Origin of the sequence: Bacillus sp. RC242, from assembly GCF_044908245.1 — a bacterium.
GTDB classification, from domain to species: domain Bacteria; phylum Bacillota; class Bacilli; order Bacillales; family Bacillaceae_G; genus Bacillus_A; species Bacillus_A mycoides.
Window position 1 is genome coordinate 459,601 of the sequence record NZ_JBIYCZ010000001.1, and the last position, 115,343, is coordinate 574,943.

The window sequence follows — 115,343 nt, forward strand, 5'->3', positions numbered from 1 at the left end:
ATCGTTAAACACTTGTCTAAATCCTTCTTGAACGCGTTTAATTTGCGATTCTGGCATATCAATACGATTTAATACTTTCGGTTCCATTGATTGAACAACTTTCCCTACTTCCTCTGGCTTCATAGCTGGCTGACGAATTTCCTTTACAACTTGTGGTTGCATACGATATCCACCATTTGCAATCGTCGAAATATATTGCGCTAATTGAAGCGGTGTATACGTGTCATACTGTCCAATCGATAAGTCTAGTAAGAAACCTGGTTGACTCCCTCTACCTATTTGACCAGCAGTTTCATTTGGCAAATCAATTCCTGTTTTTACACCAAGCCCAAACTGCCCAAAATAGTAACGCATAGTATCAAATGCTTTTTGTGGTATATCTAACGTACCACCTTTCACATATGAAACTCCGGCCAGGCTCATCGCTGTTTTAAACATATAAACGTTAGAAGACTTTTTTAAGGCTGTAAGGTCATCGATGTAACCCATATTTTGCCAAGATGACTTTTTAGGCGTTCCTTTTAATACAATCGGTTCATCATATTGAACTGATCCAGGTTGAATCGCCCCAGTTTGATATCCAGTAAGTACTGTTGCACCTTTTACAGTTGAACCCATCGGATAAGAACTTGTCATCGTACCTAACGCAAAGTCATTCACTTTCGTTTGCCCATCTTCGTTAACTAATTGTTTCCCTGCCATGGATAAAACTTCACCATTCTTTGGATTCATCATTACAACGAAAGCGCGATCTAAAAGCGGTTCTGATCCTTTAAATTTATTTAAGTTTTTCTCAAGAATCTCTTCTACACGCTTTTGTAATTCCATATCGATTGTTAAATTCAGATCATTACCTCGTTGTCCCTGTGACACATTAATAGTTTCTAAAATATTACCATCTTTATCTGTAACATTTCTTACTTCAGATTTTGTGCCGTGTAAACTATCTTCGTACTGTTGCTCAAGGTAACTTTTTCCTACACGATCGTTACGATTATAATCACGAACAAGATAGTGATCTAATCTTTCTCTCGGTAACCCTTCATCAGAAGAAGTTACACCACCAAGTACACTTCGGAACATATCGTCATACTTATATTTTCGCTCCCAGTCAACATTTGTATCTACACCTGGTAATTTCGCTAAATTTTCACTAATAATCGCGTATTCTTCCGGTGTTGCATTTTTTTTAACGATTTGCGGCGTCATTGCATATCCGCTTTCCATCTTACTTTTGATCGCCAATATTTCTAAATCTTTTGCTGACAGTTGATTAATCTCTTCTTCTGTTACACGATTTCGTTGACGTTCATCTAGTTCTTTATCGTCAATTTTATTCGCTTTAAACTCTTCACGATCTTTTTTTGTGATTTTTGCTTCTGCTTCTTCTTTATGTAAAGCAAGCCAATAATCTTTCTTATCGCGATCTGTTAACTTATCTGTTGGGACTTCAATTAAATCTGCTAACTTTTTCGCCGTCTCTAAGCGATCTGCTGCAGTTGATCCCTTCATTTTTGTAAATGTAATTGTACGAATAGGCTCATTATCTACGACCGCTTCTCCATTACGATCAAATATTTTCCCGCGTGGTACAGGATTACTTATCGTTGAGTTTTCTTTTTTCTCAACTTCATTTTTATATTCCTCACCACGAACAATTTGTACGTATCCAAGCCTTACAATAACCGCGGAGAACATTAAAAACACGCAAAAAAACAACACGTTTAACCGAAAAGGAACGTGGGTCTTTTTCTTTTGTTGTTTCTGCTTCTTGCTCATACAAACCCCCTCTACCAACAGCTATGTAATGTGAAAGGGACACCTTCATACAGGTGCCCTCACTGCTGTCTTACATCTTTTTCTATTCTAGCATAAAACACGCGATAAGTTAACCTTCTGGTTCAGTTTGATTCTGTGTGCTTCCTTGCGCTACAACACTGGTTTTGTTCACATTCCCCTCATCATATTTGACATTTTTAACTGCAAAATAAATAAGAAAATGTCCAGCTCCTAAAATACATAGTAAGAAAGGTAAACTTTTTTCAGGCGGAAAAAATATGACAGCACATAAAAAACTTAAAATGGAACAAATTCTTCCGGCATTTAACCATAATTCCCTGACCACTATATATTCTACACGCCATTCTCTCGCCTGTTTTGCTCTACCAATTACATCGTATGTCATTGAGCCGTACGGAACGAGTAAAATCGGATATGCAACCGCAATACATGCTGCATAAATAAGTAATTTCGTATATGTAACATTAAAAATAACTAAAAATACGACCGCATATAAAATAATGCCACCAAGTAAAATTGCTTTTTTTCGCCATTCTTTCTTTAACATACGAGCAACTAAATAATAGCATACAAATGATACTGCAGAATTCACTAAACTATATTTCCCTAGTGCTAACTCGCTACCAGATGCTAAATAGACATATACCGAAATAACGAAAATAAACGTTCCCTCTCTCAAGCCTTGGAAGAAATGAGCGCGCGTAATTCTTCCCCAGTTTTCATCAACTTGCCGCTCTTTCAATACTTGCACAATTTCATAGCGTCCTTCACATTCCCTCTTCGATAAAAAAAAGCTTAGAACGACTGCAACCGCAAATAGCATTAACGAGAGGAAGAAAACGACAGTATAACCACTCCATTTTTCCATACGTGAAATTGTATATCCTGCTGCTATCGGCCCAATCATTCCAGAGAACGATGTAAGAAGTCCTAGAAAACCGTTAAAAAAATCTCTTGTTTCTGGTTCTGTAATCTCAAATGTCAACAAGTTAAAAGCGAGCCAATAAAAACCATAACCAACTCCTAAAAGAGCTCCCATTAATAAAATATAGTGAGATGCACTTTTTCCCGCTACTAAAACGACGATAAAAAAAACAGCTAATGTGCCTACACCGATTCTCAATAAAATCGAGCGATCAATACGTTTCGCTAATTTCCCGCCCACAAGAAATGTTAGAGGCTGCAATACAACGCTGGCCAAATTATACAAGCCCAGATTCACATAATTTTGTGTTTGCTTCCATAAATAAATGTTTACAAACGTATTCGATAAAGAAATTGCGAGCGTGTATAAACCTCCTATAACGAGCAATAATACTAAATCCCGATTCACTTCAACATCACCGATTACATGTTTCCACTTCATACACAACTCTCCTTTACTTCATGTTCTAGTCTTCCAAAGACAAGCTCAATTATGTAAAAGGAGAACATAGAAAAAAGCTAGGAGAAAACCCCCTAGCTTTTTTCTAGCTGTATTAACTTTAATTATTTTGCTTCTTGGTAAAGTTTTTCAGCAACGTTCCAATCTACAACGTTCCAGAATGCACCGATGTAGTCAGGACGACGGTTTTGGTAATTTAAGTAGTAAGCATGCTCCCAAACATCTAAACCGATAACTGGAGTTTTACCTTCAGTTAGAGGAGAATCTTGGTTTGGAGTGCTTGTTACTTCTAACTCACCATTGTTTACTACTAACCAAGCCCAACCAGAACCGAAGCGAGTTGCGCCAGCTTTTGCGAATTCTGCTTTGAATGCATCGAAGCTACCGAATTTCGCTTCAATCGCAGTTGCAAGTTCGCCTACTGGTTGTCCCCCGCCGTTTGGAGATAGGATTGTCCAGAAGAATGTATGGTTAGCATGTCCGCCACCATTGTTACGTACTGCTGTACGGATTGCTTCAGGTACTTCGTTTAAGTTTGCAACTAATTCTTCAACGCTTTTGTCAGCTAATTCTGCATGACCTTCTAAAGCAGCGTTTAAGTTTGTAATATACGTGTTGTGATGTTTTGTATGATGGATGTTCATTGTTTCTTTATCAAAGTGAGGTTCTAAAGCATCATACGCATAAGGTAAATTTGGTAATTCGTGTTTTGCCATTGTTATATTCCTCCCGGTTTATGTATTGTCACTACATATGTGACCTACAACTTCATTCTACCCTAATTGCCATAGGGTGCAAACAAATAAATCGCTTTGTCTTGCTATCATTAAAGTAGCAAAATTCCCACTTCTTTTCAATTAAAATGCTCATATATTCCGAAAAAAAGCTTCCTTCTACAAGGAAGCTTCCTGCTGACATAATAAACATATGAAATGGATATGGACCCTGTAGGACTCGAACCTACGACCGGACGGTTATGAGCCGTCTGCTCTAACCAACTGAGCTAAGGGTCCACGATTATGTATGTACCATTAAAAACAACTAAATTCCAATCGGATATATCGTTTGAAAAATGTAAGATAAATTTACCATATACGAAAGAAAAGTGTCAATTGTATTTTTCTCTACTAAAAGAAGTAAATTAATAAGAAGGAATTTAGTCTTCTCTACTATATGTAAATATAATATATCTTGAGCTTCTCTAGATTCGTACGTTACAATGATTTTATACATACATAAAGGAAGTGAATCTATGTCCATTTTTACACAGCTAGCAAAAAGCGTATATTCGCCTAAAGATATGGCGCTTTTCCGTTTTCAAAAAATCGGTAAAACCATTTTGTATATTATGCTTCTTTGCCTAATCACTACTATTCCAAGAACTTTCTTGTACGGTAGCGTTATTCAAGATGGTGTTAACATGGTAAATAAAGTAATCGAAAAAGATTTACCTGATTTTAAAATTGAAAATGGCGAGCTAACAGCTGATATTGATCAACCTATCGAAAAAGAAGATGGAAATGCCCTTTTCGTATTTGATCCAAATTCAACAGACTTAGAAAAATATCAAAATAAAACAGGTTTATTTGTTTTAAAAGATAAAGTAGTCTCCATGGGGAATGGTCAAACACAAACATACTCCTATAATGACTTATTAGGCGCATCTCTTGAGAAAAAAGATTTACAAGATTTCATTTCGTTATTTGACAGTATTTATCCAATCTTATTATTCGTTATTGGGTTCTTACTGTACTTGTTCCAATTATTTATTACCTTTGTAGGAGTTACATTGCTTGCCTTCATCGGTTCTGCGATGAGCGGTCAACGCAAATTATCTTATAAACAAGTTTGGACATTAACTGCTTACAGCTACACAATTCCAACAATCTTCTTTATGATTATGGATTTATTCAAAATAAACGTACCTGGCGCAACATTCATTTACATTGCAGTTGTTTTAATCATTCTATACTTAACAATTAAAGAAGTTCCAAAGCCGAAAGAAAAACAAGAACTATAAAAAAAATGCCTAAATAGGCATTTTTTTTTTGGACAAGCATATATTCCTAGCAAAGGAGTGAAGGATATGAAGAGATTAGGTGTACTCTTATTCGTGCTTGTCCTCGGTTATATATTTTATTACGACATAAAAATCGGTACTTTACCGATGTTAAGTTCATACAAAAAAACATCTGCTGCCCAAACGATAAAAAAAGAAAATACAGATACAAAACAAAATAAAGAGAAAGAAACAGAAAAAGAAAAAGAAACGGATACAGCTTATAAAGCAATCGAAGTAAAAACTGGCGATACAGTTCTTTCTATTACAGAAGCTATTAATAAGAAAAAAATTCCTTCTATTGAAAAAGTAATTGATGATTTTAAGCAATTAAATAAAAATACATCTGCTACAAAAATCCAAGTTGGAAAGTCTTATAAATTCCCCTTATATCAATAAGCAATCACTTAATCCTTGTCAATTACATAAAAGCGCTGATACAATAGTAAAAGTGAAACCGAGTACTTTGGTTTCTATAGCCCTTTCTCACACATACTATCATTGATGTAAGGGACTAAAATAAGAAACTTCTTTTATAAGGAGAGCGATCAATTCGTGAATGAAATAACTCAACGCACAAAAACACGTCCAGTTAAAGTCGGTAATTTAACAATTGGCGGTAACAATGAATTAATTATACAAAGTATGACGACAACAAAAACGCATGATGTTGAGGCTACAGTTGCTGAAATTAAACGTTTAGAAGAAGCTGGCTGTCAAGTTGTTCGTGTTGCTGTTCCAGACGAACGCGCAGCAAATGCTATTGCTGATATTAAAAAACAAATCAACATTCCACTTGTTGCTGATATTCATTTTGATTACCGCCTTGCTTTAAAAGCAATCGAAGGCGGCATTGATAAAGTACGTATCAATCCAGGTAACATTGGACGTCGCCATAAAGTAGAAGCTGTTGTAAACGCAGCGAAAGAGCGTGGCATTCCAATCCGTATCGGTGTAAATGCCGGCTCATTAGAACGTCATATTTTAGAAAAGTATGGATATCCAACTGCTGATGGTATGGTCGAGAGCGCACTGCACCATATTAAAATTTTAGAGGACTTAGATTTCCACGATATTATCGTATCAATGAAAGCCTCTGATGTTAACTTAGCAATTGAAGCATACGAAAAAGCTGCTCGCGCTTTTGATTATCCATTACATTTAGGTATTACAGAATCAGGAACATTGTTTGCTGGGACTGTAAAAAGCGCCGCCGGTCTTGGAGCAATTTTAAGTAAAGGCATCGGAAATACACTTCGTATCTCTTTAAGCGCTGATCCAGTTGAAGAAGTAAAAGTTGCACGTGAACTATTAAAATCATTCGGTCTTGCATCTAATGCCGCAACACTTATTTCTTGTCCAACTTGTGGTCGTATTGAAATCGACCTAATTAGCATTGCTAATGAAGTCGAAGAATACATCTCCACACTTAAAGTTCCAATTAAGGTTGCAGTACTCGGCTGTGCCGTAAACGGTCCTGGTGAAGCTCGTGAAGCTGACATCGGTATTGCCGGTGCACGCGGAGAAGGTTTATTATTCCGTAAAGGGCAAGTCGTTCGTAAAGTACCAGAAGAAACAATGGTAGAAGAACTGAAAAAAGAAATTGATGTAATCGCTGCTGAAATGGCTGCCGAACGAGAAAAAGAAAAAGAAAAACAAGAACAATAAAAAGAAGGTTGCCACAATTTTTGTGAGCAACCTTTTTTTACATTCAAATTAAAAACTCGTCAGTTATATAACTGACGAGCCCTCTCATTTTGCACATTTTGGGCAACGACCATATATTTCAAACTTATGCCCCGTTACCTCATAACCTTTAAAATCTTTATTCATAAAATCCATCGGGCAGGAATTAATCTCTTTTGTACCACCACAATCTAAACAAATGAAATGATGATGATGTTCCATAATGGAGCATGTAAAACGGAAATGCTTTTCACCATTTAATTCCGTTTGCTCTAAAACACCGACTTCAGCAAAAACCGTTAAGTTACGATAAATCGTATCAAAACTAAGTCCTGGATAATCACCCTTCATATGCTCTAAAACATCTTTCGCAGTTAAATAACGATTATGAGCTGCGAATAACCTTAGCATTTCTTCCCTTTTCCCTGTATGTTTGTATCCCTTTTCCTTCATTAGGCGTAAAGCTTCTGTTAGATTCATACCTATCCCTACTTTATGCAGTTTTTTTCTTTTTCCATAAAATTGCACCAATTAAAATAAGAACCGCTATCATAACAATTGTACCACCTGGAGCTAAATCAAGTTGATACGAAGCAAACATTCCACCAATTACTGCAATTTCACCAAATAAAATGGAAAAGAAAATTGTTTGTTTAAATCCTTTTGCAATACGAATACTTGCTGCAACTGGTAACGTCATTAAAGATGATACGAGAAGAACACCTACAACACGCATTGATACCGCAATTACAAGAGCAACTAATATAATGAAGATAAAGTGAATCCACTTTGCACTTAAACCGGTTGATACAGCGTATTCCTCATCAAATGATAGTAAAAACAACTCTTTGTATAATAAAACGATCGTCGCAATAACAACAATTGCTACTATACCAATAATAATTAAATCCGCACTTGTTACAGCACTTACACTACCAAATAAATAACTAAATAAATCCGTATTGAATCCATTAGCAAGTGAGATGAAGATAACTCCAATCCCCATCCCTGCTGAAAGTATAATCGGGATTGCTAACTCTTGATAATGTTTATATACAGTACGTAATTTTTCAATTAGCAATGCTCCACCGATTGAAAAAAACATCCCCATATATAAAGGGTTTAAAAAACCACCGGTAAAGATTGTCTTTTCAAGTAATAAACTTGCTGCAATTCCTGATAACGTCACATGACTTAATGCATCCGCAATAAGCGACATGCGGCGAATTACAACGAACACGCCGATAAGTGGTGCGACAAGCCCTATTAAAATACCAGCGTATAAGGAATTACGTAAAAAATCATATTGTAAAAAATCCTGTATCATTATATCCTCCCGTGATGCCCATGTTCATGTTCTAAGCGATGAACATGATGTCCATATAAAATCGACATTTCTGCATCTTCTAACTCTCGGAATTTCTCTACATTCCCATGGAAATGTAAATGCTGATTCAAACATGCAACATGCGTCACCTTCTCTGTTACAGCACCCATATCGTGCGTAACAAGAATTAACGTAATTCCCAATCTTTTGTTTAAATCCTCTAGTATCTCATAAAAACTTGCCACATTTTTCACATCAATCCCAACAGTAGGCTCGTCCAAAATAAGCAATTCCGGATCACTTACAAGTGCACGAGCAATAAATACACGCTGCTGTTGTCCACCAGAAAGTTCTCCAATGTTGCGACCTCGAAACTCGCTCATACCTACATCAGCAATCGCTTTTTCTACTTTCGCATTATCGTCTTTCGTAAAAAAGCGAAAAAGCCCTTTTTTCGAAACGAGCCCCATTGAAACAACCTCGAAAACAGTTGCCGGGAAACCTGAGTTAAAGCTACTTGCCTTTTGGGATACATAACCAACTTTATTCCACTCTTTAAATTTCTTACTATCAATGCCAAACAATCTAATACTTCCTTGCTTTGGTTTTAAAACACCCAATAAGCATTTAAGTAAAGTCGATTTCCCTGAACCATTCGGTCCAACTAAACCTAAAAAAGCTCCCTTCGGAACTTGCAAATTAATATCTTCTAACACGTTGCGATCTTCATACCGAAACGTTAATCCTTCTATTTCCAATATATTATTCATAGCATCTCACCTATTTTAATTCAGAATGATTCCGATTTATCTCTATTTGAATTATAGTACAGCTTATTATAGTTGTAAACCAATCTGCCTAAAATATATTCTTTATTTCAAGAAACCTTATTATTATAACAAAAAGCAGAGAATAATTCTCTGCTTTCAAAAGATATTACAATTAACTTTTTAGTGAATTGCTGATTTAAACTTACCACCATTTGTCTCTTGTGTATTCATAATCGTAACAAATGCGTTTTCATCAATTTCATGCACAATTGATTTTAACTTCGTCACTTCCAGACGTGTTACAACTGCATAAATAACTTCTTTTTCTTTATCTGTATAGCCACCTTTAGCAACAAGTTTTGTTGTTCCACGACCAAGGCGGTGTAAAATTGCATTTGATACTTCCTCATATTGATCCGATACTATTAAAACTGCTTTCGTTTCGTCTAATCCTTGAATTACCGTATCAATTGTTTTGAATGCGATATAGTACGTCATAACAGAATACATCGCTTGTTCAACACCAAAAACAAATGCTGCCCATGCAAAAATGAATAAGTTCACAAACATTACGAATTCACCAACAGAAAACGGTAATTTCTTCGTTAATAGAATTCCCATAATCTCGGTCCCGTCTAACGATCCACCATGACGAATAACAAGTCCTACACCAATCCCTAAAATAAGACCGCCGAAAACTGTTGCTAAAATCGGCTCTGTTGTAAATGGCGGGATAGCATGCAACGTTGATTCAATAAATGCTAAAGCTACAATTCCAAATGCTGAAGATAACATGAATGTTTTTCCAATTTGCTTATACCCGGAGTACATAAAAGGAATGTTGAGGATAACAACTAAAGTAGAAAAGCTTAACCACCAAATATTAGGAGTAAGATAATCTAATATAAGAGAAATACCAATAATTCCACCATCAATAATTTTATTTGGCATTAAAAACAGTTCAATCGCTACCGCCGCACACGCTGCCCCAAAGACAATCATAACTAAACGATATACAAGATGAATAACACTTTCTTTTCGATGTTGCTTTTTTTCCATAAGTCCTCCTTATACTCTTTATCTATAGTTTTGTTCTTATATTATAACATAAGCTTCTTTTCCCCATTGAAAAAATGCACCTTGATACGAATATGTACAAGCTATGCGTACATATATTTCGATAGAAGAACGTGTGAAGGAGGACAACACGATGAACCTCATTAAACAAATTGTGAACAAAAAATTAAATCATATTTCTACAAAAGAACTATTGAAATATAGTAAAGAATACGAAGTTCCAATCACAACTGCACAAGCTGATAAAATCGTTTTACTTATGAAAGGGAAAAACATTAACATTTACGATAATACCGAGCGACTAGATTTGTTAAAACAAATCGCTAAAGTAACTACTCCTGCCACTGCCCAACAAGTAAATATTTTATTTCAGCAGCTATTAAAATAAGGAGGGGAAAATCCCCTCCTTATTGTGCTTTAATTTTTTCAAGAATTCCTTCATCAAAAGTACCATTTTTCAGCATTTCGATTTCTAATTTATATGGTGGCTTCTTATCTTTTTTATCTTCACCTACATACGGCGTTTCAAGAATTTTTGGTACGTGCGTAAGTTGTGGGTGATGCACAATGTGATGCAATGCCTTATAGCCAATATGACCAAAACCAATATTTTCATGACGGTCTTTTCCAGCTCCGCGTACATTTTTGCTATCGTTAATATGAAGTACTTGTAAACGATTTATCCCAACAATTTTATCAAATTCGTTTAACACACCGTCAAAATCATTTACAAGGTCATAACCTGCATCATGCGTATGACACGTATCAAAACATACGGATAGTTTTTCATTATATTTCACACCATCAATAATTTTCGCAATTTCTTCAAAGCTACGACCGCATTCCGTTCCCTTTCCTGCCATCGTTTCTAACGCAATGTTAACCGTCTGCTCTGGCGTTAATACTTCATTAAGCCCTTTAATAATTTGTTGAATACCAGCATCCGCTCCTGCACCAACGTGCGCACCTGGGTGAAGAACGATTTGTTTCGCTACACCTAATGCCGATGTTCTTTCAATTTCCATGCGAAGGAAGTCTACACCTAATTGGAATGTTTCTGGCTTCGTCGTATTCCCAAGATTAATAATGTATGGCGCATGTACGATAATTTCTTCAATACAGTTTAGTTCCATATGTTTTCTTCCTGCTTCTATGTTCAATTCTTCAATTGGTTTTCTTCGTGTATTTTGCGGTGCACCTGTATAAATCATAAACGTCGTTGCACCGTATGAAACAGCCTCTTCACTTGCTGCTAATAACATTTTCTTACCACTCATAGAAACATGAGATCCAATCTTTAACATACAATCACCTCTTCAATATACAATAGATATAATGATAGCATAATTTGTAGAAATATGTAGCGAATTGTTTGTTCACACAAAAGGCACTACATAGATTAAACAGACTATTCAAACAATCTGCGCTCTATACTTAAATTAACCCAATAAAGCGAAACTTTAGTCAACGTTTTTTCTACCCCTCACTAATTATTAGTCTGCATTAATCGAATTTCTCTCAAGCAGTGAGATAAAAAAAAATAAGGGAAATCCCTTATCTTTTTTTATTGCTATATTTTTTCTTCACTTTGTCACGTTCTGTTGCAAGTTTTCGTTTATAGTTTGGTTTTACTTTTTTCGGCTTCTTAACAACTTTTGTTGCCATAACATCTAGTCCATCACTTGGTTTTTTACGGCTCTTACGACGACGACGGTCACCTAAATCCGCCCATTCATCTCCGCGTAAATCTACATGTTTAAACTCGATATGACGTTGTTTTTCCAAACTATCTAACGCTTCTTCATTTGCTGGATCATAAATCGTCACTGCAATACCTGAATGACCCGCACGTGCAGTTCTTCCAACACGGTGAACGAAGAAATCTAAATCTGGTGGAAGTTCATAGTTAATAACATGGCTAATTCCTTCAATATCAATACCGCGTGCCGCCAAATCTGTTGCGACAATGTATTGGAACTCTAAATCACGAACTTGTTTCATCATTTTTCTACGATCACGTGGTGATAAATCACCGTGTATACGCCCTACTTTTAATCCACGTTCTGCTAATCCATCGGCTACTTCGTCAGCCTTCTTCTTTGTGTTTGTAAAGACAATTGCTAAATATGGTTTAAATTGAAGTAGCATATTTTTCACTAATTCAGTTTTATTACGGTGTCTTGAAGGCACAAGGTAATGATCAATATTTCCTGCTGCAACTTGCTTCGGATTAATATGAATATGTTCTGGATTCTCCATATATTTCTTCAAAAATGGTTTTAATTTTTGAGGAATTGTTGCAGAGAAAACTAACATTTGCAGATTTTTAGGCATACGTGCCGCAATTTTATCTACATCTTGAATGAATCCCATATCAAGCATTAAGTCCGCTTCATCGACAATAATAGTATCCGCTTTATAGACAAATAGCGCCTTTTCTTCTACTAAATCTTTAATACGTCCTGGCGTTCCAACTACAATATGAGGTTGTTTTTTCAACTTTTCAATTGATCGTTGTTTATCAGTTCCACCAATTAAACAGCGTGCTGTAATCATTTGATCTTCTGCACAGAACTTTGTTAGTTTCACAATTTCTTCGTAAATTTGTTGTGCTAACTCACGAGTAGGCGCTGTAATAACAAGTTGTACCTCTTCACGACTTGCATCAATTCTGTTTAATGTAGGAAGTAAGTATGCATGTGTTTTCCCAGAACCAGTTTGGGATTGTCCAATTATACTCACACCTTTTTTCACGACCGGGAAAATCTTCTTTTGAATTCCTGTTGGCTCTGTAAAGCGTAGTTCACGAACTGCATCTATTAAAAATGGTTTAAAATCATACTGTGTAAAAGTTTGTAGTGTCATAAGTTACACCTTCTTTCTAAAATTTCTACTGCGCACAAATCAGTCAAGTCTACATTATATCGAAATCTACAAGTAAAATCCATCTTTAGTTTAGGTTTTTATCTCAAAAACTAACCTTCTTTCCTTCCATTGCATATTGTATGTGTATATACCTAACTGAAGAAAGGAGGATTTCCCACATGTTTCCGAAATCCCCTATAAGACAAATGTATCCGAATCGAGGACAACAATCTTACACACCATATCCGATTCCACAACTACCACCGATGGCTCAAAAAAAGAAAGGTTTCCTTGCTAAACTCTTTAAAAAACACGATCCAACCGAACCTTTCATGCAAATGGTCCCTCCTTATCGACAAATGGAAGGGCCACCGATGATGCACCAACAACCGCCGCCCCAATATCAACAGCAACAGCCATACCAACAACAATATACACAACAATATACACAACAATATCAGCCATACATGCAGCAATATCCAGAGCAGATGATACCACCTCAAATGTATGAATCAAATGATACACGTGGTGCTGCGTCAGCTACAACTGCAGCGGCATCTAGCAGCGGCATCGGTAGTTTTTTTTCAAATTTAATTTCGAACCCAACTAATATGATAAATAATATCGAAAAAGTATCTCAAGTCGTGCAATCTGTCGGTCCTGTTGTCGAACAGTACGGTCCCATTATGCGTAGTCTACCAAGCATTGTTAAAATCCTCACCTCTGGAAAAAGTACGGAAGAAAATCAAACTGAAGATGCAACAGAACAGGTTGAGGTAGCAACTCCACCTCCTCCACCTCCAAAAAGGAAACGAAAAAAAATAGTGCTTGAACCGGTAATAGAAAAAGAGGTTCCGAAAGAACCCGTTCAACAATCAGCAACAAAACCAAAACTATATGTGTAACAATCCTTTGTTTTCTATCCACTCCTCCTTTATAATGTAATGGACTATGCACAAAAGTATCCCTTGTTTAGAAGGAGAGGATTACTCACATGAAGATTGTTAAAATTTCCCCTCGTGGTTATTGCTATGGTGTTGTTGACGCAATGGTTATTGCACGTAACGCCGCATTAGATAAATCATTACCGAGACCCATTTATATTTTAGGTATGATTGTTCACAATAAGCATGTCACAGATGCTTTCGAAGAGGATGGCATCATTACATTAGACGGTCCAAGTCGATTAGAAATTTTAGATAAAATCGATTCTGGTACTGTTATTTTCACTGCACACGGTGTTTCTCCAGAAGTTAAACAACGTGCAAAAGAAAAAGGTTTAACGACAATTGATGCAACTTGTCCAGATGTTACAAAAACACATGACCTTATCGAAGCAAAGAAAGCTGAAGGATACCATGTCATTTATATCGGCAAAAAAAATCATCCAGAACCAGAAGGCGCAGTTGGTATCGCACCTGATATCGTTCATCTTATCGAAAAAGCTGATGATTTAAAAACACTAGAAATTCCAACGGATAAAATTTTAGTTACGAATCAAACAACAATGAGTCAATGGGATGTTCAACATTTAATGGAGGACATTCAGAAAAAATTCCCAACAGCAGAATTCCACAAGGAAATTTGTTTAGCAACTCAAGTTCGCCAAGAAGCTGTCGCTAAACAAGCTGATGTTGCAGATTTAACAATTGTTGTCGGTGATCCGAAAAGTAACAACTCAAACCGTTTAGCACAAGTATCACAAGAAATCGCTGGTACGACAGCATACCGCGTTGCAGACGTAAGTGAAATCCAATTAGAATGGCTACAAGGTGTAGAAAACGTAGCTGTTACAGCAGGTGCTTCTACTCCAACGCCAATTACAAAAGAAGTTATTGCTTTCTTAGATCAATATGACCCAATGAATCCAGCTACATGGGACAGAATTCGAAAAGTACCACTTCAAAAGATACTACCTCGTGTAAAAGTGAAAAAAGAACAATAATAAAAACCGTTGCCTACATGAGCAACGGTTTTTATTTTTCTTATACAAATGTGAATGGATCTGTATGTAACTGCGAAGCGTGAATGTGTACATTGAATTTCTTCACATCTACTTTTTCTTGCAATTGTTTTTGTACACCTTGCTTCATTACTTTTTCAACGTTATGTCCTGGATCGACTATATTTAAACCAATCATCATCGCATCGTGAGCAACATGATAATACATATCACCTGTTACATATACATCTGCTCCTTTAAATTTCGCTTGGTTTATATATTTATTACCGTCACCACCAAGTACAGCTACTTTACGCACCTTATCATCTAACTTTCCAACAACTCTTGCACCCTTTACATGTAATGATTGTTTCACATGTAAAGCAAACTGCTCAAGCGTCATTTCTTCTTGTAAATACCCTATTTTACCAAGACCTAATGTTTCACCTTTATTATCAAGCGGATATACATCATATGCCACTTCTTCATATGGATGGGCTGCCAACATCGCTTTAATAACTTTTCTTTGTAATGAAGCTGGAATAATCGTTTCGACACGTATCTCTTCCACACGTTCTAACTGCCCAGTTTCTCCGATATAAGGATTTGTACCTTCTTGAGGGATAAACGTACCTACCCCTTCGCTACCGAACGTACAGTGGCTATAATTACCGATATGACCTGCATCCGCATCTCCAAGAGCTTTGCGCACTTCTTCTGCATGGGTTACTGGAACAAATACAACAATTTTTTTCATTTCTTCTGCATATGTAGGAGCTAATACTTCTGTATTTTGTAACCCTAACGCATCAGCAAGTAAATCATTTACCCCGCCCTTAGCAATATCTACATTTGTATGTGCGGCATAAACCGCAATATCATTTTTAATACACATTTCAATAATTCTTCCGTACGCCTTATCTGTATGAATCGCTTTTAATGGATTAAAGATTAAAGGATGGTGCGCTATAATGATATTCGCTCCTAATTGGATCGCCTCGTCCACAACTTCCTCAGTTACATCTAACGCGATTAATACGTGCTGGACAGGTTTATTAAGCGCTCCAATCTGTAAGCCAATCTTATCCCCTTCCATCGCTAAATGCTTCGGATACATACCTTCAAACAAAGAAATAATTTCATGACCATTCGGAATTTTACTCATGATAAAACCTCTCCTATCATTTTCATTTTCGCTTCTACTTCTGCACGCTTCGCTTTCTTCTCTTCAGACTCTGCTGCACGTTCTAACTGTTTTAAAATATTTTGGAAGTTTTTCAATTCCCCTTCCCACTTTTCAACAAAAGCTTCACTTTTTTCTTTTATTAAAAATGGACCCATAAACAATTCAGCTTGTTTATTTTCAGAGTAAGGTACTGCTGTATCTCCTCGCTCTCCGACTAAAATCTCGTAAATCTTTCCGTCTTCTATTACAATTTTCTCACAGATAAGCTCCCATCCATTTTCAATAAACCATTCACGGATATGGTGTGCTGCAATATTCGGCTGTAAGATTAAACGTGTTACACCTTCTAATTTTTCTTTACCACTTTCTAAAATGTCACGAATTAACGCTCCACCCATACCAGCAATCGTAATAACATCTACTTCTCCTGGCACTATAACAGCTAATCCATTCCCTTTACGAACGTCTACTTTATCTTGTAAGCCACTTTCAGCTACAGTTGCTTGTGCAGAGCGAAACGGTCCATCTACAACCTCTCCTGCAACTGCTTTCGTAGCAATATTATTTATAATTGTATAACACGGTAAATACGCATGATCCGATCCAATATCAGCTACTGTAGAGCCTACCGGAATCTCCCTCACAACTTCTTCTAATCGTTTCGAAAGCTTTACTTCATTCATGTATTTCCATTACTCCTTCTCTTCTCAGTCTGTCTCCATGATAATGAATTTATAGTAGTTGTTGCAAGTCCATAACAATACTTCAATTCTCTATTACTAATCGTATTTTAGATAGTATAGAAAAACAAGCCTTTTGCAAAAAGCAAAAGACTTGTTTTTCTATACTTTATTTTTTCTTCGATAACCAATCAGCTACTTTCGTTGCTTGATCAGCTGGAATTAAATTAGCTGGCATATTTCCTTTTCCTTTTGACAGAACTTCTTTAATTTCATCTTTTGAAAGTTTCCCACCAATTTTTTGTAAATTAGGGCCTACCGCTCCTTGTAACTGATCACCATGACAGCTCGTACAGCTTTGCTTTACAATATCCTCTGGCTTTGATGCTGTTTGTGCTGGTTTCCCACCATTTTTTGCATCAGCTAACTCTTTAGATTTATTTAGCCCCTGAAATGAAAATACAAACATAACGATAATACCTAATGCTGCAATAAGAGCGAACGGAATCAACGGATTACGTTTCATATCTCTTCTCCCCCCTCTACACCGCTAAATAGTTAGATGATTCAGTCATTTATATTGTACTTGAAAACGCCCTATCAGAAAAGAGCAAACTACTACTTGTTAAAAATATTCCGTAAATTCATTTTATTGATTTTCACTATTATATCGCATATTATTTCGATAATTACTAACGTTTCTCATCATATTTTTTACTTTTCTACATATTATTTTGTATATAATAAACAAAATAAATCGAAAAATCGAAAAATGAGCATTTGCAAATCAAAAGACAATTCTGTAAAATAAATTACAAGAAATTGTAATCGTTGCCGATAGCTAAATTTTAACAAAAATTAACAAAATAAAAAAGTTTACTTCACAAAAGTGAAGTAAACTTAAAGGTAGCCTATTCTAAGAAATCCTTAAGACGCTTACTACGGCTTGGATGTCTTAATTTGCGAAGTGCTTTCGCTTCAATTTGACGAATACGTTCTCTCGTTACGCCGAATACTTTCCCAACTTCTTCAAGCGTACGAGTTCGTCCATCATCTAAACCAAAACGAAGACGCAGAACATTTTCTTCACGATCTGTTAGTGTATCTAACACATCTTCTAATTGTTCTTTTAGCAATTCATACGCTGCATGGTCCGCAGGCGATGTTGCTTCTTGGTCTTCGATAAAGTCACCTAAATGGGAGTCGTCTTCTTCACCAATTGGTGTTTCAAGAGAAACTGGCTCCTGTGCAATCTTTAAGATTTCGCGTACTTTTTCTGGAGCAAGATCCATTTCTTCACCAATCTCTTCAGGAGATGGTTCGCGTCCTAAATCTTGTAATAATTGACGTTGTACACGGATTAACTTATTAATTGTTTCAACCATATGAACTGGAATACGAATTGTTCGCGCTTGGTCTGCAATCGCACGTGTAATAGCTTGGCGAATCCACCAAGTTGCATACGTACTAAATTTAAAACCTTTACGGTAGTCGAACTTTTCAACTGCCTTAATTAGACCCATATTTCCTTCTTGGATTAAGTCTAAGAAAAGCATACCACGGCCCACGTAGCGCTTTGCAATACTTACTACAAGACGTAAGTTTGCTTCTGCAAGACGGCGTTTTGCTTCTTCATCGCCTTCTTCAATACGTGTCGCAAGTCGAATTTCTTCTTCAGCAGATAGTAAGTCTACACGACCAATTTCTTTTAAGTACATACGAACAGGGTCATTGATTTTCACACCTGGCGGCACACTTAAATCATTAAGGTCAAATTCTTCTTCCGTTTTTGTAATTTGACGATTATTAGGACCTTCGTCGTTGTCATTGTCACCAACTAAGTCAATCCCTTGTTCACCTAAATATTCATAGTATTCATCCATTTGATCGGATTCAATTTCAAATCCATTCATGCGTTCTGCAATCTCTTCATATGTAAGAACGCCACGTTTTTTTCCGAGCTCAGTGAGTTGTTCTTTCACTTGCTCAAGGGTCATTTCAGTTTCAATTTGTTTAGAACGAGCTGGTTTATCAGCCATCTGTTCCCCTCCTTACGCGAGATACAAACATTCATTATACTAAAACTTTATCGAAAAAGCTATTTTCTTGCTTTTTGACTTTGTAAATATGCCACATAATATTTAGCAGCCTCTACAGGATCTGTTTTTTCCATTTGTTTTACTTTAAAGATAATTTCCATCTTTTCAAGTTTTTCTTTATGGCGTCTTAGCGCCTCCAAATGACCTTGTAACGCTTCTTCTGTGTACTCTGGATTAATAAATTCATCCGTCGAAATATCAGTAATAATATTTTTCAACTTTTCATCAGAGAGCCAACTTAAAAATGTTCCGACTGAAGGTTCATTTCCCTTTTCATAATATGCGTATAGTTCATATAAAATCCCTTTATGTTCTTCTGTATAAAAATCTTCTATATGAGGTTCCATACGCACTGTCACTTCTGCACTTTGCAACATATGGTAAATAATTTCTCTTTCTGCCCTTTCAAAACCCGTTAATTTCGGTTTCGTTTGAACAATTTGAGATGGCTTAGAAACCTGCTTTATTTGTTTTTGCTGTACCTTTTGTTCTTTGCGATATTGGTGCAATTGATTCAAAAGTGTTTCCATTGAATACGAAAATTCTTGCGATAATGATTTTAAATATGATTCCGCCTGCATCGCATCCTGTAGCAATGATAACTCTTTTAAAACACTTTTTACATATTCTTCTTTGCCAGACTCATCTTGCAAATTTTTCCCTAAACGCAAATAATTTATTTTGAAACCAACAAAACTTATACTTGATTTCACAAGATTTTCAAAAGCGGTTGTCCCATATTGTTGCACATATTCATCAGGGTCAAGCTTATCTGGCAAGGATGTAACTTTTACTTGGCAACCAACTTGCAATAGTAATTGCCCTGCTTTCATCGTCGCTTCTCGCCCTGCTTTATCACCATCATAGCAAAGAACAACAGTTTCAACGTTACGTCGCAGAAGTTTCGCTTGTTCTTCAGTTAAAGCTGTTCCCATTGTCGCAACAGCTTCTTCCACACCACTTTTCACCGCGGCTAGTACATCGGCATAACCTTCAAAAAGGACAACCTGCCCACGTTTTCTAATAAACGGCCTTGCTTGGTGGAAATTATACAACAGCTTACTTTTGTAAAAAATCGGTGTTTCAGGACTATTCAAATATTTCGGAGTGTCATCTCCTAATGCCCTTCCACTAAACGCTATCACCTTACCTTGTAAAGTATAAATCGGAAACATAACTCTTCCGCGGAAGCGGTCATAATGACTGCCATCCTTCTCACTTCTTACAAGAAGGCCAGCCTGTTCCATACTAGATAGCGACAAACCTCTTTTTTGTAAAATTTTCGTCGCTGCATCCCAAGCTTGTGATGCATAACCAATTTCAAATTTCTCAATCATCTCTTTTGTAATACCACGTTTTAATAAATATGAAAGTGCTTCATTTCCTTCTTCTGTATTTACTAATAAATGATGATAATACTTTTTCAAAAGTTCATGAGCCTGTTGCATGATGACAGTGTCATCAGATATGTCTTCTTGTTGTTGTTGTCCTTGCCCTGATGTATATTCTGCAACTGCAATTCCATTTCTTTCGCCAAGCTTTTGAACAGCCTCTGTGAAAGCAAGTCCTTCCATTTTCATAAGAAAAGAAAATACATTTCCACCTTCTCCACATCCGAAACAATGAAAAATTTGCTTATCAGATGAAACAGAGAATGAAGGAGAATTCTCACCATGAAATGGACAAAGACCGAAATAGTTACGCCCCTGCTTTCTAAGTTGAACATACTCACCAATCACTTCTACAATATCGGATGATGTCCGAATCTGTTCAACAACTTCTTCAGGAATTCTGTTCCCCATAACTCCATCTCCGTGTCGTATTTTGTATTCGATATAAATTAAAAGATTCCTTTATAATTCGACAATATTTTTCTAAATTTGTTAGAAAGTACTGTCGATCACATTGTGTAAACGATTTTGGACCTTTCGTATAAGTCCCCAGTCTGCGTAAATTCGCAGATACATACTACTATATAAAATTGTATACATTTGCTCATCTGTTACAAATGTATCTCCTGGAGACAATACATATACTCCTTTTTCACAAGAAGACTAGCAAGAAGCACTATAGCCTGTATGATCATGAGATCTGTAGCTTTTGCATGTTAATAAATATAACAGTCAACTTCATCTTGCTCAGAATCTACATAGACCCAATTACCTTGCTGTTTTCTTGAACGATGAGCATAGGATACGACAAACAAAATTTCGACATAAAATTTTGTTCCAACTTGCACAATTGCATTCTTCACGGGATACGCATCTGCATCAAATAATATCTTATCTGATGTTTTGCATATTGCTGTATTCTACATCCCTTCTGTGAATCCTTCCATAATGTGCGTTTTCTTGTCTAGATTTTGTCGATTTAACGTAAATACATGTCTTTTTCGAAAATCCTATCCCTAGTTTATTCTGAAAAATTAAAGTCTAAACGTAAAATATAGGTTTTTATCACAATTTTTTATTATAATATATTTTCTTCAACTACGCTACATATCCCTTTAATTTTCATCTTACACTTAAAGATAACGAAATCGTTCCTTTAGCATAATTAAAAAACAGAAGAATATAAGTATAACCATTCCGCTATATTCTATTACTAAGCCGAAAGTTCATGCTCTACTTCGCATCTTCCTCTAACGCCTTCTCACGAGCGAAAAAAGCACATTCACCTTTGGTAAATGTGCTAAAACATTTTTTGGTTTTGCACTGCATTCACAATAATATTTGCTGTTTCTTCAATTGCCTTATTTGATACATCAATCACTTGACAATTTATTTTACTAATTACTTCCTCAAAATGATCAATTTCTTCTTGAATACGATTAATATTTGCATATGTTGCTCCATCACTTAATCCAAGTGATTTCAATCGTTCTTTTCGAATATGATTTAACTTATCTGGTATAATTTTCAAACCGAAACATTTCTCTTTTGCCACTTGATATAATTCCTCAGGCGGATCCACTTCCGGTACAAGTGGTACATTAGCAACTTTCAAACGTTTGTTATGCGCTAAATATTGTGAAAGTGGTGTTTTTGATGTACGTGAAATTCCAATCAACACGATATCAGCTTTTAAAATACCACGTGCATCTCTACCATCATCATACTTAACTGCAAATTCAATCGCTTCAATTTTTTTAAAGTACTCTTCATCTAATCTTCGAACGACACCTGGCTCATACCTTGGTACTTGCCCTGTAATTTCTTCAATTTGATCGATAAGAGGTCCGATAATATCGTATGCCTCTACTCCTTCTTTTGCCGCTTCTGTCAATAAATATTGACGCATATCAGGCTTTACTAACGTAAAACAAATAAGCGCTTGATTGCTCTTGGCAATCGAGATTACTTCTTTTAATGTCCCTGTATCTTCTACATACGGTACACGCCTAATATCAGGAGCGAATGGGAACTGTCCCATTGCCGCTCTAACAACCAAATCAGCCGTTTCTCCTACAGAGTCAGATACGACATATACGATTTTATTATCCATTACATTACCTCACTTTAAACAAATTACACTTATTCGTTATTTACTAAATTTACAAACGCACGTGTAATATTTGTTTTTGTAATTCGTCCAATCACTTCTAAACCTTGTTTCGTATCCTTCACAACCGGCATCGCATCAATCTGTCTTTCTATTAATTCCATCGCAATATCATATAAAGAATCCTCCCTGCGACACATCGCAATGTTTGGCATCCTTGTCATGATAATATTAACCGGAAGAGAGGTTAAATCCTGCTTTCCTAAGCTAGCTCGTAATAAATCTTTACGAGATACAACGCCAACTAATAAAGTAGCTTGATCTACAACAAATAATGTACCAACGTCCTCTAGAAACATAGTACAGATTGCATCGTATACTGATACATTTTTATCAATTACAGCCGGTCTAGATTGATAATCTTGCACTTTAATTTTCTTAACAGCTTCAGATAATAGCTGTCCCCCGGTTTTACCCGTATAAAAATAACCTACACGTGGACGCGCTTCTAAATAACCAGCCATCGTTAAAATTGCTAAGTCTGGTCTTAGCGTTGCACGTGTTAAACCCAATTGCCCAGCAATTGACTCCCCTGTAATAGGACCGTGATCTTTTACAATCTGAATGATATGCTCTTGCCGTTTATTCAGCTCTATGATAATCACCACCTTTAATGCACAACGAAAAAAGTTATACTATCTCTTAAATATTATATACTAAATATGCTATTCGAAAAAGAAAGTATGTAAAAAGGACCGTATACGGCCCTTTTTATATTTGAAACTTATCAAGTTGTTCCAAGAAACGCCTTGTTTTCAAATAAATCCCACAATATTCGTCATAATATGTATTCAATACTGTGCGCATTTGTTTTTTTGTACTATCCTTCACCGATACATTACCGAGCCGGTGTAAATCAAAGTGAAAAAAGAGACGTAATAATTTATGAACAGCCTCTCCCACCGGAATACGATACGGATCTTGCTCCGCATGACGCGAGCACAGAAAACCGCCTTCCCGGACAGAGAAGGCGACAAAATCTGTTTCTTGATGACAAATAGCACATGTATCAAAGTACGGGCGCATCCCTAATACCGGAAGCATTTTCGTTTGATAAATTAATGATAATACTTCTGGATCAACACCCTCACACATATAATGCAACGTTTGATATAACATTTCAAATAAATACGGATTATGCTTCTTATCTTCTGTTGCTTTATCGGTTAATTCAATAATAAATGATGCATAAGCAGTTAAAAATATATCCTCACGAATTTCTTTCATAGATGAAATAATCTCGCCTTGTTGCAAAGTTCCAAGTCCAGATCCCATTTGAATAAGAAAATGACCATGTGTCATAAGTTGCGAAATAGCTGCTAACCGACTCTTCGGCTTTTTCGCCCCTCTTGCCATTGCACTTACCTTACCAAATTCCCGTGAGTATATTGTAACAATCTTATTTGTTTCTCCGTAATCAGTCGTACGGATAACAATGCCCTCAACTTTTTGAAACATGTTCGTCACCATCCAAGGTTTGAACAAAACGGGTCAAGAAATTGGAGAGTCTAGATGCGCTAACTCCTCTTCATGTTGATCCATCTCATCGTTTACGTCTTTTTCCATTTCTTTCAAAAGCAAATACGTTTCAATGCTTCCTGTTTTGGAGAAAAACTTCCAGGTAAAATCTAGCATAAGAATCCACCTTTCTCAATAAGCGTAGCCTATAAACCAATTTCTTTTGTTGTTATTAAGTTGACCCATTTTGTTCATTTTCATGTGAGAAAAATTTTTCCTAATTTATCAAGGTTCATAAAAACCAATAATCAGCGGATGAACAAAACATCCACTGATCACAACTTTACTTCATATTAATACTCGTCTTCACGGAAACCAAGGTCACGAAGCTGTGACATCTTATTACGCCAATCTTTTTGCACTTTCACCCATACTTCTAAAAATACTTTAGAACCAAGAAGTGCTTCAATGTCAAAACGAGCTCTCTTACCGACTTCTTTTAACATCTTCCCTTGCTTACCTATAATAATTCCTTTTTGTGATGCACGTTCAACAACAATCGTTGCGTTTATATAAACCGCTCCGCCCTCACGCTTTTGAATTGCATCAATAACAACCGCTACAGAATGCGGTACTTCTTCACGTGTTAAATGTAATACTTTTTCACGAATAAGCTCTGAAATAATAAATCGCTCTGGATGATCCGTTACTTGATTATCCGGGTAATATTGCGGTCCTTCTGGTAAATACTTTTTAATTGCTCCGATTAACGCTTCAACGTTATTACCGTCCAATGCAGAAATTGGCACAATCTCCGCGAACTCATATAATTTACGATATTGATCAATCAACTCCAGCAATTGCTCTGGATGAAGTTGGTCAATTTTATTAATTACCAAAAATACCGGTTGTTTCGTTTCTTGTAATTTCTCAATAATAAATTCCTCACCACGACCATATCCTTCAGTTGCATTGACCATAAACAAAACAATATCAACTTCTTTTAATGTCGTTTGAGCCATCTTCACCATGAAATCGCCTAGTTTATGTTTAGGTTTATGTATTCCTGGTGTATCAATGAAAACTACTTGTGAATCATTTTCTGTATATACACCTTGAATTTTATTACGAGTTGTTTGTGGCTTATCGCTCATAATGGCAATTTTTTGGCCAATAATACGATTTAAAAATGTAGATTTCCCAACATTCGGTCTGCCAATAATAGAGACAAAACCTGATTTATAACCTTTTCTATTCATGTAAATCCTCCGCTAAAAATGCTCCTGGTAACAATTCTCCGACTGTTGTCTCTTGAACATCACCATGTAAGTTTGATAGGTATACTTTCGTATCCTGTTTACATAATTCTATCATAACTTGTCGACATGCTCCACAAGGAGGTACTGGACGCTTTGTATCCGCTACGACTGCAATAGCTACAAACTCGTTATCCCCTTCAGAAATTGCCTTAAATAACGCTGTTCTTTCTGCACAGTTACATAAACCATATGATGCATTTTCAACATTACATCCACGATATATTTTTCCATCCTGAGTTAGTAAAGCTGCACCTACTTGAAATTTAGAATATGGTACGTACGCTCGTTTACGCGCTTCGGTTGCTTCTTGAATTAATTGTTCGCTATTCATATTCCCGCATCCTTTCCGTTCATAGATGTGAATAGATACACTCTTTCATTAAAGGCCTTCACGGCGCTCCCAAAGCTTAATAAAAGCTTCGGAATGCAACTATACCATATACGGTAAAAAGATAATAGCACCAATTACAGCAGCTATAATTGCAAATAATAAAACTGCCCCTGCTGCAACATCCTTTGCAATTTTCGCAACCGGATGAATATCGACGGTTGCTAAGTCTACTGTTTTTTCAATAGCCGTATTCACCATCTCTAAACTCATTACAATCCCTATCACAATAAGTACGACAATCCATTCCATTGTTGTAATATGGAAATAAAAGCCGCAGCATATAACGATGACTGCGGCTAAATAATGAATTTTCATATTTCGTTCATGACGAAGACAAAAGTATATACCAGCTATAGCATATCCAAAACTATCTAAAAGTTTTCCTGTTTTCATCGTCCTAATCCAAAGGCCTCTAAAATTTCTTTTTGTCTTCCAAACATTTCTTTCTCATCTTCTTCTGTCATATGATCATAACCAAGCAAATGCAAAAAGCCATGTAGTGCTAAAAACCCAAGTTCCCGATCAAAAGAATGTCCATATTCTTCAGCTTGTTCTTTTGCTCTCGGAATAGAAATAATAAGATCTCCTAACATACGCGGCATCTCTGCACCGACAATTTCCATTTCGCCTTCTCCCATTTCTTCCATAGCAAAAGAAATAACGTCCGTAGGCTGATCCTTATCTCGGTAATCACGGTTTATTTCACGAATACGTTCATTATCTACAAATGTAACCGATAATTCTGCGCCTTCTTCTATGTTCTCCATTTGGGCTGCTTTCTCTACTAAACCTCGAATCAAACTTATATATTCGTCTTTCACTTCTTCTGTTTCATCAATAAAATCAATTAATAAACTCATTCTTTCTCCTTTTCTTCCGGCGGTTCCGGATATGTAATACGGGAATGGAAAATACCATTTAACGTTTCACATAACGTTTTTCCAACGATTTGTAGTTCCTTAAATGTCAAATCACATTCACTAAATTGACCATCTTGCAGGCGATCTTTAATAATACTTTGCACTAAATTATTAATCTGATCTGGTGTTGGATGGTTCATCGAACGTACCGCCGCTTCCACACTATCAGCAATACCAACGATCGCCGACTCTTTAGAAGTTGCTTTTGATCCTGGATAGCGGAACATTTCCTCCGTATATTTCTCTTTATCTTCTTTAATCGCATTATAATAAAAATATTTAAGTAACGTTGTACCATGATGCTGTCCAGCAATATCGATAATTTCTTGAGGTATATGGTGTTCTTCTAACATTCTCACCCCATCGGTTACATGAGCAATTATAATATCTTTGCTCGTTACAGGGTCTAATCTATCATGCGGGTTTTCAATACCCATTTGGTTTTCAATAAAAAACTGTGGTTGTACCGTTTTCCCTACATCATGATAATACGCCCCTACACGCGCTAATACTCCATTTGCTCCAACTGCTTCACAAGCAGCTTCTGAGAGATTAGCTACCATTACACTATGGTGATATGTACCTGGTGCTTCTAATAAAATTTTACGCAAAAGCGGGTGATTCGGACTTGAAAGTTCCATCAATTTCATACTCGATACAATCCCAAGACCACTTTCTAAATACGGTAAAATCCCCATAGCTAGAACAGAAGAGATAATACCCGAAACAGCAGCCATTAATAATTGCACCCCAATTTCAAGAGGCGAAAAATTCCCGTTACGTAATAATAGCAAAGCCGCTAATACGACTACATTTAATACAGAAACGAGTATACCAGCTTGTAAAATCATCGTACGACGATTTTTTTCTCTCAAGAAAATACTAACTGATAATGAACTTAATAAAACATAAATCCCCACACTATAATTCAGTGTACTCGTTACACCTTCATTAAACATAATACTTCCGCATACAGAAAAGATCATACTCGTTAAAAATACAAATCGATCACCAATCATTAATTTTACAAGTATTGTTCCCATTGCAACTGGAACAACATACGCGATTCCTGCATACTCAAGCTTTTGAAACAAACTAATGATTTTCATTAAAACAATCGTGATAGACAAAATTGTAATATACGCTAAGACATACGGCCTATCTTCTCTTTTCCGCTGTAAAAACACTTCAAACTGCTTATGCATAAAGTACAATAGCACACCAATGAGTACCGCTAACCCAACATAGGGTTGAAAACTGTTCCCTTTTTCTAACAGGCCAACTAATTTCAACTGATTGTACATATCACTTGAAATCGTTTCACCTTCTCTAACAAGGACTTGCCCTTGAAGAATATAAACAGGTGGAACTAAATCTTCTTCCGCTTTTCTCTTCTCTTTTGTTAAGGTCGGATCATAAAAATAGTTTGCAGAAATCGCATATTTCCCTAACGCCTTAATAGATTCCTTTAAACCATTATCAACATTAACACTATTCATCTCACTTACATATCGTTCCTTCGCATCCTTCAATTCATCCATTTTAACATGCTCAGTCATGATACTATTAATAGCTGTAACTGTTGCATCTTTCGCTAATACTAATTGGTTCGAATCCGCATTAATTAAGTTTAGTAAGTTTGAATCAGATAATTCTTTCGTTAAATCAGTAGGCAATTTTTTTTTCAACTTGTCCACTTTTTCAGCATCAGTAATCTTTTTTTGCTCATCCGGTCCAACCGCTTTAATCTCTTGTATCACTTCATCTACTTTAGCAAAGACGTCATTCACAATATCCACTTTATTTTGTTTATACTCACTTTTATATGTATATTGATCTTCAACTTTTGTAGCGGCTTCTTTTTTCTTTTTGTCCGTTGTAACTTTATCTTCAATTTTAATAGGAGAATGGATTGTTTTTTTCGCAATAGAATATGTTGTAACATCTAATTGCTCTGGTTTTACATTATTCATAAGTGCAAAAAACAGCACTGCCCCTAATAAAACGTAAGAAATCCAACTTAGTTTTTTCGAATGTTGTAAATTACGAAACCACTTAGAAATTTCTTGAGATCTTGACATGATTTCAATACCTTCTCCTCTCCAGAAATAAAGTGAAACTATTTATAGCTTTCATTTCTTCTAGGTAACGATACTTTTTGGACAACATTTTTATCCACTCTCACCTATAGTTTATTTCCCTCGTCTTTAATGATAGTAAAAAATATGTCATTCGCCAACCTTATCATACAAAAAGAAATGATCCTGACAAATAGGATCATTCCATTTTATCATATGCCTCAATAATACGTTGCACTAACGGGTGTCTCACAACGTCCGTTTGTTCCAATGTAATGAACGAAAGACCTGATACACCAGATAAAATATTAGCAGCAATAGAAAGACCTGACTTTACCCCTTTTGGCAAGTCTACCTGTGAGGGATCCCCCGTAATAACCATTTTAGAACTAAAACCTAATCGTGTTAAAAACATTTTTATTTGAACACCAGTTGTATTTTGCGCCTCATCTAATATAACAAATGAATCATCAAGAGTACGCCCTCTCATATAAGCAAGAGGTGCAATTTCAATTACACCACGTTCCATCATACGTTGTGTATATTCTTGTCCAAGAATATCATGTAACGCATCATATAGTGGACGTAAATACGGATCTACTTTTTCTTTCAAATCACCTGGTAAAAACCCTAAGCTCTCTCCAGCTTCTACAGCAGGTCTTGTTAAAATAATTTTCTTTACATACCCTTGCTTTAAAGCTCTCACAGCCATTACTACGGCTAAGTATGTTTTTCCTGTCCCAGCAGGTCCTATCCCAAACACAATATCATTCTTTTTCATTGCATGAATATATCGTCTTTGCCCCATCGTTTTCACACGAATGGATTTACCTTTTGCCGTTTTAAAAATTTCCTCTTCATATAATTCTTCGAATTGAGCAATTTTCCCTTGTTGCCCAAGCTGAATCGCATACGCAACATCTCTTTCCGAAATTGATACACCTTTACGGATAACAACAAGTAACTGTTGTAAGATTTTTTCTACGAGCACCACAGTTTCATCTGCCCCAGATACACGAACAGATTCTCCTCTAGTCACAATCGATACACTAAGTTCTCGTTCAATTACTTTTAAATGAGCATCATTTACCCCAAAAAGAGCGATTGCTTCGTTGGGGTTTTCCAATTGTTGGTTCATTTCTACTAATTGTTCTGCCATTACTCAGTCTCCTTGAATATCGGATTCAGATATTGGTTGTGGCTCTGCAATATTTTCAATCACTGTATAATGTAATGTGACCTTTAGGTGATCCGCCTCAACCTCTTTACTCAAAATGTTATCACTTACAATCATAGCATGTTCATCCAATTTTTTCTTCAGTTCTTTTTCTGCCATCTCTTTCGCTACTTTCATTGCTTGTTTTTCGGTATATTCTCGGTTCGCTTCTTCCTCTTCTCGTACAATATCTTTCTCGTATGCAATTGGTAATGTAAATCCAAATAATTTCACATCATGTTTTACACTTTCAGTACGAGAGCGCTTATACTTATCCTGTAGAAATCCCCATATTTTTATTTTAGTACTCCCAAATTTAAGGAAATATTCATTGTATGAATTACCAGTATACACTTGAAATTGTGTCTTTAACGGAACATCCACCTCAGATTTATACCACGTTTCTCCATATACAATCCCTTTAGCCGAAACAACTGTCGGATTCTCCTCATTACCATACATCCCGGATACGAGAAGTTGCCCCTTTTCTACATGGTCATTTTTCATGACAACCGGCTTCCCAACTTCCACAAATGTTTTTGTAATAATCCCTTCTTTTTTTGCTACTAAGTTTTGTGGCTGTTGTTCACTTTCTTTTTTCGGCTCATTTTTTTCAACAATCTTAAAATGATATGTTGTCCCTCTTATTTCTAATCCCGCCCAAGTAATCGCATTAATATTGTCTGTCAAATGACGTTGAACATCTTCTACACTCGGCATTTGGAATTGTAATTTACCTTTTTTTATACCCATTTTGTCCAATTCTTTCATCAATATATATTCTGTTTCAGGTTTTGCACCTGTAATTTCAATTTTCCACACCATATTTGACAATGCGATCATTCCGAAAAAAAATATTAAAAACCCAATTAAAAATCCACTATTTTTAATTACACGCTTATTCCAAAAAGGAAAACCGTAACGTCCAATAAAATATAATTTACATTCATTTTTTCTATAAATTGGTTTTATCTTTTTCACATCTCGTAATAACATACAAAAAACTAACGTTTCATCAGCTATCTTCTTTACATCCCAAACGAGTAATTTCTTCCGCACACACTCGTTAACAAAGCGTTCCGCTCCTCTACCTTCAATTCGCACCTTTACATACCCAAGCCATTTTATAAACCATTTATTTTTCATCGACTATCTCCACTACCTTTCTAAAAGTAGATACACTACTTTTCAATTCGATTATCAAACTAGCTCGTACTAAAATTTTAATTAGCAGATCCCTTGATCCTCACTAATTATTAACCTTCACGAGCCAGTTTTTTACGTGGAACTCAATTCCCACCTATCCTCTTTGTACGAACCGAATATTGAGGCCAGAACGTTACCGCCTGTTAATACAAGGTAACGAAGAAAAACTTCACAAACGGAAGTTTCTCCTCACTCCTCTTTCTTTTCATTTTCTAAAAACGTCACTTGTTCAATAATCCCTTCAAGCAACAGTTCTTCTGGAAGGATTGTTTTAATAACAAAGGATTGACCTTTAATTAATAATTGACCATGTTTCAATAGCAATCTTACCTCTTTATCTGAAAACACTAATAATCCTCGATGATTTTCTATATAGATATGTACTTGCCCAACAAGCGTGATCCGAGGTAGATCCATTAACACATCCACTGGCAGGTCTATTTGCTTCGTTAACCAATTCTTCATTTGTTCTATTTTTTTCATCTCAAAAGACCCCCTCTCATCCCATATGTATGAAAAAAGAGCTTGTAATATCACGTCCAAACTGAAAAAAGCATAAAAAAACGTCTCATACGAAATGAGACGCTTTTTTATGCTAATAGCTGGATAACCAGCTTATTCACAAGTGATCCGTCTGTTTTACCTTTTACTTTCGGCATAACAGCAGTCATCACTTTACCCATATCTGCTTTAGATGTAGCACCAACTTCAGAAATAACTTGCTTAATTATATCCGCTAGTTCTTCTTCTGTTAATTGCTCCGGCAAATATGCGCTTAAAATCTGAATTTCACTTTGCAGTTTATCAACAAGGTCTTCACGACCAGCTTTTTTAAATTCAAGGAGGGAGTCCTTATACTGTTTTACTTCACGAGCTAAAACTGTTAATTCCTCTTCTTCAGTAAGAGTATGTTGCAGTTTAATACCTTCATTTTGTAAAGCAGCCTTAACCATACGAATAACGGTTAATTTTTCTTTTTGTTTATTCTTCATCGCTTGTTTCATATCATCGTTTAAACGACCGAGAAGACTCATAACTTACACCCTCTCTTAGAACTTACGCTTTCTTGCCGCTTCAGATTTCTTCTTACGTTTTACACTTGGCTTTTCATAAAACTCGCGCTTTCTTGCTTCAGCAAGTGTACCAGTTTTAGAAACCGATCTTTTAAAACGGCGAAGTGCATCCTCCAAAGACTCGTTTTTACGAACGACTGTTTTTGACATTCTCTTTCCCTCCCTCCGAAACATCACACTTACATACTAATTTCAGCATGCAAAAAGAAACCCTTCTTCAGCATGTCTTTTACGATTATAATACATTTTATCACTTCAGGTCAACTATTTGGCAGAATAAAAGAAGAATAGATGCCCTTACCTGTTCAAAAGCTATGTAGATAGCTATTATCCTTTTCCCCTGAAGACAACTATATTTTTTATCATTACACCTTTTTTAATACAAGAAAGCATTAAATAACTACTCATTCAACGTACCTGCCTTTTCAGTACTTAACTTCTCCCAAAAAAAAAAGAAAGCATGCAAATCGTTTCCGTTTGCATGCTTTTTTATCCCGCTATTTGCCAGGACAGTAAGACCCCCACCTCAAAATTCAGCGAAAGCAAAGAACTTAGGCGGGGGTCAGGCTGATAATCAGCGGGGATGAACAACCCCCCCCACTGATTAAAGTTTCACTTTATGCGCTTGCTGATTCTTTTTTTACATCATCTTCAAGAACACGAACAAACTGCGCTTCGTTATATGGATAACCAGCTTTTGTAATTTTCACTTTTACTAGCTTACCAATCAATTCTTCAGATCCTTCAAACACAATTTTTAAGTAGTTATCTGTATAACCTACATATAAACCTTCACGGTCACCATCTTTAAATGTCTCTTCCGGAATGATTTCAAGTACTTCACCTTCAAATCTAGAAGCATACTCTTTCGCTAATTGATTTGATAGCTCAATTAGACGGTGAACACGATCGTTCTTCACGTCTTCAGGAACTTGATCTTCCATACGTGCTGCTGGAGTACCTGTACGTTTCGAATAAGGGAAAACGTGTAATTCAGAGAAACGATTCTCTTTAATGAAATTGTACGTTTCCATGAATTCCTCTTCTGTTTCGCCTGGGAATCCAACAATTACGTCTGATGTAATCGCAAGACCTGGTAACGCTTCTTTCAAACGATCTAAACGCTCTTGGAAAAATTCCATCGTATACTTACGGCGCATACGTTTCAATACAGTATTAGATCCTGACTGTAATGGAATATGCAAGTGACGTACAACTACTTCTGATTTATCTAACACTTCAATTACTTCATCAGAAATTTGACTCGCCTCAATAGAAGAAATACGAAGGCGTTTCAATCCGCCTACTTCCGCTTCCATATCGCGCAGTAATCCAGCTAAGTTATACTCTTTTATATCTTCACCGTACCCACCTGTATGAATACCTGTTAATACGATTTCTTTATAGCCCGCATCTACTAATTGCTGCGCTTGTTTAATAACTTCTTTTCCATCACGAGAACGCATTAAACCACGCGCCCAAGGAATGATGCAAAATGTACAGAAGTTATTACAACCTTCTTGTATTTTTAAAGATGCACGTGTACGGTCCGTGAAATATGGTACATCGAGCTCTTCATATACACGTGTTTTCATAATATTGCGGACAGCATTAATTGGTTGACGCTCTTTACGGAATTCTTCGATGTATCCTAACATCTTCTCACGATCTTGCGTACCAACAACAATATCTACACCTGGAATCGCCATAATTTCCGCTGGAGATGTTTGTGCATAACATCCAGTTACACAAATTACCGCATCTGGATTTTGACGTACAGCACGTCTAATTACTTGACGGCTTTTTTTATCTCCAGTATTCGTTACTGTACATGTGTTAATAACGTATACATCAGATTTTTTTTCATATTCAGTTCTTTCATAACCACCTTGTTTAAACAATTGCCAAATCGCTTCTGTTTCATAGTGGTTTACTTTACAACCTAACGTGTGGAACGCAACAGTTGCCATTGATTATCACCCCATCAATTCAAAATGATAAGAAGCGGCACTTAACGCATAAAGCGGAGCCGTTTCTGTTCTTAAAATTCTTGGTCCTAAACTACATGGTACAAATTTATGTTCACGAAGTGCGGTTATCTCTTCCCCCGCTAAGCCGCCTTCTGGTCCAAATACAATCAGCAGCTTTTGGCCTGGTTTAACCGTCGCTAAAGCTTTCGCAAAATTAGATTTCTCACCTTGTTTCGCTTCTTCTTCATACGCAACAAGACAAACATCATACTCGCTACTCATCGACAGCAGTTGTTTAAATGATGAGGGAACGTGTACTTCTGGAATTTCACTTCTATGCGATTGTTCCGCAGCTTCTTTTACAATTTTTTTCAAACGCTCAACTTTTTTATCTGCTTTTTTCGCATCCCACTTTACAATAGATCGAGATGCTTGAAATGGTAAAAATGCAGCTGCCCCAAGCTCAGTTCCTTTTTGAAAAATTAACTCTAGCTTGTCTCCTTTCGGCAGTCCACTTGCAATCGTCACGAACACAGGAAGTTCGCTTGACGCCTCTACCCATTCTACAATAGTAGTATCCACAAATTCACTGGTAATTTCAGCAATTGAACACTCTGCTGTTTTACCATTTACACAGCAATAAATGTGGTCACCAGCTGACATACGCATCACTCTTGCGATGTGATGGACATCATCACCCATTATGCGAATACTTGTCTCATTTACATATTTCTCTTCTACAAAATAACGTTGCATATAATCACCTTAGTAGAGTTTCGTTCCTTTCGTAAGTCAATACTTACGAAAAGAACGAAACGTTATCATTTTCATATAACAAACGGCAAGTCCCTCACCTTATACGGTGAGAGACTCCCCTGTTCTTTATAGACTAAAATCTATATTACGCATTTCGTGCAATAATTGCTACCCAATCTTCCATTCGAAGTACTTCTTCAATTGAAAATCCAGCTGTTTCTAACGCTTCAGAAATTACTTTTTCTTTCGCCCCAATAATACCAGATGTAATAAATAATCCACCTGGCTTCACAACTCTCGCTGCATCTTCAGGGAATAGAAGAATAATTTCCGCTAGTAAATTTGCTACGATTAAATCAACTGGGCCTTCAATACCCTCTAATAGACTATTCTGTCCAACATTGACAATGTCATCTGTTTTATTTAAGCGCACATTCATTTCTGCACTTTCAACTGCAACTGGGTCTAAATCATACGCTTGAACAGAAGCCGCACCTAATTTTGCCGCAGCAATACTAAGTACCCCCGAACCTGTCCCCACATCAATCACAGTATCACCTGGCTGAACCGTTTTTTCTAACGCACGAATACACATCGTCGTTGTGGGATGTGTCCCTGTACCAAACGCCATACCTGGATCTAATTCAATAATTTTTTCATTTGGAGAAGACGGTGTATACTCTTCCCACGTCGGCACAATTGTGAATGTATCAGAAATTTGAACTGGATGATAATACTTCTTCCAAGCAGTAGCCCAATCTTCCTCATCGACTTCATTAATTGTAATAGTTCCTTTACCAATTTCGATGTCGAAAGATGGTAGTGCATCAATAGATGATTTTACACCTGCAACTGTTTCGTGTAAAGAATCCGTTTGTGGGAAATATGCTTTTACCAAAACACCCTCACTTGGATATTCATCTGGGTTAAGTGCATAAATCTCACCGTATTGTTGCTTGCGCTCTTTCGTCAACTCCGCTGGGTCCTCAATCGCAACCCCGCTAGCGCCTGCTTCATGCAAAATATGAGAGACAGCTTCTACTGCTTCTTCTGTTGTATGAATACTAATTTCTGACCATTTCACAATTTACCAACTCCATTTTTTATTTCCATTATTCCCCTTTGAAAGCACGTTTAAGCTTTCTGAATAAGCTATCATCCTGCTCTTCTTGCCCTGCAAATTCACGCAATAAATCTTTTTGATGTGAAGTTAATTTCGTCGGCACAACAACACGAACGACTACATATTGATCTCCTTGACCATATCCACGTACGTTCGGAGCACCTTTTCCTTTTAAGCGGAATTCTGTTCCTGTTTGTGTTCCTGCTGGAATTTTCAGCTTCACTTTGCCATGAACGGTAGGAACTTCAACTTCCGCACCAAGTGCCATTTGCGCAAATGTTATTGGCATTTCGCAAATAATGTGATCCCCTTCGCGTTCAAAGAATTCATGATTTCTCACATGAACAACAACATATAAGTCACCTGCCGGTCCGCCATTTACGCCTGCTTCACCTTTTCCAGATACACGAATTTGTTGACCATTATCGATACCCGCTGGAATTTTAACATTGATTTTTTTACGTTTACGAACTTTACCAGAACCATGGCATGTCGTACATTTCTCTTTAATCATTTGACCTGTTCCTGAACAATGTCCACAAGCTTGACGGTTTACAATACGCCCAAATGGTGTATTTTGTTCTACACTTACTTGCCCTGATCCTGAACAATGTTTACATGTTTCTTTTGAAGTCCCTGGTTTTGCTCCACTACCCTTACAAGTATCACATGGATCCTCCACTGGAATCTCAACGTTTAATTCTTTACCAAAAATAGCTTCTTCAAACTCTAAAGTAACTTGATATTGTAAATCAGCACCTTGACGTGGAGCATTCGGGTCACGACGTCTTCCGCCGCCACCGCCAAAGAATGAACTAAAGATATCTTCGAAACCGAAGCCACCGCCGAAGTCTCCTCCGCCACCGAAACCTTGATTCGGACCCGCGTGACCAAATTGATCATACTGCGCACGCTTTTGATCATCGCTCAATACTTCGTATGCTTCTTGTACTTCTTTAAACTTTTCAATTGCATTTTCTTCTTTACTTACGTCTGGATGGTACTTTTTAGCCAAACGACGATACGCTTTTTTAATTTCATCTTTTGAAGCGCCCTGGCTAAGTCCAAGGACCTCATAATAGTCTCGTTTATTCATAAATTTGCAACCCCCGAATCTTTCACATAAACGTAATTTTAACACCGAAAGAAAGTGCTTTGCAACAAAGTTTCCTCACTTACAGTATGCAAAATAAAAAAACTAAGATCCTCACACATTTCTTCTTATTCGTGAAAAAAGTCAAAGCCAAGGCACGCTTGACTTTGACTTTTTGTCATCTTACTTATTTTATTTCACTGTATTACTTGTCTTCTTTTACTTCTTCAAACTCAGCGTCTACTACATTATCTTTTTTTGCGCCAGCGTCTTGTGCTCCTTGTGCACCTTCTGCTTGCCCTGCAGCCGCTTGAGCTTGCTCGTATAATTTAACAGTTAATTGTTGTACGATTTCTTGAAGAGCATCTTTTTTCACGCGGATTTCTTCAAGTTCGTTTTTCTCGATTGCCGCTTGTAATGCTTCTTTCGCTTCCGTTGCTTTCGCTACTTCAGCTGCATCTACTTTACCTTCTAAATCTTTTACAACTTTGTCTGTTTGGAATACAAGTTGGTCAGCTTCGTTACGAAGTTCAACTTCTTCCTTACGTTTTTGGTCAGCATCAGCATTTGATTCAGCTTCTTGTACCATACGATCTACTTCTTCATCAGAAAGACCTGAAGAAGATTGGATTGTAATAGTTTGCTCTTTGCTTGTTCCTAAGTCTTTTGCACGTACGTTAACGATACCGTTCGCATCAATATCGAATGTTACTTCGATTTGTGGAATTCCACGTGGTGCTGGCGGAAGGTCTGTTAATTGGAAACGACCTAACGTTTTGTTGTCAGCTGACATTGGACGCTCACCTTGTAGTACGTGAATGTCTACCGCTGGTTGGTTATCAGCAGCTGTTGAGAATACTTGTGACTTACTTGTCGGAATTGTAGTGTTACGCTCGATTAGTTTCGTGAACACACCGCCCATAGTTTCGATACCTAAAGAAAGTGGAGTTACGTCTAATAATAGAACGCCCTCTACATCACCAGTAAGTACGCCACCTTGAACTGCAGCACCTAATGCTACAACTTCATCTGGGTTTACACCTTTGTATGGCTCTTTACCAGTTTCACGTTTAATTGCTTCTTGTACAGCTGGGATACGAGTAGATCCACCAACAAGGATAACTTTATCTAATTCGCTTGGAGCAAAACCAGCGTCTTTTAATGCACGACGAGTTGGCTCTAATGTTCTTTCAACAAGACTAGCTGAAATTTCTTCGAATTTAGCTCTTGTTAACGTTAATTCTAAGTGTAATGGGCCAGCAGCTCCAGCACTAATGAATGGTAATGAAATTTGTGTTTGTGTTACACCAGAAAGATCTTTCTTCGCTTTTTCAGCTGCATCTTTCAGACGTTGAAGTGCCATTTTATCTTGGCTTAAATCAATGCTATTTTCTTTTTTGAATTCAGCTACTAAATGATCGATGATAACTTGGTCAAAGTCATCTCCACCAAGACGGTTGTCACCAGCAGTTGAAATAACTTCGAATGTGCCGTCTGCTAACTCAAGGATAGATACATCAAATGTACCGCCACCTAAGTCATATACTAAGATTTTTTGCTCTTCATCTTGTTTTTCTAAACCGTAAGCAAGTGCTGCGGCTGTTGGTTCGTTAATGATACGCTCAACTTCTAAACCAGCGATACGACCAGCATCTTTCGTTGCTTGACGCTCTGCATCGTTGAAGTAGGCAGGTACTGTAATAACAGCTTTCGTTACTGTTTCACCTAAGTATGCTTCAGCAGAAGCTTTTAAGTTTTGTAAAATGATTGCAGAAATTTCTTGAGGTGTAAAATCTTTACCTTCAACTTCTACTTTGTAGTCTGTACCCATATGACGTTTAACAGACATGATTGTATTTGGGTTTGTAATTGCTTGACGCTTCGCAACTTCCCCAACTTGACGCTCTTCATTTTTGAAAGCTACAACAGAAGGTGTTGTACGGTTTCCTTCTGGATTTGGGATAACCTTTGGTTCTCCACCTTCCATAACAGCTACACAAGAGTTTGTTGTACCTAAGTCAATACCGATAATTTTACTCATGGCGATTCCTCCTACTTTTATGTAAATTATTGATTTACTTTTACCATTGATGGGCGAATCACACGGTCTTTTAGTTTATAACCTTTTTGGAATTCCTCCACAACCGCGTTTGATTCAAATTCACTGTCTTCGACTTGCATAATAGCTTGGTGCTCATTAGGATCAAACTGTTTACCAACAGATTCAATCGCTTCAACACCTTCTTTAGTCAGCGCTTCTAGCAATTGACGATGCACCATTTCCATACCTTGTAACAAGGATTTCGTTTGCTCATCAGTTGTTTCCACTTGCATCGCTCTTTCAAAATTATCAAGAGCTGGCAAAATATCTGAAACTAAACTTTGTGCTCTATATTTTTCAGCAGCCTGTTTATCCATTTGGACACGGCGCTTATGATTTTCAAAATCAGCTTGTAGACGTAATGTGCGACCTTCCGTTTCCGTTAGTTTCGCTTGTAACTCATCTACTTTTTCTTGTAAAAGAGCAGCCTCACTTTTTTCTTCTACAGCTTCTTCACTGTTTTCTGGCGTGACAGCTTCTTCAACTTGCGCTTCTTTCACTTCTTCTACCACTTGTTCGTTACGCTCTTCCACAATTTTCACCTCCTTAAAAGGTATTAGGTATCACGCTTAGCACGATTACCTAAGCATTATATATTACACACAGCAATGAGAATCTCATCACTTGAGCGAATGTATTACTCTCATTTACTTTTTAAGTCCGTCTGTAAATTGTCTTGTAAATAACTGCAACAAACTAATTACACGAGAGTATTGCATTCTCGTCGGACCTAAAATCGCAATTGTTCCTAGTTGCTCTTCTCCAATCGAATATGTTGCAGAAATTAAACTACAATCTTCCATAGCAATTGAAGAATTTTCCCTACCAATTTTCACTTGAATACCAACTTGTTTATGACGCAAAATATCATAAAACTCAGCTTCGTTATCAATCATTGTCAGCAAGGATCTTACTTTTTGAATGTCATGGAACTCTGGTTGCGAAAGCATATTTGCTTTCCCTCCAAAGTATATCTTTTCCGATAAAGGAACTTGAAATGTACCATCTAACATTTTTATTGCACTATCGTAATTATGAACATACCCACGCAAGACTGTAACAATCTCTTTAAAGATTTTATTATGAAGTTCTGCCATAGGTATACCAGATAGCTTTTCATTTAAAATATTAACCATTTTTTCTAAATCTGATAAATCAACAGATTCCGGAACGGTAATCGTTTTACTTTGCACATGCCCTGTATCTGTTACAATAATAGCGACTGCTGTTTGACGATCAAGCGGTACAATTTGTACATTTTTAAGTTTATTTGTGCTCAATTTCGGACCAAGAACAATGGCCGTATAATTCGTAAGCTCTGATAAAATTTGAGCTGATTGTTGTGCAATTTTTTCTGCTTCAAAAATTCTTTCAGCAAATAAATCTTTAATTTGTACAATTTCATCGGTCGGTAAGTTTTGCGGCGCTAAAAGATGGTCTACATAAAAACGATACCCTTTTTCAGAAGGAACACGCCCAGAAGAACTATGCGTTTTTTCAATAAATCCTAGTTCTTCTAAATCAGCCATTTCATTTCGAATAGTAGCTGAACTAAACGTAATTTCATCTTTCTTAGCCAACGTCCTCGAACCAACTGGTTGCGCTGATCCAATAAAGTCATCAACAATTGTTTGTAAAATTAAGAGCTGACGTTCCGTAAGCATCTCATCATCACCTCTGTTAGCACTCTTTGTCTTCGAGTGCTAAATCTATTAATAACTTACCAAAATTGACATTCAATTGTCAACGGAAACGTCACGAAATAACGAAACTTTTTCACGCTTATGGCACATTTAATTAATCAATCAAAAATGACTGGAATACTTCATTCCCTAATAGTTTCCCTTTCCTCGTTAAACAAACATGTCCATCTCTGTTTTCAAGTAATCTTTGTTCTTGATTACTTTGTAACTGCTTTGCAAAAACATGATCCATCTCCACATTAAATTTCTTTTGGAATTCTAGCTTAGAAACACCTTTTGTTTTTCGAAGTCCTAAGAACAACTCTTCTTCCATTTTTTCTTTCTCTGTCACTGGGTGAACATCTAAATACGGAAATCCTGTCTCATCAATTTTAGTGAAATATTGCTTGAGCGGGCCTACATTTTGAATTCGTTCCCCGTTCACATAGCTATGCGCTCCAGCTCCAAATCCATAATACTCTTCATTATTCCAGTATGTGAGATTGTGTCTACTTTCATTATTACCTTTTGAGAAGTTACTAATCTCATACTGGTTATAACCATGTTTCTCCATTTCATCCATTACCATTTCGTACATTTTCGCTTCATGGTCTTCACCTGGAAGTCTTAATTTCCCTTTATTCATTAAGTTATAAAATACGGTTTTCGGTTCCACAATTAAGGAATATGCCGAGAAATGTTGTACACCAAGCGTAAAGGCAATGTCTAATGTTTCCTTTACATCTTCTATCGTCTGTCCAGGCAGAGCATAAATTAAATCTACATTAATATTTGTAAAACCGACTTCCTGCGCTTCTCGAATTGCTACGAATGCATCTTCTCTCGTATGCCTGCGTCCAATCTTCTCAAGTAGCTCATCACGAAACGTTTGCACACCAAAACTAATTCGGTTTACTCCACCTTCTAGCAATACGTTCAATTTCTCTTTCGGTAAATCACCTGGATTCGCTTCAAATGTTAATTCACAATTCGGCGCAAATGGACGCAAACGACGGTTAATGATGTCGAGTAGTTTTTTTGTCTGTTCCATATTTAATGCCGTCGGAGTTCCTCCGCCAACAAAAATCGTTTTCATACTTTCAAACGGTACTTTTTGAACCGTATTTATTATTTCTTTCTCTAAATATTGTAAGTATCGATCAACCGGTTGGCGTTCAATAAATACTTTATTAAAATCACAATAGTGACAAATATGCTGACAAAACGGAATATGAATATATGCAGCTTGTACCAAATATAACTCCTACCTTTCTAAAAAGAAAACCTCCGCACTCCGGAGGATTCTTTACTTCTCTACTGTATTACGGATTTGTTCCATTCGCATTTTTCCCCAATCATACATCATTTCAACGATCGGTAAAAGCGACATACCTAATTCCGTCATATAGTACTCAACACGCGGAGGAATTTCCGGGTATACCGTTCGATCAACAATCCCGTCCTCCATTAACTCTTTCAATTGATTTGACAACACTTTATGAGAAATGCTCGGGAACAGACGTTGCAATTCACTAAAACGATGCGGACCTTCCACACCTAAGTGCCACAATATCACAACTTTCCACTTCCCACTAATTATAGAAAGCGTCAGTTCCTTTTCGCAATTAAAATTACCTTTTTGTATTTTCTCTCGAATATCTTTTCGAATATTTTCGGACATTGATAGTCTCCTAACTCTATATCAATCACTAAAAAGCTCTCTCACTATTGTAAATGAGAGATGCTAAGATGTCTAAAAAGTAGCATATAAAAAAGAAGCCGAACGAACGGCTTCTACTTTTATCACGATTGGTGCGGGCTAATAATTAGCGAAGAATAGAAAAATCTCCACTAATTATAGTTCACTCCATTAGTTATCATCCATTTTCAGTACAGCCATGAATGCTTCTTGCGGCACTTCTACAGAACCAACAGACTTCATACGTTTTTTACCTTCTTTTTGCTTATCAAGAAGTTTACGCTTACGAGAAATGTCACCACCGTAACATTTTGCAAGTACGTTTTTACGCATCGCCTTAATTGTAGAACGAGATACAACTTTATTTCCGATAGTCGCCTGAATTGGCACTTCAAACTGTTGTCTTGGAATTAATTTCTTTAATTTCTCTACAATTACTTTACCACGGTCATACGCTGAATCACGATGTACAATAAATGATAAAGCATCCACTTGTTCATTATTTAAAAGAATATCCATTTTCACAAGTTTAGATGGTTTATAACCAATTAACTCGTAGTCAAATGATGCATATCCTTTCGTATTTGATTTCAATTGATCGAAGAAATCATATACGATTTCTGATAACGGGATTTCATATGTCAATGTAACACGTGTTTCATCTAAATATTGCATATCAATAAACGTTCCACGTTTCCCTTGGCAAATTTCCATTACAGCTCCAACATAGTCATTCGGAACCATAATTGCAGCCTTCACAAACGGCTCTTCTACACGATCGATAGTCTGTGGATCTGGCATATTAGATGGATTATCAACAATAAAATCTTCACCGTTCGTTAAATACACTTTATAAATAACGCTTGGCGCTGTTGTAATTAAGTCAATCTTGAATTCACGTTCAATACGTTCTTGAATAATCTCCATGTGAAGAAGCCCTAAGAAACCACAACGGAAACCAAAACCTAAAGCTTGAGATGTTTCAGGCTCAAATTCAAGAGCAGAATCATTCAATTCTAGTTTTTCTAACGCATCACGTAAGTCGTTATAACGTGCAGAATCGATTGGATATAAACCACAGAATACCATTGGGTTTAATTTTCGATACCCTTTTAACGGCTCTGCAGCCGGACGTTTCGCATGTGTAATCGTATCACCAACACGTGTATCGCCTACGTTTTTAATAGATGCTGCCAAGAAACCTACATCACCTACTGTTAACTCGTCACGTTGCGTCGTTTTCGGTGTAAACACACCTACTTCTGTTACTTCAAATTCTTTTCCAGTTGCCATCATACGTACTTTATCGCCAACTTTTACCGTTCCATTTACAACACGGATATATGCAATTACACCACGATACGGATCATATAAAGAATCGAAAATCATACATTGTAACGGCTCTTCTGAATCACCTGTTGGAGCTGGTACCTTTTCAACGATTTGCTCTAAAATATCTTCAATACCAATGCCAGCTTTCGCTGAAGCAAGTACAGCTTCCGATGCATCTAAACCAATTACATCTTCTACCTCTTGACGTACGCGTTCTGGGTCTGCACTTGGTAAGTCGATTTTATTAATAACTGGTAAGATTTCTAAATTATTATCAAGCGCTAAATATACGTTCGCTAATGTTTGCGCCTCAATTCCTTGCGCTGCATCCACTACAAGAATTGCACCTTCACAAGCCGCTAAACTACGAGATACTTCGTACGTAAAGTCGACGTGTCCTGGAGTATCGATTAAGTGAAGAATATACTCTTCACCGTCTTTCGCTTTATACGTTAGTTGTACTGCATTTAATTTAATTGTAATACCACGCTCACGCTCCAACTCCATAGAGTCAAGCAATTGCGCCTTCATTTCGCGCTGTGCCAACGCGTTTGTTTTCTCCAAAATACGGTCTGCCAACGTTGATTTCCCGTGGTCAATGTGAGCAATGATGGAGAAGTTACGAATTTTGGACTGTCTTTTTGCTCTTTCTTCTTTATTCATCTATGTTCTCAACTCCTAATAGTCTCGCCAATATACACTAGCACTGATTATATCAATAGAGCAGCAAAGATTCAATGAAAACTCGTGCTGCTTACAATACAAATCACTCTATCTATATCTTATGCGAACAAACCATAAGAGACAAACCTTTTTCAAATTAAAAGACAGCTCTCTTACAAACATAAGACAACCATCCTTCCCGCTACCCTTAACTAAAAATTCCTTTTATTGCCCCAACAACTATATCCGTTCCAAACTTTGTCATATCACGAGCAACACTTGCTATCGCCATACCGATACCTTCTACAACATTAAAACTTCTTAAGCGTTCTAACTGTTTTTGTTTTTCAATAGCCGAAAACGTCTCTCCCGAAATTCCGGGTTCAGCCCCAGCGCCTTCTGTTCCTGTCATATGAGCAATTTGTTCATATGACAGCTGACGATATCCCTTCATACTTTTTAGACCATGATTAGCGAGTCCCACTCCAGCTATCATCATAAGCAAACATAAGACTGTACCGCATATACATAACAGCGTAAATTGACTCAAGCTATTTCTGCCTCTTTCCATCAATGTGTATATGCCCCTGTATTATCCTGATCAATCTGATGATGCAGCGCTGCATTTAAACCGCTGGCTATTACATTTGCCATATCCTCAATAAACGCATCTACTTCTTTTGGAGTTACCATTAAATTATGACCAAGAGGAGATAACACTTCATAAATTAACTTTCTCTTTTCTTCTTCTTCTAACGTACCAATAGCTCCTAAAAACATATTTCGACTCTTTTCATCTGGCATATCTTCTTCTGTTAATTTTTTCTTTTCTCCAAATGTAAAACCTGCTGGCAATAAAGAGCGTGACGGTTTGTTTCCTTCTTTCAGTTCCCGGCCAAAATGTTTCAAAATAAAATCAATTGTATCACTCGTAATCGAAACAGCATCTACCACAGTTGGCACACCAATTGCGATAACAGGAATACCTAATGTTTCTTTACTTAGTTCCTTACGCTTATTCCCAACACCAGATCCTGGATGAATTCCTGTATCAGAAATTTGTATCGTACTATTTACTCGTTCTATAGAACGAGCAGCTAATGCATCAATTGCGATGACAAAGTCTGGTTTTGTCTTCTCAATAATTCCGTAAATGACATCGCTCGTTTCAATCCCTGTAATTCCCATTACCCCTGGACGAATGGCACTAACAGGTCTAAACCCTTCTTCCACACTTTCAGGCTGCAATTTAAACAAATGTCTCGTCACCAGTACGTTCTCTACAACTATCGGTCCGAGTGCATCCGGCGTTACATTCCAATTCCCAAGACCTACGATTAAACAACTCGCTTCTTTTGAAACTCCAACCTCTTCTAAGAAATAAGAAAATTCTTTTGCAAAAATACGCTCTACCTTTTGCTGAAGTTCCGTATCTTGTTGTCGTATACCTTGCACCTCAAGAGTTAAATAACTTCCAGGTTTTTTCCCCATCGACTCAGATGCAATTTCATCAATAGTTACTTTTGTAATTGTAACTCCCTCTTCTTCCCTCTCTTTTACAATAACTCCCTGTATCCCTTTTTGTTCTTCTTGGCGCTCTTGTAGCATTTGGTGCGCCTCTACAGCAAGGTCAGTTCTAACACTATATTTACTTAAATCTAATGGTTCTTTCATCGTATCTCCTCCGTAATTCATAGTAAATATCGTTAGATTTCCCCAAGTTATATTAGGTCATTCTTTCCTTTACGTGAAATTTCATTGATATACTATTGCAATTCTCTTCACCGTTTGATAGAATATCACTTGTTCTATGTAAGAATCGAGTCATTCGATTGCACCAGGGAGGTGAAAAGTATGGCAAACATCAAATCTGCTATCAAACGCGCTAAACTTAGCGAAGAGCGTCGTTCACATAACGCTTCTATCAAGTCTGACATGCGTACTGCTGTTAAAACTGTAGAAACTTTAGTTACTAATAACGATCTTGAAAATGCTAAAGAAGCTTTCAAAACTGCTTCTAAAAAACTTGACAAAGCAGCTCGTAAAGGTCTTATCCACCAAAACGCTGCATCTCGTCAAAAATCTCGCTTAGCGAAACAAGTAAACGCGTAAGGCGTTTAAAAAACGATCCATTCGGATCGTTTTTTATATACACAAAAAAGTTCACGTACTAAGTACGTGAACTTTTTTGTGTCACTACATATGATTTAACCGCATTAAGAAAAACTCAAGCACAAGTTTCTTATCCATCTTTCCAGTCTTCATACTATAATCAGCTTCCGCCAATTCTATAATAACTTTTTTTAATTCTTCAAAAGAGAAAAACTTCGTTTGATTCATCGCCAACTTTACCCGGTACGGATGTACACCAATATGGGACGCGATTTGATTTTGTCCGTAACCACGCTGTTGCAACTCTTTCACTTGATGTAGCAAGCGGAACTGACTTACTAATAAAGCGAGCAGTTTAATCGGTTCTTCCTGCTGTGTAAATAATCCGTCTAAAATTTGCATAGCACCAGCGATATCTTTTTTCACCACTTTTTCTGTTAAAGCAAACACGTTTTGCTCAACAGATTTCGGCACAAGTTCCGTGACAAGTTTTGGCGTAATTTCTCCGCCCATACCGACGTATAACGTTAACTTGTCCATTTCCTTCGCCAACATTGTTACATTACTTCCCACAAGCTCTAACAATAAACTAACAGCTGCATTATCAATATGCACATGCACCTCATCCGCACGAGAAACAATCCACTTCTGAACATCCTGCACTTGCATCGCATTTGCTTCTATTACATCCGCTGTTTTCTTTAATAGTTTTGTAATTTTTTTTCGTTCGTCTAATTTTTCATAAGGCGCAACAAAAACAAGAATAGAAAAAGGAGATGGCTCCCCAATATATTCTTCTAAAATTTTTATATTTTGTTCTAATTTTTCTTTTTGTGCCGTTAAAAATAGTGGTGATTTTATTAATATAACTTTACGCTCTCCAAAAAAAGGAAGTGTATGCGCATCCTCAACTACATCTTCTAAATACGCTTCTTCCAAATCGTATGTCACAACATTAAACTCTCGATCTTCCTCTTCAAGCGCTTCCGTTGTAATAAGCTTTATCGTTTCATTTATAAAATAGGCTTCCGTTCCATACAGTACATACAACGGAGCGAACTGTTTCTTTTTAATCTTCTTATGTATATCACTCATATTTTTTCCTACTCCCTAACTTGGCAATATATATTTATACTAATGCCCTAGCTTTTGTTTTACAAGTACAAAGGGACGGTCTTTATAACCCGCCCCTTTATTTATATAAAACGCCACTCAATAAGCCCCGGATTTCTTATTGGTGTGCGGTAATCACCTTCCCTTTATTATTTACAATAATAATCTTAGTATAAGTGCCAACTGTTAACATGATTGGAAATGAAAAATTCACGCTACTTAACTAACTAGAAAAAGTATACAAATACTCTATTTCACTTCATATGGAAATTGTAGATTTTTTTCTGACAATATTTTATACTAAAATGGAATGTTGGGGAGGGATTCTAAATGAATGATTTTGAACAAAACGTTCAAAGTAAACGCAATGACGCTATTGATTCAGGGGTAGGCTTTATCGTCTCATTTGGTTTTTTCGCAACACTTTTCATTATTGCAACTGTTATTAAATTCATCGGTTCTTAAAGGCTGCTGCTTAACGGCAGTCTTCTTTTTTTCATCTTCTATGTGTTTCATCATATGTGATTTTACTTTGAAAGGTTCCTTTTTCTCCATTAAAAACATAGGAAATAGCACCTTGCTTATCCGTACGCCATATTTCAATACCCATCTTCTTAAAACGCTCTATAACTTCCTTATGCGGGTGCCCATACCTATTACGCTCCCCCACAGAAATAATCGCTACAGCAGGCTGTACAAGGCTTAAAAATGGATCTGTAGACGATGTTTTACTCCCATGGTGGGCAACTTTTAAAATATTAGCTCGCAAATCAGGATATGTTGATACTATAAACTTTTCTCCTTCTTCTTCTAGATCACCCGTAAATAGCCATGTTAGTCCCCCTAGTCTGGCCCATAGTACAATCGAAGAGTCATTTTCTCCCTTTTCTTTCCCCTTTGGAGCTAATACGAAAAATTCCGCTTCATTTACCCTCCAACCTTCCCCTTCTCCTACTACACTTATCTTCATGCTCTTTTCTAACGCCTTTTTCTTCACCACTTTTTCCAATACAGCATCTTGTTCCTTTCTCCCAAATACAACTTCTTTTACAATAATAGATGACAGCAAATCCAGCGCAGCACCTATATGATCCGCATCTCCGTGCGTTACAATTAATTTATCAATTGTTTTTATACCTTCTTTTTGTAAAAAAGGAACAAGAATATCATGCCCAACAGAAAATTCATGCTTTTTTTGTTGCCACGCTTCCTTCTTGACAGGAAGGGCTCCTCCTGTATCAATAAGATAAACCTCTTTATCGTACGGAAGACGAATTAATATCGCATCTCCCTGTCCAACATCAAGAAATGTAACACTCCCACTTTCGCGAAAATATGGATATACATAATGACAAGTACTAATAAAAAGAAACACACCCACAACTATGCACAAAATTTTTTTCGTTATTACCCTTTCCCAAATCACAAATATACTAACGATACTAAAACAATATATAGCCACAAGAAATAAAGGAGTTTGACCAAAAGTAAGTCGGATGAAAGGGAAACTTTCACAGTAACTTAGAAAATCATTAGAAATGGTTAAACATAGTGAAAGTACATATGCGATTCCTTTTGCGAAAAATGGAATAACCGGCATACATATAAGAATAATGATGCTACACGGCAATACAATAATGGATAGAAAAGGAACATATATAAGATTGAGGAAAATGCTATAAGGAGAAAAATAACCAAAATGATATAACAAGATGGGGGTACTAGCGAGCTGTGAAATTATAGAAATGTAAATAGAATTTCGAAATATCCCATTACTACTCCCTAATAATATCGGCGCAGATAGTAGTAAAGAAAAACTACCTACAAATGAGAATTGAAATCCAATGTTGAAAATAAGATACGGATCGTATATAAGCATACATATAGCTGTTATACTTAAGGCGTCTAGACTAGATAAGCGAACTGAGCACATGAAAGCTACCAATAATAAAACTCCTGTTATAGAAGCCCTCTCAACAGATGGCGACGCCCCAGCTATGATCATATACAGAGGAATGCAAACTATAAGGCATACTGTTGCTATCTCTTTCGTCACACCACTTCTTAGCAAAACAAAATACATTATAACCATTAATAATACGATATGCGATCCTGAAATTGCTAACAAATGTATAAGACCAAATTGTTGATATTGCTCTTCTACTTCAAACGTCATTTGTTGTCGATCTCCAAATAATAATGCGTTCATAAATGCACCTGATTGTTCCGGGAACATTTCTGTAACTTTCGAGATTGTTTGTTGCCTGAGAAGGAAAATCCATTGCACGAGTGACAACGATGTTTTTTGACATTCAGAAATGTATGTCACATCAAATATAAAATGTATTTTTTGCTGATATAAATAATTACGATAATCAAAAACATGAAAATTCCGGGCAGTTTGTGGTTCTTTCACCTCCCCTTTAAATGTACACGATATACCTGCATGTAATTGTTGCAACTGCTTCTTTTCCGAAGCAGATTGTATTTTATAATTTAACTGCACTAAGTTTTTATTCTGATCTTCAATTTGAAAAGAGAGACGATCCCCATTAATTAGAGGTGTATTTTGCACGACCCCTCGTGTAACTTCATAGGACTCCCCTAGCGGCTTATTTAGACTCTGAACATACGTGGTGTACATAGCGCCACTAAAACACGCTATTATACAAAATATGAAGGTTTTACGCGAAGTACGATATAAACAAAATAAAACATAACAAACGAAACAACAAGCAGCCAACAAATGCGATGCGGAAAAGGTAATTGCAATCCCAATTATAAACGAGATTGCAACATAGCCCCATTGCCCATTCAACTCATACTCACTCCTTATAGCATCATTTTCGCTTTAGTGAATACACGCTGTAATTCTTCCATTGATAAATTATCTTTTTCTAAAGCTGCGAATAATTCCTTTAGCTGTAAATGACGCTCTTGTTCCTCTAGCGATGTAATATCGTATTCTAGTGGAACGTGCTTTACTGTTACACTCGCTTGTTCAAATAACTCTACGGCATACGGATGATTTTTATAGTCCTGTGCATAATAAACCGCTGTAACACCACTTTGAATAATCGCCTTACAGCACTGCAAACAAGGAAAATGTGTGACATAAATTTCCGCTTCCTCTGTTTTTGCACCAAACTTCGCACATTGCAATAAAGCATTCATTTCAGCATGAATTGTACGAACGCAATGATTATCAATGACATAGCAACCATCGTCTATACAATGCACACCACCTTTAATTGAACCGTTATATCCACCAGCAATAATTCGTTTATCACGAACAATTGTCGCTCCTACCGCAAGCCTTGTACATGTACTACGTAAAGATAGTAGATGGCTTTGCGTCATAAAATATTGATCCCATGAAATTCGTTCCATATTTTTCACCTTCTTTTTTGTCTACTTGTAGTGTAGCGAAAAAAGAAAAACTTCGTCAATCTTTTATGGAATAATAATTTGATCTTTTATTTTCTCTAAAGACTTCGCACCAATCCCATCAATTTCTAATAAATCTTCTATTTTCTGAAACGGACCATGTTCTTCTCGGTATTTCAAAATACTTTCCGCTTTCCGAGAACCAATGCCTGTTATTTTTTCAAGTTGCTCTTTAGAAGCTGTATTTATTTGCACTTTACCCTCGCTTTTTGAAAAAGTAGCCCCTTCTTGCACTGGCTCATTCTTGTTAGGAACATAAAGAAGCATTTGGTCTTGGACCATTTGCGCCAAATTCACTTTCTTCACATCTGCATCTGGCAACAAACCACCAGCTTTTTCAACTGCCTCCTTCACCCGGTCCCCTTCCTTCATTTCATACACACCCTCTTTAAAAACCGCCCCTTTCACATCAATTATAATTATTTTTTTCTGCTCCCTTGTATCCAATACTTTCGGTTTACTTTTTTTCTCCACATCTTTCACTTGAACTTCCGTTGTAATGAGCGATCGCTCTGTTTGCTGATTCGTTTTCCAGAAAAAAAGAAAAATCAAAGTGCCAATAATAATCACTAATCCCAACCATTTTTTCGGAAAATCCCACATCATTTTACACCTCTAATCATAAATTTATAACATCATTCATATTGTTTAGGAGAAAGCTGTTACGAAGGAGGGATGAAACATTGAACATAGGAATTATAGGGACAGGGAACATGGGGAATATACTAATCGATGCATTTTTAGAAACCCGTGCTGTCAAACCCTCGTGCCTTACTATTATTAATCGGACGCCTGCCAAAGCATATCATATAAAAGAAAAATACCCTTCTGTTCATATAGCCAAAACAATCCAAGAGGTAATCGAACAATCCCAGCTTATTTTCATTTGCGTAAAACCGATAGATATATACCCTATTCTACAAAAATACGCTGACCATTTTTCAGACGAAGATTGCTTAGTTTCTATCACAAGCCCCATATCTCCATCACAATTAGAAACACTTATACCTTGCCACGTCGCTCGTATCATTCCAAGCATCACAAACCGCGCCTTATCCGGCGCATCACTATTTACATTTGGAAATAACTGCTCTCTAGAATGGCAACAAAAACTACTTCGTCTATTCAAAAACATTTCTACTCCCCTTGTTATAGAAGAAGATATAACGCGCGTTTCATCTGATATAGCAAGCTGCGGCCCTGCTTTTTTTAGTTATTTATTACAATGTTTCATTAACGCTGCTGTAGATAAAACAAATATTACACATGAAGAAGCCACTACTTTAGTAAGTGAAATGGTCATTGGAATGGGGAAATTACTGGAAAAAGAAATTTTTACATTACCTACTTTACAAGAAAAGGTATGCGTTAAAGGCGGTGTTACAGGAGAAGGTATTCGTATTTTAGAAGAGCACGTTGGGGATATGTTTCATAAATTAATCGAACGGACACATGAGAAATTTGATGAAGATTTAAAATGCGTTGAGCAGCAATTCAATAAACACACATAATAAATACGCCATCGTAATCCCAAACCCTTTTTATTAATACTTATCTTTTTCATGCTACATTTTCACTAAAACTAGCATTTTTACACTTTACACATATCATCTTTTTATTTTTCTAGAACTAAAACTACATCTTTTCTATAAAACAAAAGCAACCTTATCGGTTGCTTTTCTTTTATCCATTCTTCTTCGCCATAAAAAAGATGCGCTCTGTTTGTTCTGTCACTTCAATTCGTTCAAAGTCACCTGTGACGCGAAGCACTGTAAACCCAGCTTCTTCAAGCCATTTTGTTAACACTTCAACCGAATACGCACGCTGCACGTGACATTCGTCAAAACGATGATACACATCTTCTTCTGAATCTTGTACAAAGAATGTCAAATCATGTTCCACACTATCTGATTCTTCTCCAGGGAAGCAGTTCCAAATAAGTGATATTTCTTCGCCGTTCACTGTATATGTTTCATTTTGAAATACGTGATGTATTTTATATAAAGAGTGTACATCGAATAAAAACAAGCCATCCTGACGTAAATGGTGGAAAACTCTTCTAAATGTTTCTTGCACTCCATCTTCTTGCAATACATAATTTAATGAGTCACAAAAGATTGTCACACAATCAAATTCACCAGGAACATCGAGCTCTCTCATGTCTTGTTGGTAAAAAGGAATAAAATAGCCTTCTCCCCCCAATTTTTGCTGCGCGACAGTTAACATTTCTTCCGAAAGATCTACACCAATTAAATCATAACCTTTTCGCACAAGCGGAAGTGTTACGTTACCAGTTCCACATGCTACGTCAAGGATTCTTGCCTCTTTCATAGATGCCTGTTGTAAACTTTCCTCTGTGAATTCCACCCATTTATCATAAGGGACATCATTCATCAGTTCGTCATACAGCAAAGCAAATTGTTCGTATTTCATTGATCTAGCTCATCTGCAATATCTTCACGCGGCACATCGCCCCATAGACGCTCTAAATTATAGTGATTACGCTCATCTTTATGGAATACATGAGCAACCACATCACCAAGGTCTACTAAAACCCAACGCGCTTCATCAAAGCCTTCCATACGTTGTACGTTAATTTCGAACTCATGTGCCTTCGCTTTAATTTCACGTGCAATTGCTTGTACTTGCTTGTCTGAATTTCCGTGACAAATAATAAAATAGTCTGCAATCGGTGAAATACCTTGCATATTTAGTACAACCATATCTTCTGCTCTCTTATCATCAGCTGCTTTTGCCGCTAATACTAATAACTCTTTATCTTTCATTTATTAATTTCCTCCTTGATAACTTCATTGTATGTTTGGAATGTTAATGGATAAATCGTTTGATCTTTTTCCATTAAAAATTGAATTGTTCGCTTTAAAGCAAACAGTAAAGCTTGATTTATATCTTTATATGCGAGTTTCCTCGCTTCTTCCACACCAGGAAACTTACGTCCTGGTTCAATGTAATCTGCTACATAAATAACTTTATCTAACATTGTCATTTTTTCATGACCACTTGTATGATATGTAATAGCTTGTAGAATTTCAGGATCAGTAATGCCTACTTCTTTTTCTACTAAGTATGCCCCAACAGGTGCATGCCATAACTCTTTGTTATAGTGCAGTAGATCCTTTGGCAACGCTTCTCTCTTAATAATCTCTTCCATTTCTGGAATCGCTCTACATTTTGCATAATCGTGAAATATAGCAGCCGTCTCTGCCTTTTCCTCATCTACACCATATAACCGAGCAAGTTCAATCGCTGTTTCCATTACACCAACCGTGTGTATATAACGTTTTTCATGCATTTGTTGTTTGACAATATTAAGTGCTTCCTCACGATTCATACAACCCATTCCTCTCGATATATACCTGTACTTTTTCGGGGAGTAAATATTTGCACGTTTTCTTCGTCATATATCTCTCACGTAACAGCGAAGAAGAAACTGCAAACTCTGGAATTTCCACTTTTACGATATCATAAGGCGTATGTAATGTATAACCTGGTCTTGCAACTCCAACGAAAGTCACAAGCTTAAGTAACTTTTCAATGTTATACCACTCCGGCAAATACTCAACCATGTCTCCGCCAATAATAAAGTGAAACTGCACATCCGGATACTTCTCCGTTAATTGTACCATAGTATCGTACGTATAAGATGGGCCTTCTCTGTCTAGCTCTTCTAAACAAATTGAAAAGTATGCTTCTTCCTCAATCGCTATTTGCAGCATGTTTAATCGACTTTTCACACTCGTAATGTTACGTCCTTGCTTGTGCGGTGGAATTTGATTCGGCAAAAACCATACCTCTTCCAACCCTAAAGCATGATACACTTCATTTGCAATTAACAAGTGCCCATTATGAGGTGGATCAAACGTGCCACCAATAATGCCAATTTTTCTCAAAAGAAACGCCCCTTCCTTTTACATACAGCAACTCTCCCCATACATATTCGAAGAGAGCCCACTGTTAATAAAAGTTCAATTGGTTTCGCTTTCTACATATCAAGCGTCCATTACAAAATAACTCACGTATATCTTTTATCGAGGAAGCTTAATCTGCTTATTTTCTCTTGATTCTTTGTATAAAACAATTGTGCTTCCGATTACTTGAACGATTTCAGCTCGTGCACCTTGTGCAAGCTCTTCTGCAACTTCACTACGATCAAATTCACAGTTTTGTAATACGCTCACTTTAAATAGTTCACGAACTTCTAATGCTTCTCCAATTTGTTTCACCATATTTTCATTCACGCCACCTTTTCCAACTTGAAAAATCGGTGTTAAATGATGTGCCTTTGCACGTAAAAATCTTTTTTGTTTTCCTGTTAACATATAATTAGCCTCCAAGCTCTCTCATTACTAATTGTTTCATTCTATCAATATTCGGCACACACCCTGTCCACATTTCAAATGCAAGTGCACCTTGATAAACGAACATATCGATTCCATTTTGAATTATTGCACCTTGTTCTTTCGCATCGCCTAAAATTTTCGTCTCAAATGGATTATAAATAATATCAGAAACAATCGTTCCTTGTTTCAATGAACGAATTTCCAGCGGCGTATACTCAACATGTGGATGCATACCTATCGTTGTTGTTTGGATGATAATATCATATTCCCCTTGATTTTCTGCTGCACATTCTAACGATATAGCATGCGAATTAACATTTGCCATGCACCCAGAGATAAGGCTTTTCGCCTTATCTCTCGTACGATTAGCAATATCAATTTCTTTCACACCTACATCGGCAAGCGCGAAGTAAATAGCTCGGCTAGCACCACCTGCACCGATTAATAAAATACGTTTCTCTTGAAGTGGATCTTCACTAATTGACTGCAGGGCACGAACAAAACCAATTCCATCTGTATTATACCCAATCAATTTTCCATCTCGATGAACTACTGTATTTACCGCACCGATTTGCCTTGCTAACGGGGCAATCTCATCCAAGTACTCCATAATTGCAACTTTGTGCGGAGTCGTTACATTAAATCCTGAAATACCTAATGCTTTCAAACCTTTTACTGCTTCCCCTAGCGCTTCTTCTTCTACAAGAAACGCATGGTAATGGGCATCCATATTCAAGTGTTCAAATGCATCGTTATGCATAACGGGTGATAATGAATGTCCAATTGGATTTCCGATTACACCATATAATTGTTTCATAAATCCCTCTCCATATTAAATTAAAGATTTACGTAATGAAACACTTACTCCTTTTGGTACATGAGCAACAATTTTCGCTCCTGATTCATTTACAGTAACCCAGCCCAATCCAGAGAATACAACATCCGTTTTCGGCTCACGAATATTAAATTCATATTTCACAAACTTAGGCATATTTTCTAATTCTTCTGGTGTCGGTGGATTCAATAATTCTCCAGCGTGTTTTTCGTACAATTCATCAGCCTTTTCAAGCTTTGTACGATGGATTGTTAAACGGTTTGAGAAATGACAAGTGAATGCACGACGGCCCCCACTTACATAATCAAATCGTGCTAATCCACCAAAGAATAATGTTTGTTCTTCATTTAATTGGAATACCATTGGCTTAACTTCTGTAGTCGGTGTAATAAGCTTTAAGCTTTGTTTCCCAACGTAATGCGCCATTTGATGATGATTAATAATACCTGGTGTATCGTATAAAGATGACGTTTCGTCTAATGGGATATCAATTAAATCAAGCGTTGTTCCTGGGAAATGTGATGTTGTAATTACATTCTCAGTCTCATCACTAAACTCTTTAATCATACGATTAATAAATGTTGATTTACCAACATTCGTACATCCAACAACATAAACATCTTTACCTTCGCGGTAATGCTCAATTGCATCAGCAAGTTCAGCGATTCCTTGTCCTTTAGCTGCACTAATTAAAAAGACATCTTCTGGTTTTAAACCAAGTTGCTTTGCACTATAGCGCATCCAATGTTTTACTTTATCATGCTTAACTGACTTTGGAATTAAGTCAGCCTTATTCCCTACAAGTAATACTTTATTGTTCCCTACAAAACGATGTAAGCCCGGTAACCAGCTACCATTGAAATCGAAAATATCTACGATTTTAACCACTAGTGCGTCTGATTGTCCAATTCCGTTCAAAATACGAAGGAAATCATCATCTGTTAAAGATACATCTTGAATTTCGTTATAATGTTTCAAACGAAAACAACGTTGGCAAATTACTTGTTCTTTTTCTAAAGATGATGCAGGAGCGTATCCTACTTCATTTTTATTTTCTGTTTGAATTTCTACACCGCAACCAATACATTTAATTGTTTCAGTCAAACTTTATTCCTCCCAGTTAATTAAGCCTTTTTTCTTCATGTTTCTCATAATTCTTCGTTCAATTTTCCGATTAAATCGTGTCACCAATCCGTCCGTTTGCGCTACCGGTACAACTAAAATTGTATGAAGTCCCACACGATTCCCGCCGAGCACATCCGTTAGTAACTGATCTCCAATTACTACAACTTCATCTGGCTGCAGGTGCATCTCGTGTATCGCACGCTTAAATGCGCGAACAAACGGTTTGCGCGCACTATGAATAAACGGAATACCTAATGGATCAGCGAAGTCTTTAACGCGTTGCTCGTTGTTATTTGAAACGACCGTTACTTGAATATCATTTTCTTTCATTTTCAAAAACCACTCTTCAAGCTGTGGCGTTGCGTTTGGACGATCCCATTCAATTAAAGTGTTATCTAAATCAGTAATAACTCCTTTAATTCCACGTTTTTTCAAATCTTCTGGTTGAATATGATATATATTTTTCACATATTCATTTGGTAAAAATAACTTCAATTTCTTTCACCTCTTTGAGGATTTTTCATAAAATTTTTCGACAACATTTTTCGATAGATAACCTGTGGATAAACTTGTACACACTTTCCACGTTAATTTTTCAGTCAATTTGGAATTTACTAACAATCTATCCACATTTTATCCACTGAGGTATGTGGATAACCTCTTGTTTGTGACTGTCATATTTTTTTGGTACATTAAATGCAACAACGAATCAATCCTTATATTATTAGGAGGTGACTCACCTTGAAAACAAAACATATGGAACAGTTATCTACTGATTTACTCACTGAGTCTTATTATAAAGCAAAAGAACTAAAATTAAATCCCGACTTCATTTTACTTATAAAACAAGAAATTATTAGACGCTCGTTAGAGGACAAGCTCGTCAAATCTTCTTGAGTACATATAGATTGCTGATTGACCTGTAAAAAGAGCCATCCTGCGATGGCTCTCGAATAAACAAGTACTCCCATCTAGGGGATTTCTTCATTAAGCATCTTTGTCCACATTTCTTAATTAGAGCTTCATAAGTATATTATAAAACTTTTTCTTTACTTATGAGATACTCGGGTTGCAATTTTTTCACCAAGACGCAGCTCTTGCCCACTTGTCAATTCCTGCACTGCTTTAATCATATCTTTTTCAAATAATAAAACAACTGTTGAGCCAAATGTAAAGTATGCCATCTCTTCACCTTTTTGAACAGTACTTCTTTCATGAAGGAGCTCGATACTATTAACAAACATAGCACCTACTTTTACAAGCGCCATATGTTCGCCTTCACTATTTACTTCTGTAACAGAGCGATAATTTTTTGACAATGGTTCTTTCCCATACTCCATACCCGCTGCATTTACCGGATATGATTTTCTGCCGAGTACAAATCTTTCAGTCACAGAGCCAGAGAGCGGGCTATGAATACGATGATAATGACTTGGACTCAAATAAATTACCATATATGTACCGCCTGCATATCGCTTTGCACGCTCTTCATTACCTAGCATATCCACAATTGAATAACGCTTTCCTTTTATATTGAATGTTTTTGTATCCTCAATAGGACCTTGATCAGCAAAAACACCATCAACAGGACTAACGATACTCGATGCATCAGTATCAATACTACGCTTTCCTTCTTTTAGCCTACGTGTAAATAAATCATGCAATGTTCGATATTCCTTCAAACCCTTTTCCATCTCATCTTGATTAATTTGAAAAACTTTCACATACGATGGAATAATGATAGAGCTCAAACGAGATTGTGCAAATTTACGTAATATATAAGAAGTAAAACGACCATTTGTAAGTTCGATCATAAGTCGATATAATGTCCGTCGCAAATTACGAAACCTCCTAATCAGCCTATAACTTTAGTTTCCCCTTCTTTTCTCTCTATATCATATGTAAAATTGGTTCTTATTCCCACATATAGAATGGAGCCGTCTCGTTATACACGAAGAAAAACTAAGTATAATTTTTATTCTTAAATTGTTTAGCACCTTCTAATATTACAGATAGAACCCGCCATTTTCAACAGTGAACATGTATTTCTTCTTAGAACAGCTCGTTTTCTTTCCGTTTTCCCGAAAGAAAAGCAGCCACTTTTAAAGTGTAGCTGCTTACAATACACATTATTCTTTTGCTTTTTTCTCTTTCTCAGCCCGCACAAATTCATGGAACATTTTCATTAAAGCACGCTTTTCAATTCGCGATACGTAGCTTCTTGAAATACCGAGTGCCTTAGCAATCTCCCTCTGTGTTTTCTCTTTATCAAGCCCAAGTCCAAAACGCTTCACAATTACTTCTTTCTCTCGTTCGTCCAAAATATCGATATACTCTTTAATTTTTTCTAACTCCATACTAAGCTGAATCATATCAATCACATCTTCAGATTCTGATTTTAATATATCAATAAGCGATATTTCATTTCCCTCTTTATCTTGCCCAATCGGATCATGAAGTGAAACGTCTTTTTTCGTTTTCTTCAGCACACGTAAATGCATCAAAATTTCATTTTCGATACAGCGTGCTGCATATGTTGCAAGCTTAGTTCCTTTCCCTGCTGAATAGCTTTCAATCGCTTTAATAAGCCCAATGGTACCAATTGAAATTAAATCTTCTGCATCTTCACCAGTGTTTTCGAATTTCTTAACAATATGAGCTACAAGCCGTAAATTATGTTCAATTAAAAGATTTCTCGCTTGAGCATCACCTTGCTCCATTAACTCTAAGTACTTTCTCTCATCATCTGATGATAACGGCTGCGGGAACGCATTGTTCTTCACATAAGAAACAAATACAAACACTTCTCGAACCATATATCCAATTGCGGCGAATAGACTCAAACCTTTCACCTCCGCCAAAATAGTGGTCTTTACTATGTGTATGTGGGCATGAGGTTGTTTGTGTCTGTACGATGTAAATATGGAACTCTTAACTTAATGGCATTCTTAAACCACTCAACGCTAATCATTAAATTTTTCTATAAACATAGTAAAAGCCAATCGAAACGTATCGATTGGCTTTTACTAATATTCACTCCAAATTTTCTCTCCAGTATGCGCATCTATGTAACGAATTTTCCGACTACAATCGACGGATTCTTTATGATTTTCACTCGTCGTTTGTTTATACAGCAGTTTATATTTCATTTCCTCTGCATCATGATCTATACACCATTCTAATTTTACTCGAATGACCTCTTTATATATTTCTAACGCTTTTTCTTTTGTTACTTTTGGTGTTGTTTCATATGCAAGTAATTCTTTTATAAAGTTGCTAGATTCTCCTGAGTAGTGCATCACAGCACCATTTTCTGTATTGATGTTGATCATAAATTGCATATAGTCTATTGGAATCCCATTCACATATACGGAAAAGGTAAATCTTTCAATCCCATCTTCTGCTTCTTCACGTTCTTCCCAAAGACGAAGATATTGTGTGATATCTGGAATAACTCGTTCTAAAAATTGAAGTGCTTTTTGTAAACATTCCTCTCTAGACATTATTTGTTTTACTTCTTTATCGTCTGCCAGTTTTATAAAACCAATTAACTCATTGGTTGATTTATCAATCGTAATGCCAACTAAATTATTATATTTTAACATCGGTAAATGCTTTTTAAAGAATTCATTCATTATTACAATTTAAGGTAATTATAACAAACAAAACCAAAAATCATTAGCAAAAAGACAAAAAGCTGAAACAATTAGTTCATACGAATTTCACATGAATCTATTACTATAAGAATTGTACATAGTGAAATTACTAACAATGACGTTTATTCATATATAATTTCATTTGAAAGGGGTTGAAAAGATGAAAACTAAATATCGCTTTATGATCTCATCATTTGCTGCTTGCGCCTACATGATTTGGTGTTTAGTATAATAACAACTTCACTTGTAAATAAGAAAAGGTGTGTATATAAATGGAATATAACCAATCAACCGTTAACTACTGGAAAGCTTTTGTATTACCTTATACATTTGCTTTAGAAGAGTTAAAAACTAAATTTGAAATTATGAACCGGGAAGCTCAATTTTTAGAAGACTACAACCCGTTTGAACATATAAAAACAAGACTTAAACAACCCGAAAGTATCATCAGGAAGCTTGAGCGTAAAAACTTATCACCAACAGTTGAAAATGCTCAAACACAATTACAAGATATTATTGGCATCCGTATTACATGTTGCTTTGTAGAAGATATTTATCATTTAAAAGAAGTTATTGAAAATCGTGGAGATATGGAAATTGTAGAAGTAAAAGATTATATTGCTAATCCAAAAGGAAATGGCTATAAAAGTTTGCATATGATTATTAAATATCCATTGTCACTAAATTCTGGTACGAAAGATGTCTTTGCAGAAATTCAATTACGTACACTTGCCATGGACTTTTGGGCAAGTTTAGAACATAAACTTTACTACAAATATGAAGGAAATATACCTGATTATTTGAAGGATGAACTACATGACGCTGCTATGAAAGCTGAAGATCTCGATAATAAGATGGCAACAATCCGTCAAGATATTGATGACATTGAAGCATGTTCAAACCAAATTTTATTACCACTATAACAAGGTTCTCTCCTATGAGAACCTTGTTTATCCCGATTGGTGATGGCTAATAATCAGTGGGGGATGGACAAAACCCCCACTGATTAAAGTTTCACTTTATTTCTTCTCTATCGTACGAACCTCTTCAATCTTCCACCCTTCGTCTTCTTTTCCAAGTGCATACCGCATTTTCTTTTGAAGAGTAACCCCTCCATCTACTTCTTTTTCCTCCGTTTCAACAATAACAAGCCCACCTTTAAGAGCTTTCATATTCATATGTTCTAACTCTATTTCCTTATTTCCCTTTTGAAATGCCGCTTCCTTTTGTGTTTTTAAGTCTTCAGCACTAGGCATCTTCTTTGAAAATAACTCCATATGTTCAGCAAGATTTTTTTCATTCGTCGTCCGTACAAATGCCTCAATAACATCTTGAATGAATTTCTCTTCTTCTTTCGTTATATGTACCTTTTCCTCAGTTTTTCCAGCAGATTTTTCTTCTATATTATTCTCTTGAGATTGACATCCAACTAGCAATAATACAAATACTAGAAGGAATCTTAATTTCCCTAAAAAAACGCTCATCTTTCCATCTCCTAAAAAGAAAAGTGAGGCATTTCGCCTCACTTTCATTTATAATTAGCGTCTTCCTTTATTTGGATCGCCGCCGCCAATAATGTCAAAGACACGTTTAGCTATATTTGTATTCTCTTGAACGCCAGAGAATAAGTATTTACCTGGTCCGAATGCATATACGTTCACATCTTCACCTGTATGTCCACCCGTTGTCCAACCTGTAACCGAACGCTTATTGAAGATATCTTCAATTGCATTATCAATCTTTGTTACATCTTTTGATGGAGCTATATCATTTACAGCTTTAATTTCTTCTGGTGTTAATTGTAGATCAATATACTTTTTCAATGTTTCTTCTACATTTGCACCTTTTACAATCTCACTTGCCATAAAGTCTGGCGTACGTTTCGCAGCTTTAATCGGATCTACTTTAAAATTATACTCACCATTCGCACCTAAAGATAATCCGCCAGTAGAATGATCTGCAGTTGCAACAACTAATGTGTTCTTATCTTTTTTCGCAAACTCAATTGCTGCTTTAAACGCTTTTTCGAAGTCTTCCATTTCACTCATTGCACCGACAATATCATTATCATGTCCAGCCCAATCAATTTGACTACCTTCGACCATTAAGAAGAAACCGTCTTTATTTTTGTTCAAGCGCTCAATCGCTGCATTTGTCATCTCTTCTAATGAAGGTGTTTTGTCAGTACGGTCAATCATTTTGTCTAAACCACCTGGTGCAAATAAGCCAAGAACTTGATCGCTTTTATCATTTAATAATTGATTACGATCTGTTACATAACTATAACCAGACTTCTTAAATTCTTCTGTAAGATTGCGGTCTTTTCTAACAAAGTTATTTACACCACCGCCAAGCATAACATCTATTTTATGCTTACCTTTAATTTTCTCATCAAAGTAATCATTTGCAATTGCGTCCATATTTTTACGACTAATATCATGTGCACCGAATGCAGCTGGTGTTGCATGCGTAATTTCAGAAGTTGCAACGAGTCCCGTTGACTTCCCTTTTTCTTTCGCTTGCTCCAATACTGTTTTCACTTCAGCTTTATCATTATCTACTGCAATAGCTGCGTTATATGTTTTTATACCTGCTGACATCGCAGTAGCTGCCGATGCAGAGTCTGTAATATTTTCATGTTCATCTTCTGGATATGTTTTTTGTGTTCCTACAAGATGCTTATCAAATTCTGTAGATTCCATCTCAAATGTTTTTGGATTATCTTTCATATAACGATGAGCTGTCATATATGAAGGCCCCATACCGTCCCCAATTAATACAATGACATTTTTAATTTTTGCATTGTTTCCGTTCTCATCTGCATTAACCTCACTAGAACGCGTAAAATTCCATGTTGCTACTGAAGTAACTGCTAACGACGCCACAACTGCAAATGGCCATGCTTTTTTTACAAACTTTTTCACTGTCTTGTCCCCCTAATTAGGTTATTCATTTCCCTCTATCAAATTTAATAGAAGACTGTTAAGAGAAAATGAGTTATATGTAAATTTTTTGTTAACTTATGTAAATTTAAGTTATAATTTGTATAAGTTTGTCTTTTCATATCAAGCATACTCCCCTTTACAAAGATAAATATAAACATGTTGGATTTCTTTTAATACGAACCTATTATTTTACATTTCGTAATATTATTCTTATTTTTTCTAATTTAAATAGAAATATGGTGAACTTTATGAAAACAGTAAAACTAGACGCATCTTCCATTCCAGATTTACTCTCTCTTTGCAAATCAGTCGGGTGGTTACAGCATGAGAGTTTTATGAAAGAGCAATTCCATATGTACCTTTCCATTGGCACAATTTTTGGCTATGTACATGAGAATAAACTTATTGCAGCGGGCGGGGTCTTTTCGTTTGCCCCTGGATATTCTTCTATCGGTATGTTAATCGTGCATCCTGATTTTCAAAGAAAAGGAATTGGCCGTATTTTGTTAAACAATAGCTTAAAAGTAACTTATCCATCGCTCCCTATTACGCTCATTGCAACAAAAGCTGGTGAATCCTTATATGAATCTTATGGATTTCAATCAATAACAACAATTCATCGTTTCGAAAAACAAGCGGCTCATATAAGTATAAATTCTTTTCCCATAAAACAAATTCAGCAAGCCGATCTTCAATCTCTCATTTTTCTTGATCAAACTGCGACTGGTGCAGATCGTTCTAATCTTTATTTATCACTACTATCGAGAGCAACTTACTCCTTTAAAATAGAGCGGGATAATCAAATAGATGCTTTTGCTTTATGCATACAAAAAGGAGATGTACTATGTATCACTCCACTTATTTCAAAAAAAGAAAAAGACGCTATTCAGTTATTAGAAATAATTTGTAACTCGTGGAATGGGTCAATACGCATTGATGTTCCGCACTCACAATTCATTTTCCGTCAATTTCTTCAAACAGAAAATTTCCAGGAAACGCTCCTTTCACCTCTTATGATAAAGAATGGTAATCAACTTCCTGGAAATCGTAATATACTATTTGCTATGATAGATGCAGCATTATGTTAGAAAGGAGACACCTAATTGAAGCAATTTAGCTATTTTATGGTAGGTTGTCTTACTCTTACACTATTAGTAGGATGTAGTGCAGCAAAAAAGCCAGTAGAACAAGTAAAACAAGTTAAAAATACAATTACAGCGAAACTAGCTACCGAGGAAAAAATGGTAGAGATAGATGGTCAAACGATTTACTTTAAAAAGATTGGTGATGAAAAACCACCTTTACTTATGATCCATGGATTTGGAGGATCATCCGATGGTTTTCAAAAGGTTTACTCAGATTTAGCAAAAGATCATACGATTATTTCTGTTGATGCTTTAGGATTCGGACGTTCCTCTAAACCGATGGATTTTTATTATTCTTTCCCAACTCATGCAAATTTGTATTATAAGTTAATGAAAAAACTAGGGTATGACTCATTCGCAATACTGGGACATTCTATGGGCGGAGAAATTTCTCTTAATTTAACATATTTATACCCCGAAGCGGTTACCCACCTTATTTTAACTGATGCTACAGGCGGCCCTCATACGTTCGTTAATAAACAAGGTTCACCAAAACCAAAGTTGTCGACTGATTTAAGTGCCGTTTCTTCTATTGCAGATTATGATGAGAGCAAAGTTAAATTCAAGCGTAATGATGAAGAGCATTATAATAAAATGAAATTATGGCCTAGGCGTCTTCAAATCAATGCAACTGAAATCAAGCAACCAACTTTAATTATATGGGGAAGAAATGATAGTAGCGTTTCTTGGAAAGAAGGAGAAACTTATCATCAATTCTTAAAAAATAGCACTTTCCATATTATTGAAAAAGGTTATCATGCTCCATTTCGTCAAGAGCCACAAGAATTTGTAGGGTATGTAAAAGATTTCTTCGAGAAAAATCCTATAAGTGCTGAAAAATAAACGGGTATCTCATTTTGAGATACCCGTTTTCATATATTAAGCAGCTTGCTTTTGGCGTTTTTGAATTTTTGATCCTAGTACTTTTGGAATAACTAAGCCATCAATTCCAAGTTTTCCAGCATTCATACCAGAAACAAGAACGAACATGGATAAGATAACCATTTCAGGGTTTACACCAATTGACCCACTAAACATATAGGAAAAGTTCATTACAAGGCCGAAAAAGACCGCTGTTTTTGTTAAACAGCCTACAATTAAACCAATTCCGACTAAAATTTCTCCCCACGTCACAAGTGTATTAAATAAATCAACGTTTGGAATTGCAAAATCTTGTAAGAATGATGCCCACCAAGATTGAACAGCTGGTTGTGCTCCTTTAGATTTTTCAATTGCACCTTGTAAATAACCAGTTGCATCGAAGCCTTTTCCTTGTAGTTTACCGATTCCAGCCATTACCCATGTGTAACCAAGATACACTCGAATTATCGCTAATACAAAAGAAACTGCTTTGTTTTCTCTTAAAAATTGAATAATCATATCTTCCTCCTAAAGTTGTAATTAAGTCAGTTACAGATAATATAATAACATTAGTTGCTTACTTTTAAAATGTTAATCGTGAATAATTTGTGACATACATAAAAAACATTAAATACTAACGTTTATATAGTAACTTTCATTACCTGTAAAAACTTGAACATATCATACCACAGGTGATAATCATTTTCATTGAATAAAATGTAAAAAAACTGTGAGTTAAATGTGAAACGCATTTATTCGAATATAGAATAAATCCGTTTCATATTGTTTATATACTCGAAATGTACATGTCTCCTCATCGGTTAATCTCGCTTCTCGAACAACTTCTTCTAACGTTTTGTCATGGTTAATAAACCCGTAAAATAGGCGTATTGTAAACATAATTGCTACATTTCCATCTACATAATCTATCAATCCAACATATGATTTTACACCACTATGTAAAAAGGATTCTACTAGTTTCAACTCCCCAAACTTATACCAACCATTTACAATATGTGTAATATGCAATTTTGCATATTACTTAATTTCCGCTACGCTAAAGTATACTCTCGGCTCATTTAAGTCGTACACATCTTCTCCTAACTCTTCCATTACAAATTTCCTCTCCTATAAGTCCATTTCATATATACCCGTTTCTTTCAAAAAATCAGCTCTAGTTAAAGCGACTTTCTGTAAATATTGCCTATACGCTGTAATTGTTCCATCGTGTGCAACGATACAAATTTTTTCTGCTTTTAACTGATAGCACCAGTGCAGAAATTCATCTACTATTTGCTGAAATTCCATCTCCAAGATGATATTGACTCCCTCATTCCATAACAATTCATTTCTACTTTCTTCTAATGAAAAATGTGGAAATAAATTTTGTATTATCTTTCGATCTAACAATTGATCGCACGGTAATGTTTTGGCGGATTCCCGATAAGGAAAAATACGCGGGGATATATATGGGTGAACAATTTTTTGACAAGCAACTTCCGCACTCCATATTGTCGCAGTTTGTAAAGTTCGAAGTGTAGGACTAGCGATTAATATATCCTTTTCTTGTAATGGTACATCGCACTGAAGCAATTTAGCCTGCTTCTTTCCCACGCCTGTCAATGGCGGATTCACTGCTTGTAAACTTAATGGTAAATCTTTCGTATGTTCACCTTCACCATGCCGAACAAAAATAAGTTTCATTCTCCTCTTCCTCTCACTATCAAATAGTCTCACATATTTCTTCCCTATTTTTTTCTTTACTCCTGCTATTTTAAAAAGCAGAATGTAAAAAGTCTTTAACATCAACGTTTGGAAAATATTACAATTATATATAAAAAATATTTTTTACAAGAAGAGGAGGATTACAAATATGAAATGGATTATCGTCTTTATGGGAATGATCATATGGGGATACATAAATGGCTTTTTTAATAGTGATAAAACTGCTAATCCTTGGATTACAGATGATGAGCGTGAAACAAAAAGCAATTATCGCAAGCTGGTCTGGTGTTTTCATATTTTGTATCATTAACCTCTTAAACAAATGGTTAGGTTTAGGAACGAGCGATACATCACCTTACTTACCATCTTCTGTCGCAACTATTTTAAAAGAAAATGTAGAGTTACAAGTTTTACTTATGTTATTCATTACGTACGGACTATTTTACTTATACTACCGAAGAAAACTAAGCGCTTAACTTTTATCTCATGATTTTCCTCCTAAATGGTTATAGTAACTAGGACGCAATGAAAAAAGGAGAGATATAAAAATGAGTAACTCAAATGACTTTTTAGATACATTACATGAAAAACAAGCAAAAGATGAACAAAATAGAAAGCGCCAAGGGAACGGAAACCCTGCGAAAAAAAAGCCAAATAAAACACATAAATAACATTGAAAAACCTGCCTGAAAATTATATTTCAGGCAGGTTTTTTTACTCGTCTTTAACCGAAACGACATCTTCCCAATTCCATTTCTCATAATACCACTCTGGCACATCTATATTTTCAATCCACTTCTTCTCATGTTTTCCATCGTTATGAGCAAGCCATACATCAGCTTTCTTACGATTTGAACGGAGCCACATTAATTGGTTGCTTTTCTTACTAAAAATAGGGTTATAATCGCCTTGGCTATTTGATGGCTTTGTAATTTGATGTTGTTCATCTGTTGTACTATTTATTTCATATAAAGATGGTAGTGGTCTTTTTTCTAGAGGGACCGATAGCTCTGCTTCCCTTGCCCTTGAAACGATAATTACATTATCGTTCTTCCATGTGAAATCCCAATCAACATAGCCTTTTGGAGTAAATGTATTTTGCTGGAGAGCCGGCAATTCTTTTATTTTTAAATGCTTATTCTCTAAAGCCACTCTCCCGCTTCCTTCAATATAGGCTAATATATTCTTTGATGGCGCCCATTTGAACCATTGTGTGTTTAATAACATTTGATCTACTGTTTCAAAACGACTGCCGTCTGATCGAATTAAGCAAAGGGTATTACTATCAGCTGACAAAGAAGCTGTTGGTACTGCCAAAAACGAAATCCATTTTTGATCTGGCGACCAATTAAATCCACTTCCAACTAATGCTAAAAAGTCATCATGCTCATTCGGTAGTGCATATAAATGCTTCATCTTATGAGGATTCATATTTGCATCCTTTTGTATTTCATATAACTGAGCACCTGTCCATCCTGTTGGAAGCAAGTACGCTTCTGATGATACAAGAAACTTCTTACCATCAGGATACCATGCATAGTCACCTACACCATTAGCTACGTTTTCAAAATCTGCTTTCTTTTTTTCAGCATCAAATGTATTTAATGTGCGTGCAAATACAAATGCAATTATATTCTCTGTTGGTGACCATTGATAATTCGATACTTCTGATTGAGATGGTGTAACTTTCTTTCCATCTTTTAGCCGATACAGTTCAAAGTGATTTCGCTTCTTTCCTTTTGCATATGCAAGCCATTCTCCATTATGTGACCATTTCGGCCCTGTTATGTAATCTCCTTTTGTAATTTGTTTTTCTTTTTCACCGACTTTAATCCATAGATTATGATTACGAATAAAGGCAACTTTCACTCCATTGTTTTCTGCCCTAGTAATAGAACTTGAACAGAAAAAAAGGAACAAAATCACGATTCCACTTACTATAAACCTTTTCATGTAGCACCCCCATTTTCCCCTTTAGCATTCCTCATATTCCGCTTACTATATGCAAATTTTAGCCATTCGACATAATCCCAAAAAATTTCCCAAGAAATTTTCAATTCAAAGAGGATTGGTATGAATTATGTCGAATGTATAGTCTAGCCAACATCCGCACCTATAATTAACGATAAAAATGTAATATTTATTTTCGTAAAATTGACACTTTTTATTAGGGGGAGTTTCAATGAAGAAAACTACATCAACACTATTAAGTATAGCGCTCGTCTTTTCGAGCTTTGGAGCATTAAGCGCCCATGCTGAATCACTGCAAAAAGAGAAGCAATTTAGCCCACAGTTAAAAGCAAATATTGAACAATGGGGAGAAAACAAAATCGCGCAAAATGTTGAAACAAAAACATCAAAAGAAATTTCAGTTATTGTAGAATTGCAACATGCTCCACTCGCTTCACAAAGTAACATTCAACATGCTCCGGACCTACAAAATAGCAATGTGCAATCATACCATGCACAACTAAAAAAAGCACAAGAGGATACAACAAAGAAAATAAAAGAAAAAGCACCGAAAGCAACCATAAAAGAAACGTATAGTACGTTATTTTCTGGATTTTCTATTTCTATCCCAGGGGATCAAATTGCCGCTCTAGCTTCTTTACCTGAAGTAAAAGCAATTTATCCGAACTTAACATATAAATTACATGAAACGTCAAAAAGCCTAGCAGATCAAGAAACACCAAACGTTGGAGGCCCTACAGTTGGTGCACCTGAAGCTTGGAATTTAAAAGATCCGACTGGCAAACCCCTTGATGGAAAAGGGATGAAAGTCGCTATTATCGATTCAGGTGTCGACTATACCCATCCTGATTTACAAGCAAATTATATCGGTGGCTATGATACAGTCGATGAAGATAATGATCCGATGGATGGAAACGTCCACGGTACCCATGTTGCAGGAATTATTGCTGGTAACGGAAAAATAAAGGGGATTGCTCCGAATGCTTCTATACTCGCTTACCGTGTCATGAATGATGGTGGTACCGGTACGACCGATGATATTATTCAAGGTATTGAGCGAGCTATTCAAGATGGTGCCGATGTTTTAAATCTATCTCTTGGTCAAGATTTGAATGTACCTGATCAACCTGTAACAATGACGTTAGAACGCGCAGCAAAACTTGGTGTTACTGCAGTCGTCTCAAATGGAAATGATGGACCAAAACCTTGGTCTGTTGACGCTCCTGGTAACGCAAGTAGTGTCATCTCTGTTGGTGCATCTACTGTTTCTATTCCATTTCCAACATTCCAAGTAGCTGGTTCCAATAAATCTTACCAAGGATTACCGTTATCAAAATCAGATTTCCAAGTAGGCAACGATGCTCAGCTTATATATGTTGGTTATGGTAATTCAAGTGATTACGCTAAACAAGATGTGAAAGGTAAGTTCGCCCTTGTTTTACAAGGAACCTCAAGCACGTTAGTAAAAGCAGAACAAGCGAAACAAGCTGGTGCTCTTGGCGTGCTACTAATTTCTAATGAAAAAGAAATTAATATTATGCCCGAATATTTTGGACGTGAAAATCTAGCTGTTCCAGTAATGCAGTTATCAAATACAAATGGCGAAGAGTTAAAAACTTTAATTACAAAACGAAAGAAAAATATAAAAATTGGACAACCAAAGCAAACAGAACTTATTGGTAACTTTAGTTCAAGAGGACCATCACAAGGTAGTTGGCTAATAAAGCCTGATATTGTTGCATCTGGAGTACAAATTACTAGTACAGTGCCGAGAGGTGGCTATGAATCTCACAACGGGACAAGTATGGCTGCGCCACAAGTGGCGGGAGCTGTTGCCCTACTCCGTCAAATGCATCCTGATTGGACGACAGAACAATTGAAAGCAGCTCTTGCCAACACTGCAAAAACATTAAAGGATGTCAATGAAAATACATATCCTGTCATGGCACAAGGATCTGGTTTAATTAACATTCCAAAAGCAGCCCAAACAGATGCATTAGTGAAACCTAACAATGTAAGTTTCGGTCTTATTAAACCTAATAGCGGCAAAGTGAAGTTAACACAAAATATTACGTTACAAAATCTTTCTAACAAAAAGAAAAACTTTTCAACTCGCATTGAATTACTAGATACAAAAACAAAAATCCAGACTTCTTTCTCTTCTTCTATTAGTGTGAAACCTAATAGTAACAGCGAAAAGCCCTTTACTATTACTGTAGATAGCTCCTTACCACAGGGTGTATATACAGGAAATCTATATGTGAAAGAGCAAGGGAAGACTGAAGAAATGCGTATTCCATTTACGTTTAGCATTGATCCGAAAGAATACAAACGTATTGATGGTCTTGAAATCGTTAATTCTACTTTTAGTCCAAATAATGATGGAATACTAGATGACAACCTGATCAATTACTATTTAGTTACACCAGTGGAGGATGTAACATTTCACGCTAATTTAATTACGAAAGACCGTGTAACATATCAAGGCATGATACATCAAGGTAAAAACGAAACACCTGGTTATAAATCTTTCAAATGGAATGGTACGAAAACTGACGGATCTCCTCTACCTGATGGCTTATACCAAATCGAAGCTGTTGCTTCTAACTCTGGTGGAGAAACGAAACAGACAGGAGCTGTGTTTGTCGATCGTACTGCACCGAAATTATCGTCTGAAGTAGATCAAGAAAACCTCGTAATTAGAGGTAAAGTAGATGATATACTTTTAGATTGGATGGCAGAATCCGGATGGGTTGCTCCAGGACATCCCGTAACGATACAGTATGAAATTAACGGAAACGGAGCATGGGAAAGTGCATACCTAAATCCTTGGGAGAAAAACTATGAAATTTATTTCGATCGTAGTCAATTACAACAAGGAAAGAATACAATTCATATTGTAGCAACCGATGCAGCTGGAAATAAATCTAATTTAAACGTCGATTTAGAAGTGAAATAATAAAATTATTGTTGACAAGCTTTTAAATATAGTTTTATAATACAAAACATAGTTTAGTTGAACGAATTATATATCGGCTTTGAAGGAATACTAGTAGCGACTTATATCCCTGTCTCAGAGAACTGATGGTTGGTGCGAATCAGTACATATACAAGCGTGAATTACAATTCTGGAGCTTCTTTCCCGTAATGCTTTTTATGCATGAAGAGAAAGACGGATCTTTCCGTTATCTTAAAGTAAGTGGTAAACAATTAATTGTTTACAAATAGGGTGGTACCGCGATTTTTATCGTCCCTATCGGATTTTCCGATAGGGGCTTTTTTGCGTCCTTCCCTTTTAAATAACTTCATATATACGCGTTGAAAGAATCGCAGTAGTATCTTGTATCCCTGTTTCAGAGAGCTAATGGTCGGTGGGAATTAGCACATATATAAGTACGAATTACAATTCTGGAGCTTCTTTTTCGTAGTGCTTTTATGCATGAAGGAAAAGACGGAATTTTTCCGTTATCATTAGTTGAGATGTAAGTATATTTTCACTTACAAATAGGGTGGTACCGCGATTTTTTCGCCCCTATCGGATTTTCCGATAGGGGCTTTTTCTATTTCTCACGCAAACAGTTGTTAAATAATTTAGAATGTTATGATAAAATTTTATAAGCGCTTACAATTCTGAAAGGAGGTGGTACAAGCTATACAAAACTGGTATTCATTTTTATAGAGAAAAAGGAGGACGTCTAAATGACAAAAAAAATAGAAATTCCATCACATTTAAAACCATTCGTATCCACACAGCATTATGATCAATACACACCGGTGAATCACGCTGTTTGGCGTTACATTATGAGACAAAACCATAGCTTCTTAAAAGATGTTGCTCATCCATCCTATGTTAACGGACTACAATCATCTGGTATTAATATAGATGCAATTCCCAAAGTAGAAGAAATGAATGACTGTTTAGCACCAAGCGGCTGGGGTGCCGTAACGATTGACGGCCTTATTCCCGGCGTCGCATTCTTCGATTTTCAGGGGCATGGATTACTACCAATCGCAACAGATATTCGTAAAGTAGAAAATATCGAGTATACACCCGCTCCTGATATCGTTCATGAAGCTGCAGGCCACGCACCGATTTTGCTTGATTCTACATATGCAAAATATGTGAAACGCTTTGGACAAATTGGAGCGAAAGCTTTCTCCACAAAAGAAGAACATGATGCTTTTGAAGCCGTTCGTACATTAACGATCGTAAAAGAAAGCCCTACTTCTACACCTGAAGAAGTTGCAGTTACTGAAAATGCTGTAATCGAAAAACAAAACTTAGTTTCTGGTTTATCAGAAGCAGAACAAATTTCACGTTTATTCTGGTGGACAGTGGAATACGGCTTAATCGGCAATATAAATGATCCGAAAATTTACGGTGCTGGTCTCCTTTCCTCTGTCGGTGAAAGTAAGCATTGCTTAACAAACGCTGTAAAGAAAGTCCCATTCTCAATTGAAGCTTGCACCGGGACAACTTATGATGTGACAAAAATGCAACCACAGCTATTTGTTTGTGAATCATTTGAAGAATTGACTGAGGCCCTTGAGCAGTTCTCTACAACGATGGCATTTAAGACAGGTGGCACAGAAGGATTAGAAAAAGCAATCCGCTCCGAAAATCATGCTACAACTGAGCTAAGTAGTGGATTACAAATTACGGGTACATTTACAGAGGCAATTAAAAATGATACTGGTGAAGTTATTTACACACGAACAAGCTCACCAACTGCATTAGCAATTCATAATAAACAACTAGCAAATCATTCTACATCTGTGCACAGCGATGGATTCGGGACACCAATCGGATTACTAGATGGAGATATTGCATTAGAAAATTGTACAGAAGAACAATTACAATCATTAGGCATTACAATTGGAAGCAGTGCAGAGTTTACTTTTGCAAGTGGCATTCATGTAAAAGGAACAGTAACAGACATTGTAAAGAATGATAAAAAAATTGCTCTTATCTCCTTTATAAATTGTGCAGTTACTCATAAAGATCGCTTATTATTTGATCCTTCATGGGGAGCATTTGATATGGCTGTCGGCTCACAAATCACTTCTGTATTCCCAGGAGCGGCAGATGCGGCTGCATTTTTCCCGATGAATGAAGAAGTACAAGAAACGCCTGATCCACTTGTACTGAATAAGCTTGAACGTATGTATCAAACAGTTCGAGATATACGTAACGATAGTATTTTACACGATACTCATACTAATCAATTAATAGCTATTCAAGAAGTATTAAATAAATTTTATCCGAAAGAATGGTTGCTTCGTCTTGAAATTTTAGAATTGCTTTTAGAACATAACAAAGGTCACGAAGCATCAGCAGCATTATTACAACAACTTTCTACTTTCACAACTGAAGAATCTGTAACACGTCTTATTAACAATGGTCTTGCGTTACTGCAGGTAAAGGATGTGAAAAATGATGCTACGATTAACTAATGAAGAAGTACAAGAGGAATTAACAAAGCTGGATAAATGGACAGTGAAAGATGAAAAATGGATTGAAAGAAAATATATGTTTTCCGACTACTTAAAAGGAGTCGAATTTGTCTCTGAAGCCGCCAAACTATCAGAAGAACATAATCACCACCCATTTATCCTTATCCAGTATAAAGCAGTCATTATTACTTTGTCATCATGGAATGCAAAAGGTTTAACGAAACTAGATTTTGACCTTGCAAAGCAATTTGATGAACTATTTTTACAAAATGAAAAAGCTATTATAAGAAAGTGAAAAAAGAGAAGCCTTTTTAGGCTTCTCCTTTCACTTTAAAATGTATACAATGTCCAAACGGATCCTTGGCCTGTAATATTCCATCTTTATACGTAGCAACTACGCCCATATATTTTAAACTTTCACACACTTGCTCTTTTTGTTTTTCATCTGCTAGTACAATTGTGAAATATTTCAAACCAACGGAATTTGGCATTTGTGGTGGTATACCTTCACCCTGCCATGTATTTAAACCGATATGGTGATGATAATCACCTGCTGATACGAACAACGTTCCATTACGAGCTGGAATCGTTACATCAAAACCAAGGCCATCAACATAGAAATGTTTCGCTTCTTCTAAGTCAGCTACATGTAAATGAATGTGCCCCATCACAGTACCAGCGGAGAACCCATTCCATGTACTTCCTTGCTGTAATAATCCTTCGCCGTCTAACGGGTTACTAACAAATGGTAGCTCTCCATTTTCATCATGCCAAACTTCTTTTTGGCGATCATGATAAATTTCAATCCCGTTTCCATCTGGATCAGCTAAATAAAGAGCTTCACTAAAGTAATGGTCAGCCCCACCATGTAATGGGTGTACTCTCTCAACAAAATGACGAAGAATATTTGCTAAGTCTTGTCTGTTTGGTAATAAAATTGCATAGTGATATAAACCAGTTCGACCTCTTTGCTTCGGAAGAGCGTCTTCCTTTTCTTCTATTATGAGAAGTGGCTCATTGTCCTCATTACCAAACGTAACGATTGTACTTTTTTCTTCCAGTACCTTCATACGCAATACTTCTGTATAAAACTCTAGCGATTTCTTTAAATTTGATACATATAAATGAACAACCCCAAGTGTTGTTTCGGGATGAAGTGGAAAGCCCATTTTGTTATACCCCCATTTTAATTAATTCTTCTTTAACATTTTCTCTTTTAAGAAATTATCTACAAAACCATTAGCTTTCGCAACAAATAAGTAAGCACCCATCGCTAATAATGCAAGTTCTAACTCAAATCCAGGATTTTTCCCGTCTCCTAACAAACCAGCTGACCATTTTACTTTCACAATCGCTCCAACCATAACAAGTGCAAATAATAAGCCAATATACCTTACGCCTAAACCTAGAATTAACAATAGACCTCCAACTAATTCAACTGTTGCTACACCGTATGCAAGTCCTCCTGGTAAACCAATGCTTGTAAACCACCCTGCAATATTGTCAATTCCTGATTGGAATTTTGTTAAACCGTGCATAAAGAACGTTACCCCTAACACGATACGAATAATTAAGTTACCAATATGTTGATTCATTTCTTTCTCTCCTTTATAGTTTTGTTATACAAAACTTTTATTTACATTACAAAACATACACTAATTATTTTTATTCGTCAATTCATTTTTCATGAGAAAAAATATTTTTTTTTTGCTATGATACAAATAGTTGTTTACAAAAAGGAGCATGATTTTATGAATATCGGTTCTGCGATTCGTGAAATTCGTCAACGTAGAGGAATTACGATTGCCCAAATTTGTGAAGGAACAGGTCTTTCTAAAGGCTTTATGAGTCAGGTTGAAAACAATAAAACATCACCATCTATCTCAACTTTAGAAATGATCGCTAATTTTTTAAATGTCCCCCTTCCATATTTATTGTTAGAACAAAAAGATCGTTTGAAAATTGTAAAAAAAGAAGAGCGTAAATACAGTGTGTATGGAAAAGATGAACAAAGAATTGAGCATGTTGCGGAGCAAGGTGGTCTCCGCCTATCTCTAGTAGAAATTTCTGCCGGATTCCCGAAAGAAAACTCACCAAATGCTCATGAAGGTGAAGAGTGTCATCTTGTATTACGCGGAAAACTAGAAGTTCAACATGGAGAAGATATTGCGATTGTAGAAGAAGGTGATTCTTTCTCTTGGAATGCATGCGTTCCTCATATTGTTCGCAATATAGGTGAAGAATCTGCATTATTACTTATCTCTAGTCATGCGGAAAATCGAAAACGTGTTTACTAAACGATAAAAAGAAGCCTGTTTCGTAACAGGCTTCTTTTTTATCCCCTTATAATTCCATAACTCGTCCCAACTAGTACGGTCTTTTCATGTTGATTGCGATAAACTGACTCAATTGAAACTTTTTTATATCCTTCCATTTGCTCAATATTTGTTAAAGTTAATTCACAAGTAACCGTATCCCCTGTAAAAACTGGTCTAATAAACTCACTTACTAATTCCCTCGCTATGTAATGTAACTCTTCGCCTACTTTCGTCCCAATGCTAGCAGTCAATAAACCATGGACCATTAATCGTCCATTCTCATCATATTCCATATGATGTCTACCTTTATCGCCTGTAATATTTGCAAATTCAAAAACTTCTTCCTCGGTAAATCTTCTTTCGTATTTAAATATATCCCCAACTTTTACATTCATTTTTATCCCCCGTTTAATAAACTGAATTTTCTTTTATTTTATCACAAAATGAGTCTCAGTTCAGTTTATATTATTAAAATAGCAATCCTTTTTCTTTATTACCTTATAAGTTATCGATGCCCTTCCTCTTTGGCCACTTGATACCCATAGTACGCACATGTTCCATTTCTTGATAACTCTCTTACTTCAAAATCACAACTTCTATAAAAATCAAAATTGTTAGCGGACGTATGCGCAAACCAATCGCCATGCGGAAGCTTTTGTAAACAAAGAGCTACAAGTTTCTTACCTAACCCTTTCCCCCTATACTCACACTTCACAACTAAATTTACTATGTTAGCAACCATGATTTGATCAGAAATCACTCTAACCATCGCGACCATTTCTTCTTCATCCCAAATTGTGAAAGCCCATGTTGAATTTTCAAATGCAATCGTAAACTTTTCAATTTGCCAAGAAGGGATATTATCATTACTCCAGCCAGCATCTTCAAATAATGTCTTAATCGCATATGCTGGCACTCCATTCGTTCCTTCACGAATAATTAATCCATTATGATAAATATACATGTAATCCCTCCCTTTATTTTTTATATACCATTCTCCAAAAAATGCAATTCACCTTTTTTCATCCAACCCGCTTAATGGAATAAACGAGAACTTCCATCTCATGAAATGAAGTTGTTTTCTCATAACTAAGCCCTGTTTTTCTAGCAACAAATATTGAAGCTGGGTGGTTCGGATTAATAAGTGAAATTAATTTATTCATTTGTAATGCTTGAAAACCATAGTCTCGAAAAGCCGCCGCAGCCTCTTTCGCATACCCTTTCCCCCAATATTTAGGAAGTAGCCAATAGCCAATCTCAATTTCCTCTTTTCCATCTACCTTCTGCTTGACAAGTCCTGCATGACCAATTCTTATCCCTGTTTCCTTTTCAATCATTACAAATAAACCGAGACCATTTTTATAATTTGGAAGTACCCTCTCCTCCAAACTTTTTTTACATTGCATAAATGTTTTTAACGTTCCATTTCCAATATAGCGCATTACCTTCTCATCCCCCCATAAAGAAGCATAAAATGGTAAATCATCCATTGTATATTTGCGAAATTGTAAGCGATCTGTATGGAACACTCTTTTATTCACTCCCATCATTTTGAACCTCATTACATAACAACATATTTCAAACTACGTAAGTGTTGAATAATTCATATCAAGAAAGTTACCAAAAAGAAAGAAAATTCAATCTTATAAAAGTGTATTATATCAAAAAAAAGCAGTAGACAAAAGAGTGTCTACTGCATCCATATCATAACTAGTATAAAGAAAACTACAATTGAGGGGGTGTAGGATTTTCAAATATACTAGATACTTATCCCGTTCTAACGGGCGGTAAACCTTCCAATCCTTTGAGTGGAAAGTTTACCGCACATAAGAACTTTGCGGTCATTAAGAAAGCACTGTTAAGTACTCAAATACACGCTGAGCTTTTTCTCCACCCATTCGTGCATGTTGAAGAAGAGAGATGCCATGTGGGCCAGATGCACGTAATGCTTCTGGTTGTGCTACTAAAATGGCTTGTACGACTTCAAGTTCACCCAGCATAGCTGCTGCAAAAATATCCATCCGAGCTCCCTTTTCCAGTAAATAAAGAGCAATATCTTTACGGCCTACATGGGCCGCTGCTCCTAAGGCACTTTCCCAATCTGAGCCACCCCAATTATAAGAAGCATGAAGTAAGCTCGGTGATTCGGCCAAAAGCTCCTGTACTCTTTCTAGATCTCCGTGAGCTGCCATAACAAATTCCCTTACTAACTCAGTGGTAATACGCTCGTCTGTTTGCATCTCTCTTCTCCCTTTTCACAAATTCGTTTCGGTGTAAAAAATGGCTTGTCACTCCCTTGGAATATATCAACTTCAATTCCAAATACACGCTGAAACATTTGATGACATAGTACTTCTTCTGGTACGCCATCATACTGAATCTTCCCTTGTTTTAATACGAGTAAACGATCGCTATATTGAGCCGCTTGATTAATATCATGTAAAACCATTACAATCGTCATACCAAACTCTTCGTTTAATCGTTTAACAAGTTCCATTACTTCTAACTGATGGACGATATCTAAAAAGGTTGTTGGTTCATCTAATAGTAAGACATTTGTGCGTTGTGCAAGCGTCATTGCAATCCAAGCACGTTGCCTTTCTCCTCCTGATAAGGATTGTAAAAGACGATATTCATACCCTTCAAGCTTTGTAACAGACAATGCCCAATCAACAATTTCTTCATCTTCTTTATTTAAGCGACTACTCCATGATTTATGAGGACCTCTTCCGAACTCTATTAGTTCTTTCACTGTTAAATCTAATTGATGATCGTGCATTTGTGGTAACATCGCTAATTGCTTCGCTACATCTGCACTCTTCATCGTATAAATATTTTCCCCATCTAAAATGATGTCTCCTTCGCTTTGTTTAAGTAGCCGTGCTATTAAACGAAGCAAAGTAGATTTCCCCGATCCATTCGGGCCGATTAAACTAACGATTTCTCCAGCTTTAATATGTACATTCATATTTTGCATTTGAAATCTTTCAGAATGTGCGTAAAACACTTTGTTAACGGAAATCACGTTGTTTTCCTCCTCTATGGATTAAATATAAGAAGAACGGACCACCTAAGAAGGACAATAAAATACCAACAGGCAATTCGATTGGATCGAACCAACTTCGAGCTATCGCATCCGCAAAAACAAGTAATATCCCACCGCCAAGGCATGATAATGGCAGTAAATATTTATAGTCATTTCCAACTAATAAACGTAACATATGCGGTACAACAAGACCGACAAATCCAATAAGACCAGAAACACTAACTGCTATTCCAGCTAACATTGTACTTACTACTATTAAATAAAACCGACTTCTTTCCACGTTATACCCTAATAATTTTGCCATTTCATCCCCAAGCATTAATACTCGAATATGTTTAATACCGAAGAAAGCTAATATAATAGCGAATATCGCATAGTAAATAATCATATTTAAATGTGCCCAACTAACACCACCAATACCACCAGCTAACCACGGTAAAACTGATTGTACTTTGTCGCTATGTAATAACATTAGCGCTGAAGTCGCTGCACCAATTAATGCGTTTATTGAAACACCTACTAATACAATTCGTGAAGGTGGCGCCCCCTTTTGCCATGATAGTGCGTAAATGACCATTGCTGTAATAAAAGCTCCTAAAAACGCTCCTAGTGGTAAGAATGCCATATGTTGAGGAAATAAAATCATGATTATAATTGCTACAAGACCTGCTCCTGATGAAACTCCGATAATTCCAGGATCTGCAAGAGGATTTCTCATAACCCCTTGCAATAATGCTCCTGATGCAGCTAAACACGTTCCTACTATAAAACCAACGAGCACTCTCGGTATACGAAGATCCCATACAATTCGATGAACTGTCGAACCTTCATCTTGTATACCTTCTATAATGTCTCGTAAAGAAAAAGATAAGCTCCCTGCAAAAAGGCCATAAAAAAGACCTAGAACAGTTAATACGACTAAAGTAACTGTTATTATCCACCTTTTTCTCGCAAAAGGATGTTCCTTTTCTCTTACTATTTCACTACTCTCCATACTTATCATTTCCTTACATCTTGTATACTTTTATACATAAAGTCCATCGCTTCTGTAACTTTTGTCCCAGGATTTGATCCAAATAAATCTGGTGGTAAAATAACTACACGATTTTGTTTTACTGCATCTAAATTTTTCCATGCTTCATTTTTCATCATTTCGCCTTCAAATGCTTTTTTCACACTATTGGGATCTCCATGTGTAATTAAATAAATCACATCTGGATTTGCTTCAATAATACGTTCTACACTTAGCTGTGCATATTGCGGATACTCTTTCATTTCTGGAAAACTAGCTGCGATATTTTTCCCGCCTGTTTTTTCTAAAATATCCCCTGATAGAGATGTTGGTAATGCTGCTAAATAAGTGCCTGGTGCTCCATAAACTAGCAACGCTTTAACGTCACTCTTTTTCTCATATTTCTTCATTTGATCATTAATTTTTTGGTTAAGCTCTTTTGCTTTATCTTCTTTCTTCATTACTGTTCCATACATTTCAATACCCTTTTGAATATCTTTTACAGAGTTGGCTGAAGAAATGATTACTTTTGTTCCTTGTCCTTCGACCGTTGGAATGTTCTTTTGGAATCCATTGTTAGCAACAAGTACATCCGGTTTTAAACTAGCAATTTGCTCAAAATTCGGTTGATGTGCATTCCCGATTACTTGTGCTTTCTTTAATTCCTCTGGGAGAGTTAATTTTGTATCCGGACGACCTACTATTTTTCCACCTAAAGCATGAATAATATCCATGTCTCCCATACTCAACGTAGCAAAACTTTCAGGGACTTTATTGAATGTTATCTTTCTGTCTGAGAGATCGGTAATTTCGATTTTGTCTGTTCCTTTGTCTGTTTTTGTTGCGGATGCTTTTTCGTTTTCTTTTGCACTGCAACCTATTAATAAGAAAAAAATAGATAAGATCGCTGTGAACAGCGTAATAGATTTGTTCATTCTTTCACCTCTAATTGATAATAATAATCATTAACTACTATTCTACTTTAATTGATAAGGATTATCATTGTCAATATGAAACGCATACATTTTCTACAAAAATGAAAAAACGCTACAAAAAGATTTCTTCTTTTCGTAGCGCCCTATTTAACAATTTTCTTCATATTCGCTGTCCTCTAATTGATCACGCATCGTTCTAACACGCTTAAAGAAGAAAAAAGCAAGAACTAAAAATACAATAATACTCCCCATCATAACAAAAGACTGTACCATACTTTTTATTCCACTTGGAATTAATAAACCGATCATTAAAAATGTACTTATAGCTAAAAGTACTTGTGCAAACCGGGTATAATCTGCTATTTTTTCTTGTAATTCTTTCATCTGCTTATCACTCCCATCCTCACTTTATCACATTCTATCAAGCTTAAAGACAAGTAAATAGAACCAATCTGGGAGATGTTTTCCAAAGTAAAAAAGAGCCGCTTACTCGCGGCTCTTTTTTATCTATTATACGCCTTTATATGCTTCTATATAGATTTCTTTCAGCTCTGAAATGAGCGGTAATTTTGGATTAGCTGTTGTACATTGATCTTCAAAAGCTCTTTCTGCTAATAATCCAACAACCCCTTCAAATTGGTCTTTAGCAACTCCTTGTCCTGCAATACTCATATTTATATTTAAGCTTTTTCCAAGCTCAATAATTGCTTGGACGAGTGATTCCACACCTTCCGCTGTTGAGCTTGCTGGAAGCCCGAGCATTCTCGCAATATGTGCATAGCGTTCATCAGCCACAAAGTGCTCATATTTTGGGAACAATGCGTGTTTTCTTGGCTTAATAGCATTATAGCGAACTACGTGCGGCATAAGAATTGCATTCGCACGTCCATGCGGAATATGGAATTCCGGTCCAATTTTATGCGCTAAACTATGATTAATACCTAGGAAAGCATTTGCAAATGCCATCCCTGCGATTGCGGAAGCATTATGCATTTTTTCTCGTGCTTCTTCATCATTTCCATCTTTATATGCTCTCGGCAAATATTTAAATACGAGATCAATTGCTTTTAATGCTAAACCATCAGTATAGTCATTTGCCAGAACAGACACATACGCTTCAATTGCATGTGTTAATACGTCCATACCAGTATCTGCCGTCACATGAGGTGGTACTGTCATTACAAATTGCGGATCAACAATCGCTACATCTGGTGTTAATTCATAATCCGCAAGCGGGTATTTAATATTATTTTTCTTATCTGTAATAACCGCAAATGGCGTCACTTCTGATCCCGTCCCTGATGTTGTTGGAATGGCAACAAATTGTGCTTTATTTCCCAAGTTCGGATACTTACATGTACGTTTTCTTATATCTAAAAACTTCTGTTTTATTCCATAGAATGTCGTTTCTGGGTGCTCATAGAATAGCCACATCCCTTTTGCTGCATCCATAGCTGAACCGCCACCAAGCGCGATAATTACATCTGGTTTAAAGCTTTTCATCATGTCCGCACCTTTAAATACAGTTTCATCTGATGGATCTGGCTCAACTTCAAAGAAAACTTCAACTTTCACATCATTTGTATGCTTACGTAAATAGTGCGTAACTGTATCTACATAACCGTGCTCAACCATCCCTGGATCCGTTACAATAAATGCGCGGGAAATGTTAGGCATGTTTGCTAAATATGCTGTCGCATGTTTTTCAAAATAAATTTTGGGTGGTAATTTGAACCACTGCATATTCTTTTTTCTATTTGCCAACCTTTTTATATTTAATAAATGAGTCGCCGTTACGTTTTGGGAAACTGAGTTTTTCCCGTAGGAGCCACAACCAAGCGTAAGTGATGGAATAAATCCATTATATATATCACCAATTCCACCTTGTGATGAAGGTGCATTTACAATGAGACGGCAGGCTTTCATACGTAACCCAAATTGTTTTTGTACTTCTTTATTTGTAGAATGGATAACCGCTGAATGCCCTAGGCCACCAAGCTCTAACATTTCTTCGCAATATGTAAATCCTTCTTCTAATGAATTTGCTTTTACACAAGCTAACACTGGGCTCAGTTTCTCACGAGATAGTGGATACGCTGCTCCGATGCCTTTAATTTCAGCTACAAGCATTTTTGTATGTTCAGGTACAGTAATTCCTACTAATTCAGCAATATACTGTGCTGATTTCCCAACAATATCACTATTTACTGCACATGTATTTTCATTAATAACAAGCTTTTCTAATTTCTTTCTCTCTTCCTCTGTTACAAAATAACAATTATTTGCAATCATTTCTGCTTTAACATCATTATAGATTTCCTTATCTACAATGATGGCTTGTTCTGACGCACAAATCATACCGTTATCAAATGTTTTCGATAAAATCAAATCATTAACAGCACGTTTTACATGTGCCGATTTCTCTATATAACATGGTACATTACCTGGCCCTACACCTAGCGCGGGTTTACCAGTAGAATAAGCCGATTTCACCATACCAGCCCCTCCAGTTGCTAGAACGAGTGCGACACCATCATGGTTCATTAATTGTTTCGTTGCTTCCACAGAAGGTCTTTCAATCCATTGAATACAATGCTTTGGTGCACCAGCTTTCACTGCTGCATCATATACTGTTTTTGCCGCTGCAACGGAACAGTTTTGTGCAGAAGGATGAAATGCGAAAATAATTGGATTTCTCGTTTTTATCGCGATTAATGCTTTAAACATTGTTGTCGATGTTGGGTTCGTTACTGGCGTTACCCCAGCTACTACACCGACAGGTTCTGCGATTTCTATTATTTCTTCATGAGGATCTTCATGAATAATCCCTACCGTTTTATCTTTCTTTATACTATGCCAAATATATTCAGTGGCAAAAATATTTTTAATGCATTTATCTTCATATACGCCACGGCCCGTTTCTTCAACAGCCAACTTCGCAAGCGGCATATGTTGATCGACACCCGCAAGCGCCATTTCATGAACAATGTTGTCAATTTGCTCTTGTGTAAAACTTTCTAATGCTTGTAAAGCTTTTTGACCGTTATTTACTAACGTATCAATCATCTCTTTTACCTCTTGCATTTCATTTACAACTTTCTCTTTGACTACCATGTAAATTTCCTCCTATTCTGTTATCACGGTCTTTATAAGTCCCTATAGGTCATAACAAGTCCCGATTAGCGAAAAAAAATAGAGTTTCCGTCCTACATGAATCTCATTGTTTGTGAAATATTTCACAAGTTTATTCGTGAATAACATTTCATGAATTCAATATACATGAAATCATTTCATTTGTGTATGTCTAATTTGTGAAATGTTACACAAATTAATATAATAAAAATGCACTGCTCTACATTAGCAGTGCATTTTTATTATGCTAGCGCTTGTGCTAAATCTTCAATTAAATCTTCACCATCTTCAATTCCGACAGAGATACGAATTAATGTATCTGTAATTCCTAATTCTTTACGGCGATCTGCTGGGATTGATGCATGTGTCATTTGAGATGGGATAGAAATTAAACTTTCTACTGCTCCTAAGCTTTCAGCAAGTGTAAAGTATTGCAGTTTCTCAAGTACTTTATTCAACGTTTCCGCACTATCTACATCAAATGAGATGATAGCACCAAATCCATTTGCTTGTTCTGTTGCTAGTTCATGGTTTTGATGGGATTCAAGACCTGGATAATATACTTTATTTACTTTTGGATGGTTATTTAAAAACTCGGCAATCGCACGTGAATTCGTTTCATGTTCTTCCATACGAATTCCTAATGTTTTTAAACCACGAAGTAGTAAGAAGCTATCTTGTGGGCCAAGAATACCTCCTGTTGAGTTTTGTACAAAGTGAAGGTCTTCTGCTAATTGCGGGCTATTTACAACTACTAGGCCTGCAACTACATCACTATGTCCTCCTAAATATTTCGTTGCACTATGAAGCACAATGTCTGCTCCTAAAGAAATTGGCGACTGCCAATATGGCGTCATGAATGTGTTATCAATAATTGTTAATAAATCTTTCTCTTTAGCAAGAGCAGATATTTTCTTAATATCAGTAATTTTTAGTAATGGGTTCGTTGGTGTTTCTACATAAATCGCTTTCGTATTTGGACGAATCGCTTCTACAACTTCCTCTAGGTTTGTTGTATCTACAAATGTATGCTCAATGCCGAAGCGGTTTAATACTTTTGTAATAACACGGTACGTTCCGCCATAAACATCATCTGTTAAAATGACGTGATCTCCTTTTGAGAATAGCATAATAGTTGCTGTAATAGCTGCCATCCCTGAACCAAATGCAAATCCAGCATGACCATTTTCTAAGACTGCAATCATTTCTTCTAAAGCTGCACGTGTTGGGTTGCCTGTACGTGAATATTCATATCCTTGATGCTTACCAACTGCTTCTTGTTTATACGTACTTGTTTGATAAATCGGTACGTTTACAGATCCAGTTGAAGGTTCTCCTATGCGAATACCATGAATTAATTTTGTCTTTGCTCTCATTTTTTATTCCCATCCTTTGTATATGTCTTTACTTAAATAGCGCTCACTACTATCAGGAAAAATCGTTACAATATTCGTACCTGGTGCTGCTTTCTCTGCCTCAAGTAAGCTTGCATGAAACGCTGCTCCTGAAGAGCTCCCAACGAGAAGGCCTTCTTTTTGCGCTAACTCTTTCACTCGTAAAAATGCATGTCGATCAGAAATTGTATGAATTTCATCAAAATAAGATGTTTTTAAAAATGGCGGGATGAATTCAAGACCAATCCCTTCTGTTTCATGTGAACCAGCTTTACCACCATTTAAAATAGATCCTTCTGGTTCTACAATAACCGTCTTAATATCAATGTTTTTCTCTTTTAAATAAGACGCAGTTCCCATAAACGTACCGCCAGTTCCTGCCCCTGCAACAAATATGTTAATTTCTCCATTCAATGCATCCCAAAGTTCAGGACCTAATGTTTTGAAATAAGCACGAGGGTTTGCTTCATTCGCAAACTGACTTGGAGAGTATGAATTCGGTATTTCATTTACTAATTCTTTTGCCTTTGCAATTGCGCCGGTCATTCCTTGCTCAGTCGGTGTATGCACGACCTTTGCACCTAGTGCTTTCATTATTTCTTGTTTTTCAATACTAAATTTCTCTGGTACACAAACAATAACGCGTAAATCATGTTCTAACGCTGCAAGTGCCAGTCCAATGCCGGTATTTCCAGCCGTCGGTTCAATAATTGTTCCGCCCTCTGCAACAAGCCCTTTTTCTAGCGCATCTTCAATTAATTCTCTTCCTAAACGATCCTTAACGCTTCCGCCTGGGTTGTAAAATTCAAGCTTTGCAAATAAACGGACTCCTTTCGGAAGTGAAAAACGAGTAATTTCTACGATTGGTGTATGGCCAATCAACTCATGAACTCCACGATATACATTCATCGTGTTCTCCCCCTTATTTGCCAATAAAGAAAAGGCAACTGTATGTATTTTCTTTATATGAGACAGTTGCCTTTTTGTTACATTACTTTAACTCTTCTAGTACTTTTACGATAAAGTTTGTAGAATGAAGAGCTGCTTGATCTAAAAATTGATCAAATGAAACATTTGATTCTTTACCAGCAATATCAGAAAGTGCACGAATAATAACAAACGGAACTTCATATTGGTGGCATACTTGCGCAACAGCTGCTGCTTCCATTTCTACTGCATAAAGGTCTTCAAATTTATCACGAATTGCTGCAACGCGGTTCGGATCACTCATAAATGAATCACCTGTTGCAATCATACCTTTTACAACTTGAATATTTTCTTCTGCCTGCATACATTTCTCAGCTAATGCAACTAATGCCTCATCAGCTTTAAATCCAGGTGGCATTCCTGGCACTTGACCATATTCGTAGTTAAATGCTGTTACATCTACGTCATGGTGACGAACTTCTGTTGAAATAACTACATCACCAACATTTAGAGAGTGATGGAATCCACCAGCTGAACCAGTATTAATTACTTTTTCAGGCTTATATTTTTCTAATAAAATTGTCGTTGACATCGCTGCATTTACTTTACCAATACCAGACTTTAGCAAGATTACTTCATGTCCTGCCAATAGCCCTTTCGTAAATTCACAACCTGCAACAGTTTCTGTTTCTGCTTGTTCTAGTTTGTCACGTAAAATACGTACTTCTTCTTCCATTGCTCCAATTACAGCAATTCTCAATCTAATCCCTCTTTCTATTGCTTAGTTGCCTCCATTACCCAAACGAAATGATTTAATCTCGTAAACGTTACGTGGAAGCCATTGTTTTCAAAAATAGATTGCATGATCGGAATACGTGTATAGTATTCTGTTTGCAAATCGTTTGCTAACTGATGAAAACCTCTTTGTTTTGCTACTTCGACAGTTTTATCATATGCATCTTGATTTGCAAATATCGTATCAGCAAACACTATTTTACCACCTTTGTTTAGCAATTGACTATACTTCGCAATTGCTACGTCTTTTTCTTCATCTATTAAATGATGAAATGCGTAAGTGCTCACAATAGTATCGATTGAATTTGGGACTTCAAATGAAAGAAAATCACCCTCTGTAATTGAAAATTCTTTTGGTAATTTCTCTTTTGCAATAGTACGCATTTCGCGTGACGGTTCTATACCGTAAACAGTGCGACCAGCAAGTAATAATTTATTTGTTAAATTGCCAGTACCAACACCAAATTCTAATACGTTGCCAAATGACTTGTTAACTACATCCTCTAAAATGTCCTCATAACGGGCGAAAACTTCTTTATATTGTATATCTTCGCCTTGTACAAATGAGTCGTACGTATGAGCCCATTCATCAAATAAACCATTAAATTCTGTTCCCATAAAAATTCCCCTTTTTCTTATCGGTTTTATCAGTATGATATTCTCTCTTTCTAAAAATGTCAATTGAAATGTGCGTAGTATTTCCTTCTTTTCTTTGTTACACTATAGGTGATTATCATAGGAGAGGGGGCATCTTCGTGTCATTTACCTTTGAAATGTTAGAAGATAAAGTAGAATTTTTCGAGGCTGCAAACTTAGTTTCTCTAGAAAAAAAAATTAACGAACAAATTGATAATAATAAAGCACTTATGCTCGAAGTTCATCATATTTCTCACCAAATGATTATGGATCCTGAAAGCAAAAGACCTTATTATAGTGCGGTTGTTCATTTTAAATTAAAGAAATTACGCTAACTAAAAAAAGAGAGGCTCTTAAGAGCCTCTCTTTTTTTAGTTTAGAGTTTGAACGAGTACTGGTTTCCAGCCCTCATTGTCTACCCAATCAATATTCACATAATATTTTTTACCTGATTGTTTATCTTGTACGTTACCGTAAGCTTTATTCTTACCGTTATTTCCAATTCTATGGATAACTAATTGATTTACTGGAACGTCAATTGCAGCTGAAATCGCTTGATTCATCTCATTCCAATCTGCTGTACCTTTTTTAAACGTCATCGCAGGTGTTGCACCTTGCTCTGTACCTACTGGCTTCCAAGAAGATTTCGTATAAGCATCTGTTGCCTGTGACTGTGTTTTTTCAGCTGGTGCTTTCTCGTTAGCTTTCGCTTCTTCTTCAGCTTTTTTCTTTTCTTCCTCAGCCTTTTGCTTCTCTTCTTCTTCCTTCTTCTTAGCCTCTGTCTTATCTTGCTCATTCTTCTTCGGCTCTTCTTTACCTTTAGCTTTCTCAGCTTTATTCTCTTTTGTTGTTTGCTGAGCTACCTTTTTATCATTAGAAGACGCTTGCTCTTTTGTGTCAGGAACAAACAATTGATATGCTACAATAGCTACTGCTACTAATACAATAGCGATTGCAATATTTAAAACACCGTTTTGACGACGTTTTTGTTGTTTCTGTTGGAATCTAGATCCTCCTGCCATTCTTCAAACCTCCATGCAGTTTTTCATACTTGCTATTGTAACATTAAATCTAGAAAGGTTGAACATTTACAATAATATTTTCACGAAATGAAAACATTTCATAAATAATTGCAAGATTACTTTTCAATTTCTAATTGATGAATTGCCTCTACCATTTCTGCAAAAACTGGTGTGACTACATTTTCATTACTATCTGTTTCTATATCAACTACAACTAAAGCATATCTTGGGTTTTCATATGGAAAATAACCTGCAAACCAGCGATTCACCCTCTCTCCTTTTCCTGTTTGTGCCGTCCCAGATTTTCCAGCGACAGTTAGTGGCAACGAACGGAATGCGGTTCCCGTTCCTTTCTCCATCGTTACAACGGCTCTTAACAACTGTTGTAATTTTTTCATCGTTTCATAAGAAAGCTGTTTCCCATTTAATTTATGATTTTCAAATGCAAAAAAGTCGGTTCCATTTTTATACACTATTTTTTTCACAGCTTTCACTTCCATCTTCTCTCCACCTCTAGCAATTGTCGCCATCATATTCACTATAGCTAGAGGTGACACACGTACATCTTTTTGTCCGACCATCGTTTGAGCAATCGCTTTTCTACTATCTTTATTTTCTTCGCTTCCCCAAATAATAGCACTCTTTTCTTCTGGCAATTGCTCAAATTCTGGTGTATGAAACACTGAACCTTTCCAACCTACCTTCTCACTTGCTCCTAAGGCCTCTAAATACGTTTCTAATACTTCCCTATCCTTTTGCATTAGTTCATCACCTAATACGGCAAACGTTCGATTACAGCTTCTAGCAAAGCTTTCCTTAAAGTTTAATGACCCCATCATAACTTGTGGAAGATTTTCACCGTATAAATCCGTATTACAGTTAAATGTACGATTAAACCGCACCAAATTCTCATCAATTACTGCTGCTGCAACTACTGTTTTAAAAACAGACCCCGGAAAATGAGGAGTTAACATTTGATTTTCAAGTGTAGATTTATATATCCTCCTATCATTCATCTGTAAAGAAGGCCTACTTACCATTGCTAAAACTTCACTATTCTTTATGTCTAGTAATACTAACCCACCTTTTTTTATTCCGTTTTCATCTATAATCTTCTCTGCTCGTCGTTGCAACGTTTTATGTATTGTTGTTTGAATAGTAACTGGATAAAATGGATTTCCTGGTGAAGTGTATTTCGCCTGCTTCCCAAAAATCGGTTCTCCTTGTCGATCCACTTGATATAGTACTTTCGCTTCTCCATCAGTCAGTAAAAATTCATCAAATGATTGTTGCAATCCAGAAATACCAATTGGCGTTTGTTTCGAAGTTTTTTTCATTTCTCCATAACGCTTTTGAAATTCCTGTTCATTCTCTCCCACATCACCAATTAAATGATTTGCCTCCCCCATTTGCTTCAGTCGAACTTCTGCTGCTACAATACCTAAAATATCTAATTGATTTACCTTCTTCATCTGCTCGAGCGTTAATTGAAATGGGGTATTCTCCTTTCGTAATATAAATGCTTGATTCTTATTTTTCATTTGCAGTCTTATCTCTTGTCTCGACACACCAATGATATGCGCAATTTTCTCTAACATGTCATTTTTTATTTGTAAAAATGGAAAAACAATTAAGACTGGATATTTCTCTTCACCAATTTCCTTACCATTTCGATCTGTAAAATGCCCTCTTCCATTATCTACTGTAAGTGATTGTGTTCGTTGCGTAACACTTTTTTCAATCAGATTGATATTTCGGTCAGTAAATGATTCCGTATCTATAATCTGTATTTGGATTAAACGACAAAGTAATAAAAAAATCACACCCATAAAACAAATTAAAACAATTATAATTCTCCGTTTCATTTTCATAAAAAACACCTCGTCTATTGTAGTTTAGACGAGGTGTTTCACCTTTTATACAAATAAAAAACCACTCGTTTTTACACGAGTGATTTTTTACGTTATTTTACAGAGATAATCTCTACTTGCATTTCTCCACCTGGTGTTTGGATTGCTACCTTTTCACCAATTTGCTTACCTAATAAGCTTTTTGCGATTGGAGAATCGTTAGAAATTCTTCCTTCAAATGGATCGGCTTCTGCGCTACCTACGATTATGTACGCTTCTTCGTCTCCACCTGGTAACTCTTTAAATATTACTGTTTTACCTAATGTTACAACTGTAGACTCTTCACCATTGTCTTCAATGATAACCGCATTACGAATCATGTTTTCAAGTTGTGTAATACGTCCTTCTACGAATGCTTGCTCATCTTTCGCTGCATCATACTCAGAGTTCTCTGAAAGATCTCCGAAGCTACGTGCGATCTTAATACGCTCTACAACTTCTTTACGTCTTACTGTTTTTAATTGTTCAACTTCGTTCTCTAGTTTTTGCTTACCCTCTTGCGTCATAGGGTATGTTTTTTCTGTTGCCATGTTTTCCACTCCTTTTATATACCAATCCCCCGAAAAAAAGAGGAGTTCCATATGAAAACTCCTCCGCTTATATAGCGGAGGTTTCTAGCACACGTAGCACTAGTGGAGTTGTCACATACAACCCCTTATTCTCCAATTCTTCCTTATATAAAGAAGGTATGTATGGAAAGTTGATATAAATATGCCCTCACCTATTGGTAGGTGAGGTTTCATGTTTCATTGTATTCGATAAGAAGGGAAAAAATCCCTTCCTATCGTATATCTTTTACTATGCTATTACAAATTTACTTTTTGTTCAAGAATTGTTGCAATTTTTGTAACCATAATATCAATTGCAACATGGTTTTGTCCACCTTCAGGGATAATAATATCCGCGAATTTCTTAGAAGGCTCAATAAATTGATTATGCATTGGACGTACAACGTTTACGTATTGGTCGATAACTGAATCCATTGTACGACCGCGCTCTTCAATATCGCGCTGCATGCGGCGTAAAATACGAAGGTCTGCATCTGTATCAACGAACACCTTAATATCCATTAACTCACAAAGACGTGGGTCTTCTAAAATAAGAATTCCTTCTAAAATGATTACATCTTTCGGCTCAACTGGAATAATTTTTTCTGAACGCGTATGCAATGTATAGTCATATATAGGCTTTTCCACTTGCTCATATGCAAGCAACTGCTGCAAATGGTCAATTAACAAATCATTATCAAACGCTAACGGATGATCGTAATTTGTTTTTAAACGTTCTTCCATTGGTAAATGGCTTTGATCTTTGTAATAATAATCTTGCTCCAAGATTAAAATGGAATGACCTTTAAAATGGTCAAAAATCGCTTTCGTTACACTTGTTTTTCCTGATCCTGAACCACCAGCGATTCCAATTACAACAGGCTTATTCGTCCCCATTCGACTACCACTCTTTCTTATTGAAGTATGTTTTTGCGCATCATATTATTCACATACACTGGTTGATCCACTTTGAATTTCACGATTTGCAACGGATGTCTCGCTGCATCTAATTCGTTTCCATCCTCATCCCAAATTTTCTCCACCGTCTGCGTAAAGTTTTCTATTTCTGGCCCAAAGAACTCCACTTCATGTCCTGGTTTGAAGTGATTACGTTGCTCAAGCGTTACGATGCCCGTTTCTTCATTATAATCTAACACTAAACCAGCAAAATCATACGTTGTTTTCTTACTATGATTTCCAAACATTTGCTCTTGATGTCCTGGAACCCCTTCAAAGAATGCAGGAGCTGTATCACGATTTGCACATTTATCAAGTTCATCTAACCATTCTTGTTTAAACTCAAAGTTATCCGGATCCGCACAATACGCATCAATTACTTTACGATATACAGTTGCTACAGTCGCTACGTAATGGATAGATTTCATACGTCCTTCAACTTTTAAGCTATCAATTCCAATTTCAATCATTTTCGGAATTGATAAGATTAAATTTAAATCTTTTGGGCTCATCGCAAAGTGAGCATCTTCTTCTTGGAATAGAGGAAGCTCTTTTGCATCTTTATGTTGTGATACCGTTTGAACTAAATCATAATCCCAGCGGCAAGATTGACAACAACCACCACGGTTAGAGTCACGCGCTGTCATATGGTTACTTAATGTACATCTCCCTGAATACGCGATACACATTGCACCATGGACGAATGCTTCAATTTCAACATCAACTTTTTCTTTAATTTCTTTCATTTCTTCATAGCTTGCTTCACGAGCTAATACAAGACGATGTAAACCTTCTTCTTTCCAATACTGTGCTGCTTTCCAGTTGGATAGTGATTGTTGTGTACTTAAATGCACCTCAACAGAAGGAGCTACACGTTTACATGTCTCAATAATAAGCGGATCGGCAACGATAATTCCCGTTACGCCAGCTTTTTCAATCCCTTTTAAATATTCCTCTAGCCCATCCATATTTTCATTATGTGCAAAAATATTTGTTGTCACGTATATTTTTGCTCCATATTTCTTTGCAAATTCAACGCCTTCTGCCATGTCTTCCAGCGTAAAGTTACCTGCATTAGAACGAAGACCAAATTCTTGTCCACCTAAATATACAGCATCTGCCCCATAATGGATAGCTACTTTTAATTTTTCTAAGTTACCCGCAGGGATTAACAGTTCAGGTTTTTTCACAATAACGCGTTTGCCATCGATCACTCGTGAAATTTCTTGTACAGTCATTTCCTACACCCTCCTCGTTTAGTAAACCGTTTCTTTAAAGAAGAATCCTGTATCTAACGGACGATTTACCGGTTGTATTTCTTCTATCTCTTTAAATAAATCATCTTTCACGTCATAATACGCATCACGATCTTCTACACATAAATCAATCGCCTTACGATATTTCTTCGTCACCTCAATAATGTACTCAGAACTTTTTAGGACACCATCAATTTTTAAGCTATCGACTTCAGCATCGATTAGTTCCTCTAACTCATCGATGAAACAAATATCATTCGGACTCATAATGTGAGTACCATTTTCATCTTCATAAATTGGATATTTGTTATTACGTTCTGGGTCGTATAAGAACATATTCTCTTCATACTTTTTCTTTTCGATGTCGAGATTACGCCCTTGATACTCAAAGTAGTTTCCTACTAGTGAACGCTTCGATTGGAACATACAAGTCATACCGTGAATTTGCACTTCAAGTTCCACTTCAGCATTTTCTTTTAATTCAGCAATTTCATCTAAGCTAAGCTCACGAGCTAATACAGCGCGTTTCGCTCCTCTTTGCCCCCAATAGTTACAAGTAAACCAGTTTGTTGCTGTCGTTTCTGTATTCCAGTGAAGTTGCATATTTGGTGCAACTTCACGAACAGCCATTAATACCGCTGGATCTCCGAAAACAATCGCATCTACATTTACCTCATTTAAAAAGGCAACATAGTCCGTTAATTCTTCTACTTTATCATTGTGGAACATCGCATTCATTGCAACGTATACTTTCACACCATTTTCATGTGCAATGTTTACAGCTTGTTTCACATCTTCACGTGAAAACTCTCCTGCCAAACGTAAACCAAACTTTTGTTCACCAACCATTACTGCATCTGCCCCTGCTTTCGCAAGAGGTTCAATATCCGCCACCGCTCTAGGCGTTACTAACAATTCAGGTTTCTTCATACTTTTGTCACCCTCTCTTTTTACTTACAGCCACTCCATCGCCAATTGGGAAAATCGTTGTATCATATCCTTCATGATTCATAAGCCATTCATTGTACGTCTTAATACGACGAATCAAACCACGGGTACGTCTATTTTCAATTTTCTCTTTTGTCGTCACAAGACCATGGTACATAACGTTATCTGAAATAATAACGCCACCAGGATTTAATAACGGTTCGTATAAGTCAAAAAAGCGACGATACTGCCCTTTCGCTGCATCAATAAAAATAACATCAAATGTTCCATGTTCTTTCACTTGTTCGCCCGTTTCTAAAGCATCACCGTAAATAACAGAAATACGGTCTGTTACCGAGGAACATTCTATATATTCAAGTGCCTTTTCATATCGTTCACGATTGCGCTCTACTGTCACAATGCGAGAGTTCGGAATAGCTTGCATCATACGAATACTAGAATAACCGATTGCTGTTCCAAGTTCTAAAATACTTTCCGGTCCAACTAAACGTAAAAATTGCAGCATAAATTCCATTCCAAGTCGATCCATAATCGGCACATGGTTTTCAGTTGCATACTCTTCCATTTCAAGAATTAATTTATCTTTTGGATCAATAAATGATAATAGGTACTCGTTAACTGCATCCTCCATAATTGGTCCTCCTTATTTACATGGAGAAGTGCCTCTATGACGCGTCAACCTTTGTCTTTTCACACATAGAATGCAATAAAAATACAAGCCAGTTTCACCCTTAGCTTGTACGTCCCGTTTTGATATTAAAAACGATTCTTCTGCCAGTTTTTAACCCGATATATTTTACCACAAAAAAGAGGGATATGCGACCCTTTTCGCTATCCCTCCCCATTTCACTGTTTTTTCGTAATGTATTTTTGCTTTAATGCATTATGTTCTTCTAATGTTTTCGCATAATACACTTCACCACTTGGTGCAGCTAAGAAATAATAATAATCTGTTTGCTCAGGATCTAACGCTGCTTCCACTGAATGTTTACCAGAGTTTGCAATCGGTCCAACTGGCAACCCTTTCACAACATACGTATTGTACGGTGAGTTTATTTTCAAGTCTTCGTATAATACACGTTGTTTATGCTTTCCAAGCGCGTATAATACCGTCGGATCCGTTTGAAGCGGCATGCCTTTCGCTAAACGATTATAGAAAACACTAGAGATTTTTTGGCGATCAGTAAAGCCAGTAGCCTCTTCTTCAATAAGTGAAGACAACGTGAGAAGTTGATGAACATCCCAGTTCTTCGCTTTCATTTTCGCCTCATTTTGAACAATAATTGCATTTGTTTTCTCAAGCATCGGGATTACAATTTCTTCTAATTTCGTATCCTTTTTATAGAAAGAATACGTTGCTGGATATAAGTATCCTTCTAGTGGATATTTAATGTTGCTATCAAAAATTTTATCCGTTAATAGCTTCGGATACTTTTGCTGCATTTTTTGAATAAATGCTTTATCGTTTAATTGACGCACAACATCATCTTTATTCCACTTTGATTCTGCCGCAATCACTTCAGCAATTTCATTTACTTGCGCTCCTTCTTTAATCGTCACTTTATAAAGAGCCGGACGATGTACGTTGCCAGATGACATTTGTTCAATGACATCGTTAGCACTCATCGAAGGATTTAATAAATATGTACCTGCTTGTAAGCTTTTCGACTTAAATTTCGTATAAAAACTAAAAACTGTACTGCTTTTCACAGCACCTTTTTCTTCTAAAATCTCACCGATTTTACTTGTAGATGACCCCTTTGGAATCTCTACCTCAATCTCTTTTTTATTTCCACTATCAACTGGCCCTAATGCAGATGAAATATACGCATAGACTGATCCACAAACTAAAAGCAGTGCGATAATCGAAATTAAAAAAATGCGTCTACGCTTCTTCTTCACTTGATTCTCTACCAAAATTCTTCCTCCTTATTTAATTGTAGACCGTATACACTTCCTCTATACAATGCCCTACAAACATAAAGCAAAACCAATCATTTCTAAATAATCGGTGACAGCTACTTATTTAAAGCCTTTTTTCATACAACCCGTCTTATTATACTATAAACAATTAAGTAGTTTCGACAAAAAATCTGTCATTTTGCATATGAATACAAAAAAGGCGAACTGTGTACACAGTTCGCCTTTTTATCCATTACTATTCTTCTTCTTGCTCATCAGCAAGAGTGTTAAACATTTCTTGTACCATTTCCCACTCTTCTTCAGATTCAATTGAAAGTAATGTTCCGCCCTCTTCTTCGCTTTGCTCGTATGCCATTGCATCGAAGATTTGGTCTCCATCTTCGTCTACTTCACCGATTGGAGAGAAGACTACGTAAGATTTTTTGCCGAATTTTTCAGCATCAAAAGTGAAAATAATTTCACATAAATGTTCGTTTCCTTTTTCGTCTACAATTGTAATTTGATTTTCTTCCATTTTGGTCACCTCTTATTTACTATCTAAAAATCCTTGTAAGATCACGACTGCAGCCATCTTATCGATTACCTGTTTTCGCTTCTTACGGCTCACATCAGCTGAAATGAGCAGACGTTCCGCTGCCATCGTCGACAAACGCTCGTCCCACATTACAACTTCTAATTGTAACAGATTTCGCAGGTTTTCTGCAAATTGCTGGCACGCTTCACCACGAGGGCCGATTGTACCATTCATATTTTTAGGTAAACCTACTACTATTTTGTCCACATTGTACTGTTTTACCAACTCAGAAATACGGTCAAAACCAAAGTGGCCTCGTTCTTCGTTAATCCTGATTGTTTCCAGCCCTTGTGCTGTCCAGCCCATCTCATCGCTCATTGCAACACCGACTGTTTTAGTACCAACATCTAAACCTAATATCCGCATAAACTACTCCTCACGATGATGTTTCAAGTAAGACTTCACAAGCTCTTCAATTATCTCATCACGTTCAAGCTTGCGAACGATGCTTCGTGCATCTTTATGGCGAGGTATGTATGCTGGATCTCCACTTAATAAATAACCGACGATTTGGTTAATCGGATTATAACCTTTTTCTTGAAGTGCATCATACACAGTTAAAAGTACATCATTTACATGGACACTCTGTTTTTCATCTTGAATGCTAAACTTCATTGTCTTATCAAAACCGTCCATTTCAAGCACCTCACTTGTAAGTAGTAAGTATAGGGAGAAGAACTTCTCCTCTCCCTACCATTGTACACTACTATCTCTTTATTTTGAAACAGATTTAACGTACTCTTGTACAAACGCTAAAGCTTCCTCTACTTGCGCTGGGTTTTTACCGCCTGCTTGTGCCATATCAGGACGGCCACCACCGCCGCCTCCACAACGAGAAGCTACTTCTTTCACAAGTTTACCCGCATGGTAACCTTGACTAATTAAATCTTTCGTTACGCCAGCTAAAATATTTACTTTATCTTCATTTACAGACGCTAATACAACAACTGCAGACTCTAATTTATTTTTAAGGTCATCCATCATTGTACGTAAGTTGTTCATATCTGCAACATTTACTTTTGCCGCTAATACGTTCACGCCATCAACTGTCATTACTGAATCAGTTAAGTTTCCAGCTTCGATATTGCTTAATTTCGCAGCAAGAGATTCGTTTTCTTTTTGAAGTTGTTTTACTTCAGCAAATAAACCATCAACTCTTGTTAAAATATCTTTCGGATTTGTTTTCATTTTTCCTGCTGCTTCTTTTAATAAACCTACTTGATCGTTCATTAATTCGTATGCAGACTTACCAGTTACCGCCTCAATACGACGAGTTCCTGCACCGATACCAGACTCAGCAACGATTTTGAAAATACCGATAGAAGCTGTGTTATCAACGTGACAACCACCGCAAAGCTCTAAGCTGTAATCGCCTACTTGTACAACGCGTACAACATCACCGTATTTTTCACCGAATAATGCCATTGCGCCCATTTCTTTCGCTTCTTCGATTGCTTTTTGAGAAATCGCAACATCAATACTTTCCCAAATTTTTTCGTTTACGATACGCTCAATTTTTTCTAATTCATCAGCTTGTACTTGACCGAAGTGAGAGAAGTCAAAACGTAAACGTTCAGATGTTACAAGAGAACCCGCTTGGTTAACATGCGTTCCAAGTATATCTTTTAATGCTTGGTGCAGTAAGTGAGTTGCTGTATGGTTTTTCACAACGCTACTACGGTTTTTCGTATCGATAAGAGCTTTTACAGCCGCTTCTTTCGTTAATGTACCCTCTTCAACAACAACTTTGTGTAAGTTTTGACCATTTGGTGCTTTTTGTACGTCTTTTACAACAACTTTCACGCCGTCAGCAAGAAGATAACCACGGTCTGCAATTTGCCCACCGCTCTCAGCGTAGAATGGCGTTACATCAAGCATTAATTGTCCTTCTTCACCTGCTTGTAAGCTATCTGTATACTCACCATTTTTCACAAGTGCAACAACGTTACTTTCTGTTGCAACTGTACCGTAACCAACGAATTCGCTCGCTACTTTAACTTCACCAAGTACACCGCCTTGAACTTGCATAGAATCAACGTCTTGACGAGCAGCACGTGCACGCTCACGTTGTTTCTCCATTTCATTTTCAAAGCCCGCTTGATCAACTGTCATACCAGCTTCTTCTGCATATTCTTCTGTTAATTCAATTGGGAAACCGTACGTGTCGTATAGGCGGAACGCATCTACGCCAGAAATAACAGTTGTTTTTTCTTCTTTCGCTTTTGCAATTACTTCAGCTAAAATTGATTCACCATCATGAAGTGTTTCATGGAAACGCTCTTCTTCATTCTTCACAACTTTTGCGATGAAATCTTTCTTTTCAAGTACTTCTGGATAGAAGTCTTTCATTACTTCTCCAACAACCGGTACTAATTCAAACATGAACGGACGGTTGATGTTTAATTTCTTAGAATAACGAACAGCACGGCGTAATAAACGACGTAACACATAACCACGGCCTTCGTTAGATGGAAGAGCACCGTCACCAACAGCGAATGTTACTGTACGGATATGGTCAGCAATTACTTTAAACGCCATATCTTTTTCTAAATCGCCATTACGATATTTCTCACCAGAAATTGATTCTGTTGCACCAATCATCGGCATGAATAGGTCTGTATCAAAGTTCGTAGGTACATCTTGAACGATAGATGTCATACGCTCTAGACCCATTCCTGTATCGATGTTTTTCTTAGGAAGTGGCGTATATGAACCGTCTGGATTATGGTTAAATTGAGAGAATACAAGGTTCCATACTTCTAAGTAACGCTCGTTTTCTCCGCCCGGATATAATTCTGGGTCACTAAAGTCATTACCGTAAGATTCACCGCGGTCATAGAAAATTTCTGTATTCGGTCCACTTGGTCCTTCACCGATATCCCAGAAGTTTTCTTCTAAACGGATGATGCGTTCTTTTGGAACACCCATTTTCTCATTCCAAATTGTGAATGCTTCTTCATCTTCCGGATGAATTGTAACAGATAGTAATTCTTTATCGAATCCGATCCATTTGTCGCTCGTTAGAAATTCCCAAGCCCAAGTAATTGCTTCTTCTTTGAAGTAATCACCGATTGAGAAGTTCCCTAACATTTCAAAGAATGTATGGTGACGAGCCGTTTTCCCAACGTTTTCAATATCGTTTGTACGAATTGATTTTTGTGCATTTGTAATACGTGGATTTTGTGGGATTACACGACCATCAAAATATTTCTTTAATGTCGCTACACCACTATTAATCCATAGAAGAGATGGATCCTCATGAGGAACTAGTGATGCACTTGGTTCTACTGCATGTCCTTTTTCTTGGAAAAAGTCTAAAAACATTTGACGAATTTGTGCGCCTGTTAGTTGTTTCATTGTATTTTCCTCCTTAAATATAAAAAACTCCCGCCCCTAATAAAAGGGACGAGAGTTAACTCGCGATACCACCCTAATTATGAATTGATTATTATAACAATCAATTCATCACCTCATGGTGCCGTAACGTGGCAAGACGGCAGTGATTAGCTGCTCTCAGGATTAGCTTTCTGTTACCCTTCATTTAAAGCTTCTTTCAGCCATTGGAAGCTTCTCTCTATAAATGGACTGTAACATACTTGTTCCGTCATTGATTTAATGTATTATATGACTAAATATAATAGAATTCTCTTAAGTTTGTCAATGTAGATAATAATAATTATATTGTACTACACACATTTTCGTTAGCTACATAAGCATCTACTTTTCATTTTAAATATCTTCTCTTTTCCAAAGAGGCCTCACATGAACGATCACTGTACGAATAACAGCTAAAATTGGAACCGATATTAGCAATCCTACAATCCCGGCTATCTCTCCTCCAACTAGTAATGCGAGCATAATAATAACGGGATGCATACGAAGCGACTTACCAACGATGTAAGGCGATAAAATGTTACTTTCCAAAAATTGCAAAATAGCAATTGTAATCCCCGCCTTAATGAGTAAACTCGTTGATACCGTTGCCGCAATCATCAACGTGGGAATCGCCCCTAAAATAGGACCAAAGTACGGGATTATATCCGTTACCCCAATAATAATGCCGAGCAGCAATGGATATTTCATACCGATAAACCAAAAAGAAAGAACAGATACTCCCCCTAATACTAAGCAAACAAATAACTGTCCTCGAATATAACTTCCGAGTGACTTATCAATTTCTTTCGCAAGCATTTGACCCGTACTACGCCACTTACTCGGGACTAATTTCCAAAATATATGATAAAACTCACCGTAATCTTTTAATATGTAAAATACAATGAATGGAATTAAGAAAATAATGAGTAACGAATCCAGTACACCACGAGCTGTGCTCATGACTTTATTTAAAAGCGCTTGAATCTTCGTTTCTACACCACCAAAAATTTGTTTCACCTTTTCATGAATAAATGATGGGAAATTCGCTGTTTGTTCTGTAACTCCATCCATCCAAGAATCGTACATTTTTGTAAACTGTGGAAATTGTTCATTAATTTCTTGTAACTGTTTAATAACAACTGGCGTTCCTTTATAAATTCCATAGCCAATTCCGCCAAAGAAAAGAATATAAATGAGCAAAATAGCAAGTGTGCGTGGCATTCCTTCCTTATGGATTTTTTCAATTAAAGGGTGTAATAAATAAGCAATAAAACAAGCAATAAAGAACGGTGTGATCGCCACTTTAAATACAAAAATAATCGGTGCCCATAGTGGCTTAATTTTTAAAAAGACGAGCAAACAAAGAAAAACGAGTAACAATAATCCTAAACGATATATCCAAATGATTTTAAGATTCTTCACACGAAAAACCTCCTCCATCTTTATTTTGAAAATAAATAGGTTAGGTTATGTGCAAAAGTTTTAAAATCTTTTTATACAGACCATACTGTTTTTTAAAGACGTACATATATTTAACATAATAAGGACAACCACCCCTGAAAATACAGAATGTCAAAATATAATCAGGAGGGCTCATAATGATCTTATTTATGCTTGCATTATCCGCACTTTTTATGCTTCTTGAATGGATTTGTATCGGGTTTGGTATTTGGAAAGGCTTCTTTATTCGTTCCTCACGAAAGGAAAGAGCTAAGCACTTATGGCATTATGGAATGCTTGGCGTTGGATGCTACGGTTTATCTTATCTCTTCTCTGAAATCGGACTTTTATATTTGCATACAAGCGCATAAAAAAACTCCCTTATCATAAAGGGAGTTTTTTACGCCTTATAAATAAGACTTAATCATCTTACGTGCTTTTTTCACATTGCGTTTTGAGAATACATCTTGTTTGCGAGCATATTGATATGCTGCAGCTCCAACACCTAATGCGATTAATGAATTGCGTAGATTCAAAGTAAATCCCCCTTTTCGTTATCCGATCGTTCTTTCATTATCATCAAATAAATCATCAAGAGAGCTTAATGAACCATCTTCCTCTACTTGATGTGTATGGATTTTCCCCTTTGAAACCGATAATTCGATATAACAATTCCAGCAATAAAATTGGTTGACACCTATTTTTCCGATGTCTTTCCCTTTACAATTTGGACAACTGAACATATGGCTTTCATCTCCTTACAGTCTCCCAGATTCTATTCGCCATTATGTCCAAACTGCATTCATTTATACATTGCTAGAACCTTTCAACGTTATACGTTTGAAAGGTTCACTATATAATTTCACCTTGTTACATGAAATCATACGGTGAAATGTTTTCCACGTCCATTTCTTCACCATTAACCGTCACCATCTGCACTTCTCCTTGTGATTCTTGCAATCGGCCAGCTAAAGTCGTTTGACGCATTGCATCATCAAGGCGATTTACACCGGATTGAAACGCTGCTTCCTCCCCGCAAATAATAAGGAATTTCTTACTCCTTGTAATACCCGTGTAAATTAAATTACGACGTAACATACGGTAGTAGCTCTTTACAATTGGCATAATAACTATTGGGAATTCACTACCTTGTGATTTATGAATCGAGCAGCAATAGGCATGCGTAATTTGATTTAAATCCGGCTTTGTATATGTTACTTCAATTCCATCAAATGAAACGATAATCATATCTTGTTGCTCGACATTTTCTTTCGCATAAAATACTGAAACAATTTCTCCAATATCACCATTAAACACTTGGCTTTCCGGCTGATTGACTAATTGAAGTACTTTATCACCTCGCCGGTATACAACGTCACCGTAGGCAATTTCTTTACTCTTTTCTTTTTTCGGATTAAACACTTCTTGAAGAGCTTCATTTAACACATTAATACCTGCTGGTCCGCGGTACATTGGTGCCAACACTTGTACATCTCTTGCACTAAAGCCTTTTGTCTTAGCATTTTCACAAACCTTTTTAACAACCTCAACAATTTGAGCACCTGCACAGCTGATAAATGAACGATCTTTTTTATTTTGTGCTAAATCTGACGGAAGTGTTCCGTCTTTTATCGCATGGGCAAGCTGAATAACAGACGAACCTTCTGCCTGACGATAAATTTCTGTGAGTTTTACCGTTGGAATGGCACCTGCATTTAATAAATCTTTCAACACTTGTCCAGGTCCTACCGATGGTAATTGGTCTTCATCACCTACAACGATTACTTGGATGTTCGTCGGCAAGGATTTAAACAATTGATTTGCCAGCCAAATATCTACCATCGAAAACTCATCAATAATAAGGAGCTTCCCTTGAACAGGGTCTGTTTCATTGCGCTGGAAAGACCCTTCTGGCGTCCATCCAAGCAGGCGATGAATTGTGCACGCCGGAAGCCCCGTCGATTCACTCATTCGCTTCGCTGCTCTTCCTGTTGGAGCCGTTAATAGTATTGGAAATGGATTATCATCACTATATTCATTCGGATTTAATGATACTCCGTGAAGTGACGCATACATTTCAACAATTCCTTTAATAACTGTTGTTTTCCCCGTCCCTGGTCCACCTGTTAATAACATCATCGGCTTATGAAGTGCAGTTTGAACTGCTTCTTGCTGAAGCGGCGCATACTGTACCTTTAGCTGTTCTTCAATTTCACCTAATGTCTTTAACACTTCTGCTTCAGGAAATGCAGGGGTTTCTTCTTGATTCATAAGCCTGCGAATGGACTTTACAACGCCTTTTTCAGAGTAAAATAACGAAGCTAAATACACACGCTCTTCTTCTATGATGACTTTCCCTTCACTTTGCATCATTTCAACGCAGCCTACAATATCTTCCTCAGTCACTCCGCCTTCTTGATTATTTAAAAGTGACATCGTTTCTCTTACAAGCTGACCTTTTTCCATATACACGTGACCGAGTTGTAATGAAATATTCTCTAACGTATAAAAACACCCTGCACGTACACGGTCGTCGTGATTGCCCGTTATTCCGATTGCACGCCCTATATCATCTGCTCTTCCAAATCCAATTCCGTCCACTTCTTCAATAAGTTTATACGGATTATTACGAATCACTTCTAATGTCATCTCTTTATATTGCTGATAAATTTTAATAGAAAGTTTTGTTCCAAAACCGTAACCATTTAAAAAACTCATCACTTTCTCGAGCCCTTGATGCTCAATAATCGTCTCATATATTTCCTGCGCCTTTTGCTTGTTTACAACACCATTTAGCGCATCAGGATCATCCATAATTTTAGAAATCGCATGCTCACCGAGATGGTCCACGATCTTTTCGGCTGTACGCTTTCCAATCCCTTTAAATAAATCGCTCGCTAAATATTGCACCATACCTGCTTTTGTTTGTGGCAGTTCTTTTTTAAACGTTTCAACTAAATATTGTTTTCCATACTTTGGGTGGTCTTTAAAATGACCTGTTAATGTAAACACTTCATCTTCATGCATACGGGGAAAATGACCGTTTATCATTACTTTTTTTTCGTCGTATGTTTCATTCGTTTCAATGACTTTCATACTGACAACGGAATAGAGGTTTTCTTCGTTGTGGAAAATGGTATGAAGAACTTGCGCTTTTATAAATTTTTTCTCTTCCTCAAACAAATCCATTGCATGTTGATTTCCCATATTTCCTCTCCTTTCCGAGTTCTTTTCACTTTAATGAGCAGTACATCCCCCACCTCTTTCACAGTCTTTAGATGAGGGGTAACTGCGCATTAAACTATAATTTCACTTTATTCAGCTTCTTGCTCTAATAAACGAATACCATTACCAGCTAAAAAGTGGTCTGCTTGAATTTCAGTCGCTTTCTTAAATAAAGTAAGAGCTTTCTCGTTATTTTCTTCGAATACGTACGCAACACCTAAATTATAATACGCATCTGCATGCTCTTCATCCATTTCTAATACCTTTTCAAAATAAGGTTTCGCCTCTTGAATATGTTCTAGTCGCGCGAAGCAAAGTCCGCATTGGAAAACAGCTTCTACATCATTTTCATCTAATTCAGTTGCTCTTTGTAAAAATGGCAGCGCAAGACGGTCATTGCCAAGTTGCACATGCGTGATACCTAACATAAATGTTACATCAGCTGATTGTAATCCCACTTGCATCGCTTGTTCAAATACAGCCTTTGCCTCTGCAAATTGCTCTTGACCGTAATATACATTTCCTAAGCCATAATAAGCAGCCGCAGATTTACCATCTAATTCTAATGCACGTTTATAAAATACAATTGCTCGCTCACTATCACCTAATACATCTAATAAATTCGCAAAGTTAATGTATCCAAGCGCATCTTTCGGATTTTCTTCGATTGCTTCTGTGAAATTTTTAGCTGCTTCTTCCCAGTTTCCTTCTTGCATATATTTAATACCTGTTTCAAGTTTGTTTGACATATCCTTCACCTCTACAACAAATTATAACAAAGAATGTATTTTCCAAGCGAACAAAAATTCGCTTTATGTAAAAGAAACCTCTAACCGCTAATCGGCAGAGGCTTCTCGTGTTATCCTAAATAATCTAATTTCTTACCACTATGATATACTTCATCAATTGTAGCGCCGCCTAAGCACTCATCTCCATCATAGAAAACAACTGCTTGGCCTGGCGTAATCGCACGAATTGGCTCATCACAAAGAATACGAACTGTATTTTCATCAACGATTTGAACCGTTACTTTATTGTCTGCTTGACGATAACGGAATTTCGCTGTACACGTAAATTCTTTTTCCTTCGCTTTATTACTTACCCAGCCTACATTCGTAGCAATAACTTCATCACCATATAGAAGTTCGTTATGGAATCCTTGATCAACATATAAAATGTTTTCTTTCAAGTTTTTCCCCACAGCAAACCACGGATCACCATTACCACCAATACCAAGGCCATGACGTTGTCCAATTGTATAATACATTAAACCATCATGTTTCCCTTTCACTTCACCAGATAATGTTTGCATCACACCTGGTTGCGCCGGTAAATAGTTACTTAAGAAATCTTTAAAGTTACGCTCACCGATGAAGCAAATACCAGTACTATCTTTCTTCGCCGCTGTCGCTAAACCAGCTTCTGTCGCCATTTCGCGAATTTGTGGTTTCTTTAATTCACCTAATGGGAACATTGTTTTTGATAGTTGCTCTTGGCTTAATTGATTTAAGAAATATGTTTGATCTTTATTGTCATCAACGCCGCGAAGCATTTTATATTCGCCGTCCATATAAGCAACGCGTGCATAATGACCTGTTGCTACATAATCAGCACCAAGTGCAATTGCATGCTCTAAAAATGCTTTAAATTTAATTTCTTTGTTACACATTACATCTGGGTTTGGTGTACGACCAGCTCGGTACTCATCTAAAAAGTACGTAAATACTTTATCCCAGTATTGTTTTTCAAAGTTTACTGCATAATACGGAATGCCGATTTGGTTACACACTTCAATTACATCATTGTAATCTTCTGTTGCTGTGCAGACACCATTTGCATCTGTATCATCCCAGTTTTTCATAAAAATTCCGATTACATCATAACCTTGCTCTTTTAATAAAAGAGCTGCTACAGATGAATCGACGCCACCGGACATCCCGATGACAACGCGTGTTTCTTGAGGTAGTTTGTTCATCATGTCACCTCCCATGCTAATTTTGTGTTAATCGCTTCACGATTTTCACTGTTTCGTACGCCGCTTTTTCAATTTGCTCTTTCGTATTTCCAAGTCCGAAACTAAAGCGTACGGATGAACGTATTTGATCGGAGTCTTTTCCGAACATCGCCACTAATACATGTGATGGATCAATCGAACCAGCTGTACAAGCAGAACCACTTGATACTGCAATACCAGCTAAGTCTAGGTTTACAAGAAACGGTTCAATATTCATTCCTGTAAAACTTATATTAAACACATGTGGTAAGCGATATTCCAAGTCTCCGTTTACCTCGAAATGAATGTCCTCATTTTTGAAGACAGATACCATTATATCTTTAAACTCTTCATATTGGGCATTTTTTTGCTCACGAGTTTTTTCAGCTAGCGAAACTGCATGTTGAAGTCCAGCAATACTAGGTACATTTTCAGTACCAGCACGACGTTTTCTTTCTTGCTCTCCGCCTATTAATAACGGTTCAAATTTCACATTTGCACCAGCATATAGGAACCCTACACCTTTTGGGCCGTTAATTTTGTGAGCAGAAATCGATAATAAATCAATACCAAACTCTTTCACATCTATTTCTATTAAACCGTAAGCTTGTACAGCATCTGTGTGGAAATAAGCTTGATGCTCTTTTAACAGCTTTCCTATTTCCACAATTGGTTGTATTGTCCCTACTTCATTATTCCCGAACATAATAGATACAAGAATCGTCTCTTCCGTTAGTGCCTTTTGTATGTCAGAAACTTGAACACGCCCTGTTTCATCAACAGGTAAATATGTCACTTCAAATCCTTCACGCTCTAACAATTCACACGTATGCAAAATCGCATGATGTTCAATTTGCGTTGTAATAATGTGGTTACCTTTATGACGATTCGCACGCGCTACACCTATAAGTGCTAAATTATCAGCTTCTGTACCACCGCTCGTGAATATAATTTCATTTGGACTCGCGTGAATGCTACGTGCACACACACGTCTCGCCTCATCTACCGCATGGCGCGTTTGACGCCCATAAAAGTGAATACTAGACGGGTTTCCAAATGTTTCTGTCATATATGGAATCATCTTTTCGACCACTTCTGGGTGAGTCGGAGATGTCGCAGCATGATCTAAGTAAATGCGTTCCATTAAATCTCCTTCTTTCCAAATCGTTTCACAAGGAATTAAATGTAAAACATATAGCCCCCGTGATTTTCTTCCTCATAACGTACTAAATCTTCTAAAGTTGTACTATCTAATACTTCTTGCACCGCATCACGAACACGCATCCATAATTGGCGTTGTGCTGGTTCTTCTTCTTCTATCATTTCTACAACACTAATTGGACCCTCTAGTACACGGATTACATCTCCAGCTGTAATGTTGACTGGCTGATCAGATAATACATATCCGCCATATGCCCCGCGCGTACTCTTTACAAGACGAGCGTTACGAAGTGGTGAAATTAATTGCTCTAAGTAATGCTCAGATAGGTCATGTGCCTGTGCAATTGATTTTAATGAAATTGGGCCTTCACCAAACTTTTTTGCAAGGTCGATCATAATTGTTAAGCCGTAGCGGCCTTTTGTTGAAATCTTCATCTATTTTGCACCTCTTTTCAAATTTTCACTTCTATTGGTTATATCTTATTTATCCCGCTATTTGCGGGCAGTAAAACTCCCACCTCACAATTCGGCTGGAGCAAAGAAGTTAGGTGGGGGATGAACAAAACCCCCACTAATTAAAGTTTCACTTTATAAAAGAACACAATTTAAAATCCTATGAAATTATAGCATAATATAGTATTATAAGAAATTTCAACTTGTGTATCAAAATGATAACATAAAATCACATTGAAAAACTCGGAAATTATTACAATTGAAAGAAAAATAGGAATATTCGTATTCGTTTTCCCCACAAAACAGCATCCTATTTCAAATTTCATCAAAAAAAATGATACGATAGAATGAGATTATACATTAAGGGAGAGGGTCAAATGAAACAACCACTCGCACATCGAATGCGCCCTACAAATATTCAAGAAATTATCGGACAACAGCACTTAGTTGGTGAAGGCAAGATTTTATGGCGTATGGTCCAAGCAAATCATTTTCAATCAATGATTTTATACGGTCCTCCAGGCACAGGAAAAACATCAATCGCTAGCGCAATTGCAGGAAGTACTGGAACCCTGTTTCGCCTCTTAAACGCTGTTACTCATAATAAAAAAGATATGGAAGTTGTCGTACAAGAAGCGAAGATGCATCGGCACCTCGTTTTAATTTTGGATGAAGTTCATAGGCTAGATAAAGCGAAGCAAGACTTTCTATTACCCCATTTAGAAAGCGGACTTCTTACTTTAATTGGTGCAACGACAAGCAATCCGTTCCATGCTATTAATTCTGCTATTCGAAGTCGTTGTCAAATCTTCGAATTACACGCATTAACAGAAGATGATATTTTAATTGGCTTAAAACGAGCGCTTGAAGATAAAGAAAAAGGGCTTGGGGAATATGATGTAACTGTTACGGATGAAGCATTACATCACTTTGCAAATGCGTCAGGCGGAGATATGCGCTCAGCTTATAATGCACTTGAACTAGCTGTTTTATCTAGCTTTACAACTGACGACAAAGCCGCGGAAATTACACTTGAAATCGCGGAAGAATGCTTACAGAAAAAGAGTTTTGTTCACGACAAAGGTGGCGATGCTCACTATGACGTTTTATCTGCTTTTCAAAAATCAGTACGCGGAAGTGATGTGAACGCCGCGCTTCATTATTTAGCACGTCTTATTGAAGCTGGTGACTTACAAAGCATCGGTAGACGTCTGCTTATTATGGCATATGAGGATATCGGACTTGCTAGCCCACAAGCTGGACAACGTACACTTGCAGCGATTGAATCAGCTGAACGGGTCGGCTTCCCAGAGGCACGCATACCACTTGCAAATGCTGTTATTGAACTTTGTCTATCACCGAAATCAAACTCGGCCTATAAAGCACTCGATGCCGCACTACACGATTTACGTAATGGCCAAACAGGCGATATTCCAAGTCATTTAAAAGATAGTCATTATAAAGGAGCCGAATCGTTAGGAAGAGGCATCGGATACTTATATCCACACGATCACCCAAACGGTTGGGTACAACAACAATACTTACCTGATAAAATTAAAAACAAGCAATATTATAAACCGAAAACGACAGGAAAATTTGAACAAGCACTTTCTACTGTTTATGAAAGATTACAAAGTTCGCATAAAACGAAGAATAAAGGGTAATATAAGCGAAAACGTCACCATTACGGAGGGTTCGCTTATGAAAACACGTCAAGATGCATGGACAAAAGAAGACGATCTCCTTTTAGCAGAAACTGTTTTACGACATATTCGCAGCGGAAGTACACAAATAAAAGCATTCGATGAAGTCGGTGATACATTAAACCGAACTTCAGCAGCTTGTGGCTTTAGATGGAATGCTGAAGTAAGACCATATTATGAAGATGCGGTGCAAATCGCAAAAAAACAACGTAAAGAATTAAAGCGTTCGGAAGCTAAAATAGAAAAAGAGCAGTTCACACAAACTCGGCAGCTCGTAATCGATGCCGAGTTTTCAGAAGATATTGTCCCAAATAAACAAGGTCTTACAATGCAAAATGTCATCTCATTTTTGCAAAACTTGGAGCACAATAACCCTTCACTCGCAAAGTTACAAACTGAAAATGACGTATTACAAGATCAGCTCACTTCCCTGCAAAAAATGAATAATGAACTTGAAGCAAAATTAGCTGTTCTCACAAAAAAACAACAAGCAATCGAAGAAGATTATGCAATGCTTGTTAGAATTATGGATCGTGCTCGAAAACTTGTTTCGGTCGAAGAACAAGAAGAGCAAATTGCTCCGATTTTCAAAACCGATCAAAATGGAAATTTAGATATTATATATTCTGCAGAAAACTAAAAACAGGGATGCCACTTTTTCAACTAAGTGACATCCCTGTTTATTTTCCCTTAGTAAAAAAGCACCACAGTAAATGTAATTATATTAACGATTCGACATCGATATTTCTTTAAAACATACAAAAAGCATATATCCTAAACGATATATGCTTCCTTTTTATTCTTGCCCTACACGCTTCACTTCTACGTTTTTAATACGCTCACGTACAACGTGACTTGCCATAATTAAACCAGCCACAGATGGTACGAACGCATTTGAAGAAGGTGGTAATTTCGCTTTACGAATTTTTGCATTTTCGTCTGGTACGATTTCTTTACGTACTTCTTCACGAATTACGATTGGGTTTTCGTCAGAGAAGACAACTTTTACACCTTTTTTAATACCATCTTTACGAAGCTTCGTACGAATTACTTTCGCAATTGGATCTGTATGCGTTTTAGAAATGTCCGCAATACGGAAACGAGTTGGGTCCATTTTATTTGCCGCACCCATACATGAGATAATTTTGATTTTACGACGTAAACATTGTTTAATTAAATGAATTTTGAACGTAATCGTATCAGATGCATCTACTACGAAATCTAAACCGTGTTTAAAGAACTCTTCATATGTTTCATCTGTATAAAACATCTCTAGTCCAATTACTTCACACTCTGGATTAATATCTACAATACGCTCTTTCATTAATTCTACTTTTGAACGTCCTACAGTAGATACTAACGCGTGAATTTGACGGTTTACGTTTGTAATATCTACAACATCTTTGTCAACTAATACAAGACGTCCTACGCCAGAACGTGCTAACGCTTCTGCCGAAAATGATCCTACACCGCCAATACCTAAAATACCGACTGTACTATTTTTTAATATTTCAAGGCCTTCTTTTCCAAAGGCTAATTCATTACGTGAAAATTGATGTAACATTCAGCTCTACACTCCTATTACAAAAATGGTCTACCATGTATTCTAGCGTTTTTCCGACTATTTGTATAGAAAAAGTTATAGAATCCTTAAAAATACATATTTTAAAAATGAAAACATAGTGTAAACCGGGCTTTTACTTCTTCCTAAATGCAAGTTTACAAAGGAGGATTCAGATGGCCGAGCAGATCGAGGCACTTATGCTAGGAGAAGCACAGTGTAGCTTTACTACTCGAGCACCGGACTAGCATAAGCAACGATGAGATGCGACGGTTATCTGAACCGGACTTTTTAAACAACCTCTTCAATATACGTTTAAAAAGGAGGATTTAGAGAACCGAGCAGATCGAGGCACTTATGCTAGGAGGAGCACAGTGTAGCTTTACTACTCGAGCACCGGACTAGCATAAGCAACGATGAGATGCGACGGTTATCTGAACCGGACTTTTTAAACAACCTCTATAAAAAAAGCCTAGATGGGGTTAGTATAACCATCTAGACTCTATTCTTACTTCTCTTCTTTCAAGCTCAATTTTAAGCTTAGCTCTTCAAGCTGAGCTTCTGCAACTGGGCTTGGCGCTTCTGTTAATAAGCAGCTTGCGCTTGCTGTTTTCGGGAATGCAATTGTATCACGAAGGTTCGTACGACCTGCAAGTAACATAACAAGACGGTCTAAACCTAATGCGATTCCGCCGTGTGGTGGTGTACCGTATTCGAATGCTTCTAATAAGAATCCGAATTGTTCTTGTGCTTCTTCTTGTGAGAATCCAAGTGCTTTGAACATTTTTTCTTGTACGTCACGCTCGTAAATACGAAGTGATCCACCACCAAGCTCATAACCGTTTAATACAAGGTCATATGCTTGTGCACGTGCTTTTTCTGGTGCTGTTTCTAATAACTCAACGTCTTCACGGAATGGCATTGTGAATGGGTGGTGAGCTGCGAAGTAACGATCTGCATCTTCATCGTACTCAAGAAGTGGCCAATCAGTTACCCATAGGAAGTTAAATTTACTTTCGTCAATTAACTCAAGCTCTTTACCTAAACGTAAACGAAGTGCACCTAAGCTATCTGCAACAACGCTTTTCTTATCTGCTACGAATAGTAATAAGTCACCAGCATCCGCTTCTAATGTACTCATTAACACGTTTGCATCTTCTTCACCGAAGAATTTCGCAATCGGTCCTTTTAAGCCGTCTTCTTCAACTTTAAGCCAAGCTAGACCTTTTGCACCGTATACTTTGGCGAATTCAGTTAATGCATCGATGTCTTTACGAGAGTATTTGCTCGCTGCACCTTTTGCGTTAATCGCTTTTACTTGTCCGCCGTTTTCTACAGCACTTGTAAATACTTTAAATCCACAACCTACTGCAAATTCAGATAGGTCTTTTAGTTCCATTTCAAAGCGTGTATCCGGCTTATCAGAACCAAAGCGAGCCATTGCATCAGCATATTTCATACGAGGGAATGGTGCACTAACTTCTACACCTTTTGCATCCTTCATGACTTTCGTCATCATACGCTCCATCATTTCTAAAATTTCATCTTGCGTTAAGAATGATGCCTCGATATCAATTTGCGTGAATTCCGGTTGACGGTCCGCACGTAAATCTTCGTCACGGAAACAACGTGCTACTTGATAGTAACGTTCAAATCCACCGACCATAAGAAGCTGTTTAAATAGCTGCGGAGATTGAGGTAATGCATAAAATTCACCATCATGCACACGGCTTGGTACTAAATAGTCGCGAGCTCCTTCTGGCGTGCTCTTCGTTAAAATTGGTGTTTCAACTTCTAAGAACTCTTCTGTATCTAAGAAGTTACGAATTGTTT

The 115,343-nt window shown here is 36.7% G+C and carries 120 protein-coding genes, 1 tRNA gene, 3 pseudogenes and 3 other annotated features (2 of these 127 only partly in view); of the genes and pseudogenes, 23 read left to right on the plus strand and 101 right to left on the minus strand.

Annotated elements, in window-relative coordinates; translation table 11 throughout:
* The 5 genes from ABH957_RS02520 to ABH957_RS02540 form a co-directional block, all read right to left on the minus strand.
* Positions 1–1,779, minus strand: partial view of a peptidoglycan D,D-transpeptidase FtsI family protein gene (locus ABH957_RS02520; RefSeq protein ID WP_269480955.1) — the 5' portion only. It extends 348 nt beyond the left edge of the window; only the first 1,779 of its 2,127 coding nucleotides appear in the window; its start codon is at positions 1,777–1,779; the stop codon falls past the left edge of the window.
* A 109-nt stretch (positions 1,780–1,888) separates the two neighbouring features.
* On the minus strand, positions 1,889–3,166 hold the full coding sequence (locus tag ABH957_RS02525; protein ID WP_002015154.1) for an MFS transporter: 1,278 nt from the start codon (positions 3,164–3,166) through the stop codon (positions 1,889–1,891).
* Positions 3,167–3,288: 122 nt separating this feature from the next.
* Complete coding sequence (sodA, locus tag ABH957_RS02530; RefSeq protein WP_001052029.1) at positions 3,289–3,900, minus strand: superoxide dismutase [Mn]; 612 nt, start codon at positions 3,898–3,900, stop codon at positions 3,289–3,291.
* A gap of 223 nt (positions 3,901–4,123) precedes the next feature.
* Positions 4,124–4,197 (minus strand) — tRNA-Ile (locus tag ABH957_RS02535).
* A gap of 28 nt (positions 4,198–4,225) precedes the next feature.
* On the minus strand, positions 4,226–4,417 hold the full coding sequence (locus tag ABH957_RS02540) for a hypothetical protein (RefSeq protein WP_033728250.1): 192 nt from the start codon (positions 4,415–4,417) through the stop codon (positions 4,226–4,228).
* Positions 4,418–4,436: 19 nt separating this feature from the next.
* Here ABH957_RS02540 and yqgB point away from each other — a divergent pair, with 19 nt between their 5' ends.
* The 3 genes from yqgB (at position 4,437) to ispG (ending at position 6,911) form a co-directional block, all read left to right on the plus strand.
* Positions 4,437–5,204 carry a protein YqgB gene (gene yqgB, locus ABH957_RS02545; protein WP_269480953.1) on the plus strand — a complete coding sequence of 256 codons (768 nt, stop codon included), beginning with the start codon at positions 4,437–4,439 and terminating at the stop codon, positions 5,202–5,204.
* Positions 5,205–5,270: 66 nt separating this feature from the next.
* A complete protein-coding gene (locus ABH957_RS02550; protein WP_002088653.1) occupies positions 5,271–5,642 on the plus strand; it encodes a hypothetical protein in 372 nt (123 codons plus the stop codon).
* Positions 5,643–5,798: 156 nt separating this feature from the next.
* The gene (gene ispG, locus ABH957_RS02555; protein ID WP_219303551.1) at positions 5,799–6,911 is read left to right on the plus strand and encodes a flavodoxin-dependent (E)-4-hydroxy-3-methylbut-2-enyl-diphosphate synthase; all 1,113 of its coding nucleotides are present in this window, start codon (positions 5,799–5,801) and stop codon (positions 6,909–6,911) included.
* An 84-nt stretch (positions 6,912–6,995) separates the two neighbouring features.
* Here ispG and ABH957_RS02560 read toward each other — a convergent pair whose 3' ends face one another.
* The 4 genes from ABH957_RS02560 to ABH957_RS02575 all read right to left on the minus strand — a co-directional run bounded on the left by ABH957_RS02560 (position 6,996) and on the right by ABH957_RS02575 (position 10,085).
* On the minus strand, positions 6,996–7,409 hold the full coding sequence (locus tag ABH957_RS02560) for a Fur family transcriptional regulator (RefSeq protein ID WP_002015164.1): 414 nt from the start codon (positions 7,407–7,409) through the stop codon (positions 6,996–6,998).
* Between the two features lie 13 nt (positions 7,410–7,422).
* The gene (locus ABH957_RS02565; protein WP_002015165.1) at positions 7,423–8,256 is read right to left on the minus strand and encodes a metal ABC transporter permease; all 834 of its coding nucleotides are present in this window, start codon (positions 8,254–8,256) and stop codon (positions 7,423–7,425) included.
* Positions 8,256–9,026 carry a metal ABC transporter ATP-binding protein gene (locus ABH957_RS02570; RefSeq protein ID WP_002015167.1) on the minus strand — a complete coding sequence of 257 codons (771 nt, stop codon included), beginning with the start codon at positions 9,024–9,026 and terminating at the stop codon, positions 8,256–8,258. Before ABH957_RS02570 ends, ABH957_RS02565 begins: the two co-directional genes overlap by 1 nt.
* Before the next feature lie 180 nt (positions 9,027–9,206).
* Positions 9,207–10,085 carry a YitT family protein gene (locus tag ABH957_RS02575; protein ID WP_002015168.1) on the minus strand — a complete coding sequence of 293 codons (879 nt, stop codon included), beginning with the start codon at positions 10,083–10,085 and terminating at the stop codon, positions 9,207–9,209.
* A gap of 151 nt (positions 10,086–10,236) precedes the next feature.
* On the opposite strand from ABH957_RS02575, the gene ABH957_RS02580 reads away from it, so the two are divergent.
* A complete protein-coding gene (locus ABH957_RS02580; RefSeq protein ID WP_002088657.1) occupies positions 10,237–10,491 on the plus strand; it encodes a DUF2624 domain-containing protein in 255 nt (84 codons plus the stop codon).
* Positions 10,492–10,510: 19 nt separating this feature from the next.
* Here the strand turns inward: ABH957_RS02580 and ABH957_RS02585 are convergent, their stop codons facing one another.
* Both ABH957_RS02585 and ABH957_RS02590 read right to left on the minus strand, forming a co-directional pair.
* Entirely contained in the window at positions 10,511–11,407 is an 897-nt protein-coding gene (locus tag ABH957_RS02585; RefSeq protein WP_404491098.1) for a deoxyribonuclease IV, read from the minus strand.
* A gap of 250 nt (positions 11,408–11,657) precedes the next feature.
* Positions 11,658–12,968: a DEAD/DEAH box helicase gene (locus ABH957_RS02590; protein WP_002015172.1), complete on the minus strand. Its 1,311-nt coding sequence runs from the start codon at positions 12,966–12,968 to the stop codon at positions 11,658–11,660.
* 179 nt (positions 12,969–13,147) lie between these two features.
* On the opposite strand from ABH957_RS02590, the gene vrrA reads away from it, so the two are divergent.
* Together vrrA and ABH957_RS02600 are read left to right on the plus strand one after the other, a co-directional pair.
* Positions 13,148–13,873 (plus strand): VrrA/YqfQ family protein, encoded by a 726-nt coding sequence (gene vrrA, locus ABH957_RS02595; RefSeq protein WP_002184950.1) that lies wholly within the window; start codon positions 13,148–13,150, stop codon positions 13,871–13,873.
* An 89-nt stretch (positions 13,874–13,962) separates the two neighbouring features.
* Positions 13,963–14,913 carry a 4-hydroxy-3-methylbut-2-enyl diphosphate reductase gene (locus ABH957_RS02600; RefSeq protein WP_002015175.1) on the plus strand — a complete coding sequence of 317 codons (951 nt, stop codon included), beginning with the start codon at positions 13,963–13,965 and terminating at the stop codon, positions 14,911–14,913.
* 40 nt (positions 14,914–14,953) lie between these two features.
* On the opposite strand, the gene ABH957_RS02605 is transcribed toward ABH957_RS02600, so the two are convergent.
* From ABH957_RS02605 to gpr, 32 genes are all read right to left on the minus strand, one after another.
* A complete protein-coding gene (locus ABH957_RS02605; RefSeq protein WP_002190694.1) occupies positions 14,954–16,075 on the minus strand; it encodes a Nif3-like dinuclear metal center hexameric protein in 1,122 nt (373 codons plus the stop codon).
* Complete coding sequence (locus ABH957_RS02610) at positions 16,072–16,779, minus strand: tRNA (adenine(22)-N(1))-methyltransferase (RefSeq protein ID WP_404491099.1); 708 nt, start codon at positions 16,777–16,779, stop codon at positions 16,072–16,074. The genes ABH957_RS02605 and ABH957_RS02610 overlap by 4 nt, the downstream gene beginning before the upstream one ends.
* A gap of 166 nt (positions 16,780–16,945) precedes the next feature.
* Positions 16,946–17,302, minus strand: a complete 357-nt coding sequence (gene cccA / locus ABH957_RS02615) for a cytochrome c550 (protein ID WP_002015178.1) — start codon at positions 17,300–17,302, stop codon at positions 16,946–16,948.
* A gap of 385 nt (positions 17,303–17,687) precedes the next feature.
* Positions 17,688–18,815, minus strand: a complete 1,128-nt coding sequence (gene rpoD, locus ABH957_RS02620) for an RNA polymerase sigma factor RpoD (RefSeq protein WP_000764062.1) — start codon at positions 18,813–18,815, stop codon at positions 17,688–17,690.
* A 59-nt stretch (positions 18,816–18,874) separates the two neighbouring features.
* Entirely contained in the window at positions 18,875–20,677 is a 1,803-nt protein-coding gene (gene dnaG, locus ABH957_RS02625) for a DNA primase (RefSeq protein WP_002015179.1), read from the minus strand.
* 81 nt (positions 20,678–20,758) lie between these two features.
* Entirely contained in the window at positions 20,759–20,902 is a 144-nt protein-coding gene (locus ABH957_RS02630) for a hypothetical protein (protein WP_162836445.1), read from the minus strand.
* 664 nt (positions 20,903–21,566) lie between these two features.
* Positions 21,567–22,379, minus strand: coding sequence for a pyruvate, water dikinase regulatory protein (locus ABH957_RS02635; protein WP_002015180.1), 813 nt, complete (start codon positions 22,377–22,379; stop codon positions 21,567–21,569).
* 29 nt (positions 22,380–22,408) lie between these two features.
* The gene (ccpN, locus tag ABH957_RS02640) at positions 22,409–23,041 is read right to left on the minus strand and encodes a transcriptional regulator CcpN (RefSeq protein ID WP_002015181.1); all 633 of its coding nucleotides are present in this window, start codon (positions 23,039–23,041) and stop codon (positions 22,409–22,411) included.
* Between the two features lie 106 nt (positions 23,042–23,147).
* Positions 23,148–23,894 carry a DNA repair protein RecO gene (recO, locus tag ABH957_RS02645; protein WP_002129136.1) on the minus strand — a complete coding sequence of 249 codons (747 nt, stop codon included), beginning with the start codon at positions 23,892–23,894 and terminating at the stop codon, positions 23,148–23,150.
* A gap of 33 nt (positions 23,895–23,927) precedes the next feature.
* Complete coding sequence (locus ABH957_RS02650; protein WP_000883924.1) at positions 23,928–24,071, minus strand: YqzL family protein; 144 nt, start codon at positions 24,069–24,071, stop codon at positions 23,928–23,930.
* Between the two features lie 176 nt (positions 24,072–24,247).
* The gene (era, locus tag ABH957_RS02655) at positions 24,248–25,153 is read right to left on the minus strand and encodes a GTPase Era (protein ID WP_002088672.1); all 906 of its coding nucleotides are present in this window, start codon (positions 25,151–25,153) and stop codon (positions 24,248–24,250) included.
* Positions 25,146–25,544 (minus strand): cytidine deaminase, encoded by a 399-nt coding sequence (locus ABH957_RS02660; protein ID WP_113935594.1) that lies wholly within the window; start codon positions 25,542–25,544, stop codon positions 25,146–25,148. The genes era and ABH957_RS02660 overlap by 8 nt, the downstream gene beginning before the upstream one ends.
* A 99-nt stretch (positions 25,545–25,643) precedes the next feature.
* The gene (locus ABH957_RS02665; protein ID WP_002143170.1) at positions 25,644–25,997 is read right to left on the minus strand and encodes a diacylglycerol kinase family protein; all 354 of its coding nucleotides are present in this window, start codon (positions 25,995–25,997) and stop codon (positions 25,644–25,646) included.
* On the minus strand, positions 25,994–26,464 hold the full coding sequence (gene ybeY, locus ABH957_RS02670) for an rRNA maturation RNase YbeY (RefSeq protein WP_002088675.1): 471 nt from the start codon (positions 26,462–26,464) through the stop codon (positions 25,994–25,996). The genes ABH957_RS02665 and ybeY overlap by 4 nt, the downstream gene beginning before the upstream one ends.
* The gene (locus ABH957_RS02675) at positions 26,461–28,605 is read right to left on the minus strand and encodes an HD family phosphohydrolase (RefSeq protein ID WP_002015188.1); all 2,145 of its coding nucleotides are present in this window, start codon (positions 28,603–28,605) and stop codon (positions 26,461–26,463) included. The genes ybeY and ABH957_RS02675 overlap by 4 nt, the downstream gene beginning before the upstream one ends.
* A 196-nt stretch (positions 28,606–28,801) precedes the next feature.
* A complete protein-coding gene (locus ABH957_RS02680; RefSeq protein ID WP_002015189.1) occupies positions 28,802–29,761 on the minus strand; it encodes a PhoH family protein in 960 nt (319 codons plus the stop codon).
* A 3-nt stretch (positions 29,762–29,764) separates the two neighbouring features.
* Complete coding sequence (yqfD, locus tag ABH957_RS02685) at positions 29,765–30,964, minus strand: sporulation protein YqfD (protein WP_002015190.1); 1,200 nt, start codon at positions 30,962–30,964, stop codon at positions 29,765–29,767.
* 249 nt (positions 30,965–31,213) lie between these two features.
* Positions 31,214–31,507, minus strand: a complete 294-nt coding sequence (gene yqfC, locus ABH957_RS02690) for a sporulation protein YqfC (protein ID WP_002067170.1) — start codon at positions 31,505–31,507, stop codon at positions 31,214–31,216.
* Between the two features lie 107 nt (positions 31,508–31,614).
* Positions 31,615–32,058: a GatB/YqeY domain-containing protein gene (locus ABH957_RS02695; protein WP_000054578.1), complete on the minus strand. Its 444-nt coding sequence runs from the start codon at positions 32,056–32,058 to the stop codon at positions 31,615–31,617.
* 15 nt (positions 32,059–32,073) lie between these two features.
* The gene (rpsU, locus tag ABH957_RS02700; RefSeq protein WP_000048061.1) at positions 32,074–32,247 is read right to left on the minus strand and encodes a 30S ribosomal protein S21; all 174 of its coding nucleotides are present in this window, start codon (positions 32,245–32,247) and stop codon (positions 32,074–32,076) included.
* Positions 32,248–32,714: 467 nt separating this feature from the next.
* A complete protein-coding gene (gene mtaB / locus ABH957_RS02705; RefSeq protein ID WP_002015193.1) occupies positions 32,715–34,067 on the minus strand; it encodes a tRNA (N(6)-L-threonylcarbamoyladenosine(37)-C(2))-methylthiotransferase MtaB in 1,353 nt (450 codons plus the stop codon).
* Positions 34,068–34,073: 6 nt separating this feature from the next.
* Positions 34,074–34,823: a 16S rRNA (uracil(1498)-N(3))-methyltransferase gene (locus ABH957_RS02710; RefSeq protein ID WP_404491100.1), complete on the minus strand. Its 750-nt coding sequence runs from the start codon at positions 34,821–34,823 to the stop codon at positions 34,074–34,076.
* A 145-nt stretch (positions 34,824–34,968) separates the two neighbouring features.
* The gene (gene prmA / locus ABH957_RS02715; protein ID WP_002138379.1) at positions 34,969–35,907 is read right to left on the minus strand and encodes a 50S ribosomal protein L11 methyltransferase; all 939 of its coding nucleotides are present in this window, start codon (positions 35,905–35,907) and stop codon (positions 34,969–34,971) included.
* 28 nt (positions 35,908–35,935) lie between these two features.
* A complete protein-coding gene (gene dnaJ, locus ABH957_RS02720; protein WP_002015197.1) occupies positions 35,936–37,042 on the minus strand; it encodes a chaperone protein DnaJ in 1,107 nt (368 codons plus the stop codon).
* Positions 37,043–37,244: 202 nt separating this feature from the next.
* On the minus strand, positions 37,245–39,080 hold the full coding sequence (gene dnaK, locus ABH957_RS02725) for a chaperone protein DnaK (RefSeq protein WP_404491101.1): 1,836 nt from the start codon (positions 39,078–39,080) through the stop codon (positions 37,245–37,247).
* Positions 39,081–39,106: 26 nt separating this feature from the next.
* Positions 39,107–39,673, minus strand: a complete 567-nt coding sequence (gene grpE / locus ABH957_RS02730; RefSeq protein ID WP_002138384.1) for a nucleotide exchange factor GrpE — start codon at positions 39,671–39,673, stop codon at positions 39,107–39,109.
* 114 nt (positions 39,674–39,787) lie between these two features.
* Entirely contained in the window at positions 39,788–40,804 is a 1,017-nt protein-coding gene (gene hrcA, locus ABH957_RS02735; RefSeq protein WP_002067157.1) for a heat-inducible transcriptional repressor HrcA, read from the minus strand.
* Between the two features lie 133 nt (positions 40,805–40,937).
* Positions 40,938–42,077: a radical SAM family heme chaperone HemW gene (gene hemW / locus ABH957_RS02740; RefSeq protein ID WP_404491102.1), complete on the minus strand. Its 1,140-nt coding sequence runs from the start codon at positions 42,075–42,077 to the stop codon at positions 40,938–40,940.
* Between the two features lie 51 nt (positions 42,078–42,128).
* Positions 42,129–42,503, minus strand: a complete 375-nt coding sequence (locus ABH957_RS02745; protein ID WP_002015203.1) for a winged helix-turn-helix transcriptional regulator — start codon at positions 42,501–42,503, stop codon at positions 42,129–42,131.
* A gap of 189 nt (positions 42,504–42,692) precedes the next feature.
* Positions 42,693–44,516 (minus strand): elongation factor 4, encoded by a 1,824-nt coding sequence (gene lepA, locus ABH957_RS02750; protein WP_002034072.1) that lies wholly within the window; start codon positions 44,514–44,516, stop codon positions 42,693–42,695.
* A 208-nt stretch (positions 44,517–44,724) separates the two neighbouring features.
* Positions 44,725–45,087 carry a DUF3679 domain-containing protein gene (locus tag ABH957_RS02755; protein WP_404510628.1) on the minus strand — a complete coding sequence of 121 codons (363 nt, stop codon included), beginning with the start codon at positions 45,085–45,087 and terminating at the stop codon, positions 44,725–44,727.
* Positions 45,087–46,190: a GPR endopeptidase gene (gpr, locus tag ABH957_RS02760; RefSeq protein ID WP_002088693.1), complete on the minus strand. Its 1,104-nt coding sequence runs from the start codon at positions 46,188–46,190 to the stop codon at positions 45,087–45,089. The genes ABH957_RS02755 and gpr overlap by 1 nt, the downstream gene beginning before the upstream one ends.
* Positions 46,191–46,370: 180 nt before the next feature.
* Between gpr and rpsT the strand changes: the two genes are divergently transcribed.
* Complete coding sequence (rpsT, locus tag ABH957_RS02765; protein WP_113935599.1) at positions 46,371–46,628, plus strand: 30S ribosomal protein S20; 258 nt, start codon at positions 46,371–46,373, stop codon at positions 46,626–46,628.
* A gap of 84 nt (positions 46,629–46,712) precedes the next feature.
* Here rpsT and holA read toward each other — a convergent pair whose 3' ends face one another.
* Complete coding sequence (gene holA, locus ABH957_RS02770) at positions 46,713–47,723, minus strand: DNA polymerase III subunit delta (protein ID WP_002034073.1); 1,011 nt, start codon at positions 47,721–47,723, stop codon at positions 46,713–46,715.
* A 348-nt stretch (positions 47,724–48,071) separates the two neighbouring features.
* On the opposite strand from holA, the gene ABH957_RS02775 reads away from it, so the two are divergent.
* Positions 48,072–48,206, plus strand: a complete 135-nt coding sequence (locus ABH957_RS02775) for a YqzM family protein (protein WP_000997609.1) — start codon at positions 48,072–48,074, stop codon at positions 48,204–48,206.
* Between the two features lie 31 nt (positions 48,207–48,237).
* Here the strand turns inward: ABH957_RS02775 and ABH957_RS02780 are convergent, their stop codons facing one another.
* The 3 genes from ABH957_RS02780 to ABH957_RS02790 all read right to left on the minus strand — a co-directional run bounded on the left by ABH957_RS02780 (position 48,238) and on the right by ABH957_RS02790 (position 51,794).
* Positions 48,238–50,559, minus strand: coding sequence for a DNA internalization-related competence protein ComEC/Rec2 (locus ABH957_RS02780; RefSeq protein WP_404510630.1), 2,322 nt, complete (start codon positions 50,557–50,559; stop codon positions 48,238–48,240).
* 14 nt (positions 50,560–50,573) lie between these two features.
* Complete coding sequence (locus tag ABH957_RS02785; RefSeq protein ID WP_002088698.1) at positions 50,574–51,131, minus strand: ComE operon protein 2; 558 nt, start codon at positions 51,129–51,131, stop codon at positions 50,574–50,576.
* 63 nt (positions 51,132–51,194) lie between these two features.
* Positions 51,195–51,794 carry a helix-hairpin-helix domain-containing protein gene (locus ABH957_RS02790; RefSeq protein WP_404491104.1) on the minus strand — a complete coding sequence of 200 codons (600 nt, stop codon included), beginning with the start codon at positions 51,792–51,794 and terminating at the stop codon, positions 51,195–51,197.
* A gap of 77 nt (positions 51,795–51,871) precedes the next feature.
* Between ABH957_RS02790 and comER the strand changes: the two genes are divergently transcribed.
* Positions 51,872–52,699, plus strand: a complete 828-nt coding sequence (gene comER / locus ABH957_RS02795) for a late competence protein ComER (RefSeq protein WP_002015213.1) — start codon at positions 51,872–51,874, stop codon at positions 52,697–52,699.
* 172 nt (positions 52,700–52,871) lie between these two features.
* Here comER and ABH957_RS02800 read toward each other — a convergent pair whose 3' ends face one another.
* The 8 genes from ABH957_RS02800 to ABH957_RS02835 all read right to left on the minus strand — a co-directional run bounded on the left by ABH957_RS02800 (position 52,872) and on the right by ABH957_RS02835 (position 58,004).
* Positions 52,872–53,621, minus strand: a complete 750-nt coding sequence (locus ABH957_RS02800) for a class I SAM-dependent DNA methyltransferase (RefSeq protein ID WP_002088700.1) — start codon at positions 53,619–53,621, stop codon at positions 52,872–52,874.
* On the minus strand, positions 53,618–53,974 hold the full coding sequence (gene rsfS / locus ABH957_RS02805; protein ID WP_000653209.1) for a ribosome silencing factor: 357 nt from the start codon (positions 53,972–53,974) through the stop codon (positions 53,618–53,620). Before rsfS ends, ABH957_RS02800 begins: the two co-directional genes overlap by 4 nt.
* The gene (gene yqeK / locus ABH957_RS02810; protein ID WP_404454084.1) at positions 53,971–54,540 is read right to left on the minus strand and encodes a bis(5'-nucleosyl)-tetraphosphatase (symmetrical) YqeK; all 570 of its coding nucleotides are present in this window, start codon (positions 54,538–54,540) and stop codon (positions 53,971–53,973) included. The genes rsfS and yqeK overlap by 4 nt, the downstream gene beginning before the upstream one ends.
* Positions 54,530–55,099: a nicotinate-nucleotide adenylyltransferase gene (locus tag ABH957_RS02815; RefSeq protein ID WP_404454087.1), complete on the minus strand. Its 570-nt coding sequence runs from the start codon at positions 55,097–55,099 to the stop codon at positions 54,530–54,532. The genes yqeK and ABH957_RS02815 overlap by 11 nt, the downstream gene beginning before the upstream one ends.
* A 135-nt stretch (positions 55,100–55,234) precedes the next feature.
* Complete coding sequence (gene yhbY, locus ABH957_RS02820) at positions 55,235–55,528, minus strand: ribosome assembly RNA-binding protein YhbY (protein WP_002015220.1); 294 nt, start codon at positions 55,526–55,528, stop codon at positions 55,235–55,237.
* 4 nt (positions 55,529–55,532) lie between these two features.
* Positions 55,533–56,366 (minus strand): shikimate dehydrogenase, encoded by an 834-nt coding sequence (gene aroE, locus ABH957_RS02825; RefSeq protein WP_404510632.1) that lies wholly within the window; start codon positions 56,364–56,366, stop codon positions 55,533–55,535.
* A gap of 15 nt (positions 56,367–56,381) precedes the next feature.
* Positions 56,382–57,488: a ribosome biogenesis GTPase YqeH gene (gene yqeH, locus ABH957_RS02830; RefSeq protein ID WP_404454093.1), complete on the minus strand. Its 1,107-nt coding sequence runs from the start codon at positions 57,486–57,488 to the stop codon at positions 56,382–56,384.
* A gap of 3 nt (positions 57,489–57,491) precedes the next feature.
* Positions 57,492–58,004 (minus strand): YqeG family HAD IIIA-type phosphatase, encoded by a 513-nt coding sequence (locus ABH957_RS02835; protein ID WP_002015225.1) that lies wholly within the window; start codon positions 58,002–58,004, stop codon positions 57,492–57,494.
* Positions 58,005–58,250: 246 nt separating this feature from the next.
* On the opposite strand from ABH957_RS02835, the gene sda reads away from it, so the two are divergent.
* Positions 58,251–58,406 (plus strand): sporulation histidine kinase inhibitor Sda, encoded by a 156-nt coding sequence (sda, locus tag ABH957_RS02840; protein ID WP_002015226.1) that lies wholly within the window; start codon positions 58,251–58,253, stop codon positions 58,404–58,406.
* Between the two features lie 152 nt (positions 58,407–58,558).
* On the opposite strand, the gene ABH957_RS02845 is transcribed toward sda, so the two are convergent.
* The 3 genes and pseudogenes from ABH957_RS02845 to ABH957_RS02855 form a co-directional block, all read right to left on the minus strand.
* Positions 58,559–59,347, minus strand: a complete 789-nt coding sequence (locus tag ABH957_RS02845; protein ID WP_002088706.1) for a phosphatidylserine decarboxylase — start codon at positions 59,345–59,347, stop codon at positions 58,559–58,561.
* Between the two features lie 291 nt (positions 59,348–59,638).
* Positions 59,639–60,352 carry an RNA polymerase sporulation sigma factor SigK gene (gene sigK / locus ABH957_RS02850; RefSeq protein ID WP_000051382.1) on the minus strand — a complete coding sequence of 238 codons (714 nt, stop codon included), beginning with the start codon at positions 60,350–60,352 and terminating at the stop codon, positions 59,639–59,641.
* Positions 60,353–60,535: 183 nt separating this feature from the next.
* A pseudogene (locus tag ABH957_RS02855) lies at positions 60,536–61,147 on the minus strand (YcdB/YcdC domain-containing protein); the annotation flags it as partial.
* 290 nt (positions 61,148–61,437) lie between these two features.
* Here ABH957_RS02855 and ABH957_RS02860 point away from each other — a divergent pair.
* Positions 61,438–62,088, plus strand: coding sequence for a GTP pyrophosphokinase (locus tag ABH957_RS02860; protein WP_002015229.1), 651 nt, complete (start codon positions 61,438–61,440; stop codon positions 62,086–62,088).
* A 96-nt stretch (positions 62,089–62,184) separates the two neighbouring features.
* Here the strand turns inward: ABH957_RS02860 and ABH957_RS02865 are convergent, their stop codons facing one another.
* Together ABH957_RS02865 and ABH957_RS02870 are read right to left on the minus strand one after the other, a co-directional pair.
* A complete protein-coding gene (locus ABH957_RS02865) occupies positions 62,185–62,649 on the minus strand; it encodes a hypothetical protein (protein WP_404454099.1) in 465 nt (154 codons plus the stop codon).
* A 54-nt stretch (positions 62,650–62,703) separates the two neighbouring features.
* Positions 62,704–64,089: an alkaline phosphatase gene (locus tag ABH957_RS02870; RefSeq protein WP_113935607.1), complete on the minus strand. Its 1,386-nt coding sequence runs from the start codon at positions 64,087–64,089 to the stop codon at positions 62,704–62,706.
* A 269-nt stretch (positions 64,090–64,358) separates the two neighbouring features.
* Between ABH957_RS02870 and ABH957_RS02875 the strand changes: the two genes are divergently transcribed.
* Both ABH957_RS02875 and ABH957_RS02880 read left to right on the plus strand, forming a co-directional pair.
* Positions 64,359–65,198 carry a GNAT family N-acetyltransferase gene (locus tag ABH957_RS02875; RefSeq protein ID WP_113935608.1) on the plus strand — a complete coding sequence of 280 codons (840 nt, stop codon included), beginning with the start codon at positions 64,359–64,361 and terminating at the stop codon, positions 65,196–65,198.
* Positions 65,199–65,213: 15 nt separating this feature from the next.
* On the plus strand, positions 65,214–66,098 hold the full coding sequence (locus ABH957_RS02880) for an alpha/beta fold hydrolase (RefSeq protein ID WP_404491105.1): 885 nt from the start codon (positions 65,214–65,216) through the stop codon (positions 66,096–66,098).
* Between the two features lie 36 nt (positions 66,099–66,134).
* Here the strand turns inward: ABH957_RS02880 and ABH957_RS02885 are convergent, their stop codons facing one another.
* From ABH957_RS02885 to ABH957_RS02895, 3 genes and pseudogenes are all read right to left on the minus strand, one after another.
* Positions 66,135–66,635 carry a DoxX family protein gene (locus ABH957_RS02885; RefSeq protein WP_002015237.1) on the minus strand — a complete coding sequence of 167 codons (501 nt, stop codon included), beginning with the start codon at positions 66,633–66,635 and terminating at the stop codon, positions 66,135–66,137.
* Positions 66,636–66,851: 216 nt separating this feature from the next.
* Positions 66,852–67,244 (minus strand): annotated as a pseudogene (locus ABH957_RS02890) (hypothetical protein); the annotation flags it as partial.
* Positions 67,245–67,820, minus strand: coding sequence for a histidine phosphatase family protein (locus tag ABH957_RS02895; RefSeq protein WP_002015239.1), 576 nt, complete (start codon positions 67,818–67,820; stop codon positions 67,245–67,247).
* Between the two features lie 169 nt (positions 67,821–67,989).
* Between ABH957_RS02895 and ABH957_RS02900 the strand changes: the two are divergent.
* Together ABH957_RS02900 and ABH957_RS02905 are read left to right on the plus strand one after the other, a co-directional pair.
* Positions 67,990–68,317 (plus strand): annotated as a pseudogene (locus ABH957_RS02900) (phosphoglycerate mutase).
* A 72-nt stretch (positions 68,318–68,389) separates the two neighbouring features.
* A complete protein-coding gene (locus ABH957_RS02905; protein WP_000071861.1) occupies positions 68,390–68,512 on the plus strand; it encodes a DUF4023 domain-containing protein in 123 nt (40 codons plus the stop codon).
* 43 nt (positions 68,513–68,555) lie between these two features.
* On the opposite strand, the gene ABH957_RS02910 is transcribed toward ABH957_RS02905, so the two are convergent.
* Positions 68,556–69,794 carry a TolB family protein gene (locus ABH957_RS02910; protein WP_404454105.1) on the minus strand — a complete coding sequence of 413 codons (1,239 nt, stop codon included), beginning with the start codon at positions 69,792–69,794 and terminating at the stop codon, positions 68,556–68,558.
* A 229-nt stretch (positions 69,795–70,023) separates the two neighbouring features.
* Between ABH957_RS02910 and ABH957_RS02915 the strand changes: the two genes are divergently transcribed.
* The 3 genes from ABH957_RS02915 to ABH957_RS02925 all read left to right on the plus strand — a co-directional run bounded on the left by ABH957_RS02915 (position 70,024) and on the right by ABH957_RS02925 (position 75,561).
* Positions 70,024–72,771 carry a S8 family peptidase gene (locus ABH957_RS02915; protein ID WP_404510634.1) on the plus strand — a complete coding sequence of 916 codons (2,748 nt, stop codon included), beginning with the start codon at positions 70,024–70,026 and terminating at the stop codon, positions 72,769–72,771.
* A 70-nt stretch (positions 72,772–72,841) separates the two neighbouring features.
* Positions 72,842–73,070, plus strand: a binding site (T-box leader).
* A 51-nt stretch (positions 73,071–73,121) separates the two neighbouring features.
* Positions 73,122–73,349: a binding site (T-box leader), on the plus strand.
* 162 nt (positions 73,350–73,511) lie between these two features.
* Positions 73,512–75,266 carry an aromatic amino acid hydroxylase gene (locus ABH957_RS02920; protein ID WP_404510636.1) on the plus strand — a complete coding sequence of 585 codons (1,755 nt, stop codon included), beginning with the start codon at positions 73,512–73,514 and terminating at the stop codon, positions 75,264–75,266.
* The gene (locus ABH957_RS02925; RefSeq protein ID WP_002167644.1) at positions 75,247–75,561 is read left to right on the plus strand and encodes a 4a-hydroxytetrahydrobiopterin dehydratase; all 315 of its coding nucleotides are present in this window, start codon (positions 75,247–75,249) and stop codon (positions 75,559–75,561) included. The genes ABH957_RS02920 and ABH957_RS02925 overlap by 20 nt, the downstream gene beginning before the upstream one ends.
* Before the next feature lie 16 nt (positions 75,562–75,577).
* Here ABH957_RS02925 and ABH957_RS02930 read toward each other — a convergent pair whose 3' ends face one another.
* The gene (locus tag ABH957_RS02930) at positions 75,578–76,435 is read right to left on the minus strand and encodes a VOC family protein (protein ID WP_404510638.1); all 858 of its coding nucleotides are present in this window, start codon (positions 76,433–76,435) and stop codon (positions 75,578–75,580) included.
* 21 nt (positions 76,436–76,456) lie between these two features.
* On the minus strand, positions 76,457–76,861 hold the full coding sequence (locus tag ABH957_RS02935) for a DoxX family protein (protein ID WP_002015248.1): 405 nt from the start codon (positions 76,859–76,861) through the stop codon (positions 76,457–76,459).
* Positions 76,862–77,017: 156 nt separating this feature from the next.
* Here ABH957_RS02935 and ABH957_RS02940 point away from each other — a divergent pair, with 156 nt between their 5' ends.
* Complete coding sequence (locus tag ABH957_RS02940; protein ID WP_002015249.1) at positions 77,018–77,563, plus strand: helix-turn-helix domain-containing protein; 546 nt, start codon at positions 77,018–77,020, stop codon at positions 77,561–77,563.
* A gap of 38 nt (positions 77,564–77,601) precedes the next feature.
* Here ABH957_RS02940 and ABH957_RS02945 read toward each other — a convergent pair whose 3' ends face one another.
* The 13 genes from ABH957_RS02945 to ABH957_RS03005 form a co-directional block, all read right to left on the minus strand.
* A complete protein-coding gene (locus ABH957_RS02945; protein WP_002129189.1) occupies positions 77,602–77,979 on the minus strand; it encodes a hotdog family protein in 378 nt (125 codons plus the stop codon).
* Positions 77,980–78,089: 110 nt separating this feature from the next.
* Positions 78,090–78,548: a GNAT family N-acetyltransferase gene (locus tag ABH957_RS02950; RefSeq protein WP_002129190.1), complete on the minus strand. Its 459-nt coding sequence runs from the start codon at positions 78,546–78,548 to the stop codon at positions 78,090–78,092.
* A gap of 58 nt (positions 78,549–78,606) precedes the next feature.
* Positions 78,607–79,134 carry a GNAT family N-acetyltransferase gene (locus tag ABH957_RS02955; RefSeq protein ID WP_002129191.1) on the minus strand — a complete coding sequence of 176 codons (528 nt, stop codon included), beginning with the start codon at positions 79,132–79,134 and terminating at the stop codon, positions 78,607–78,609.
* Between the two features lie 294 nt (positions 79,135–79,428).
* Positions 79,429–79,824 (minus strand): ankyrin repeat domain-containing protein, encoded by a 396-nt coding sequence (locus ABH957_RS02960; RefSeq protein WP_002129192.1) that lies wholly within the window; start codon positions 79,822–79,824, stop codon positions 79,429–79,431.
* On the minus strand, positions 79,791–80,609 hold the full coding sequence (locus ABH957_RS02965; RefSeq protein WP_002129193.1) for an ABC transporter ATP-binding protein: 819 nt from the start codon (positions 80,607–80,609) through the stop codon (positions 79,791–79,793). Before ABH957_RS02965 ends, ABH957_RS02960 begins: the two co-directional genes overlap by 34 nt.
* Positions 80,596–81,624, minus strand: a complete 1,029-nt coding sequence (locus ABH957_RS02970; protein WP_002015259.1) for a FecCD family ABC transporter permease — start codon at positions 81,622–81,624, stop codon at positions 80,596–80,598. Before ABH957_RS02970 ends, ABH957_RS02965 begins: the two co-directional genes overlap by 14 nt.
* A 5-nt stretch (positions 81,625–81,629) precedes the next feature.
* The gene (locus ABH957_RS02975; protein ID WP_002015260.1) at positions 81,630–82,577 is read right to left on the minus strand and encodes an ABC transporter substrate-binding protein; all 948 of its coding nucleotides are present in this window, start codon (positions 82,575–82,577) and stop codon (positions 81,630–81,632) included.
* A gap of 147 nt (positions 82,578–82,724) precedes the next feature.
* On the minus strand, positions 82,725–82,961 hold the full coding sequence (locus ABH957_RS02980; protein ID WP_404454116.1) for a YrhC family protein: 237 nt from the start codon (positions 82,959–82,961) through the stop codon (positions 82,725–82,727).
* Positions 82,962–83,087: 126 nt separating this feature from the next.
* Positions 83,088–85,691 (minus strand): bifunctional acetaldehyde-CoA/alcohol dehydrogenase, encoded by a 2,604-nt coding sequence (gene adhE, locus ABH957_RS02985; protein WP_063226540.1) that lies wholly within the window; start codon positions 85,689–85,691, stop codon positions 83,088–83,090.
* Between the two features lie 260 nt (positions 85,692–85,951).
* Positions 85,952–87,085, minus strand: coding sequence for a bifunctional cystathionine gamma-lyase/homocysteine desulfhydrase (locus tag ABH957_RS02990; RefSeq protein WP_002067265.1), 1,134 nt, complete (start codon positions 87,083–87,085; stop codon positions 85,952–85,954).
* A gap of 3 nt (positions 87,086–87,088) precedes the next feature.
* Positions 87,089–88,012 (minus strand): O-acetylserine dependent cystathionine beta-synthase, encoded by a 924-nt coding sequence (locus ABH957_RS02995; RefSeq protein ID WP_002129198.1) that lies wholly within the window; start codon positions 88,010–88,012, stop codon positions 87,089–87,091.
* 82 nt (positions 88,013–88,094) lie between these two features.
* Complete coding sequence (gene mtnN, locus ABH957_RS03000) at positions 88,095–88,790, minus strand: 5'-methylthioadenosine/S-adenosylhomocysteine nucleosidase (RefSeq protein ID WP_002015266.1); 696 nt, start codon at positions 88,788–88,790, stop codon at positions 88,095–88,097.
* A 14-nt stretch (positions 88,791–88,804) separates the two neighbouring features.
* Positions 88,805–89,443 (minus strand): class I SAM-dependent DNA methyltransferase, encoded by a 639-nt coding sequence (locus ABH957_RS03005; protein ID WP_404510640.1) that lies wholly within the window; start codon positions 89,441–89,443, stop codon positions 88,805–88,807.
* Positions 89,444–89,580: 137 nt separating this feature from the next.
* Here ABH957_RS03005 and ABH957_RS03010 point away from each other — a divergent pair, with 137 nt between their 5' ends.
* On the plus strand, positions 89,581–89,796 hold the full coding sequence (locus ABH957_RS03010) for a YrzA family protein (protein WP_002015268.1): 216 nt from the start codon (positions 89,581–89,583) through the stop codon (positions 89,794–89,796).
* 36 nt (positions 89,797–89,832) lie between these two features.
* Here the strand turns inward: ABH957_RS03010 and ABH957_RS03015 are convergent, their stop codons facing one another.
* The 13 genes from ABH957_RS03015 to ABH957_RS03075 form a co-directional block, all read right to left on the minus strand.
* Positions 89,833–90,483 (minus strand): YrrS family protein, encoded by a 651-nt coding sequence (locus ABH957_RS03015; protein ID WP_002138429.1) that lies wholly within the window; start codon positions 90,481–90,483, stop codon positions 89,833–89,835.
* A 116-nt stretch (positions 90,484–90,599) separates the two neighbouring features.
* Entirely contained in the window at positions 90,600–92,354 is a 1,755-nt protein-coding gene (locus ABH957_RS03020) for a peptidoglycan D,D-transpeptidase FtsI family protein (protein ID WP_404454120.1), read from the minus strand.
* Positions 92,355–92,446: 92 nt separating this feature from the next.
* Positions 92,447–92,923: a transcription elongation factor GreA gene (gene greA / locus ABH957_RS03025; RefSeq protein WP_078213491.1), complete on the minus strand. Its 477-nt coding sequence runs from the start codon at positions 92,921–92,923 to the stop codon at positions 92,447–92,449.
* 276 nt (positions 92,924–93,199) lie between these two features.
* Positions 93,200–93,838, minus strand: coding sequence for a uridine kinase (udk, locus tag ABH957_RS03030; RefSeq protein ID WP_002015274.1), 639 nt, complete (start codon positions 93,836–93,838; stop codon positions 93,200–93,202).
* Positions 93,839–93,855: 17 nt separating this feature from the next.
* Positions 93,856–95,136 carry a peptidase U32 family protein gene (locus ABH957_RS03035; protein WP_002015275.1) on the minus strand — a complete coding sequence of 427 codons (1,281 nt, stop codon included), beginning with the start codon at positions 95,134–95,136 and terminating at the stop codon, positions 93,856–93,858.
* Between the two features lie 18 nt (positions 95,137–95,154).
* Positions 95,155–96,084, minus strand: coding sequence for a peptidase U32 family protein (locus ABH957_RS03040; protein WP_002015276.1), 930 nt, complete (start codon positions 96,082–96,084; stop codon positions 95,155–95,157).
* 7 nt (positions 96,085–96,091) lie between these two features.
* Positions 96,092–96,733, minus strand: a complete 642-nt coding sequence (locus ABH957_RS03045) for an O-methyltransferase (protein WP_012261742.1) — start codon at positions 96,731–96,733, stop codon at positions 96,092–96,094.
* A gap of 215 nt (positions 96,734–96,948) precedes the next feature.
* Positions 96,949–98,019, minus strand: a complete 1,071-nt coding sequence (gene mltG / locus ABH957_RS03050; protein WP_404491107.1) for an endolytic transglycosylase MltG — start codon at positions 98,017–98,019, stop codon at positions 96,949–96,951.
* A gap of 241 nt (positions 98,020–98,260) precedes the next feature.
* Positions 98,261–98,539: a DUF1292 domain-containing protein gene (locus tag ABH957_RS03055; RefSeq protein WP_002034112.1), complete on the minus strand. Its 279-nt coding sequence runs from the start codon at positions 98,537–98,539 to the stop codon at positions 98,261–98,263.
* A gap of 12 nt (positions 98,540–98,551) precedes the next feature.
* Positions 98,552–98,965: a Holliday junction resolvase RuvX gene (gene ruvX / locus ABH957_RS03060; protein ID WP_001221204.1), complete on the minus strand. Its 414-nt coding sequence runs from the start codon at positions 98,963–98,965 to the stop codon at positions 98,552–98,554.
* Between the two features lie 3 nt (positions 98,966–98,968).
* Positions 98,969–99,235, minus strand: coding sequence for an IreB family regulatory phosphoprotein (locus ABH957_RS03065; protein WP_000348591.1), 267 nt, complete (start codon positions 99,233–99,235; stop codon positions 98,969–98,971).
* A gap of 78 nt (positions 99,236–99,313) precedes the next feature.
* A complete protein-coding gene (alaS, locus tag ABH957_RS03070; RefSeq protein ID WP_404454129.1) occupies positions 99,314–101,956 on the minus strand; it encodes an alanine--tRNA ligase in 2,643 nt (880 codons plus the stop codon).
* Between the two features lie 41 nt (positions 101,957–101,997).
* Positions 101,998–102,216 (minus strand) — a binding site (T-box leader).
* 112 nt (positions 102,217–102,328) lie between these two features.
* Positions 102,329–103,414: an AI-2E family transporter gene (locus ABH957_RS03075; RefSeq protein WP_219303574.1), complete on the minus strand. Its 1,086-nt coding sequence runs from the start codon at positions 103,412–103,414 to the stop codon at positions 102,329–102,331.
* A gap of 158 nt (positions 103,415–103,572) precedes the next feature.
* Between ABH957_RS03075 and ABH957_RS03080 the strand changes: the two genes are divergently transcribed.
* Positions 103,573–103,785, plus strand: a complete 213-nt coding sequence (locus ABH957_RS03080; protein ID WP_002015285.1) for a hypothetical protein — start codon at positions 103,573–103,575, stop codon at positions 103,783–103,785.
* A 36-nt stretch (positions 103,786–103,821) separates the two neighbouring features.
* On the opposite strand, the gene ABH957_RS03085 is transcribed toward ABH957_RS03080, so the two are convergent.
* The 7 genes from ABH957_RS03085 to cymR all read right to left on the minus strand — a co-directional run bounded on the left by ABH957_RS03085 (position 103,822) and on the right by cymR (position 110,228).
* Positions 103,822–103,950, minus strand: coding sequence for a YrzQ family protein (locus tag ABH957_RS03085; RefSeq protein ID WP_002015286.1), 129 nt, complete (start codon positions 103,948–103,950; stop codon positions 103,822–103,824).
* A gap of 18 nt (positions 103,951–103,968) precedes the next feature.
* A complete protein-coding gene (locus ABH957_RS03090) occupies positions 103,969–104,157 on the minus strand; it encodes a hypothetical protein (protein WP_002015288.1) in 189 nt (62 codons plus the stop codon).
* A gap of 127 nt (positions 104,158–104,284) precedes the next feature.
* Positions 104,285–106,621, minus strand: coding sequence for an SF1B family DNA helicase RecD2 (gene recD2 / locus ABH957_RS03095; RefSeq protein WP_404454131.1), 2,337 nt, complete (start codon positions 106,619–106,621; stop codon positions 104,285–104,287).
* 107 nt (positions 106,622–106,728) lie between these two features.
* Positions 106,729–107,388, minus strand: coding sequence for a tetratricopeptide repeat protein (locus tag ABH957_RS03100; RefSeq protein WP_113935633.1), 660 nt, complete (start codon positions 107,386–107,388; stop codon positions 106,729–106,731).
* Positions 107,389–107,498: 110 nt separating this feature from the next.
* Positions 107,499–108,614: a tRNA 2-thiouridine(34) synthase MnmA gene (gene mnmA / locus ABH957_RS03105; protein WP_002088752.1), complete on the minus strand. Its 1,116-nt coding sequence runs from the start codon at positions 108,612–108,614 to the stop codon at positions 107,499–107,501.
* Positions 108,615–108,630: 16 nt separating this feature from the next.
* Positions 108,631–109,776 (minus strand): cysteine desulfurase family protein, encoded by a 1,146-nt coding sequence (locus tag ABH957_RS03110; protein ID WP_002067246.1) that lies wholly within the window; start codon positions 109,774–109,776, stop codon positions 108,631–108,633.
* Between the two features lie 35 nt (positions 109,777–109,811).
* Entirely contained in the window at positions 109,812–110,228 is a 417-nt protein-coding gene (gene cymR, locus ABH957_RS03115) for a cysteine metabolism transcriptional regulator CymR (RefSeq protein WP_000704117.1), read from the minus strand.
* Between the two features lie 395 nt (positions 110,229–110,623).
* Between cymR and ABH957_RS03120 the strand changes: the two genes are divergently transcribed.
* Together ABH957_RS03120 and ABH957_RS03125 are read left to right on the plus strand one after the other, a co-directional pair.
* Positions 110,624–111,910, plus strand: a complete 1,287-nt coding sequence (locus ABH957_RS03120) for a replication-associated recombination protein A (protein WP_002067244.1) — start codon at positions 110,624–110,626, stop codon at positions 111,908–111,910.
* 37 nt (positions 111,911–111,947) lie between these two features.
* Positions 111,948–112,589 carry an RsfA family transcriptional regulator gene (locus tag ABH957_RS03125; RefSeq protein WP_113935634.1) on the plus strand — a complete coding sequence of 214 codons (642 nt, stop codon included), beginning with the start codon at positions 111,948–111,950 and terminating at the stop codon, positions 112,587–112,589.
* Positions 112,590–112,745: 156 nt separating this feature from the next.
* Here the strand turns inward: ABH957_RS03125 and ABH957_RS03130 are convergent, their stop codons facing one another.
* Positions 112,746–113,513: a tRNA threonylcarbamoyladenosine dehydratase gene (locus ABH957_RS03130; protein ID WP_404491108.1), complete on the minus strand. Its 768-nt coding sequence runs from the start codon at positions 113,511–113,513 to the stop codon at positions 112,746–112,748.
* A gap of 505 nt (positions 113,514–114,018) precedes the next feature.
* Positions 114,019–115,343: the 3' portion of an aspartate--tRNA ligase gene (aspS, locus tag ABH957_RS03135; RefSeq protein WP_002067242.1), read on the minus strand. 451 nt of this gene lie beyond the right edge of the window; only the last 1,325 of its 1,776 coding nucleotides appear in the window; the start codon falls outside the window, past its right edge; it ends in the stop codon at positions 114,019–114,021.

Coding starts and splice junctions, on each gene's coding strand:
- ABH957_RS02525 (WP_002015154.1), bottom strand. CDS start 3,166: ATGAAGTGGAAACATGTAATCGGTGATGTTGAAGTGAATCGGGATTTA.
- sodA (WP_001052029.1), bottom strand. CDS start 3,900: ATGGCAAAACACGAATTACCAAATTTACCTTATGCGTATGATGCTTTA.
- ABH957_RS02540 (WP_033728250.1), bottom strand. CDS start 4,417: ATGTATAAAATCATTGTAACGTACGAATCTAGAGAAGCTCAAGATATA.
- yqgB (WP_269480953.1), top strand. CDS start 4,437: ATGTCCATTTTTACACAGCTAGCAAAAAGCGTATATTCGCCTAAAGAT.
- ABH957_RS02550 (WP_002088653.1), top strand. CDS start 5,271: ATGAAGAGATTAGGTGTACTCTTATTCGTGCTTGTCCTCGGTTATATA.
- ABH957_RS02560 (WP_002015164.1), bottom strand. CDS start 7,409: ATGAATCTAACAGAAGCTTTACGCCTAATGAAGGAAAAGGGATACAAA.
- ABH957_RS02565 (WP_002015165.1), bottom strand. CDS start 8,256: ATGATACAGGATTTTTTACAATATGATTTTTTACGTAATTCCTTATAC.
- ABH957_RS02570 (WP_002015167.1), bottom strand. CDS start 9,026: ATGAATAATATATTGGAAATAGAAGGATTAACGTTTCGGTATGAAGAT.
- ABH957_RS02575 (WP_002015168.1), bottom strand. CDS start 10,085: ATGGAAAAAAAGCAACATCGAAAAGAAAGTGTTATTCATCTTGTATAT.
- ABH957_RS02580 (WP_002088657.1), top strand. CDS start 10,237: ATGAACCTCATTAAACAAATTGTGAACAAAAAATTAAATCATATTTCT.
- ABH957_RS02585 (WP_404491098.1), bottom strand. CDS start 11,407: ATGTTAAAGATTGGATCTCATGTTTCTATGAGTGGTAAGAAAATGTTA.
- ABH957_RS02590 (WP_002015172.1), bottom strand. CDS start 12,968: ATGACACTACAAACTTTTACACAGTATGATTTTAAACCATTTTTAATA.
- vrrA (WP_002184950.1), top strand. CDS start 13,148: ATGTTTCCGAAATCCCCTATAAGACAAATGTATCCGAATCGAGGACAA.
- ABH957_RS02600 (WP_002015175.1), top strand. CDS start 13,963: ATGAAGATTGTTAAAATTTCCCCTCGTGGTTATTGCTATGGTGTTGTT.
- ABH957_RS02605 (WP_002190694.1), bottom strand. CDS start 16,075: ATGAGTAAAATTCCGAATGGTCATGAAATTATTTCTTTGTTTGAAGGT.
- ABH957_RS02610 (WP_404491099.1), bottom strand. CDS start 16,779: ATGAATGAAGTAAAGCTTTCGAAACGATTAGAAGAAGTTGTGAGGGAG.
- cccA (WP_002015178.1), bottom strand. CDS start 17,302: ATGAAACGTAATCCGTTGATTCCGTTCGCTCTTATTGCAGCATTAGGT.
- rpoD (WP_000764062.1), bottom strand. CDS start 18,815: ATGGCTGATAAACCAGCTCGTTCTAAACAAATTGAAACTGAAATGACC.
- dnaG (WP_002015179.1), bottom strand. CDS start 20,677: ATGGGGAACAGAATTCCTGAAGAAGTTGTTGAACAGATTCGGACATCA.
- ABH957_RS02635 (WP_002015180.1), bottom strand. CDS start 22,379: ATGGATAATAAAATCGTATATGTCGTATCTGACTCTGTAGGAGAAACG.
- recO (WP_002129136.1), bottom strand. CDS start 23,894: ATGTTTCAAAAAGTTGAGGGCATTGTTATCCGTACGACTGATTACGGA.
- ABH957_RS02650 (WP_000883924.1), bottom strand. CDS start 24,071: ATGCTAGATTTTACCTGGAAGTTTTTCTCCAAAACAGGAAGCATTGAA.
- era (WP_002088672.1), bottom strand. CDS start 25,153: ATGAATAGAAAAGGTTATAAATCAGGTTTTGTCTCTATTATTGGCAGA.
- ABH957_RS02660 (WP_113935594.1), bottom strand. CDS start 25,544: ATGAATAGCGAACAATTAATTCAAGAAGCAACCGAAGCGCGTAAACGA.
- ABH957_RS02665 (WP_002143170.1), bottom strand. CDS start 25,997: ATGAAAACAGGAAAACTTTTAGATAGTTTTGGATATGCTATAGCTGGT.
- ybeY (WP_002088675.1), bottom strand. CDS start 26,464: ATGAGTTTATTAATTGATTTTATTGATGAAACAGAAGAAGTGAAAGAC.
- ABH957_RS02675 (WP_002015188.1), bottom strand. CDS start 28,605: ATGTCAAGATCTCAAGAAATTTCTAAGTGGTTTCGTAATTTACAACAT.
- ABH957_RS02680 (WP_002015189.1), bottom strand. CDS start 29,761: ATGGCAGAACAATTAGTAGAAATGAACCAACAATTGGAAAACCCCAAC.
- yqfD (WP_002015190.1), bottom strand. CDS start 30,964: ATGAAAAATAAATGGTTTATAAAATGGCTTGGGTATGTAAAGGTGCGA.
- yqfC (WP_002067170.1), bottom strand. CDS start 31,507: ATGAAAAAAATAGAACAAATGAAGAATTGGTTAACGAAGCAAATAGAC.
- ABH957_RS02695 (WP_000054578.1), bottom strand. CDS start 32,058: ATGAGTCTTCTCGGTCGTTTAAACGATGATATGAAACAAGCGATGAAG.
- rpsU (WP_000048061.1), bottom strand. CDS start 32,247: ATGTCAAAAACAGTCGTTCGTAAAAACGAGTCTTTGGAGGATGCACTT.
- mtaB (WP_002015193.1), bottom strand. CDS start 34,067: ATGGCAACTGTTGCGTTCCACACGTTAGGTTGTAAAGTAAACCACTAT.
- ABH957_RS02710 (WP_404491100.1), bottom strand. CDS start 34,823: ATGCAACGTTATTTTGTAGAAGAGAAATATGTAAATGAGACAAGTATT.
- dnaJ (WP_002015197.1), bottom strand. CDS start 37,042: ATGAATAAACGAGACTATTATGAGGTCCTTGGACTTAGCCAGGGCGCT.
- dnaK (WP_404491101.1), bottom strand. CDS start 39,080: ATGAGTAAAATTATCGGTATTGACTTAGGTACAACAAACTCTTGTGTA.
- hrcA (WP_002067157.1), bottom strand. CDS start 40,804: ATGCTTACGGAACGTCAGCTCTTAATTTTACAAACAATTGTTGATGAC.
- ABH957_RS02745 (WP_002015203.1), bottom strand. CDS start 42,503: ATGTCCGAAAATATTCGAAAAGATATTCGAGAGAAAATACAAAAAGGT.
- lepA (WP_002034072.1), bottom strand. CDS start 44,516: ATGAATAAAGAAGAAAGAGCAAAAAGACAGTCCAAAATTCGTAACTTC.
- ABH957_RS02755 (WP_404510628.1), bottom strand. CDS start 45,087: ATGGAAAGAGGCAGAAATAGCTTGAGTCAATTTACGCTGTTATGTATA.
- gpr (WP_002088693.1), bottom strand. CDS start 46,190: ATGAAAGAACCATTAGATTTAAGTAAATATAGTGTTAGAACTGACCTT.
- rpsT (WP_113935599.1), top strand. CDS start 46,371: ATGGCAAACATCAAATCTGCTATCAAACGCGCTAAACTTAGCGAAGAG.
- holA (WP_002034073.1), bottom strand. CDS start 47,723: ATGAGTGATATACATAAGAAGATTAAAAAGAAACAGTTCGCTCCGTTG.
- ABH957_RS02775 (WP_000997609.1), top strand. CDS start 48,072: ATGAATGATTTTGAACAAAACGTTCAAAGTAAACGCAATGACGCTATT.
- ABH957_RS02785 (WP_002088698.1), bottom strand. CDS start 51,131: ATGGAACGAATTTCATGGGATCAATATTTTATGACGCAAAGCCATCTA.
- ABH957_RS02790 (WP_404491104.1), bottom strand. CDS start 51,794: ATGATGTGGGATTTTCCGAAAAAATGGTTGGGATTAGTGATTATTATT.
- ABH957_RS02800 (WP_002088700.1), bottom strand. CDS start 53,621: ATGAAATACGAACAATTTGCTTTGCTGTATGACGAACTGATGAATGAT.
- rsfS (WP_000653209.1), bottom strand. CDS start 53,974: ATGAAAGATAAAGAGTTATTAGTATTAGCGGCAAAAGCAGCTGATGAT.
- yqeK (WP_404454084.1), bottom strand. CDS start 54,540: ATGAATCGTGAGGAAGCACTTAATATTGTCAAACAACAAATGCATGAA.
- yhbY (WP_002015220.1), bottom strand. CDS start 55,528: ATGTTAACAGGAAAACAAAAAAGATTTTTACGTGCAAAGGCACATCAT.
- aroE (WP_404510632.1), bottom strand. CDS start 56,366: ATGAAACAATTATATGGTGTAATCGGAAATCCAATTGGACATTCATTA.
- ABH957_RS02860 (WP_002015229.1), top strand. CDS start 61,438: ATGGAATATAACCAATCAACCGTTAACTACTGGAAAGCTTTTGTATTA.
- ABH957_RS02865 (WP_404454099.1), bottom strand. CDS start 62,649: ATGAGCGTTTTTTTAGGGAAATTAAGATTCCTTCTAGTATTTGTATTA.
- ABH957_RS02875 (WP_113935608.1), top strand. CDS start 64,359: ATGAAAACAGTAAAACTAGACGCATCTTCCATTCCAGATTTACTCTCT.
- ABH957_RS02885 (WP_002015237.1), bottom strand. CDS start 66,635: ATGATTATTCAATTTTTAAGAGAAAACAAAGCAGTTTCTTTTGTATTA.
- ABH957_RS02895 (WP_002015239.1), bottom strand. CDS start 67,820: ATGAAACTTATTTTTGTTCGGCATGGTGAAGGTGAACATACGAAAGAT.
- ABH957_RS02905 (WP_000071861.1), top strand. CDS start 68,390: ATGAGTAACTCAAATGACTTTTTAGATACATTACATGAAAAACAAGCA.
- ABH957_RS02910 (WP_404454105.1), bottom strand. CDS start 69,794: ATGAAAAGGTTTATAGTAAGTGGAATCGTGATTTTGTTCCTTTTTTTC.
- ABH957_RS02915 (WP_404510634.1), top strand. CDS start 70,024: ATGAAGAAAACTACATCAACACTATTAAGTATAGCGCTCGTCTTTTCG.
- ABH957_RS02920 (WP_404510636.1), top strand. CDS start 73,512: ATGACAAAAAAAATAGAAATTCCATCACATTTAAAACCATTCGTATCC.
- ABH957_RS02925 (WP_002167644.1), top strand. CDS start 75,247: ATGATGCTACGATTAACTAATGAAGAAGTACAAGAGGAATTAACAAAG.
- ABH957_RS02930 (WP_404510638.1), bottom strand. CDS start 76,435: ATGGGCTTTCCACTTCATCCCGAAACAACACTTGGGGTTGTTCATTTA.
- ABH957_RS02935 (WP_002015248.1), bottom strand. CDS start 76,861: ATGAATCAACATATTGGTAACTTAATTATTCGTATCGTGTTAGGGGTA.
- ABH957_RS02940 (WP_002015249.1), top strand. CDS start 77,018: ATGAATATCGGTTCTGCGATTCGTGAAATTCGTCAACGTAGAGGAATT.
- ABH957_RS02945 (WP_002129189.1), bottom strand. CDS start 77,979: ATGAATGTAAAAGTTGGGGATATATTTAAATACGAAAGAAGATTTACC.
- ABH957_RS02950 (WP_002129190.1), bottom strand. CDS start 78,548: ATGTATATTTATCATAATGGATTAATTATTCGTGAAGGAACGAATGGA.
- ABH957_RS02955 (WP_002129191.1), bottom strand. CDS start 79,134: ATGATGGGAGTGAATAAAAGAGTGTTCCATACAGATCGCTTACAATTT.
- ABH957_RS02960 (WP_002129192.1), bottom strand. CDS start 79,824: ATGCAAACAGACGAGCGTATTACCACTGAGTTAGTAAGGGAATTTGTT.
- ABH957_RS02970 (WP_002015259.1), bottom strand. CDS start 81,624: ATGGAGAGTAGTGAAATAGTAAGAGAAAAGGAACATCCTTTTGCGAGA.
- ABH957_RS02975 (WP_002015260.1), bottom strand. CDS start 82,577: ATGAACAAATCTATTACGCTGTTCACAGCGATCTTATCTATTTTTTTC.
- ABH957_RS02980 (WP_404454116.1), bottom strand. CDS start 82,961: ATGAAAGAATTACAAGAAAAAATAGCAGATTATACCCGGTTTGCACAA.
- adhE (WP_063226540.1), bottom strand. CDS start 85,691: ATGGTAGTCAAAGAGAAAGTTGTAAATGAAATGCAAGAGGTAAAAGAG.
- ABH957_RS02990 (WP_002067265.1), bottom strand. CDS start 87,085: ATGAGAGCAAAGACAAAATTAATTCATGGTATTCGCATAGGAGAACCT.
- ABH957_RS02995 (WP_002129198.1), bottom strand. CDS start 88,012: ATGAATGTATATCGTGGAGTTCATGAGTTGATTGGCCATACACCAATC.
- ABH957_RS03005 (WP_404510640.1), bottom strand. CDS start 89,443: ATGGGAACAGAATTTAATGGTTTATTTGATGAATGGGCTCATACGTAC.
- ABH957_RS03015 (WP_002138429.1), bottom strand. CDS start 90,483: ATGGCAGGAGGATCTAGATTCCAACAGAAACAACAAAAACGTCGTCAA.
- ABH957_RS03020 (WP_404454120.1), bottom strand. CDS start 92,354: ATGAAAATGAAACGGAGAATTATAATTGTTTTAATTTGTTTTATGGGT.
- greA (WP_078213491.1), bottom strand. CDS start 92,923: ATGGCAACAGAAAAAACATACCCTATGACGCAAGAGGGTAAGCAAAAA.
- udk (WP_002015274.1), bottom strand. CDS start 93,838: ATGGGGACGAATAAGCCTGTTGTAATTGGAATCGCTGGTGGTTCAGGA.
- ABH957_RS03035 (WP_002015275.1), bottom strand. CDS start 95,136: ATGACTGTACAAGAAATTTCACGAGTGATCGATGGCAAACGCGTTATT.
- ABH957_RS03040 (WP_002015276.1), bottom strand. CDS start 96,084: ATGAAGAAACCTGAATTGTTAGTAACGCCTAGAGCGGTGGCGGATATT.
- ABH957_RS03045 (WP_012261742.1), bottom strand. CDS start 96,733: ATGGAGGATGCAGTTAACGAGTACCTATTATCATTTATTGATCCAAAA.
- ABH957_RS03055 (WP_002034112.1), bottom strand. CDS start 98,539: ATGGAAGAAAATCAAATTACAATTGTAGACGAAAAAGGAAACGAACAT.
- ruvX (WP_001221204.1), bottom strand. CDS start 98,965: ATGCGGATATTAGGTTTAGATGTTGGTACTAAAACAGTCGGTGTTGCA.
- ABH957_RS03065 (WP_000348591.1), bottom strand. CDS start 99,235: ATGGACGGTTTTGATAAGACAATGAAGTTTAGCATTCAAGATGAAAAA.
- alaS (WP_404454129.1), bottom strand. CDS start 101,956: ATGAAACAACTAACAGGCGCACAAATTCGTCAAATGTTTTTAGACTTT.
- ABH957_RS03075 (WP_219303574.1), bottom strand. CDS start 103,414: ATGGAGGAGGTTTTTCGTGTGAAGAATCTTAAAATCATTTGGATATAT.
- ABH957_RS03080 (WP_002015285.1), top strand. CDS start 103,573: ATGATCTTATTTATGCTTGCATTATCCGCACTTTTTATGCTTCTTGAA.
- ABH957_RS03090 (WP_002015288.1), bottom strand. CDS start 104,157: ATGTTCAGTTGTCCAAATTGTAAAGGGAAAGACATCGGAAAAATAGGT.
- recD2 (WP_404454131.1), bottom strand. CDS start 106,621: ATGGGAAATCAACATGCAATGGATTTGTTTGAGGAAGAGAAAAAATTT.
- ABH957_RS03100 (WP_113935633.1), bottom strand. CDS start 107,388: ATGTCAAACAAACTTGAAACAGGTATTAAATATATGCAAGAAGGAAAC.
- mnmA (WP_002088752.1), bottom strand. CDS start 108,614: ATGAACAAACTACCTCAAGAAACACGCGTTGTCATCGGGATGTCCGGT.
- ABH957_RS03110 (WP_002067246.1), bottom strand. CDS start 109,776: ATGGAACGCATTTACTTAGATCATGCTGCGACATCTCCGACTCACCCA.
- cymR (WP_000704117.1), bottom strand. CDS start 110,228: ATGAAGATTTCAACAAAAGGCCGCTACGGCTTAACAATTATGATCGAC.
- ABH957_RS03120 (WP_002067244.1), top strand. CDS start 110,624: ATGAAACAACCACTCGCACATCGAATGCGCCCTACAAATATTCAAGAA.
- ABH957_RS03125 (WP_113935634.1), top strand. CDS start 111,948: ATGAAAACACGTCAAGATGCATGGACAAAAGAAGACGATCTCCTTTTA.
- ABH957_RS03130 (WP_404491108.1), bottom strand. CDS start 113,513: ATGTTACATCAATTTTCACGTAATGAATTAGCCTTTGGAAAAGAAGGC.